Origin of the sequence: Rubrivivax sp. JA1055 (assembly GCF_020966565.1) — a bacterium.
GTDB classification, from domain to species: Bacteria; Pseudomonadota; Gammaproteobacteria; order Burkholderiales; family Burkholderiaceae_C; genus Rubrivivax; species Rubrivivax benzoatilyticus.
Window position 1 is genome coordinate 277,330 of record NZ_JAJKFP010000005.1, and the last position, 111,214, is coordinate 388,543.

Genomic DNA, 111,214 nt, shown 5'->3' on the forward strand with positions numbered 1-111,214 from the left:
GCCGCGGCTCGCTGACCGACCGCACGATCATGGTCGTGACGACGGTGGCGCTGTCGATCAGCTTCCTGGTCTACGTCATCGTCGGCCAGTACTTCTTCGGCTTCCGCCTGGGCTGGTTCCCGGTGCAGGGCTGGAGCGACTCGACGCTGACCAACCTGCTGACCTACGCGCCGCTGCCGGTGCTGCTGGCGGTGGCCGTGGGCATCGCACCGCAGACCCGGCTGTACCGCAGCTTCCTGCTCGACGAACTCGGCCAGGACTACGTTCGCACCGCGCGCGCCAAGGGCATGACCGAAGGCACGGTGCTGTTCAAGCACGTGCTGCGCAACGCGATGATCCCGATCCTGACGAACATCGGCCTGGCCCTGCCCAGCATCTTCGTCGGCTCCTTCCTGATCGAGGTCTTCTTCTCGATCCCCGGCCTGGGCCGCGAGGTCCTGCTGGCCGTCAACCGCAGCGACTACCCGGTGATCCAGGCGGTCACCGTGTACCTGGCCGTGCTGACGATGTTGATCAACCTGATGACCGACCTGATGTTCAAGGTCGTCGACCCGCGCGTGGTGCTGAAGTGAGTGCCGTCATGTCTTCCCCGGCCGCCGTCGACGCGGCCCAGCAACGTTCCGAAGGCGTCTGGCACGCCGCCTGGCGCCGCTTCAAGGGCGACCGCGTCGGTGTCGCCTCGCTGGTCGTCGTCGTCGCCTTCCTGCTGCTGATCCTGCTGTCCTGGGGCGGCGTCGTCGCCGGCGACTGGCAGCGCGAGGTCGGCGTGGCCAACGCGCCACCGAGCTTCATGGGCCCGGCCCAAGCCACCGAGACGACGGCGATCGCGGCCCCGAAGGGCCCGAACGTCGACCTGTCCGACGTCGACCCGCTGGCGCCGCGTTATGCCGAGTGGGCCGAACGCGCCGCCAAGCTGAAGACCGAGGAGACGCCCAAGGCCGAGACGCTGCCGCTGGGCGGCGACCGCCTCGGCCGCGACGTGCTCGAGAAGGCGATCAAGGGCACGCAGATCTCGGTCTTCGTCGGCGTGCTGGCGGCCGTCGTCGCGACGACGATCGGCACGCTGCTGGGTGCCTTCAGCGGCTTCTTCGGCGGCAAGATCGGCGACGCGCTGGAGTGGCTCTACAACGTCTTCGAGTCGGTGCCGGGCATCCTGCTGATCTTCGCCTTCGCCGCGGTGCTGGGCCGGGGCATCGACACCGTCGTGCTGATCCTGGGCTTCACCGGCTGGACCGGCATGTACCGTCAGGTGCGCGCCGAGTTCATCAAGCACTCCAGCCGCGAGTACGTGCGCGCTGCCGAGGCCATCGGCGCGTCGCGCATGTCGCGCATGTTCCGCCACATCCTGCCCAACGTCAGCCACGTCGTGCTGGTGCGCATGGGGCTGCTGGTCGTCGGCTTCATCAAGGCCGAGGTCATCCTGTCCTACCTGGGCCTGGGCGTGCCGGTCGACCAGGTGAGCTGGGGCACGATGCTCGCCGAGGCGCAGAGCGACCTGATCCTGGGCTACTGGTGGCAGCTCGCCGCGGCCACCGGCTTCATGGCGGTGTTCGTCACCGCGTTCTCGCTGATGGCCGACGCCGCGCGCGACGCGCTCGACCCGAAGCTGCGGGGGCTGGAATGAGCACCGCGCACGACACCGTCCCGACGATGACCCCGCTGCTTTCCATCCAGGACCTGAAGGTCGAGTTCCGCATGGGCCAGGGCCAGCGCGCCCAGGCCGTCAAGGGCATCTCGTTCGACGTGCCCGAGAACACCACCGTCGCGCTGGTCGGCGAGTCGGGCTCGGGCAAGAGCGTCACCGCGATGTCGGTGCTGAACCTGCTGCCCGAGAACGCCGAGCGCAGCGGCCGCATCCTGTGGCGTGATCGCGACCTGCTGCAGACCTCGCTGCGCGAGCTGCAGGCCCTGCGCGGCAAGGAGATCGCCTGCGTCTTCCAGGACCCGATGAGCTCGCTGAACCCGGTGTTCAACGTCGGCCAGCAGCTCGCCGAACCGCTGATGCGCCACCTCGGGCTGACGCGCCGCCAGGCCTGGGCGCGTGCCGAGGAGCTGCTCGGCGAGGTCGGCATCCCCGAGCCCAAGCGCCGCCTGCTGGCCTACCCGCACGAGATGTCCGGCGGCCAGCAGCAGCGCGTGATGATCGCGATGGCGCTGGCCTGCGAGCCCAAGCTGCTGATCGCCGACGAGCCGACCACGGCACTCGACGTGACGATCCAGCGCCAGGTGCTGGAGCTGCTGGGCAAGCTGCGCGAGCGCCACCGCATGAGCCTGCTGTTCATCAGCCACGACCTGGGCGTGGTCGGCGAGATCGCCGACCGCGTCGTCGTGATGCGCCACGGCGCGATCCGCGAGAGCGGCCCGGTGGCGCAGATCTTCGCCGCGCCGCAGGACGCCTACACCAAGGCGCTGCTCGCCTGCCGCCCGGCGCTGGACCACAACCCGGGCCGGCTGATGGTCATCGACGACCACATCGCCGGCCGCGGCGCGGCCGCCACGGCCAAGCCCAAGGACGCCGAGGCGCCGGTGGTGCTGGAGGTGCGCTCGCTGGCCAAGAGCTTCTGGCTCAAGGAAGGCCTGTTCGGCAAGCGCGAGTTCAAGGCGGTGCGCGACGTCAACTTCAAGCTGCGCCGCGGCCACACGCTGGGCGTGGTCGGCGAGTCGGGCTCGGGCAAGACGACGATGGGGCTGACGCTGCTGCGCCTGCACGAGCCCACCGGCGGCGAAGTCATCTTCGACGGCAAGAACCTGCTGAAGCTGAGCGACCGCGAGCGCCAGCTGATGCGCCGGCGCATCCAGATCGTCTTCCAGAACCCGTACGCCAGCCTGAACCCGCGCTTCACGATCGGCCAGGCGCTGATCGAGCCGATGACGATCCACGGCATCGGCGCCGACACCGCCGAGCGCGAGCAGCGTGCGCGCACGCTGCTGGAGAAGGTCGGCCTGGACGGCCGCGCCTTCGGCAAGTACCCGCACGAGTTCTCCGGCGGCCAGCGCCAGCGTGTCGCCATCGCACGCTGCCTGACGCTGGAGCCCGAGGTGCTGGTGCTCGACGAAGCCGTCTCGGCGCTGGACGTCAGCGTGCAGGCCCAGGTGCTGAACCTGCTGAAGGACTTGCAGGACGAACTCGGCCTGGCCTACGTCTTCATCAGCCACGACCTGTCGGTGGTGCGCTTCATCAGCGACGAGGTGATGGTGATGAAGGACGGCCAGGTGGTCGAGCAGGCCAGCGCCGAGCAGATCCTGCTGGCGCCGCAGCAGGACTACACGAAGCGCCTGCTGGCGGCGATCCCGCGCGGGTATCGCCCCGCGGCCTGAGGCTCAGCCGCGCCGGCGTGCCTTCTTGCGGAGCGGCGGCGCGGCCATCGTGCCGCGGCAGCGCGGCGCGCCGCAGTGGCACGCGAAGCCCGCCGGGTCCTCGTCGCCGATGTCCAGCGAGTAGTCGATGAACAGCTCCTCGCCGGCACGGATGGCGCGCCGGGCCTCGATGGCGATCTGCAGCCTGCCGTCTTCGTCCTCGACCTCGTAGGCCGCGCAGTTGGGCGCGCACGAGTGGTTGAAGTGGCGCGTGCCGTTGCCGCCTTCGCGGCCGTCGATCATCGAGCCGTCGGACAGGCCGAAGAAATAGGTCAGCGCGTTGTCCCAGTCCAGGCGCTCGATCTCGGCCGGGCTCCAGCGCCGGCCGGCGTAGAGGCCCAGGCGCTCGCCGCGGCGCAGGTCGCGCGTGGCGAAGGCGCCGAGGCCGTGCACGTGGCTGTCGCGGACCTCGAAGGCAGGGGCGGCGGCGTCGTTCATCGGCGCGCATTGTGACGGCGGCAGCGCAAGGCAGGCTTTCGGGGCGCCGCGGATAATCCAGCCCATGCAGGACAAGGGTCGCGTGGTGGTGGGCTTGAGCGGCGGCGTCGACTCCGCCGTCAGCGCCTGGCTGCTCAAGCAGCAGGGGTACGAGGTCGTCGGCCTCTTCATGAAGAACTGGGAGGACGACGACGACAGCGAGTACTGCTCGTCGCGCCAGGACTTCCTCGACGCCGCGGCGGTGGCCGACGTCATCGGCATCGACCTCGAGCACGTCAACTTCGCCGCCGAGTACAAGGACCGCGTCTTCGCCGAGTTCCTGCGCGAATACAGCGCCGGCCGCACGCCCAACCCCGACGTGCTGTGCAACGCCGAGATCAAGTTCAAGGCCTTCCTCGACCACGCGATGCGCCTGGGCGCCGAGCGCATCGCCACCGGCCACTACGCCCGCGTGCGCGAACGCGACGGCCGCTTCGAGCTGCTGAAGGGCCTGGACCCGGCCAAGGACCAGAGCTACTTCCTGCACCGCCTGAACCAGGCGCAGCTGGCGCGCACGATGTTCCCGGTCGGCGAGCTGCCCAAGACCGAGGTGCGCCGCGTCGCCGCCGAGATCGGCCTGCCGAACGCGAAGAAGAAGGACTCGACCGGCATCTGCTTCATCGGCGAGCGCCCGTTCCGCGAGTTCCTCAACCGCTACCTGGCGCAGGCGCCGGGCGACATCGAGGACGAACGCGGCCGCGTCGTCGGCCGCCACGTCGGCCTGAGCTTCTACACGCTGGGCCAGCGCCAGGGCCTGGGCATCGGCGGCCTGAAGTCCGGCGGCGGCGAACACGCGCCCCGGTACGTGGCACGCAAGGAACTCGAGCGCAACGTGCTGCGTGTCGTGCAGGGCCACGACCACCCCTGGCTGCTGTCGCGCACGCTCGCCGCCGGCGACTGCGCCTGGGTCGCCGGCACGCCGCCGGCCGACGGCGCGCTGGCCGCCAAGACACGCTACCGCCAGGCCGACGCGGCCTGCACGCTGCGCCGCGACGGCGAGGCCGTCGTGCTCTCGTTCGCCGAGCCGCAGTGGGCCGTCACGCCCGGCCAGTCGGCCGTGGTCTACGACGGCGAGGTCTGCCTCGGCGGCGGCGTCATCGAATCGTCCGAACCCTGAGTCGGGCCACCGGCCCGCACACCATGAGCGAACCCCAAGCCCCGGCCCGCCCGATGCTCAAGCCGCTGACCGCCGCGCGCGGTGCGGCCCCCCGGCGCCGTGGCCGGCGCTGGATCTGGCTCGCCGCCGCCGGCCTCGCCGCGGCACTGGCCGTCGCCGCCTGGAGCCGGCGTGCGCCCGAGGTGCAGGCCACCAGCGTCGCCAGCGCCTATCCGTCGGCCCGTTTCGCCGAACTCAACGCCTCGGGCTACGTCGTCGCCCAGCGCCGCGCCGCGGTGGCCAGCAAGGCCACCGGCCGGCTGGTCGAGCTGGCGGTGCGTGAAGGCAGCGTCGTCAAGGCCGGCGACCTGCTCGCACGCATCGACGCCGCCGACGTGCTGCCGACGGTCATCGCCGCCGAAGCCGGCGTGCGCCAGGCCGAGGCTGCGCGGCGCCAGGCCGCCGTCGAGCTCGACAACGCGCGTGCCGACCTGGAACGCACGCTGGGGCTCAAGGACCAGGGCTTCGTCTCGCCGCAGGCCGTCGACGCGGCGCAGCGCCGCACCGACGCCGCCGCCGCCGCACTGGCCGCCGCCGACGCCGCCATCGCCCAGGCACGCGCCCAGCTCAACGTGCAGCGGGTCGCGCGCGACAACACCGAGATCCGCGCGCCTTTCGACGGCGTCGTGCTGGTCAAGAACGCCAACGTCGGCGACCTGATCACGCCGCTGTCCAGCGCCACCGGCGCGCTCGGCGCCGTCGTCACGATGGCCGACATGTCGACGCTGGAGGTCGAGGCCGACGTGTCGGAGGCCAACGTCGGCCGCATCCGCATCGACCAGCCGGTGGAGATCGCGCTGGACGCGCTGCCCGACAAACGATTCGCCGGCAGCGTCGCGCGCATCGTGCCCACCGTCGACCGCGCCAAGGCGACGGTGATGACCAAGATCCGCTTCGAAACGCTGGACCCGCGCATCCTGCCGGAGATGGCGGCCCGCGTGGTCTTCCTGTCGCAGGCCGCGACCGAGGCCGACCGCCAGCCGGTGATGGCGCTCAACCCCAAGGCCGTCGTCGAACGCGACGGCCGCCGCGTCGTGCTGCGCATCGGTGCCGACGGCCGGCTCGAAGCGGTGCCGGTGAGCGTCGGCCGCACGCTGGGCGACGTCGTCGAGATCGCGCCCGGCACGCTGAAGCCCGGCGAGCGTGTCGTGCTCGCGCCCGCCGACACGCTGGCCGCCGGCACGCGCGTGACGGTGGCCAAGTGAACACGCCGCCGCTGATCCGCATCCAGGGCCTGCGCAAGACCTACCGCCGCGGCGAGCAGGACATCCCGGTGCTCGAAGGCATCGACCTGGACGTGCACGCCGGCGAGTTCGTCGCGCTGATGGGCCCCAGCGGCTCGGGCAAGAGCACGCTGCTGAACCTGGTGGCCGGCATCGACAAGCCGAGCGCCGGCACGATCGAGATCGCCGGCACCGACATCGCGACGCTCGACGAAGGCCAGCTCGCCGACTGGCGCGCCGCCAACGTCGGCTTCATCTTCCAGTTCTACAACCTGCTGCCGGTGCTGACCGCGGCCGAGAACGTCGAGCTGCCGCTGCTGCTGACCAACCTCACGGCACGCGAGCGCCGCGAGCGGGTCGCCCAGGCGCTGGCGCTGGTGTCGCTGGCCGACCGCGCCGGGCACTATCCGAACGAGCTCTCGGGCGGCCAGCAGCAGCGCGTGGCGATCGCGCGCGCGCTGGTCGGCGACCCGACGCTGATCGTCGCCGACGAGCCCACCGGCGACCTCGACCGCCATACCGGCGAGGAGGTGCTGTCGCTGCTGGAGCAACTCGTCGCCGAACTCGGCAAGACCATCGTCATGGTCACCCACGACCCCAAGGCCGCGGCGCGGGCGCACCGCCTGGTGCACCTGGAAAAGGGCGTGCTGGTCGACGAGGCCGAGGCCGGCTGAACGGGGCGACGCGGTGTTCCTGCTGCGCCTGCTGCTGAAGAACGCGTTCCGCCACCGGCTGCGCACGCTGCTGACCATCGTCGGCCTGATGGTCGCGGTCTGCGCCTTCGGGCTGCTGCGCACCATCGTCGACGCCTGGTACGCCGGCGCCAACGCGAGTTCCAGCACGCGGCTCATCGTGCGCAGCGCGACCTCGCTGACGGTGCCGCTGCCGCTGGCCTATGCCGAGCGGCTGCGCGCCGTCGACGGGGTCACCGCGGTGAGCTGGTCGAACTGGTTCGGCGGCGTCTACATCACCGAGCGCAACTTCTTCCCGCAGTTCGCCGTCGACGGCGCGAGCTACCTGCCGCTGTACCCGGAGTTCGTCGTCGACGACGCCGAGAGCACGGCCTGGCAACGCGACCGCCGCGGCGTGCTCGTCGGCCGCGTGCTGGCGGCCAAGTACGGCTGGCAGGTCGGCGACACGGTGCCGCTGCGCGGCACGATCTACAGCGGCACCTGGAACTTCACGATCCGCGGCATCTACCGCGGCGCCGACCCCGGCGTCGACGAGAACCAGATGCTGATGCACTGGGGCTACATCAACGAGATCCAGCGCCAGCGGTTCGCCGGCCGCAGCGACTCGGTCGGCGTGTTCGTCGTCGGCATCCGCGACCCGAACGACGCCGCGCTCGTCGGCCAGCGCATCGACACGATGTTCCGCAACTCGCTGGCCGAGACGCTGACCGAGACCGAGAAGGCCTTCCAGCTCGGCTTCGTGTCGATGAGCGAGGCCATCCTCGTGGCGCTGCAGGCGGTGAGCCTGATCGTCATCGTCATCATCATGGCGGTGATGGCCAACACGATGGCGATGACGGCGCGCGAGCGCCTGGCCGAGTACGCGACGCTGAAGGCGCTGGGTTTCCCGCCGGAGTTCGTCGTCAAGCTGCTGTTCGGCGAGAGCCTGCTGATCGCCGCGATCGGCGGTGTGCTCGGCGTGCTGGTGACGCTGCCGCTGGCCTCGGCCTTCGCCAACGCCGTCGGCACGCTGTTCCCGGTGTTCCGCGTTGCGCCGGAGACGATCGCGCTGCAGCTGCTGGCGGCGCTGGTCGTCGGCGTCGCCGCGGCGGCCTGGCCGGCCTGGCGCTCGAGCCGCATCGACATCGTCGACGGCTTGAGACACGTGGCCTGACAGCCGATGCGCCGCGCCGTCCCGCTCGCCTACATCGCACGCAACCTCTGGGTGCGGCGCGTGACGACGGCGCTCACCGCGGGCGGCATGGCGCTGGTGGTCTTCGTCTTCGCCACCGTGCTGATGATGACCGAGGGCATCCGCGCGACGCTGGTGGCCACTGGCCAGCCGGACAACGTCGTCGTGCTGCGCAAGGGCTCCACGGCCGAGATCACCAGCGCGATCGCGCGCGAGCAGGCCGGCGTCATCGAGAGCCTGCCCGGCATCGCCACCGACGCCGCCGGCCAGCCGCTGGTCAGCCGTGAGCCGGTGGTGCTGAACAGCCTCGTCAAGCGCAACGGCAAACCCGGCAACGTGACGCTGCGCGGCACCTCGGCCGACGGGCTGGCGCTGCGGCCGCAGGTGCGCATCGTCGAAGGCCGCTTCTTCCGCCCCGGCAGCGCCGAGATCGTCGTCGGCCGCGCGGTCGCACGTGGCTACGACGGCGTCGCCCCGGGCTCGACGCTGCGTTTCGCCGGCCGCGACTGGACCGTCGTCGGCATCCTCGACGCCGGCAAGACCGGCTTCGACTCGGAGATCTGGGGCGACGCCGAACAGCTGATGCAGGGCTTCCGGCGCCTCGCGTACTCCAGCGTCATCTTCCGCCTCGCTGACCCGGCGGCCTTCGAGCGGGTGCGCGCGCGCCTGGAAGACGACCCGCGGCTGACGCTGGAAGCCAAACCCGAGATCCGCTTCTACGCCGAGCAGAGCGAGCAGCTCGCCAACTTCATCAGCATCCTGGGCACGGCGCTGGCGCTGATCTTCTCCACCGGCGCGATCGTCGGCGCGGCGATCACGATGTTCGGCGCGGTGGCCTCGCGTGTCGGCGAGATCGGCACCCTGCGCGCGCTGGGGTTCCGCCGCGAGGCGGTGCTGGTAGCCTTTCTCGGCGAGTCGCTGCTGCTGGCCTTCGTCGGCGGCGTCTTCGGGCTGGCGGCGGCGAGCCTGATGCAGTTCGTCGACGTCTCGACGACCAACTTCGCGACCTTCTCCGAACTCGCCTTCCAGTTCCGCCTGACGCCGGCCATCGGCGCCAAGGCGATCGGCTTCGCGCTGGCGATGGGGCTGATCGGCGGCTTCGTGCCGGCCTGGCGCGCGGCTCGGCTGAAGATCGTCGACTGCCTGCGCGCCGCCTGATCAGGCGCCGTCGTACCAGACGACCGGCCGGCCGCCGGCGGTCCATTCCTCGTAGCGGCGCGCGAACAGCGCCTCGATGCGTCCGCGCTTGACCTTGAAGGTTGGCGTGACGAGGTCGTTGGCCACCGTCCAGGCGTCACGCATCGCCACCAGGCAGACCAGGCGCTCGTGCGGGTCGAGCAGCGAGTTCACCGTCGCCAGATGGTCGGCCAGCGAACGCTCCAGCGCGGCGCGACCTTCGGCGTCGTCGGCCTGCGCCGCGGCGGCCGGGTTCAGCATCACCAGGCCCAGCGGCTGGTGCAGGTGGGCGCCACTGACGCAGCAGGCTTCGACCGCCGGGTGCATCACCAGCTTGTCCTCGATCGGCGCCGGCGCGACGTACTTGCCCTTGCTGGTCTTGAACAGGTCCTTCACGCGGCCGGTGATGCGCAGGTTGCCGCCGTCGTCGAACTCGCCCTGGTCGCCGGTGTGCAGCCAGCCGTCGGCGGTGAAGGCTTCGCGCGTGAGCTCCGGCTCGCGGTAGTAGCCGGTCATCAGCGCCGGGCAGCGCATCTGGATCTCGCCGCTTTGCGGATCCAGCCGCGACTGCACGCCGTCGTAGGGCAGGCCCACGGTGCCGGGGCGCGGCTGGCCGGGCAGCGTGGCGTGGCTGATGCCGCAGTTCTCGGTCATGCCGTAGACCTCGACGACGTCCAGCCCCAGGCGCGCGTACCAGCGCAGCAGGTCGGGCGGCATCGGCGCGGCACCGCCGGCGGCGAAGCGGCAGGCGTCCAGCCCCAGGCCTTCCAGCACCTTGCGCCGCACGATGCGGCCCAGGCCGGGCACGGCGAGCATCGTGTTCAGCTTGGACGGCGGCATCTTGGCGTGCACGCCCTGCTGGAACTTGAGCCACAGCCGCGGCACCGAGAAGAACACCGTCGGCCGCGCGCGGCGCAGGTCCTCGGCGAAGGTCTCCAGCGTGTCGGCGAAATAGACGCGCATGCCGCTGGCGAGTTGCCCGTGTTCGACCAGCGTGCGCTCGGCGACGTGCGACAGCGGCAGATAGCTCAGCATGCGCGCGTCGGCATCCAGCCCGCCGATGCGCCGCAGCCCCGACTGCAGCGCCCAGGCGAAGTGCGAGAAGCGGTGCATCACGCCCTTGGGCGCGCCGGTCGTGCCCGAGGTGTACATCACGGTGCAGAGCTCGTCGCCGGGGCGCACCGGCTCGCCGGCCAGCGGCGAGTTGGCGGCGACGATGTCGTCCCAGCGCGGCGCGCCGCTGGCCGGGCCCAGCGGCAGCTCGACGCAGGGCAGGCCCTCGGGCACGCCGGCCTTCATCTCGTGCCACGTGTCCAGCTTGCCGACGAAGAGCAGGCGCGCGCCGCTGTGTTCCAGCACCTGGCGCACGGTGGCCGCGGCCAGCGTCGGGTACAGCGGCACCGAGACGTGGCCGGCCATCCAGATCGCCCAGTCGGCCATCAGCCAGTGCGCGCTGTTCTTGCCGAGGATGGCGATGCACGAGCCCTGCGGCAGGCCGAGCGACACGAGATGCGCCGCCATGCGCCGCGCCTGGCCGACGGCCTCGGCCCAGGAGATGTCGCGCAGCGTGCCGCCGCCGGGCTGGGTGAAGGCGATGCGCCCGGGCGCGGTCTTCTCCCAGTGCCACAGGCGCTGCAGCGCGAGCGCGTCGTCGGGCACGGTGTCGGGGATCGTCTCGGACATGGCGGCCACCCGCGGGCCGCGACGGGGCCCGGACGCGGCCAGACTAGCGGCCGCTTCGTGCGGCTGACTCAGGGCTTACGACGAGGCCCGGCCAATGCGAGTGCACGTCACCCCGCGAACACGTGACCGGGACGACCCGCAGTCAGCGCCCGTGGCTCAGCGCGTCGGCGAGCTGTTCCTGCACCTGGCGCACGCTGCGCAGCGCCAGCGTGACGTCGAGTTCGGCCAGCGGCGCGATCGTCGCGGTGACCTCGTCGACGGTTTCGGGTTCGTTGATCAGCGCGTGCGCGATCACCGAGACGGCACCGATGGCGCGCCGGTTGGGCGGCATCTGCGGCGGGAACTCCAGGCCGAACTGCAGCAGCACGTGGTGGCGCACGCAGGCCACCGCGGCCTGGCCCAGGCCCCAGCTCTCGCACAGCGCAGCGCCCAGCGCGTCGTGGCTGACGCCGAAGCCGGCGTGCTCGAGCGTCAGCAGTTCGGTGTCCGAGCGTGCGGCGCGCAGCATCGCCCGGTAGTGATCCGGCGCGTGGCGGAACAGCACCGCCTTGCCGCATTCCTCGAACAGCCCGGCCGAGTGCGCGGCCCAGGCGTCGAGCGAGAGCTTGTGCGCGATGCGCCCCATCACCAGGCCGCGGCTGGCGGCGCGCGCCCACAGCGGATCGAGCTCGGCCGCCGGCGGGAAGGCGGCGCGCAGGCCGATCTCGAAGGTGATGGCCGCGATCTCGCGCATGCCCAGGTACGTGATCGCCTGCTGCACGCTCTGCACGCGCCCGCGCAGGCCGTAGAGCGACGAGTTCACCGCCTTCAGCACCGCGGCGGCCAGCGCCATGTCGGCTTCGATCAGCGAGGCGGCGGCGGTGAGGTTGACCTCCTCCTCGGCGAGCAGCAGCGAGAGCTTGACGAGCGCCTCGGGTTGCGCCGGGATGTCGATCTCCAGCGTTCGCAGTTCGGCGTTGACGGACATGGGCGGCTCGGAGGATGCAGGTGAAGCGAAGGCAGAACCCGCACATCGTAGACCCCGGGGCCGGGCGGCATCGGCACAACAGCGGGCGCATGACCGGGCTTCTCCGCCGCACCCGGCACCAGAAAGCGAAAAGGGCGCCACCGGATCCGGTGGCGCCCCTTCGTGCGTCGTGGCCGTCAGCTCGACACCGCCATGTTCGTTTGATGTGCGGCGGCGCCAAGCTGGGCGTCTGTTTGTCTCCTCGACTCCCCGCCTGCCGCACCGGGCCCTCTGTAGAGGCCCCGACGCGGCGCGAGTGGAAACAATGTAGCGGTGCGTTTCAGCTCGGACATCGGGACTTACCCGCCGCCCGCGATCCACTCCGCTGCACGTTCGGCGATCATCAGGGTCGGAGAATTGGTATTGCCGCTGGTAATCGTCGGCATCACGCTGGCATCGGCGATGCGCAGCCCCGCCAGGCCGCGCACCCGCAGGCGCGCGTCGACGACCGCGCCGGGATCGTCGTCCCGCCCCATGCGACACGTTCCCACGGGATGGAAGATCGTCGTGCCGATGTCACCGGCCAGACGGGCCAGTTCCTCGTCGCTCCGGTACTGCGGGCCGGGTTTGATCTCACGCGGGCGGTAACGCGCCAGGGCCGGCATCGCGGCGATGCGGCGCGTCAGCCGCAGCGAGTCGGCGGCGACCTGGCGGTCCTCGGCGGTCGACAGGTAGTGGGGCGCGATGCGCGGCGCGTCCTCGGGCCGCGGCGACGCCAGCCGGACCTCGCCGCGTGCGCTGGGGTTCAGGTTGCAGACGCTGGCGGTGAAGGCGTCGAAGCGGTGCAGCGGCTCGCCGAAGGCGTCCAGCGAAAGCGGCTGCACGTGGTACTCGATGTTCGGCGCCGCGTAGGCCGGCGACGAGCGCGTGAACGCACCCAGCTGCGACGGCGCCATGCTCATCGGGCCGCTGCGCCGCAGCGCGTACTCGGCGGCGATGCGCGCCTTGCCCAGCATGCTGGCCGACAGCGTGTTCAGCGTGCGTGTGCCCTCGACGGCGTAGACCGCGCGGATCTGCAGATGGTCCTGCAGGTTGGCACCGACACCGGGCAGTTCGTGCCGCGTCTCGATGCCCAGCGGCTGCAGCCAGTCGCCACGGCCGATGCCCGAGAGCTGCAGGATCTGCGGCGTGCCGATGGCACCGGCGGCGAGCACCACTTCCTGGCGGGCATGAACCACCAGCGGCTCGCCGCCGCCGAGCGGGCGCACCTCGATGCCGGTCGCGCGGCCGCCATCGAGCAGCACTCGGGTCACCGTCGCGCCGGTCCAGACCTGCAGGTTGTCGCGCCCGAGCGCCGGGCGCAGAAAGGCCTTGCTGGTGTTCCAGCGGATGCCCGAACGCTGGTTGACCTCGAAGTAGCCGACGCCTTCGTTGTCGCCGCGGTTGAAGTCCTCGGTCGGCGGGATGCCGGCTTCGCGCGCCGCGGCGGCGAAGGCGTCGAGGATGTCCCAGCGCAGGCGCTGACGTTCGACCCGCCACTCGCCGCCGTGGCCGTGCAGCGCGTCGCCGCCGCGCCAGTGGTCCTCGTGGCGGCGGAAGTACGGCAGGCAGTGCTCCCAGCGCCAGTTGGCGTCGCCCGTCGCCGCGGCCCAGCCGTCGTAGTCGCGTGCCTGGCCGCGCATGTAGATCATGCCGTTGATGCTGGAGCAGCCGCCCAGCACCTTGCCGCGCGGGTAGCGCAGGCTGCGGCCGTTGAGCCCGGCGTCGGGTTCGGTCTGGTAGAGCCAGTCGGTGCGCGGGTTGCCGATGCAATAGAGGTAGCCGACCGGGATGTGGATCCAGTGGTAGTCGTCGCGGCCGCCGGCCTCGACGAGCAGCACGCGGCGCGTGCGCCCGGCCGACAGCCGGTTGGCGAGCAGGCAGCCGGCGGTGCCGCCGCCGACGATGACGACGTCGTACTCGGCGGCGCTCACCACGTGGCCGACGGCCAGGAACGGGCGGGGGTCATGGGTGTCTCCTGTCGTTGTCGTGGGTGTCGCCGGGACTCAGGTCAGCGGGCTGGCGAGCACCGGGAAGAGCTTGAGCAGGCCCTCGGCCATGATCTCCACGGCCAGCGCCGCGAGGATCAGGCCCATCAGCCGCGTCATCACGTTGATGCCGGTGCGGCCCAGCCAGCCGGCGATGCGCTCGGAGGCGGTGAAGGCCAGAAAGGTCGCGACGCCGACAACGACGCCGTAGCCGACGAGCACCGCCAGCTGCCACCAGTGCCGGGTGCGCTCGGCGTAGATGACCATCGTCGAGATCGTCGCCGGGCCGGTGAGCAGCGGGATCGTCAGCGGCACCACCGCGATGCTGGCACCGGCGTCGACACGCTGGTCACCCTCGCTGACGTCGGCGGGCTTGGTCTCGGCGGGCTGGGCGTTGAGCATGGCGACTGCGCTGAGCATCAGCAGCAGGCCGCCGCCGACCTGGAACGAGGCGATCGAGATGCCGAAAAACTCGATGATCTTCAGCCCCGCCAGCGCGCTGGTGGCGATGACGACGAAGGCCGTGAAGGCGCTGATGCGGATCGTGCGCCGGCGTTGCTCGGGGGAGAAGTTCTGCGTGAAATGGATGAAAAAGGGGACGACGCCGAGCGGGTTGACGATCGCGAGCAAGGCGATCAGCGGCTTGAGGAGATCCATTGCGGCGATGGTAGCGGGCTGCCTCGCCTTGCCGCTTCAGGACAGGCCCGGTCTTGCGGACGCCGCGGCCGTGCGCCAGCCCGCGCGTCGACGCACGAAGCGGGCGCCGAGGGGCCCGATCAACGCCGAGGTATCAAATTAGGGGGCACAACCCCGGATTTCGGGTTTGCCTGGGGGGTCGAAAACAACATTTGACGGCCGCCCTCTTTACAGGCCGCGGCCGGCGGCACCCATAATAGGCCGGTCTGTGTCTGGTAGCCGCGCCTTTGAAATGAATGGTTCACGCAAGGGTAGAAGCTCCGCATGGCTCCTTGGTTCTAGATAGAGGGCTTCTCTGTGGGTAACAAACTGTACGTCGGCAACCTTGCGTATTCGGTGCGCGACGACTCTCTGCAACAAGCGTTCGCGCAATTCGGCACCGTCACGTCCGCCAAGGTGATGATGGACCGCGAAACCGGCCGCTCGAAGGGCTTCGGCTTCGTCGAGATGGGCTCGGACGCCGAGGCGCAAGCCGCGATCAACGGCATGAACGGCCAGTCCCTGGAAGGCCGCGCGGTGGTGGTCAACGAGGCCCGTCCTCGTGAAGACCGTCCGGGCGGCTTCCGCAGCGGCGGTGGCGGCGGCTACGGCGGTGGCGGCAGCTACGGCGGCGGTGGTGGCGGCGGCTACGGCGGTGGCGGCGGCGGCGGTGGCCGCAGCCCCTACGGCGGTGGCGGCGGTGGCCGTGGCCCCTACGGCGGTGGCAATCGCGGCGGCAGCGGCGGTGGCTACGGTGGTGGTGGTGGCGGCTACGGCGGCGGTGGCCGCGGCGGCTACTGATCCAGTGCCGGTTGGCCCGGGCATCGCGTCCGGGCCGCACTGATCAAAAAGAAGGGCGGCGGGCCGACAGGTCCGGCGCCTTTTTTTCGTCTGCCGGCATCGCGCGCCGGGCGCGCGGCAGTGAGCCGCTCAGGCGAGTCAGGCCGTGGGCCGCGCCGGCCTCTGAGACCGCCGTCAGTGCTCGCCGCGACGGGGCTTGCGGCCGCGGCCGGCGAACACGGCGTCGAACAGCGCGTTGGGAAGCAGGCGCAGCAGTTTGGCGACCACGCCCATCTGCCAGGGGATCACGCGATAGCTGATCCCGGCCGAAATCGCACGAAACGCGCGTTCGGCGAACTCGTCCGCAGGCAGCAAGAAGGGCATGGAGTACGGATTTCGCGCCGTCAGCGGCGTCGCGACATACCCGGGCAGGAGCGTCACGACTTTCACGCCGCTGTCACGGCACTCGCCTCGCAGGCTTTCGCAGTAGGCGACGACGGCAGCCTTGCTCGCGCAGTAGGCCCCGTGCCCTGGCAGCCCACGGATCGCCGCCACGCTGGCGATGCCGACGAGGGTGCCGGCACCTCGCTCGCGCATTGCGGCGACGAAGGGATGGAAGGTGGCGGCCAGCCCGACGTTGTTGATGGCGAGCGTCTCGCGCAGGACCTCCAGATCGTCGCGGATCGCCGTGTCCATGCCGACGCTGATGCCGGCATTGGCGATGACGACGTCCGGCAGCCCCTGGGTCTCGATGCACTGGCGCCCGACGGCGGCCATGGCGTCGATGTCGGCCACGTCGGCACGGTAGACCGCCGCCTGCTCCGGCCCCAGGCCCTGCGCCGCGAGCCAGGCGCGAACCTCGTCGACGCGCCGCGCCACCAGCGCCAGCCGCCAGCCGGCACGCGCGTAACGCAGCGCCAGCGCCTGGCCGATGCCGCTGGACGCCCCGGTGATGAAAACCAGCGGCGCGCTCATCGCGACGCTCGCGGCGGGAACACGCCGCGCATCGGGCCGCTGAGGTCGAGCTTGCGCAGGCCGTGGTCGTACTCCAGCCCCCGCGCCTCGAAGACCGCGCCGTCGGGCGCCGTCACGCGCACCGGCAGGTGGCTGCGCACCCGCTCGCTGACGAGGAAGGCATGCAGGAAGTCGCCGTCCATGCGGATGGTCTGGCCGTTGGCGTCGGTGGTGGTGACGTGCGCGGCGCCCAGCAACTGGACTTCACTGGCGTCGCCCGTGGCAAGCGCCCGCCGGGCGTCGGCCAGCGTGACGCGGCCGTCGGGCGTGACGGCGCGGATGCGCACGCGGTCCACCTCGATCTGGTCGGTGGCGGGGTAGTGGCGCAGCTGCGCGCCTTCGATGCGCACCTTCAGCCGGCCATCGGCAGCAAAACGCTCGAGCGCGAAGTCGTTCATCGTGTAGTCGGGTTCCTGGCGCACCGCCTGCTCCGCGGACACGCGAGGCGCCGACGGCGTGTTCTTCACCAGCCACCAGGTCGCCAGGGCCAGCGCAGCCATCAGCAGCAGAGGGAGGTAGGCCGAGACGGCGTCGCGCACACGCAGCGCCCAAGGCACGCGTGGCGGCGGCGCGTCGCCCGGCCGGCGCGGCCCCGGGCCGACGCTGATCGGCACCTCGGGCAGGTCGGGCAGGTGCAGCTCGACGCTCATCGCCGCTCAGGCCGTGTCCAGCGAGGTCAGATGGCCGCGCAGCAGCGCCTCGTAGCGCCCGCAGGCGACGAGCAGCAGGTCGCAGAACTCGCGTGCCGCGCCATGGCCGCCGGCAGCCGTGGTGACGTGGTGCGCCACGGCCTTGACCTCGACGTGCGCATTGGCCGGGGCGCAGGCGAAGCCGGCACGCACCAGCAGCGGCAGGTCGGGCCAGTCGTCGCCGATCGCGGCCAGTTCGTCCCAGCTCCAGCCGCGGCGCGCCAGCAGCGCCGCCGCAGCGGCCAGCTTGTCGTGCACGCCGTAGACGGCTTCGGTCAGCCCCAGGTCGGCGACGCGGCGGCGCACCGCCGGCGAGTCGCGCCCGGTGATGACCACCGGCTCGATGCCCGCCTGGCGCAGCAGCTTCAGGTCGTGGCCGTCCAGCGTCGAGAACGCCTTGACGCTCTCGCCGTCGGCGCCGATGTAGATGCGGCCGTCGGTCAGCACGCCGTCGACGTCGAAGATCGCGGCCTTCAGGCCGGTGGCGCCGCCTTGCGCCTTCAGCAGCAGCTCGGGGGCGAACTGGATCGCCGCCATCTCAGATGACCTTCGCGCGCATCAGGTCGTTGGAGTTCAGCGCGCCGACCAGGCGGCCCTCGGCGTCGACCGCGAGCACGCTGGTGATGCGGTGCTGCTCCATCAGGCCGGCGGCGTCGACGGCCAGCGCGTCCTCGGCGATCAGCCTGGGGCCGGCGTGCATGACGTCGCCGGCGGTGAGGTCGCGCAGGTCGGCGCCGCGTTCGATGAGCCGGCGCAGGTCGCCGTCGGTGAAGATGCCGACCGGCCGGCCGTCGGCATCGACGAGCGCGGTGAAACCCAGGCCCTTGCGCGTCATCTCGCGCAGCACGTCGGCGAAGCTGGCGCCGGCGTCCACGCGCGGCACGGCGTCGCCGCTGCGCATCAGGTCGCGCACGTGCATCAGCAGCTTGCGGCCCAGGCTGCCGCCCGGGTGCGAGCGCGCGAAGTCCTCCTCGCGGAAGCCGCGCGCGTCGAGCAGCGCCACGGCGAGCGCGTCGCCGAGCGCGATCTGCGCCGTCGTGCTGGCCGTCGGCGCCAGGTTCAGCGGACAGGCCTCCTGGTCGACGGCGCAGGAGAGCACGTGGTCGGAATGGCGCGCCAGCGTCGAGCCCGGCTTGCCGGTCATGCCGATGATCGTCACGCCGAGGCGGCGCAGGGCCGGCAGGATGGCGGCGAGCTCGTCGACCTCGCCGCTGTTGCTGATCGCGAGCACGACGTCGCCGGCGATCAGCATGCCCAGGTCGCCGTGGCTGGCTTCCGCCGGGTGGACGAAGAAAGCCGGCGTGCCGGTGGACGCCAGCGTCGCGGCGATCTTGCGGCCGACGTGGCCGCTCTTGCCCATGCCCATCACGACCACGCGGCCGCGGCATTCGAGCATCGCCTGCACCGCGGCCGGGAAGCCTTCGCGCTGGCGTTCGGCCAGGCCGAGCAGCGCACGCGCCTCGATCTCGAAGGTGCGGGTGGCCAGTTCGAGCGCACGCTGGGGGTCGAAGGGGCGCGGCGAGGTCATGGGGCGTGCGGGGTCGAATAGGATCGAAGGATTCTAGATGGCCACCACCCTCGAACTCGTCCTGCTGTACCTCGTCGCCGCGGTGCTGGGGGTCGTGGTCTGCCGTTCGCTGAAGCTGCCGCCGATGCTGGGCTATCTGGTGGTCGGCGTGCTGATCGGCCCCAACGCGCTGGCGCTCGCCCAGGACAGCGCCGGCGTGAAGTACCTCGCCGAGTTCGGCGTCGTCTTCCTGATGTTCGTGATCGGGCTGGAGTTCAACCTGCCCAAGCTGCGCAGCATGCGCACCGTGGTCTTCGGCCTCGGGCTGTCGCAGGTCGCGCTGACGATGATCGGCACGCTGGCCGGCCACCTGCTGCTGGCAGCGCTGTACCAGCGCCTGACCGGCGACCCGTGGCGCATGTCCTGGCAGGGCGCGGTGGTGCTCGGCGGGGCGATCGCGATGTCGTCGACGGCCATCGTCGTCAAGCTGATGGCCGAGCGCCTGGAGCTCGAGAGCGAACACGGCCGGCGCGTGATGGGCATCCTGCTGTTCCAGGATCTGGCGGTGGTGCCGCTGCTGGTGCTGATACCGGCGCTGAACTCCAGCGGCGAGCAGCTGCTGGTGTCGCTCGGCTGGGCCGTGCTGAAGGCCGCCGGGCTGCTGGCCGTGCTGCTGGTCGGCGGCCAGAAGGTGATGCGCTGGTGGCTGACGCTGGTGGCGCGGCGCAAGAGCGACGAGCTGTTCATCCTGAACCTGCTGCTCGTCACGCTGGGCCTGGCGTGGCTGACCGAGCACGCCGGGCTGTCGCTGGCGCTGGGGGCCTTCGTCGCCGGCATGCTGGTCGCGGAGACCGAATACAAGCACCAGGTCGAGACCGACATCCGGCCCTTCCACGACGTGCTGCTGGGGCTGTTCTTCATCACCATCGGGATGAAGCTGGACTGGCGCCCGGTGCTCGACCAGTGGCCGCTGGTGCTGCTGCTGACCACCGTGCCGGTGGCCGCCAAGTTCGCGCTCGTCGCGGCGCTGGCGCGCGGCTTCCGCACCGCGCCGGGCGTCGCGCTGCGCACCGGCCTGTACCTGGCACAGGCCGGCGAGTTCGGCTTCGTGCTGCTGACGCTGGGCGCCGAGCGCGGCCTCGTCGACGCCGAGTGGATGAGCCCGATCCTGGCCAGCATGGTGCTGTCGATGCTGGCAACGCCGTTCATCATCATGCACGCCGACCGCATCGTGATGAAGCTCGCCGCCAGCGACTGGCTGATGCAGTCGGTGCAGCTGACCTCGATCGCCAAGCGCGCGATCCGCACCGAGAAGCACGTGATCATCTGCGGCTACGGCCGCAGCGGCCAGAACCTGGCGCGCATGCTGGACACCCAGCACATCCCGTACATGGCGCTGGACCTGGACCCGGACCGCGTGCGCCAGGCCGCCGCCGCCGGGCAGAGCGTGGTCTTCGGCGACGCGGCGCGGCTGCAGAGCCTGATGGCCGCCGGGCTGGCGCGCGCCAACGCCGTCGTCGTCAGCTACCCCGACACGCCGTCGGCGCTGAAGATCCTGCGCCTGGTGCACGAACACGCACCGGCGGTGCCGGTGATCGTGCGCACCATCGACGACTCCGACCTGGAGACGCTGCGCGCGGCCGGCGCCACCGAGGTCGTGCCCGAGGCCATCGAAGGCTCGCTGATGCTGGCCAGCCACGCGCTGGCGCTGGTCGGCGTGCCGATGCGCACCGTCATCCGCCTGGCGCGCGACGCGCGCGATGCCCGCTACAGCCTGCTGCGCGGCTACTTCCACGGCGCCGACGACGACACCGCCGGCGACCTGCAGCAGGAGCGCCTGGCCACCGTCACGCTGCCGCCGGCGGCGGCGGCGATCGGCGAACGTCTGGCCGACCTGGCGCTGGGTGCGCTGGAGGTCGGCGTGATCTCGGTCCGGCGGGCGTCGGGCCCGCCGGGCAAGCCGGCCGACGACACCGTGCTCGGCGCCGGCGACACGCTGGTGCTCTCCGGGCTGCCGGAGGCGCTGGCACGGGCCGAACAGCGGCTGCTGCGCGGCTGACGTCTCCTGCACCCGACGCCGGCCACCGCCGGCTCTTGCTCCAAGTCAATCGCCATCGCGGCGGCGAGCGGCCGGCCGCGGGGCCGCGCCTATCATCCCGCGCCATGAGCCCGGAGCAATACATCAAGACCCACATCCGGACGGTGCCCGACTGGCCGGAACCGGGCGTGCAATTCCGCGACATCACCCCGCTGCTGTCGAACCCGCGCGTCTTCCGCGTGCTGATCGACCAGTTCGTGCACCGCTACTTCGACGTGCGCCCGTCGGCGATCGCCGGGCTGGACGCACGCGGCTTCATCATCGGTTCGGTGCTGGCCTACGAGCTGAACATCGGCTTCGTGCCGATCCGCAAGAAGGGCAAGCTGCCGTTCACGACGGTCGAGGAGAGCTACGAGCTGGAGTACGGCTCGGCCACCGTCGAGATCCACACCGATGCCGTCAAGCGCGGCGACCGCGTCGTGCTGATCGACGACCTGATCGCCACCGGCGGCACGATGATGGCCGGCCGCAAGCTGCTCGAGCGCCTGGGCGCCGAGGTCATCGAAGGGGCGGCCATCGTCGACCTGCCCGAGCTGCACGGCTCGCAGCGGCTGCGCGACTCCGGGCTGCCGCTGTTCACGCTGGTGAGCTTCGAGGGCCACTGAGCCGATCGCGGGCATCGCCCGCAAGCGACCCCCGACGCCCGCCTGCGCGGGCGTCTGCGTTTTGGGTTCGAGCTGCGGGCCGGGGAGCCGGGGAGGCCCGCGGCGAGTCACTTGCCGATGCAGAACCGCCCGAAGATCTCGCCCAGCAGATCCTCGGTGCCGAACTCGCCGGTGATCTCGCCCAGCGCCTGGTGCGACAGGCGCAGTTCCTCGGCCAGCAGGTCCAGCGCGGCGTCGCGCTGCGCGGCGTGGGCCTGGGCCAGGTGCAGGTGGGCCAGCGTGCGCTGCAGCGCGTCGACATGGCGCGCACGCGCGATGAACACGCCGTCGGGCTGGGCCTGCCAGCCGGCTCGGCGCAGCAGCTCGCGGCGCAGCGTCTCCAGCCCGGTGCCGGCCTTGGCCGACAGCACGACGCCGTCGCCCGCCACCTGTGCGGCGGCGTCGGCCTTGTTGTGCACGTGCAGCACGTCGGCGCCCTGCAGGCGCGTGGCGATCTCGGCTTCGGCGGCCTCGTAGGCGGCGTCGCCGCGGCGCGTCAGGTCGTGCACGAAGAGCACGGCGTCGGCACCTGCGATGGCTTCCCAGCTGCGGCCGATGCCGATGCGCTCGACCTCGTCGGCAGCGTGCTCGCGCAGGCCCGCGGTGTCGACGACATGCAGCGGCACGCCCTCGATCTGGATCGTCTCGGCGACACGGTCGCGTGTCGTGCCGGGGATCGGCGTGACGATCGCCAGCTCGGCACCGGCCAGCGCGTTGAGCAGCGAGCTCTTGCCGACGTTGGGCTGGCCGGCGATGACGACGCGCATGCCTTCGCGCAGCAGCGCGCCCTGGCGCGCGCGCGCCAGGGCGGCGCCGATCGCGGCTTCGATGGCGTCCAGGCGTTCGCGCGCCCGCGCCTTCTCGAGGAAGTCGATCTCCTCCTCGGGGAAGTCCAGCGTCGCCTCGACCAGCGCACGCAGCTCGACGATGCGTCCGGCCAGCGTGTGGATCTCGGCCGAGAACGCGCCGTCCAGCGAACGCGCCGCAGAACGCGCGGCGGCCTCGGTGCTGGCGTCGATCAGGTCGGCCACGGCCTCGGCCTGGGCGAGGTCGATCTTGTCGTTGAGGAAGGCGCGTTCGGTGAACTCGCCGGCGCGCGCCAGCCGCAGGCCGATGCCGGCGCCGGCCTCGAGCACACGCGCCAGCAGCAGCTGCAGCAGCACCGGGCCGCCGTGGGCCTGCAGCTCGAGCACGTCCTCGCCGGTGTAGGAGTTGGGCGCCGGGAAGTGGATCGCCAGGCCGCGGTCGAGCACCGAGCCGTCGGCGGCGGTGAAGGGCAGCAGCGTCGCTGCGCGCGGTGCCAGCGCGCGCCCGAACAGCGCCTGCACCAGCGGCGCGAGATCGGGGCCGGAGGCGCGCACGATGCCCACCGCGCCGCGGCCGGCGGCGGTGGCGACGGCGGCGATGGGATCACGCAATCGGGCGAGCGACATCGGGCGATTGTCTCCGTCGAGAAGGGCGAAGCCCCCGCGGCTCGCGCCGGCGGGGGCTTCGGGTCTGGCGCGCTTCAGCCGGCCGTCAGGCCACGCCGAGCTTCTTGTTGATGTACCACTGCTGCGCGATCGACAGCACGTTGTTCGTCAGCCAGTACAGCACCAGGCCGGCCGGGAAGAAGAAGAACATGACGCCGAACGCCAGCGGCATGAACCACATCAGCCGGGCTTGCATCGGATCGGGCGGCTTGGCCCCCAGCGCCACCTGGACCAGCGACGAGGCGGTCATCAGGATCGGCAGGATGAACCACGGGTCCTTGGCCGACAGGTCGGTGATCCAGCCGATCCACGGCGCGTTGCGCATCTCGACGCTGGACAGCAGCACCCAGTACAGCGCGATGAAGAACGGCATCTGGATCAGGATCGGCAGGCAGCCGCCCAGCGGGTTGACCTTCTCCTCGCGGTAGATGCGCATCATCTCCTGCTGCATCTGCTGCGGCTTGTCCTTGTAGCGCTCGCGCATCTCCATGACACGCGGGTTGATGGCCCGCATCTTGGCCATCGACTTGTAGGCGCTGGCGTTGAGCCAGTAGAAGGCGATCTTCAGCAGCACCACGAGCGCGACGATCGCCCAGCCCCAGTTGCCGATCGCCGAGTTCAGCTTGTCGAGCAGCCAGAACAGCGGCTTGGACAGCGGCATCAGCCAGCCGTAGTCCTTCAGGTACTCCAGCCCCGGCGCCAGCGCGGCGAGCGAGGTCTCGAGCTGCGGGCCGACGAAGAGCTGCGACTCCAGCGCCTTGCTGGCACCGGGCGCGACCTCGCCCATCGGCAGCACCATCGCGATGGTGTACAGGTTGTCGCCGATCTTGGCCGTGCGGAACTCGCGCTGGCCTTCGGCGTTGACGATCCAGGCCGACGCGAAGTAGTGCTGGACCATCGCGATCCAGCCGTCGTTGGCGGTCTTGTCGTGGCCGGCGTCGTTCTTGGCGATGTCCTTGAAGTCGATCTTCTTGTACTTGCTGGTCGACGTGAACATCGCCGGCCCGGTGAAGGTCGAGTAGAAGTGCGACTCGCCCTCGGGCGCGTTGCCGTCGCGCGCGAGCTGCAGGTACAGCTGCGGCGTGACCGGCGTGCTGCCCTCGTTGACGAACTCGTGGCGCACGCCGACGGCGTAGTCGCCGCGCTTGAAGGTGTAGGTCTTGACCAGCCGGCGGCCGTCCAGCGGCGCGGTCTCGAAACGCAGCGTCAGCGAGTCCTGGCCGTCGGCCAGCGTGCGCGCCCCCGGGGCGACCGTCATCGGCGTCAGGTGCGTCGGCAGCGCCACGCCGGCCTGGCCGGTGATCAGGCCGGTCTGCGCGACGTACTCGCGCGCGGCGACACGGTCCAGCAGGACCACGTTCTGGTCCGGGTGGTTGGCATCGCGGTAGTTCAGCAACTCCAGGCGCACGAGCTGGCCGCCGATGCTGTCGAACGTGGCCTTGACGAGATCGGTCGTGACGACGACCTGCTCGCCGCCGGCGGGTGCCGCGGGCTGGGGCACGGCGCCGGCCGGCGTCTGCACGGCGGAGGCCGTCGGCACGCCGGCGGACGCGGCGCTGCCGGGCGCGGACGCGGCCGTCGCGGCCGGGCGGGCCGGGCCGCCGAACAGCGACGGTTGGCCGTTGTGCTTGTTCCACGCGTCCCACAACAGGAACAGCGAGGTGACGAAGACCACCCAGAGGATGGTGCGGCGGATGTCGGTCATAGGCTCGGTCTACTGGGCATCGTCCGCACCGGGGCGGACGAGCCGGGTGAACAGTCCCCGCGCGGGGTTCGGAAAGCGCTCGGGCACGGGATCGCAGCCGCCGTCGCACCAGGGATGGCAACGCAGCAATCGCCAGACCGTCAGCGCGCTGCCGCGGGCGGCGCCATGGCGGTCCAGCGCGTCCAGCGCGTACTGGGAACAAGTGGGCTCGAAGCGGCAGGCGTTGCCCAGCCAGGGCTTGAGCAGCAGGCGATAGCCGCGCACCAGCAGCACCAGCAGGTGCCGCGGCAGGTGCACGAGCTCGGCGACCATCTCAGCTGCGCCGCGCGCGGCCGAAGAGCTGCTCGAGCTCGGCGCGGGCGGCCTGGCGCAGCGCGTCGGACGCCGCCGACGGGAACTGCGCCACAGCGAAGGGCGCGCGCAGGCGCACCACCCACAGGCCGGGCGGCAGGACGTCGGCGTGCCGCGCCATCGCGGCGCGGATCTGGCGCTTGAGCAGCACGCGCGTGACCGAACGGCGAGCGTGCCGCTTGGGCACGACGCTGCCGAGCCAGCACCCTTCGGGAGCCGGCCGCGCCGAGTCATCCACAGGCTGCGCACCAGCATGTGCGTCGCCTGTGGACAACTTTGATTCCGCGGTGTGCAGCCGCTGCCAGCGGGACGCACAAGGCCCACCGCTCACGTGGTGAACGGCGAAGTGAGCGCTTCGCGATCGGCTGGGCGTCGCGAGCACGCGCTCGAAGTCGGCCTTCTGCACGATCGGCTTCACGTTCGGTTGCACGAGCGGGCGGACCGGACGCTACGCGGAGCCTCGACAGGCGGTTCGGGCCGCATGAAGCCGGCGCGCGGCACGTCGACGTGCCGGGCCAGAGCGGCCCGTCTCACCTTAGACGGCGAGGCGCTTGCGGCCCTTGGCGCGACGCGCGTTGATGACGGCACGGCCGCCACGCGTCTTCATGCGCACGAGAAAGCCGTGGGTGCGGGCACGGCGGATCTTGGACGGCTGGTAGGTGCGCTTCATGGTGGAGAACTCTCTCTTACCCTGGGTGAGAAATTCGGAAAACCCTCGATTACAGCAAGAAAAGCGTGTCGCGTCAATCAGTTAGATCGGATGTCCCCAGGTTGTGCTCCAAGGGATGGCGCGACACCGCCCGACGGCGATCTGTGGATAACTGGGTTGAAGTGGCGCCGTCGGCACGTAGAATGCGCCCCTTGCATGACAAGATTTCCACAATGACCGTAGACCTCTGGCAGCGCGGTTGCGAGCGCCTCGCGACCGAACTGCCCGAACATCAGTTCAACACCTGGATCCGGCCGCTGCCGCCGGCCCAGCTCAGCCGGGACGAGGCGGACGCCGCGATCGTGTCGGTGCGGGTGCCCAACCGCTTCAAGCTCGACTGGATCCGCGCCCAGTACGCCGGCCGCATCGAGTCGGTGCTCAGTGACCTGGCGGGCAAGCCGGTGCGCCTGGAGCTGACGCTGGCACCGCGCGCCGAGACGCCGACGCCCGCGCCGCTGCGCGCCAGCAACGGCTACGCCCACGCGACGGTCCCCGCGCCGATGGCGGCGCCGGCCGCTGCCGCCGCGGCCGCGGCGATCGCCACCGCGGCGGTGCCGCCGGCGCCCGTCGCCACGGCGCCGGCCCCGGCGTCCAACCGCCACAAGCTGAACCCGTCGCTGACCTTCGACACGCTGGTGCCGGGCCGCGCCAACCAGATGGCGCGCACCGCGGCGCTGCACGTCGCCGGCGCGCCGGGCCAGATGTACAACCCGCTGTTCATCTACGGCGGTGTCGGCCTGGGCAAGACCCACCTGGTGCACGCCGTCGGCAACGCGCTGCTGAAGGACCGCCCGGACGCCCGCGTGCTCTACCTGCACGCCGAGCAGTTCATCAGCGACGTCGTCAAGAACTACCAGCGCAAGACCTTCGACGAGCTGAAGGCCAAGTACCACTCGCTGGACCTGCTGCTGATCGACGACGTGCAGTTCTTCGCCGGCAAGGACCGCACGCAGGAGGAGTTCTTCAACACCTTCGAGGCGCTGCTGGCCAAGCGCGCGCACATCATCATGACCAGCGACACCTACCCGAAGGGGCTGGTGGACATCGACGAGCGGCTGACCAGCCGCTTCGACGCCGGGCTGACGGTGGCCATCGAGCCGCCCGAGCTCGAGATGCGCGTGGCCATCCTGATCAAGAAGGCGCTGGCCGAAGGCGCCGAGATGCCCGAGGACGTCGCCTTCTTCATCGCCAAGAACGTGCGCGCCAACGTGCGCGAGCTCGAAGGCGCGCTGCGCAAGGTGCTGGCCTACAGCCGCTTCAGCCAGAAGGACATCAACATCGCGCTGACGCGCGACGCGCTGAAGGACCTGCTGTCGATCCAGAACCGCCAGATCAGCGTCGAGAACATCCAGAAGACGGTGGCCGACTTCTACAAGATCAAGGTCGCCGACATGTACTCGAAGAAGCGCCCGGCCTCGATCGCGCGGCCGCGCCAGATCGCGATGTACCTGGCCAAGGACATGACCAAGAAGAGCCTGCCCGAGATCGGCGAGCTCTTCGGCGGCCGTGACCACACGACGGTGCTGCACGCGGTGCGCAAGATCGCCGACGAGCGCCAGCGCAACAGCGAACTGAACCAGCAGCTGCACGTGCTCGAGCAGACCCTGAAGGGCTGACGGCCGTCACCGAAGGCTGTGCAGGCCTGGGGAAAACTCCGGAACAACCGTGAACTTGTCCCCGCCGTCGCCGGCGCCCGGCAAGTTGTCCAGAAAACGCACCGCCAGAACCACGTCGTGACCCACAACGCTGCCCACCTGCTAAAGCGTTGTCGGAAAGGCGGAAAATAGCGTTGTCCCCAGAAGTTGCCGTCGCCTACTACGACCACCAAGTTAAAGAGGAAGACATGATTGTTCTGAAGGCCGCCCAGGAAAAGTTGCTCGAGGCCCTGCAGTCGGTGGCCGGCATCGTCGAGCGGCGGCACACGCTGCCGATCCTGGCCAACGTGCTGCTGCGCAAGAACGGCCCGGTCGTCGAGCTGACGACCAGCGACCTGGAGATCCAGGTGCGCACCAGCGCCGAGCTCGGCGGCGACGAAGGCCACTTCGCGACGACGGTGGGCGCGCGCAAGCTGATCGACATCCTGCGCGCGCTGCCGGCCGAGCAGACCGTGACGCTGTCGTCGGCGCAGAACAAGCTGACGCTGGCCGGCGGCAAGAGCCGCTTCACGCTGCAGTCGCTGCCGGCCGACGACTTCCCGCTGGTCAACGAGGCGGTCGACTTCGGCCCCACCTTCAGCGTGCCGCAGAAGACGCTGCGCCAGCTGATCAACCAGGTGCACTTCTCGATGGCGGTGCACGACATCCGCTACTACCTCAACGGCATCCTGTTCATCGCCGAAGGCAAGACGCTGACGCTGGTGGCCACCGACGGCCACCGCCTTGCGCTGGCCCAGGGCACGCTGGAGACCGACGTGCCCAACCGCCAGGAAGTCATCCTGCCGCGCAAGACCGTGCTCGAGCTGCAGCGCCTGCTGAAGGACGAGGAGACGCCGATCGAGATGCGCTTCGCCGGCAACCAGGCCAAGTTCGCGTTCTCGGGGCTGGAGTTCGTCACCAAGCTCGTCGAGGGCAAGTTCCCCGACTACAACCGCGTCATCCCGCGCAACCACAAGAACGCGCTCGTCGTCGGCCGCGCCGCGCTGCTGGGCAGCCTGCAGCGTGCCGCCATCCTGACGAGCGAGAAGTTCAAGGGCGTGCGCCTGAACCTCGAGCCCGGCGTGCTGCGCATCGCGTCGTCCAACGCCGAGCAGGAAGAGGCCAAGGAAGAGCTCGAGATCGACTACGCCGGCGACACGATCGAGATCGGCTTCAACGTCACCTACCTCATCGACGTGCTGGCCAACATGCAGCAGGAGATGGTGAAGATCGAGCTGCAGGACACCAACGCCAGCGCGCTGTTCACCGTGCCCGAGCAGACGGGCTTCAAGTACGTCGTGATGCCGATGAGGATCTGACGGAGTCAGATCCTCATCGGCTTCGCCTTACCGTTGAGCTCCCCCCTGCCCCCCGCCTAGCGGGGGGTTCTGACTTGATGATGGCCCGAGCAGTGCGGGCCGTCTTGCGAAAGCGCCCATGAGCGATTCGAACCAAACCCCGCCGAACGACTACGGCGCCAGCAGCATCCAGATCCTCGAAGGCCTGGAGGCGGTGCGCAAGCGGCCGGGCATGTACATCGGCGACACCTCCGACGGCACCGGCCTGCATCACCTGGTCTTCGAAGTCGTCGACAACTCGATCGACGAGGCGCTGGCCGGCTACTGCGACGACATCGTCGTCACGATCCACAGCGACAACTCGATCAGCGTCACCGACAACGGCCGCGGCATCCCGACCGGCGTCAAGATGGACGACAAGCACGAGCCCCGGCGCTCGGCCGCCGAGATCGCGTTGACCGAGCTGCACGCCGGCGGCAAGTTCAACCAGAACAGCTACAAGGTCTCGGGCGGCCTGCACGGCGTCGGCGTCTCGTGCGTCAACGCGCTGTCCAAGTGGCTGCGCCTGACGGTGCGCCGCGACGGCAAGGTGCATCGTGTCGAGTTCAAGCGCGGCGTCACGCAGGACCGCGTCATCGAGGTCCGCGACGGTGTCGAGACCAGCCCGATGAAGATCGTCGGCGACACCGACAAGCGCGGCACCGAAGTCCACTTCCTGCCCGACGACGAGATCTTCAGCCACGTCGACTTCCACTACGACGTGCTCGCCAAGCGCCTGCGCGAGCTCTCGTTCCTGAACAACGGCGTCAAGATCCGCCTCGTCGACGAGCGCAACGCGAAGGAGGACAACTTCGCCTTCGCCGGCGGCGTGAAGGGCTTCGTCGAGTTCATCAACCAGGGCAAGAAGGTCCTGCACCCGAACGTCTTCCACGCGATGGGCGAGAAGGCCAGCGAGCAGGGCACGACGATCGGCGTCGAAGTGGCGATGCAGTGGAACGACAGCTACAGCGAGAGCGTCCTCTGCTTCACCAACAACATCCCGCAGCGTGACGGCGGCACCCACCTGACCGGGCTGCGCGCGGCGATGACACGCGTCATCAACAAGTACATCGAGGACAACGAGCTGGCCAAGAAGGCCAAGGTCGAGGTCGCCGGCGACGACATGCGCGAGGGCCTGGCCTGCGTCGTCAGCGTCAAGGTGCCGGAGCCCAAGTTCTCCAGCCAGACCAAGGACAAGCTCGTCTCCAGCGAGGTGCGCGCGCCGGTCGAGGACATCGTCGGCCGGCTGCTGACCGACTGGCTGCTGGAGAACCCGAACGACGCCAAGATCATCTGCGGCAAGATCGTCGACGCCGCGCGCGCCCGCGAAGCCGCGCGCAAGGCGCGCGAGATGACGCGCCGCAAGGGCGTGCTCGACGGCATCGGCCTGCCGGGCAAGCTGGCCGACTGCCAGGAGAAGGACCCGGCGCTGTGCGAGCTGTACCTGGTGGAGGGCGACTCCGCCGGCGGCAGCGCCAAGCAGGGCCGCGACCGCAAGTTCCAGGCGATCCTGCCGCTGCGCGGCAAGATCCTGAACGTCGAGAAGGCGCGCTACGAGAAGCTGCTGTCCAGCGACGCCATCGTCACGCTGATCACCGCGCTGGGCACCGGCATCGGGCCCGAGGACTTCAACGTCGACAAGCTGCGCTACCACCGCATCATCGTGATGACCGATGCCGACGTCGACGGCGCCCACATCCGCACGCTGCTGCTGACCTTCTTCTACCGCCAGATGCACGAGCTGGTGGAGCGCGGCTACATCTACATCGCCCAGCCGCCGCTGTACAAGGTGAAACAGGGCAAGCACGAGCAGTACCTGAAGGACGGGCAGGAGCTCGACGCCTTCCTGCTGAAGGTGGCGCTGGACGGCGCCACCGTGCTGCCCGACGGCCTGGCCGAAGGCGGCCGAGCGGCGCTGCAGGGCGAGGCGCTGGAGCAGCTGGCGCGCAAGTACATCGTCGCCAACAACGTCGTGCAGCGCCTGGGCAACTGGATGGACCTGGACGCGCTGCGCGCCATCGCCAACGGGCTGGAGCTGGACGTCGACAGCGCCGAGGCCGCGCAGGCCAGCGCCGCGGCGCTGCAGGCGGCGCTGAAGGACGCGACGGTGGAGTTCCACGTCGACCCGCGCACCGACAAGCCGCTGCTGCGCATCGGCCGCCGCCACCACGGCAACGTCAAGACCAGCGTCATCACGCAGGAGTTCCTGCACGGTGCCGACTACGCCGCGCTGGCCGAGGCCGGCCGCACCTTCAAGGGCCTGCTCGGCGAGGAAGCCGTGGTGCGCCGCGGCGAGGGTGAGAAGCAGAAGGAACAGAAGGTCGCCGACTTCCGCGCCGCGATGGACTGGCTGATGGTCCAGGCCGAAGGCGCCGTCGCCCGCCAGCGTTACAAGGGCCTGGGCGAGATGAACCCCGAGCAGCTGTGGGAGACGACGATGGACCCCAACGTCCGCCGCCTGCTGCGCGTGCAGATCGAGGACGCCATCGAGGCCGACCGCGTCTTCACGATGCTGATGGGCGACGAGGTGGAGCCGCGGCGCGAGTTCATCGAGAGCAATGCGTTGAGGGCGGGGAATATCGACGTTTAATCGCTGTTGAGTCGCGTAGGGCGCCAGAGTTTTTGCGACTGGCGCCACAAAAAGGCGACTGGCTGACAAAGTTAGGGCGACTGGCCTACATGGCGGGGTTGGCCGAGCATCTTTAGCAGGCCGTTGAAAAACTGACCGTCGGCACATTCCAGCCCGTGAAGATGAGCCGCCCCGAGGTCATCCAGTACGTCTCCGCGGCGAAATTGACCTCCCGAAGGCCCTTGAGACGCCATTCCCGGCCCTGAAGTCGGCAATTCGGCGGTTCGTGGCCGTCATCACGCCCCCTGCGGACGCACGACGGCCAAGCTGCGCAGCCGCGTGAGGTTGTAGGCGGCCATCGTCAGCGTGAAGAGCTGGTCGACCTTATCTAGTCCGCGCAGCATCACCTGCCGCATCGGACCGACGACCTTGCCCCAGCCGAAGCACTGCTCGATGCACTTGCGACGCCGCTGGCTGACGGCGTAGCCGCCGTGCCGCGTGGTGCGCCCGTCGATGGCGCTGCCGCCTCGGCGGCCCAGGTTCTGCGCGACGTGCGGCGTGACGTCGTTCTCCCGGCACGCCTTCACGAAGCCGCGCGTGTCGTAGGCCTTGTCGGCACCCACGGTGATGCGCCGTCCCGCGGCCCTGGCCGCGTCGCCGACCATCTGCGCGGCCACCTCGCGTTCGGCTCGGCCATCGCTCTGGCTGGCCTGCACGTCCACCACCAAGCCGTGGCGGTTGTCCGTCATCACGTGCCCCAGGTAGCTCGGCAGCGCGGGTGCCGCATCGCTCTTGCGGTACAGCTTGGCCTCGGGGTCGCTCCTGGACTCGTGCGTGTCGTTGCTGCGCGGCTCGCCGCGCCAGTCCTCGGGCGGCCGGTCGTCGTCGCTGCCGTCCTTGCGCCGCACGCTCTTGTGGCTGGCCCAGGCCTGGATCAGCGTGCCGTCCACGCTGAAGTGCTCGCCCGACAGCAGCCCGCGCGAGCGCGCCGTCTCCACCGTCGCGTTGAACAGGTCCGTCACCACGTCGTGCTCGATGAGGCGGTCGCGGTTCTTGCTGAAGACCGAGTGGTTCCACACCGTGTCCTCTATGGCCAGGCCGACGAACCAGCGAAACAGCAGGTTGTAGGAGATCTGCTCGACCAGTTGCCGCTCGCTGCGCACGCTGTAGAGCACCTGCAGCAGCATCGCGCGCATCAGCTTCTCCGGCGCGATGCTCGGGCGACCGCCCTTGACGTCGGCCTCGTACATCGCGGAGAACTTGCCGTCGAGCCGCGACAGGGCTTCGTTCATCCACTGCCGGATCGGCCGCAGCGGGTGGTTGGCTAGAACGAAGTCCTCCAGCCGCACCGTGCTGAACAGCGATTCGTTGTAGCCGTCGGCGCCTCGCATCGACTTCGTCCTCCGTCCTCGATGGCTGGATGCTCTACGCAGCGGGGCGGGGCGTCCAGAGGTTCTTCAACAGCCTGCTAGGTCGATGCATGAAGATGAAGGGTCGTGTCGTGGTGACACCGCGCGCATTGGCTTCCCAAACGCGGCGCCATCATCGTGCAACCAGGTCGCCGCATTGGGTAGGATCAACAGCCACGAAGTCAGGGAGATGCGAATGAGGTATTCAATCGATCATTTTTGGCGGCAGCGATTCGCGCAGGTCCGCGCGCAGACGCCATCCACCGCTCTACCGGGCTGGGATGCTGCTCCTCGTCACTCGTCGGCATTCGTCGAGGCCGCGCTTTCTTTGCGGGAAGACTTCGACGACCTTTCGCAGAACGTCTGGCTTATCGCTGCCCCAGGAGCAGTGGGTAAGTCGACGCTGGCCAAAGAGATCTGCGTCGCGACGAATGCTGTGTACCTGGATCTCGCGACGGCAACCACGGTCGCCGGCAACTACCTGGTAGGCGGCCTCGTGAAGGCTGGGCTGTGGGGCGCATGGCAGGCCGGACAATCAACGCTTCTAGTCGATGCGCTGGATGAGGCGCGGCTGAGGGTGACCCAAAGCTCCTTCGAAGACTTCCTTGCGGACGTTGCGAACGTCGCCGGAACTCGAGGGGTGCCGATCGTGTTGCTAGGTCGAGTCAACATCGTAGAGGAGGCTTGGTCGATTCTCAACGAAAAGTCAGGGCTCAATCCACCGATCTTTGACATCGAGCTCTTTCAGCCTGAACTTGCGAAGACGTTTGTAGGAGCAGCCATTGAGCGACTCGCCAAGCTCACCGACCCGAAGACTGGAAAGCGGAGTTATCCACACCTGGAAGGAGCGCTCACTGCACATCACTCGGTGTACGAGAAGGCAGCGTCGTCCTTGGTCGATCACCTAACGAGTGAGACGAGGGCGGACGGTCGTCAGTTCGCTGGGTATGCACCGGTCCTCGAAGCTGTCGCAACTGTGATCGCTTCAGAGTCGAATCCGGCAAAGATCGACGACGCTGTCGAATCGATCTTCAAGGGCCAAGTTCTTGGTCGGGTCACGTCCGAAGTAATGATCCGAGAGGCAGGCAAACTCTCCAATCAGCTTGCGGCAACGGTATCGGGCCTGGACCCGACAGGTCTCTACGACGCCGAGGAACAGTTGTCGAGGCTCGCATGTTTGGTTCTTGGCGCAGGCACCCCGAAGATGCCGACCAACCTACCGCAGCATGCCGTCGCAGCTTACGATGAAGCTGTCCAGAGCTTGCTACCACAACACCCATTTCTGGATAGCAGGACGCAGAAACCGGCAGGTGCGGTTTTCGGCGCGTGCATTCTGGCGGGTGCTCTTACAGGGCAAGACAAGGAGGTTGTCCGCGCCGCGGAGCGGTTCGCAAGCGGGGGACCCAACACGCCGAATCCCTTCCTGCTAACGTTCTACAAGCAGGCCCTTAACGGTAAGAACGTCATCCCCGCGGAGCACGTTGGATTGCTCTACGCTTCCCTGGAAGCGACGGCAGGGGTGGGCGACGTCGTTCGTCTAACGGCCGAGGGCGAAGGCTCGCTGGAAGTTGAGATGTCCCTATCGCCGCAGGTCGGCGACGAAGAGGTCCACGAATTCACGACCATCGCAGGCAGCGAATTGCGTTTCGGTCGTCGCGTCGGAGGCATTACGGTCGATGCCGAGGATGTAGACATTGAGCTCGGAGAGGGTGGCCAACTTGATCTCGTCGCCCCAGTGGCGCTGAAGGGACGGAACTTGGTCCTCAACTGCGGCGAGCTTGTGGTGAAGGCCGACCATTCCAAGGCAGACGACCACGTCGTGTACATTGAAGCGGCACAGGCGATGGCTGATGCCGGACTTCGCCCCCCGACAGTACGGCCAGGGGTGAAGCTTCAAGTCGCGTGGCCGGAGTCAAAGGCCTATCCGTGGAACCACTTCGCATCCACCGGCGGGGAAGACCCGGATCCGCGGATGGCGGACGCACAGCGTGCGCTTCGACGCCTCTGCATCTCCTTCCGCTCGCATAGCAAAGGCCGGCTGGCCCGCTACAAGGGTAAGGTCGAGCATTTCCGCATGACAAAAGGTGCCCTTGGTATCGCACTGCGGGACCGTCTTCTGGCTGACAAGGTTTTGACGCTCGAGGGAGCGATGTACTTCCTAGAGCCCAATGTTCTTGGCGAAATGGTCGGGGTGAGCTTCCAAGACTTGAAACTGAAGCACTACTCACCGCAGTCTCGTGCGTACCTGCAAGACGTGCTGGACACACTCGGCCATTAGCACTTAACAGCTTAGTCAGTAGGCGTCAGACGTCACACGGGTTGATGCAGCTTTCGCCGGGCTGGAGCGATTCGCCGTGAAGCGTCACGTCGACCGCCTGGTCCACCACTCGACCATCCTGGAGATGAACGTGGACAGCTACCGCCGCCGCGCTGCGTTGCCGGCGACCCGGCAACGCAGCGCAACCCCAACCTAATGATCAACGCCCGACCGCACCGCTCACGATAGTTGTCGCTGACAGCTCAAGATAGTTGACGCCGGGCATTGGGATAGCGCTCAGCTGTCCACACCATGACCGAAAGGATTTCCCTCTCTTGGGGATACAACTCTGGGCAGATGTAAAGGGTCGGAGGTCGGAGAGTCCTCAAGAGCTGCAGCCCAGCCGCTGTTGCAGTGGTAGGTGCCCTCTTCGCGCTGCAGTGGTAACCCGGCACATGGTGGACGGCGGCGGTTCTCCGTACAACCCCGGCTGCTGCGCGCAGAAGACGTCGTCGCGGAATCACGACAGCCGGATACCTCCACGCAGGCAGCCCAAGCCCTCGGCCTGAAGTTGCAGGTGGTCTACCAACTACTCTCGAAGGGGCTGCTGCGTGCGCTGCGCCGTCGTGTCCACGGACGATTCGCCCAGTTCATCGAGGCGGCGGAGGTGGAGCGCTTTCGGAGGCAGTTCCGGCCCTTGAGCGCCGTCTTTCCCGGTGCAGGACGGTCAGCGCCAGAACTGGCCCGCGCGGCTGGGATGGAACTCGTGTCTGGACCGAGCGTCGACGGCCTGCGGCAGTATTTTGTGCGCTGCGTTGGTCCGGCTTCTGGCGGTGTCAGCCAAGATATGCGCGCCGCGTCCCATGTGGTCGGGCCTACCGGCGGTGAGCGGGCCCCGAAGGAAGGAACCTGAAGACATGCTCGGCTACTACTACCTCGCCTTTGTGCTGGCGCTCGCGTTCGTGGGCATCGGGTTCTACCTGCTGGGCCCCAAGCTGAAGCATTGGGATGAGAAGCTGACCCGCCAGCTCAGAGAGATCGAGGCCAAGCGCGGCAAGGACGGTCAGGGGCCGGATGAGCAGCTTGCGTCGCAAGCCGGCGGCTCGAGCACGACGGTTGGGCCGCAAGACATCGGCGCTGAAGCAAATTCAAACCCGGGCCAATGAGTCGACTTCCCGCCGCGTCACGAGACAACGTCTTGACGCTTCACACCTAGGGAAGACCGGCCGGAAGAACAGCAATCCCGCTCAATGTTCGTCCTCGTTGCTGTTGTCTGGAACGCGCTTGTCAGGAGGCCGCGGCCCCATCGAAGGATGCCGCCGGCAGCGGCTTGATCCGGCGAATCACAGCCCTCGCGGCCTTCTCCGCCCGCGCTAGGTCGTGAGCAACCTGCATCCGCATCCACACATCGGCACTACCGCCATGCTCGGCGCCCAGCCAACGCTCCAGCCGCAGCGCCATTTCGGGCGACACGGCGGCACGGCAGTTGATGACCCGCGAGAGTGCCGCACGCGACACGCCAAGCGCGTCCGCGGCCTGCGTCACAGACTGCCCCAGGGCCGGCAGTACGTCCTCGCGCAGCGTCTCGCCAGGATGCGGCGGATTGAACATTTTCATGCTGAACTCCATCAGTGGTAGTCGCGGTAATTGGCCTGTTGCAGCAGGCGGTCCCAAAGGGGAGGCCAGATTCCGGGATCGTGACCGACATGGGGCATCGGCGATCGGGTTGCGCGTTGGCAGTGTAGGGTACCCCCGCTGACCCTCGCGGATCTGCGCCGGCAAACCGGGGCGAGCTACCAGCCGGCCGACGCCGCCCTGGTCGAATTGCAGAAGCTGGGCGTCGTGAGCGGAGAGCGGGACGGCCCGCTCCTGCTGCACGGACTGCGTCCGCTGGCGCTGCGCAAGCTGGCCGACGAGCACGCCATCGCGCGTAAGTCGGTTCGTTTCATCGATCCTGCCGGCAATGCCCGAGCTCCGGAAGCGATGGCGCAACGCCTGTTGTCCCTGCGAAGCAAGCGAGGCGTGGATAAGGTGGCGATCTCCGGGGTGCTGGGCGCCTCGCGCTACTTCCCCGCCCTCAACATCACCGCGGCGCCGCGCGTGGATCTGAGCGTCTACGGCGGCGACGAGCGCTTCGTGGCCAAGCTGGACGCCGGCCTGCTGCACACCGACGACCTGAACCACATGCCCGTGCTGGTGGTGCACATGCAGCGCGACTGTCGTCCGCCAGAGGTCGTGGACAAGGCACCTGAGCTGGCCGCCCGACTGGACTGCCTGGCGGACCTGGAGGACCTGGGTCTGCAGGAGCTGGCCGGGGAGTTCGCGTCCGAGCTGTGTGAAGGCGCGAAAAAGGCCCCATGAAGCTGGAAGCCTCACTGTCCCGATCCTAAGTGGTGGCCGCGTTGGCCACGGAACTGTCGACCGACGTGGGCGCCAACGTCATCGCTTCGCCGGCGACCGCGGGCGGACTATCCGCACCAAAGACGAGGACGGTCTGTTCTCGCCGCAATCCGAGGCAATCGCGACGGTGAACGAGTTCGCCGGCTAGCTGATCCCCGTCGACTGGAAACGCGTGGTGAACCGGAGGCGAGCGCCCCGGGCAACGAGGGAGACGACGAGGAGGTCCTGCCGAGGGTCCGCCTTGTCCCGGCGGCGGGCCTGGCGCGTCCAATCGCCGCGGACGCGGGAGTTGCGGAAGCAGGCACCAAGTCGCCAAACCGGCGGCAGTCCCACCTCTGCGCCGCCGAGGCCGTGCGTGCGCGCAAACTGTGGCGCGACGGTAGGCCAGTCGCCGATACTTTGACACCGCCCAACAAGGTCAGTGGCGAGAGCACGGCTAAGTCGTTGTTTTGTATAGACTCGGTGGGCAAAAACTATGTCGCCCTACGAGTCGCACATCACGTGTGAGCCAAAGGCCCATAAGTTGCGGAACTTATGGGCTTTTTTTCAACTGCGGCCAGAGGTAGTCAACATCAAAGATGGCGCGCTACTAACCGCCACACCGGCGATTCGAAAAGAGTCCTGACTGGACTGCAACGCCTCCAGAATGGCTGGCGACCCTTTTCTCACGCTGTTCCATTTTTCATTCTTCAAAATGCTGTGCAGCCACATCAAGAAGTTCATCTACTTGAAGACGAAGAAGACGGCGGGGACTTCGACCGAGATATTTTTCGAGAAGAGTTGCTGTCCGCCATCCTTGTATGTCGAGAGCCACGCCCGGCAGGAGTTGGTGACTGACGCCGGCATCATCGGCTACCGCGGACCGGACCAGCGTGGGTCAACCTACTTCCACCACATGACCGCCTCGCAGGTGCGGAGCCTGCTCGGCGAAGACGTCTGGCAGTCCTATTTCAAGTTCTGTGTCATGAGGAATCCTTATGACAAGGTCGTCTCGATGTTCTGGATGCAAACGCCGGAAGCTGAACGCGAGCGCCTTGCCGTCGCGCGTTTCGAGGATGTCAGGGATCGCTTCTCGGACTACGTTCGGAACGCACACCTCCTGCCTTTGGATCGAAGCGTCTACATGATCGATGAAAAGGTCGCCGTCGACTTCTTCATCCGCTTCGAACACCTTCGCGAAGACCTGCAGGTGGTCTGTGATCGGCTCGACATCCGGCAGCCGGTCGAGGGGCTGGGGCGGTACAAGACGGACTGCAGGCTGAGGCCAGAGCACTTCGGTCTTTATTACAACGAAGAGTCCACCGCGATCGTCCGACAGCATTTCGCCTGGGAGATCGAACAGTTCCGCTACGGTATCTAGCAAGCTGTCGACGAACCTCCGGCCGCCCTGTCCCACGGCTGCCGGTGATGCACGACCCGGCCGTCTGACGTCGCGGCTCAGCGCCCCAGCAGCCCGCGCGCCCGCAGCCGCTCGCTGCCTTCGGCGAAGCCGGCCGCCAGCAGTTGCTCGGCCACCTGGGCACGCTGCACCTCGTCGAGCCCGGGCTGGCGATCCAGCCGCTCGAGTTCGGCGCGGGCGGCGGCGATGCGTTCGGCCCAGCGCGCCTGCTCGGCCAGTTCGTCGGCCAGGCGCTGGCGCGCTGCGGAGTCCAGGCGCGTGGCGTCGATCAGCGCGTCGGCGCTCGCGGTCTGCCAGCCGCTGACCAGGCGGGCGCGCAGCGCCGCTTCTTCGTCGCCGTAGAAGGCCCGCGCCCAGGCTTCGCCCAGCCACTGCACCCGCTGGGCGTGGCGCTCGTCGAGCGCGGCGGCGATGCTCTCGGGGTCGTCGGCACGCGGCGCCAGGCTGGCCGGCGCGGCACGCAGGCCCTGGTAGGCCTGCCACAGCCGCTCGACCTCGGCGGCCGCGGTGGCCGGCAGCTCTCGCCGTGCCTGCTCGCCCACCCAGGCGCCGATGGTCTCGGCCGGGGCCTGGCCATCGAGCTGCAGCGCGTAGTCGAAACGCCGGCGCAGCGCGGCCGAAGGCACGAGGCGGCCGTCGACCACCGGCCCCCAGCCGCCGTCGGGCGTGGTGCCGCGCAAGGCGCTGCGCTCCAGCACCCAGCGCTCGAACTCCGGCGGCACGGCCAGCGTGGCCCGCCAGGCCGGGCGCGCCGGTTCGGCCGGCGCGGCGGCCCGGGCGACGAGTGGAGCCGCTGCAGGTGCCGCCGGCGGGCGGGGCTCGTCCGGTGTGTGCCAGAGCAGGCCGAGCGCGAGCACGGCCCCCGTCGCCACGCCGGCGGCGGCCAGACGCGGCGCGCTCACAGCCCCGCCGTCTTCAGACGGTTGGCCTGGCTGCGGTAGAAGGCCACCGGGTCGGACGCGAACAGGTTGCGCAGGCCCAGCGCCTGGTTCACCTCGTCGAGGTGGTTCCAGCCGTAGTCGTCGCGCAGCACCGTGCCCCAATGCGACGAGCAGCGGCCCACCAGCCCGTCGTTGGGCTCGCCGCCGAAGAAGGCCGAGGCCAGCGTCAGGAAGGCGTCGCCCGGGTCGAGCAGGTGGGTGACGACGCTGGTGCCGCCCACCGAGGCATAGCGCACGCCGTTGACCACCGCCGGCCCCTGGCCGCAGGCCGAGGTCGGCGCGCCTTGCGGGAAGCGGATGTTGAAGGCCGCCGCCCCGGCGCTGTTCAGCGAGGTCAGCGAACCCAGCGAGTCCTGCGGCAGCTGGGGCTGGCCCGAGATCCAGGAGATCACCGTGCCCAGCGCGTTGACGATCGCCGCGACGACGCCGGTCAGCCCGGTGGCCCCGGCCGCTGCCTGGATGCCGTCGGCCACCGGCGAGCCGGTGTGCGGCGAGCCGACCGTCGTCACCGAGGCGACCAGATCCGGCGCGACCGCGGCGACGTAGCGCGCCGTCGGCCCGCCGTGACTGTGGCCGATGAGGTTGAACTTGCCGTAGCCGTAGGCCGCCTTCAGCTGGCGCAGCTGGGCCAGCAGCTGCTCGCCACGCGCCTCGCTGCTTTCCAGCGCCGAGACCGAAGGCGTGAAGACGACGGCGCCGCCCGAGCGCAGCGCCGCCGGCACGCCGTAGAAGTAGTCGACCGGGCCGATGGCACCGAAACCCAGCATGCCGTGCACCAGCACGATGGGGTAACGCGTCCGGGTGTAGGTGTCGGCCTGCGCCAGCACCGGCGCCAGGGCGAGGGACAGGGTCAGCGCCAGCGCGGCGCAGCGGGCGCGGATGCGTCGGGTCATGTCTCCTCCTGATCTTCTTGGATGCCGCCTGTGAAGACGGCGAGCGCATCACACCCGAGCGACCGGCCGGTCGGCATCAGGGCTTGCCCGTGACGCCGGGGTGACTCCCCAGATCGCAGGCGACAGGTGGTCACCCGCGGCACACTCGCGGCCGAACGCGACACGCCGTCCCGCGATGAACTCCGGCCGAACCTTCAAGGGCAACAAGAGCTTCCTGCCGAGCAAACCCTGCGCGGTCTGCGGCCGGCCGATGGTCTGGCGCCGCGCCTGGGCGAAGAACTGGGACGAGGTGCGCTATTGCTCCGAGGCCTGCCGCAAACGCAAGACCGCGGAGCGCGGCGCATGAGGCATCTGGTGCTGGTGCTCGGCGACCAGCTCGACGCCGAGGCCGCGGCCTTCGACGGTTTCGACGCCGCGCACGACGCGGTCTGGATGGCCGAGGTCGACGAGGAGTCGACCCACGTGCCGTCGAGCCAGCCGCGCACGGCGCTGTTCCTCGCGGCGATGCGCCACTTCGCCGCCGCGCTGCAAGCCGACGGCCGGCGCGTGCACTACACACGGCTGGACGACACCGGCAACCGCGGCCGTCTGGCCGACGAGCTGGACGCCGCGATCGAGCGCCTGCAGCCCCAGGCGCTGGTGATGACCGCGCCCGGCGACCACCGCGTGCTGCGCGCGCTGCAGGCTGTCGCCGCAGCGCGCGGCCTGGCGTTGGAGCTGCGACCCGACCGCCACTTCTTCTGCACCGTGCGCGAGTTCGCCGCCCACGCGGGCGCCCGGCGCACGCTGCGGCTGGAGTATTTCTACCGCGAGCAACGCCGCCGCCACGGCGTGCTGATGGACGGCGGCGAACCCTGCGGCGGGCGCTGGAACTACGACGCCGACAACCGCGAGGCCTTCGGCCGCGACGGCCCGCCGCCGCACGCCGAGCCGCCACGTTTCGAGCCCGATGCGATCACACGCGAGGTGCTGGACCTGGTGCGGCACCGCTTCGCCGGCCACCCCGGGCGGCTGGACGCGTTCGCCTGGCCGGTGACGCGGGCCCAGGCGCTGCACGCGCTGCAGCGTTTCGTCGCCGAGCGCCTGGCCGGCTTCGGCCGCTGGCAGGACGCGCTGTGGCCGGGCGAGCCCTGGCTCTGGCACTCGCAGCTCTCGGCGGCGCTGAACCTCAAGCTGCTGAACCCGCACGAGGTCGTGGCCGCGGCCGAAGCTGCCTACCGCGCCGGCCGGGTGCCGCTGGAGAGCGCCGAAGGTTTCATCCGCCAGATCCTCGGCTGGCGCGAGTACGTGCGCGGCGTCTACTGGACGCGCATGCCGGGCTACGCCGAGCTGAACGCCTGGGACGCGCACGAGCCGCTGCCGGCCTTCTACTGGAGCGGCGACACGCCGATGGCCTGCCTGGCCGACGCCATCGGCCAGACGCTGGAGCACGGTTACGCGCACCACATCCAGCGCCTGATGGTCACCGGGCTGTACGCGCTGCTGCTCGGCGTCGAGCCGAAAGAGCTGCACGCCTGGTACCTGGCGGTCTACGTCGACGCGGTCGAGTGGGTGGAGCTGCCGAACACGCTGGGCATGAGCCAGAACGCCGACGGCGGCCTGATGGCCAGCAAGCCCTATGTCGCCAGCGGCCGCTACATCGAGCGGATGAGCGCCGGCCGGCTGTGCGCCGGCTGCCGCTTCCGCCCCGGCGAGCGCACCGGCGACAGCGCCTGCCCGTTCACGACGCTGTACTGGGACTTCCTGCTGCGCCACGAGGCCAGGCTGGCCACCAACCCGCGCATGGTGATGCCGCTGAAGCACCTGACGCGCCTCGACGCGGCCGAGCGGGCGCGCATCGGCGAACGTGCGGCGGCGCTGCGGGCGGGAGGTTTCTGAGGCCCGGCTTCAATGGGCATCGGCCGGGGTTGCCTCCGACGCCTCGGCCTCCTTCAGGCGGACGGTCCAGTAGCCGCCCGTTTCCTGCTGAACGGTCAGGCGGTCATAGGTGCGCAGCATGTCGAGCAGACCGGAATGGCCGTAGAGCTTGGGTGTGAACGCCGGGTCGGTTCGCTTCAGATACTGGCCCAGGGGCCCAAGATGCACCTTGCCTTCCGAGGTGTCACCGGCCAACAGGCTGACGGCCTCGATGACGAAGCGCGGGCGGCGCTTGGGCAGCGGTTTGGAAGGCTCTGTCCCTGGCGCCTCGACCTTGGCCTTGGCCAGGCCCGCGGGTGGCATCTCCGGAGCCTCGGCAGTCGGCCTGGCCCATTCGAAGAACTGGTCACTGGCGTTGCGCAGCGCGGCGGGTGTCTTGGATTCGCCAACGATGTGGACCGTAGCCCCTCGCTCCCGGAGCTTGCGGCAGAGGTAGGCGAAGTCGGAATCGCTGGTGACAAGGCAGAAGGTGTCGGCGCGACGGTCGAACAGCGCCTCGATGGCGTCGAGTGCAAGCGCGATGTCCGAGGTGTTCTTGCCGGCGGCGTACTGGTACTGCAGGCAGGGCGTGAACGCCAGCCTCACCAGCGCGTCCTGCCAACGGTTGGCCAGCGTCGTGTGGTTGCCGTAGCCACGCCGCAGCACGACACGGCCGAACTGGGCGACGACGCGCAGGGCGTGTTCCAGCACCTCGGGGGTGGTGTTGTCGCAGTCGACGAGCACCGCGACCCGGCCCTCGCCGGCGTCCTTCTTCTCGCTCATGAGCCTCCCTCGGCCGTCTCGAATGCGGCCTGCACGGCCCCGATGCTGCCTCGGGGGCCGGGTCCGTCAAGGGCGGGTGCTCCCGCGAGCAGACGAGGTGCGGCTCAGACGATCAGCAGCGCCCGGAAGTCGTTGACGTTGGTGTAGGTCGGCCCGGTGACGACGAGGTCGCCCAGGGCCTCGAACAGCGGGTAGCTGTCGTGGCGGTCCAGCAGCTCGGCGGGCTTGAGGCCCGCGGCCGCGGCGCGGGCCAGCGTGTCGGGCGTGACGATGGCGCCGGCGTTGCGCTCGACGCCATCGATGCCGTCGGTGTCGGCAGCCAGCACGTGCACGCCGGGCTCGCCCTGCAGCGCCAGCGCGCAGCCGAGCAGGAACTCGCCGGCGCGGCCGCCGCGGCCGCCCTTGCTGCGCACGGTGACGGTGGTCTCGCCGCCGGACAGCAGCACACACGGCCTGGCGAAGGGCTGGCCTCGGCGCGCGACGGCGCGGGCCAGCGCCGCGTGCACCTTGCCGACCTCACGGCTCTCGCCTTCGATCTCGTCGCTGAGCACGTGGGCCTCGACGCCGGCCTCGCGTGCCAGCGCCGCAGCGGCTTCCAGGCTCTGCTGCGGCGTCGCGATCAGCTCGACGGCGTGGCCGGCGAAACGCGGGTCACCGGGCTTGGGTGTCTCGAAGGCGCCGCTCTCCAGGCCGGCACGTGCCGCCAGCGGCAGCTCGATGCCGTAGCGGCGGCAGATCGCCAGCGCGTCGGCACACGTCGTTGCATCGGGCACCGTCGGGCCGCTGGCGATGACACCCGGGTCGTCGCCCGGCACGTCGCTGATCAGCAGCGAACACACACGCGCCGGTGCGGCCAGCGCCGCCAGCCGCCCGCCCTTGATCGCCGAGAGGTGCTTGCGCAGGCAATTCATCTCGCCGATCGACGCGCCGCTCAACAGCAGCGCGCGGTTGACGGCCTGCTTGTCCTCCAGCGTCAGCCCCGGCGCCGGCAGCGACAGCAGCGCCGAGCCGCCGCCGGAGATCAGCGCCAGCACCAGGTCGTCGGGCCCCAGGCCCTGCACCAGCGCGGCGATGCGGGCCGCCGCGGCGCGGCCGGCGGCGTCGGGCACCGGGTGCGAGGCCTCGACCACCTCGATGCGCCCGCCGCGCGCGCGGTAGGCCAGCGGCACGTGCTGGTAGCGCGTGACGACCAGCCCCGACAGCGGCGCGTCGGCCGGCCAGGCGGCGTCGAGCGCGGCGGCCATCGCCCCGCCCGCCTTGCCGGCGCCGACGACGACGGTGCGCCCGCGTGGCGGCGGCGGCAGGTGTGCGGCGAGCACCTGCTCGGGCAGCGCGCGGCGCACCGCGGCGTCGTAAAGCGCACGCAGGAAGGCGAGGGGGTCCAGGCGAGGGTCGGGCAGGGCAGGCATCACGCCAGCTTATCGGACGTGCCGGCAGCCCGGCCGGGCGTGGCCTATGCTCGCAGGCCGTTCCCGAAGTTCCGCATCAGCGCCTTGTCTCCCGCCACCGCCCCCGACGACACCCGCATCACGCGCCTGCCCAACGGCGTGCGCATCGTGACGATCCGCATGCCGCACGTGCACACCGCCAGCATCGGCGTCTTCGTGCGCAGCGGCAGCGCGCATGAATCGAAGCTGGACAACGGCATCAGCCACTTCGTCGAGCACATGGTGTTCAAGGGCACGCTGATGCGCGACGCACGCCGCATCAACCTCGACGCCGAGCGCCTGGGCGCCGAAGTCAACGCCCACACCGACAAGGACCACACCGGCTACACCATGCACGGCCGGCCGGCCGACGTGCCGCAGCTCGTCGAGATGCTGGCCGACCTGGTGCGCCACCCCACCTTCCCGGCCGAGGAGCTGGAGCGCGAGCGCCAGGTGCTGCTGCACGAGTGCACCGAGGACGAGGACGACCCGCTGTCGACCGCGTTCAAGCTCTTCGACAAAGCCTGCTGGGGCACCCACGCGCTGGCCCAGTCGGTGATCGGCCCGCGGCGCAACATCGAACGGTTCGGCCGCGACGCGCTGGTCGACTACCTGCGCCGCCAGTACACCGGCGCCAACGTCGTCGTCGGCGCCGCCGGCGACATCGACGTGCCGGCGTTCGAGGCCGCCGTCGAGGCCGCCTTCGGCACGATGGACGCCGGCCACGAGAACCTCGTCGCCGCGCCGGTCTACGCCGGCGGGGTGGCGACCAAACGCCTGTCGGGCAGCAGCCAGGCGCACCTGGTGCTCGGTTTCCCGCTGCCCGGGCTGGCGGTGCAGGACCCGGCCGGTGTGCTGGCCGCAGCCGTCTTCGGCGAAGGCATGAGCTCGCCGCTGATGGACCGCATCCGCGAGCAGCGCGGCCTGGCCTACTACACCGCCTGCTCGGCCGACGTGCTCGACGTCGCCGGCCAGTTCGTCGTCGAGGCCTCGACCTCGCCGGAGCAGATCGACGAGCTGCTCGCCGAGACGCTGGCGCTGCTGAAGGCCCAGGCCGCCCACGTCGGCGACGAGGACCTGGAGCGCGCCAAGGCCCAGCTCGCGGTGCGCCGGCTGCGCGCCCACGAGCGCCCGTATCGGCGCCTCGAGGACGCGGTGCTGGACCTCTACGCCACCGGCACGGTGTGCGACACGCGCACCTGGTGCAGCCGGATCGACGCCGTGCCGGCCGAGACGGTGCGCGCGGCCTTCGCCCGCATGCTGGCCGCCGGGCCGACGGTCGCCTTGTCGGGCGAACTGCCGCGCGCCGCCGGCGAACGCGTGCGTTCGCGGCTCGCCGCGGCCTGAACCGGCTTCAGCGCTTGGGCGGGCGGCCCTGGCCTTCGGGCCGCGGGCCGCGTTCGCCACGCGGGCCTTGCGGGCGTGCGCCGTCACGGCGCGGGCCGGGGCCACGCTCGCCGTCACGGCGCGGGCCACGGTCGGGCCGCGGGCCGCCGGGACGCGCCTCGCGCGGCGGCATCGGCGGGCGTTCGGCACGTTCGCGACGGGCCTGCTCGAGCACCGCTTCCAGCTCGCTCTCGGCGATGCCCTTCAGCGCGCAGAAGTTGGCCGGCGTCAGCGTCGTCGTCTCGAAGGCGCGCAGCAGCCCGGCGCGGTCGCGGCGCGCGTCGTGGTCGGCCTGCTGCTGGCGGCGCGCCTCGGCGTCGGCGGCACGGGCCGCAGCACGTTCGGCGGCGCGGCGCTGCTCGTGCACGCCACGGCGGCGCGTGATCTCGGCGGCGGCCAGCTCGCGGTGCTCGGCGCTCAGCTCGCCGGCCGGCTGGCCGTCGAGGTCGTAGCGCTGCTCGGACTTCACCAGCGCCGACAGATAGGCGTTGGACGTCGTGTAGCGGTGCAGGAAGACCGACAGCGTGCGGCGCGTGAAGACACCCGGCGCACGCGCCTGGATGTCGGCCTGGATGCGCAGCTTCAGCGGCTTGGGCGGCGGGGCGAACAGCGCCGGGAAGAGCTCGGCCAGGCGCGCGGCGCACTCGGCCGGCGACAGCTCGGCCACCGCGCGTTCGGCGGGCGCGGCCGCGCCGGGTTCGGCCGGCGCCTCGGGTACCGCGGCCTCGGCCGACAGCTCGGGCTCCGGGGCCACGGTGGCGGGGGAAACGGACTCCGCGCCGGTATCGGGCAGGATTTGATCGTCGTCAGGCATGGAACACAGCGCGGAAAGGATCGTGGATTGTCGCCGGTGGCGCGGGCGGGCGCGAGTGCGGTCTGCAAGCGCGTGCCGAATCGAAGGCCGGGCCCACGGGCTCAGACCCCGCCGTCAGCGAGCACGACACGGTTCTTGCCCGCGGCCTTGGCGCTCAGGCAGGCCCGTCCGGCCCGGTCGATCAGCGCCACCGGCGCCCCATCCTCGGCCGAGAGCATCGCCAGGCCGATGCTGACCGTCACCCCGATCGACCGCCCGTCGGTGGCGACGAAGGTGGCCGCGGCGACGGCCACGCGGATGCGCTCCATCACCGCCAGAGCCGCCTCGACCGGCGTGTCGGGCAGCACGATGCAGAACTCCTCGCCGCCGTAACGCGCCAGCCAGTCGACCAGGCGCACGTTACCGCCGGCCAGCGCCGCGAACTCGCGCAGCACGATGTCGCCCGACGGCCAGCCGTAACCGGCGTTGATGCCGTGGAAGTTGTCGATGTCGAGCAGCGCCAGCGCCAGCGGCCGGCCGCTGCGCTGCGCCTGGGTGACCTCGCGCGCCAGGCGTTCGTCGAAGTAGCGGCGGTTGTGGGTGCCGGTCAGCGCGTCCTGCAGCGCCTGGCGGCGTGCGCCCTCGACGAGGCGCCGGCCCATGTCGCCGACGATGCGCGCGAGCCGGTCGCTGAACACCTTGGTGACCTCGGTGAAACGTTCGAGGTCGGCGTCGATGTCGGGCGCGTTGCCGCCGCTGACCGAGTTCTCGAAGCACATCAGACGGTCGCGGCCGGCGCCCTTGGCCTCGTACATCGCGGCGTCGGCCTGGCGCATCACCTCGACTTCGCTCAGGTGCGGCCTCAGCACCGTCAGGCCGGCGCTGGCCGTCAGCACGAGGCTGTGGCCGGTGGACGGCACCTCGATCGGCGCCGACAGCCGGCGCAGCAGCGCGCGCGCATCGTTGAGCAGGGTCTGCAGGTCGTAGCGGGTGAGCAGCAGCACGAACTCGTCGCCGCCGACGCGGCCGATCGCGTCTTCCGGCGATGAGCCGGCGGCCAGGCTCTCGGCGGCGCTGCGCAGCAGCTGGTCACCGACGGCGTGGCCGCATTCGTCGTTCAGGCGCTTGAAGTGGTCCAGGTCCAGCCGCAGCAGGCCACGCACTTCGCCGGGCAGCATCTCCTCGAGCGCCTTGCGCAGGCGCTGGCCGAAGGCGCGGCGGTTCAGCAGCCCGGTCAGCGTGTCGCGATGCTGCCAGGCCGAATCGCGGTCGCGCCGCATCAGCCGGTCGAGGCGGGCCGCCAGGTGGTGCGCCGACTGCGGCGCACGCACGATCTCGTCGCGCAGGTCGCAGACCTCCAGCGCGACCGCCTCGGCAGCGGCGTCGTGGGCCAGCACCAGCGTCGGGCGGCGGTCGCCGGCGCAGGCGGCACGCAGCGCGGCCTCGTCCCAGCAAGCCGATGTCGGCAGCACACGCAGGTCGGCCGCCAGGCGCGGCGCCGCCGCCAATGTCGATTCGATGACGCCATAACCCATGGCGCGCAGCGCCGCCGGCGCATCGGCCACGGCACGAGATTCGTCCGGATTGATCCAGACGATGGTTTCCGCTCCCACTCTGTCCTCCCGGGATGGCGGAACAGGGCAGGCACCACCGACGCCGCGACTTCCGGGTGATCCATCCCCGGGAGGATTTTCGCCGCCCACCGCGGCCGGCCGCCTTGCGCCAGCACCGGGTCGCCTGCAAATCGGCCACGCCGCTCCAGCCGGATTTGCTTGACGTGTCTCAGTTCACGCCATCGGCGCCACAAGCTCTCGAGCGACAAGGGAAAAAGCCGATCAGGACAATCTGGTATTGCCCCGATCGCCACGGCAGCACGTGAAACACGACATCGATCCGACCGCACTCCTGCACGGGAATCCGGCTTGTCCGGCCCGCGAGGCGGCGCCGGTGTGCGCGCCACCTCCACAGGGCGCCGCGATGCAGCGCGTCAGGCGTCTCGTGTTGCGCAGCCTGGTCGTCGGACTGACCGGCTGTGCCAGCGTGCCGGGGCCCAGCACCGGCGGCATCACCTGGTCGCCGGCGCTGGAGCTCGGCGGCAGGACCTACGCCGCCGAATGGGTGCTGCCGGCCGGCGAGCCGCAGGCGCTGCTGGTGCTGCAGCACGGCTTCTCGCGCAGCTGCGCCAACCTGCGCGAGACCATGCGCCGCATCGCGCGCCAGGGCCTGGCCACCTTGTGTGTCAACGCCGACATGGCCTACGGCAATCCGGCGCTGGCCGACACGATGGCCGCGGCGCTGTTGAGCGGCCTCGTGCTGCCGGACGGTCGGCCACTGCCGCAGCGCATCGTCGTCGGCGGGCATTCGGCCGGCGCGGCGTTCGCAGCGCGGCTGGGCTGGCGGCTCGATGCCTCGGCCCCCGCTCGCCTGGCCGGCGCGCTGCTGCTGGACCCTGTGCCCGTGCCCGGCTTCGCGGACCAGCTGCGCGCGGTGTCGCACGCTGGCCAGCGGCCGGTGCTGTCGATCGCGGCGGCTCCCGACGGCTGCAACGCCGAGCAGCGTGCGACGCCGGTGCTGCGAGAGCTGCACGATGAAGCCGCGCGAGCCGGCCATGACAGCGTCATCGCCTTCGACATGGGGCCGGGCTCGACGCATGTCGATGCCGAAGGCGAGGACAGCGACTGGCTGGGCCGCACCGTCTGCGGCACGCCATCGGCGGCCAAGGTCGAACAGCTCAGGACGGTTGCGGCCGGCTGGGCTGCGGACCTCGCTGCCGGCCGCGTCCCGAGCGCCGGGACGCTGCTCGGCACGGCCCGAGATCTCTGAATCCCCCTGCGGTTGTCCCGCGATGCGGGCCTGCGCCGCGGCAGGTCTGCAGTGTCGGCGCGCCTCGGCTGTTATCCAGTATTGATGTCATTTCTCTGATTGGTAGTCGTAGTAGAGGCCCCGTTCGCTGGGGACAAGCACCAAAAGCGCTGCGGAATCAAGAGCTTGCAGGGTCGTCAAGGCTGTGGGCCGACCCCGGTACGGTGGCGTTCGCGTTTCTGGACAACCTGCCGGACAGGCCTCGGCCTGTGGACAACCCGGCGCTTGCGCAAGAACCATCCCCAGAGTTGTCCACAGCCGAGTGCCAAACCGTGCCCAGGCTGGCGCCGAAGTGGAAAACCTGTGGAAGAAGTGCCGCGTGGGCCGTGACGGCCGGGGCAGAGGGGGCGCGCGAACGGCGCCGGGAGGCCCGGATGGCGGCGAGTCTGCCGCGGGGCCTGGAGTCAGCCGCTGACCTTATCAGTCTTTTCCAGGCCCGGCGAGCCTTGAAGCCACGCGCCGCTCGGACACCTTGCACCCCGGGCTGCGAGGTTCAGAATGGGCTCGTCAAAGAGGAGTACGACGATGAAGGCGCAAGTCCAGACCCCCACCCGGTTCGTGGCCCCGAACCTCGACGAGGACTTGCCGCTGGACGCCACGCCGCCCGGCGAAGGCGAGATCGTCCAGCGTCCTGACGGCTGGTACTGGCTGGCTGCCACCGGACGCCAGGAGTTCGGCCCCTACGACAGCGAAGACGAGGCCTTGCAGGCGATGGAAGCGGCCTGCGACGGCGAGATCGAGCCCGGCGAGACGCTGTTCGATGCCGAGCAGGAACTCGGCATCGCCGACTGGCTGGACCCGGACACCGGCGAGCCCGCCGAAGGCGTGCACACGCGCCTCGAAGACCACTGAACCCCGCCCCGCCCGGGTCGTGAGGCCGGCGGTCCGCGACCGCCCGGGCCGGCCGGCTCAGAAGCCCGCGCCGGGCTGCGCCAGGTAATCCCGTTCGTCGGCCGTGCTGGGCCGGCCGAGCACCGCGTTGCGGTGCGGGAAGCGGCCGAAACGGCGGATCACGTCCCGGTGGCGCTGCGCGTAGTCGAGCGCGTCGGCCAGGCGTTCGTCCTCGGCCGCCAGCGCGGTGAACAGGCGCACCGACTCGTCCTGCAGCGGCAGGCTCTCGGCGTGTTCGAACGGCAGGTAGGCGAACCAGCGCTCGATCGTCGTCAGCGCCCGGTCGGCACCGCTGGCGACCAGCGCCTGGGCCAGCGCCAGCGCGCGGGCGTCACCGGCGAAGGCCCGCGGCTGGCCGCGGAAGATGTTGCGCGTGAACTGGTCGAGCAGCAGGATCTCGGCCAGCGGCACGGCCGCCCAGGCGGGTGGCAGCGTGCCGGCGAGCGCCGCCTCGACCTCGGCGCCGAAACGTTCGGCGACGAGGCGGTCGAAGGCGTCGCTCTTGCGGAACCAGTCGGCCCGCGCCGCGTGCGGCGGCGGGCCGAACCAGAAGCCGAGCGTGTCGACCGGGGTGTTTACTTCGACCCCGCCTTGAAGCTCGTGAAGATGCGGGTCTGCACGCGGCGGATGTCCTGCGGCACCGCGTCCGGCGAAGTCAGCTTCTTCATGTCCTCGGGCGACAGGAAGACCGTCGGGTTGGACGCCACTTCCTTCTTGACGAACTTCTTCGACGCCGCGTTCGGGTTGGCGTAGAAGACCTTGTTCGTCAGCGCCGCATGCACCTCGGGGCGCAGGATGTAGTTGATGAACAGGTGGGCGTTCTTCGGGTGCTCGGCGTCCTTCGGGATGGCCATCGAGTCGAAGAACATCGTCGCGCCGCTCGGCGGGATCAGCACCTGGATCTCGACGCCGGTCTTGCTGTCGATCGCGCGCTGGCGCGAGATGTTCATGTCACCGGCATAGCCCATCACCAGGCACAGCGAGCCGTTGGCCATCTCGTCGATGTAGCCCGACGACGAGAAGCGCGTCACGTAGGGCCGGGCCTTGGCCAGCACCTCGCGCGCGGCGTCGTAGTCCTTGGCGTTCTTGCTGTAGGGCTCCTTGCCGGCGTAGATCATCGCCACCGGCAGCACTTCGGAGGCCGAGTCGAGCACGCTGACGCCGCAGCTCTTGAGCTTGCTGGCGTACTCCGGCTTGAACAGCAGGTCCCAGGCGTTGGCCGGCATCGGCGTCGAGCCCAGCGCGGCCTTGACCTTCTTGACGTTGATGCCGACGGTCACGTAGCCCCAGAGCCAGTCGACGAGGTACTGGTTGCCCGGGTCGACCTTGGCCATCTGCTCCAGCACCGCCGGGTCGAGGTTCTTCCAGTTCGGCAGCAGCGACTTGTCGAGCTTCTGGAACAGGCCGCCTTCGATCTGCGCCTTCGCGAAGTGCGCGCCCGGCACGACGATGTCGTAGCCGGTCTTCCCGGCCACCAGCTTGGCGTGCAGGATCTCGTTGCTGTCGAAGATGTCGTACCGGACCTTGATGCCGGTTTCCTTCTCGAAGTTCTTCAGCGTGTCTTCGGCGATGTACTCGGCCCAGTTGTAGATGTTCAGGACCTTGGGCTCGGTGTTCTGCGCGCCCGCGGCGAAAGCCACGGTGGCGGCGCCGACGGCGAGCAGCGAACGCAGGACACGGGTAGTGCGGGACATGAGGGCTTTTCTCCGGAACGGGTGAGGGCCAGACGGGAAGGGTTCAGGCCGGATTTTCGCCGACCGCGGGCGTGCGCCTCTTGAACATCGCCCAACCTTCCATGGACATCACGGCTTCGTCGTGCTGGTTGAACACTGTCCAGGTCGAGCGCACCAGGCCGACCGTCGGCCGGCTGGCCATCGGCCGCGCCTCGGTGACTTCCATGCGCACCTTCAGCGTGTCGCCGGGGTAGACCGGCTTCTGCCAGCGGATGTTCTCCAGCCCCGGCGAGCCCAGGCTGGCGGCGTCGAGCAGGTACTCGTCGCAAATCATGCGCATCGTCATCGCCGCGGTGTGCCAGCCGCTGGCGCACAGCCCCTTGAACAGCGAGTGTTTGGCCGCCTCCTCGTCGAGGTGGAATGGCTGCGGGTCGAACTGGCGCGCGAACTCGACGATCGCCTCGCGGGTGACGGTGGTGGCGCCGAAGCTGCGCACGGTGCCGGCGGGGAAGTCTTCCCAGTGGTGACGCTTGTCCATGCGAGGCAGGATAGCGGCCGGGCGGCGACAATGCCGCCGCTGTCGACTCTGTGCTGTCACCCATGACGCAACTGATCCTGGGCCTCGTGCTGTTTCTGGCCGCGCACTCGGTGCGCATTTACGGCGAAGACTGGCGCACGCGTTTGCGTGCGCGGCTCGGCGAGAACGGCTTCAAGGGCCTGTACTCGGTGCTGTCGCTGGTCGGCCTGGTGCTGATCGTGCGCGGCTACGGCGAGGCCCGGCTGGACCCGGTCGCGCTGTGGACGCCGATGCTCTGGACGCGCCACCTGGCCTCGCTGCTGGTGCTCGTCGCCTTCATCCTGAACTTCGCCGCCTACGTGCCGGGCAACCAGATCAAGGCGAAGCTGCACCACCCGATGGTCCTGGGCGTGAAGGTCTGGGCCTTCGCCCACCTGATCGCCAACCACACGCTGGCCGACCTCGTGCTGTTCGGCAGCTTCCTGGTCTGGGCGGCGCTGGACTACCGCGCCGCGCGCCAGCGCGACAGCCGTGCCGGCACGGTCTACGCGCCGGGCCGGCTGTCGATGACTCTGGTGACGGTGGCCGTCGGTGTCGCCGGCTGGGCGGTGTTCGCCTTCTGGGCACACGCCTGGCTGTTCGGGGTGCGGCCGCTGGCCTGAGCCCCGGCGGGCCGGGGTGACCGGCGTGTGAACAATGCACCACCCGTTCGGGGGGCGAAACGGCCGAAAGCGCTGAAACCGGACTTCCGGGTGATGGCGGGCGGCGCGTGTGCGCGTCAGGATGAAGCCCTGCGAATCGCTTGAGGGGGCGACGATGTCCACGGTCTTCATTTCCCGCCGCCGCGGCCGGTCGGCCGATCTGTCCGTCTCGGCCGCCGAGGCGGCCGCGCGCGGTGTCGCGGCCCCGGCCTGCGGCTGGTACGAGTCCAGCCTCGAACTGATGCAGGGCCTGGCCGTCACCGAGCATCCCGGCCTCGACGAGTTCTTCCACGCCGATCTGGCCGAGCCGTCGGCCGCCGCGGCGCACCCGCGCGGCGTCGGCGGCTGACGCTTCGTCGGCGCCGCCGGCAGTTCGTCGGCCTGCGCCACCGGTCGTCGCAAGCCGCTCGCGACCGGCCTCCCCGCTGCCTACAGTGGACTCCATCGCAGCACGTCACCCCAAGGAGTCCACGATGAACAACCGCCTTGCCCCCCGCCTGTTCGCGCTGGCCAGCGCGGCCTTCTTCACCGTCGTGATGCTCTCGGGCATCGACTCGCTGGCCGCCGCCGACGGCGCCTCGGCCTACATCGCGCAGAGCGCTGCCGCCGCGCCCCGCGCCTGAGCCTGAGCCTGCTTCCTCGGCGACGCCCGGCCCCGGCCGGGCGTTCGTCTTTGTGGACGGCGATCTCCGCGTTCGTGCGGAGCGACAGTGGCCGGCACTTTGCTTAGCCTGGGCTCCACATCGTCAAGGAGCCTCGTCCATGCCCCAGATCGTGCGCCCGCTCGCCGTTCTCGCCCTGGCCTTCGCCGCGTCGGCCGCTTCCGCCCAGTCCACGCTGGACAAGGTCAAGGCCAGCGGTGCCATCGGCGTCGCCTACCGCGAGTCGTCGATCCCGTTCTCCTACCTCGACGACAAGGCGCAGCCGGTCGGTTTCGGCTTCGAGATCTGCGGCCGCATCGTCGACGAGGTGAAGAAGGTCACCGGCCGTCCCGACCTGAAGGTCAACCTGCAGTCGGTGACCAGCGCCAACCGCATTCCGCTGCTGGTCAACGGCACGATCGACATCGAGTGCGGCTCGACGACCAACAACAGCGACCGCGCCAAGCAGGTCGCGTTCGCGATCAACTACTTCTACACCGGCACGCGTTTCCTGGTGCGCAGCGACTCGGGCATCAAGTCGCTGGCCGACCTGAACGGCAAGGTGCTGGTGTCGACCACCGGCACGACCAACTTCCGCATCCTGCGCAACCTGATCAGCGAGAACAAGCTGCCGGTCGAGCTGATCGGCGCCAAGGACCACGCCGAGGCCGCGCTGCTGGTGCAAAGCGGCCGCGCCGCGGCCTTCGGCATGGACGACATCCTGCTCTACGGCCTGCGCGCGAGCTCGGCGAACCCGGCCGAGCTGGCGGTCGTCGGCGAGTCGATCCAGGTCGAGCCCTACGCGATCATGGTCCGCAAGGACGACCCGGCGTTCAAGCAACTGGTCGACGGCGTGCTGGCCGGGCTGATGAAGAGCGGCGAGTTCGAGAAGCTCTACCGCAAGTGGTTCCTGTCGCCGATCCCGCCCAAGGGCATCGTGCTGAACGCCCCGATGGGCAAGGAGCTGCAGGACAACCTGAAGGCGCTGTCGGACAAGCCGGCCACCTGAGCTCCGCAGCGCCGGCACCACGCCGTCACCGGCCTTCGCATGCCGGCAACGTAGCTGGGCGATGATGTCGCCCTGGCCGGCCGTGGCGCCGGCGCCCAGGAGAACCCGATGCAGCAGATCAACCGCCGGCGCTGGCTGACGCTGGCGCTGTCCTCGCCGGTGGCGTTCGCCGGCTGCGGTGGTGGTACCGACACGAGCAAGGCCCATGTGCGCTTCATCAACGCCAGCTCGTACGACGCGCTGACGCTGACCGTCGACGACGAGCGGCTGTTTTCCGGCATCGCCTGGGGCGACGAGACGAGCTACCGCGACGTCGACCCGGACGACTGCCGCTCGACGATCTCGCGCACCGGCTCGGCGACGGCGCTGGTCTCCAGCTTCACGCCGTCGCTGTCCGAGGACGACGACTACACGCTGCTCGCCTGGGGCCCGGTCGGTGCACTCGGCTGGCAGCTGCTGCACGAGAACACGTCCGAGCCCAAGAGCGACAAGACCAAGGTTCGGGTCTTCAACGGCGCGACCGATGCCGGCGTGCTGGACGTCTACGTCACCGCCGAGGACGACGAACTGGCCGACTCGGTGGCGATGCAGTCTTCGGCTGCGGTTGGCACGCTGGCGGAGTTCGTGACGATCGACGCCGGAACCTGGCGTGTGCGTGTCACGGCCGCCGGCAGCAAGACCGACGTGCGGCTCGACGTCTCCAGCGTCGTGTTCCCGGGCGGCAAGGTGTTCACGCTGGCGCTCGCGGCCGCGGCCGGTGGTGCTCTGGTCAACGGCGTGCTGCTGCGCGAGCACAAGACGACGCTGACACGCATCGATGCCACCCAGGCGCGTGTGCGTGTCGCCGGTGCCGCCGCCGGCAGCGCCACCGTGACCGCGACCGTCGAGGGCCGCGAGCTGGTGTCCGCCGGCTCGCCGGTGGTCAGCGGCTACGCGCTGGTCGCGGCCGGCGTGCCGGCGGTCACGGCGCGCATCGGCAGCACCGACGTCAGCGCCGCGGTCCCCACGGCGACGCTGGCCGCCGGCCGGGACTACACGCTGCTGATCTACGGCAGCGCAGCATCGCCGGCCTCGGCCTGGCTCGTCGACGACAACACGCTGTCCACCGGCAGCAGCAAGGCGCGCATCCGCCTCGTCAACGCGGTGGCCGGGCTGGGGTCGACGCTGTCGCTGAAGTCGGGCTCGTCGCAACTGGCCTCCGGCGTCGAGGTCGGCGCCGGCTCGGCCTATGCCGAGGTGTCGGCCACGGCCAGCGGCTCGCTGACCGTCACCTCGCCGGTGGTCGACGGGCCGGTGCTGGCGCTCACGGACCTGATCCTCGAGGGCGGCAAGGTGTACACCGTGCTCGTCGGCGGCACGCCGGCGGCGCCGATCGGCGATCTGGTCGAGGACCACTGAGATGAAGACTGCACTGTTTGCCGCCTGTTTGGGCGTGCTGTCGGCCGCCGCGTCGGCGGAGCCGATCGGCGAGGTCGACACCGTCTTCAAGCTGATCGGCCCCGACCACAAGATCGTCGTCGACGCCTACGACGACCCGGCGGTCAAGGGCGTGACCTGCTACGTCTCGCGCGCCAAGACCGGCGGCATCAAGGGCGGCCTCGGGCTGGCCGAGGACAAGTCGGACGCCTCGATCGCCTGCCGCCAGACCGGGCCGATCTCGTTCCCCAAGCCGCTGCCGCAGCAGGAAGACATGTTCAGCGAACGCATCTCGCTGGTCTTCAAGCGGCTGCACGTCGTGCGCATGGTCGACGCCGGGCGCAACACGCTGGTCTACCTGACCTATTCCGACCGTGTCATCGAAGGCTCGCCGCAGAACGCGGTGACCGCCGTGCCGGTCGACCGCGCGACGCCGATCCCGCTCAGGCGCTGAGCGTTCGCGGCGCCGCGCTCCGGCCGATCAGGCGAGGCGGCCGGCGCGGAAGTCTTCGACGGCTTCGAATATCTCGCGGTTGCTGTTCATCACGAACGGCCCGTACTGCGCGATCGGCTCGCCCAGCGGCCGGCCGGCGACGAGCAGCAGCCGCGCGCCGGCCGTGCCGCCGGTGACGGCGACACCGTCGCCGCGGTTGGCCATGATCGCCATCGGCCCGGGCTCCAGCGACCGGCCGCCGAGCTCGACGGCGCCATGCACGACGACGACGAAGGCGTTGTGCGCCGCCGGCAGCGGCTGCTCGAAACGCGCGCCGGGCGCGAGTTCCAGGTCGACGATCAGCGGTTCGGTCGTCTCGCGTTCGACGGCGCCGGCGACGCCGTGCGTGCGGCCGGCGACGACACGCGCGCGCACGCCGGTCGCGTGCCACTCGGGCACCTGATCGGCCTCGATGTCGCGGTACCACGGGTCGCGCATCTTCTCGCGCGCCGGCAGGTTGAGCCACAGCTGGAAGCCGTCCATGCGGCCGTCCTGCTGCTCGGGCATCTCGCTGTGCACCAGGCCGCGGCCGGCGGTCATCCACTGCACGCCGCCGGGGCCGACACGGCCTTCGTGGCCGGCGCTGTCGCGGTGGCGCATGCGGCCCTCGACCATCACCGTGACGGTCTCGAAGCCGCGGTGCGGGTGGTCGGGGAAGCCGGCGATGTAGTCCTCGGCGCGGTCGGTCGCGAAGCGGTCGAGCATCAGGAAGGGGTCGAGCCGGCGCTGCAGGTCGTGCGTCAGCAGGCGCACGAGCTTCACGCCGGCGCCGTCCTGCGTCGGCTGGCCGGGAACCAGGCGTTCGATCGGGCGCGGGTCGAGCAGGGTGGGGGCGAGGGTGCTGTCCATGGTCTGCACTGTAGGAAGGCGGCGGCCTTCCGGGGTTCAGTCGCTCTGTATGCAGCGTTCGGCCGGGGTTACCGGCCCTCACACGGAACGGGGCTTGCCCGGGTGAGCACCCGAGCCCCCCACGACCAGAATGCGCCGGACCCCACCGGTCGCAGGAGAGCGCCGAATGCCCGACGCCGTTTCCGAGCTTGCCGCCCGTTTCCGCGCGGTGCGCGCCCACAGCGAAGCCCTGGCGGCGCCTCTGTCCGCCGAAGACCAGCAGCTGCAGGCGATGCCCGACGCCAGCCCGACGAAATGGCACCTGGCGCACACCAGCTGGTTCTTCGAAGCGGTGGTGCTGGCGCCGCACGCACCGGGTTTCAGGCCCTACGACGAACGCTGGGCGCGGCTGTTCAACTCCTATTACGAGAGCCTGGGGCCGCGCCACCCGCGGCCGCAGCGCGGGATGCTGTCGCGGCCGTCGCTGGACGAGGTGCTGGCCTGGCGCCGGGTCGTCGACGCCGGCGTGAACGCCTTCATCGCCGAAGCCGACGCCGACACGCGCGCCGCGGCCTTCCCGCTGGTCGAATGGGCCTGCAGCATGAGCAGCAGCACCAGGAGCTGATGCAGACCGACATCCTCGCCGCGCTGGCGCTGAACCCGCTGGCGCCGGCGGCCTTCCCCGGCGAGCCGCCGCCGTGGCCGGCGGGTGTCGCGGGCTGGCTGGGCTTCGAAGGTGGCGAGGCCGAGATCGGCCACGTCGGTGCCGGCTTCGCCTTCGACAACGAGACGCCGCGCCACGCCGTGCGGCTGCAGCCCTACGAGATCGCGCGCCAGCTGGTGACGAACGCCGAGTACCAGGCCTTCGTCGACGACGGCGGTTACCGCCGTGCGGCGCTGTGGCTGTCCGACGGCTGGGCCGCGGTTCAGGCCCAGGGCTGGACCGGCCCGCTGTACTGGCGCGACGACGGCAGCGAGTTCACGCCGCACGGCCCGCAACCGCGTGCACCGCAGGCGCCGGTGCGCCATCTGTCGTTCTACGAAGCCGCGGCCTATGCCGAATGGGCCGGCGCGCGCCTGCCGACCGAGGCCGAGTGGGAGCACGCGGCGAACTCGCCCGCGCCGCCGTCGCAGTGTTTCGGCGCGCTGTGGCAGTGGACCCGTTCGTCCTACGAGCCCTACCCGCGCTACCGGCCCTGGGCCGGTGCGGTCGGCGAGTACAACGGCAAGTTCATGGTCGGCCAGATCGTGCTGCGCGGCAGCTCGTTCGCGACGCCGCCCGGCCACGCACGCGCCAGCTACCGCAACTTCTTCCCGCCCGGGGCGCGCTGGCAGTTCAGCGGCCTGCGGCTGGCGCGCGACGCATGAGCTTCGCAGAGGACTTCGTCGCCGGGCTGCGCGCCCGCTGCATCGCGCCCAAGTGGTTCTACGACGCCGAGGGTTCACGCCTGTTCGAGCGCATCTGCGAACTGCCCGAGTACTACCCGACACGCACCGAGCTGGCGCTGCTGGACCGCCACGCCGACGAGTTCGCGGCGCGCATCGGCCCGGGTGCCGAGATCGTCGAGTTCGGTGCCGGCGCCAGCGTCAAGGTGCGGCTGCTGCTGCAGGCGCTCGCGGCGCCGCGGCGCTTCGTGCCGGTCGACATTTCGGGCGAGCACCTGGCCGAGGCGGCGGCGGCGCTGCGCGCCGACTTTCCCGGCTTGGCCGTCGAGCCGCTGGCGGCCGACTTCACCGCCGCGCTGGACCTACCGACGCCGGCCGGGCGGCGCATCGGCTTCTTCCCCGGCAGTTCGATCGGCAACTTCGAGCCCGCCGAGGCCTGCGCGCTGCTGGCGCGTTTCCGCCACTGGCTGGACGGCGGCTCCCTCTTGATCGGCGTCGACCTGATCAAGGAGCCGGCGCTGCTGCACGCCGCCTACAACGACGCCAAGGGTGTGACGGCGGCCTTCAACCTCAACCTGCTGGCGCGTGCCAACCGTGAACTGGGTGCGGACTTCGATCTTTCGGCCTGGGCGCACGCGGCGTTCTACCATCCGCCTTTGCGCCGCATCGAGATGCATCTGGTCAGCCGCCGCCGCCAGGCGGTGTGCGTCGCCGGCGAGGTCTTCGAGTTCGACGAGGGCGACAGCCTGCACACCGAGAACTCGTGCAAGTACAGCGTCGACGGCTTCCGGGCCCTCGCGCGGCGCGCCGGCTTCGAGCCGGGCCCGGTCTGGACCGACGCGGCGAGGCGTTTCTCGCTGCACTGGCTGGAGCCGGCCGGCGGCGTCAGCGAGAGGACATCGGGATGAAAGCGATCTGGAAGGGCACCGTCGTCGCCGAGAGCGACGACACGGTCATCGTCGAAGGCAACCACTACTTCCCCGCCGAGGCGGTGAAGCCGCAGTACCTGCTGCCGAGCAACACGCGCACGATGTGCTCGTGGAAGGGCGAGGCGCGTTATCACACGCTGTTCGTCGACGGCGACGCCAACCCCGACGCCGCCTGGTACTACCCGGCGCCGAAGGAAGCCGCGGCCAACATCCAGGGCCGCATCGCGTTCTGGAAGGGCGTTCAGGTCGTCGAGTGAGCGCCGAGTGAGCCCGGCGCTCGGCGCCGTGCACCGGCGCCGTCTGCGCGAGATCTGGCGCTCGGCCGGCTGGCCCTGCCGCGACGCGGTCGAGATCGACCTGCTGGCCGCCGGGCTGCTGCAGCGCCGCTGGGACGAGGCCGGGCGCGAGACGCTCGTCGTCACCGATGCCGGCATCACGCTGCTGGCGGCGACGCTGACACGCAACCGCGCCGCCTTCGACGCCCACGAGGCGCTGGTCGCGCGGGTGGCGCGCGAGATGCAGCGCGCCGGGCGCATCGTCTGGCGCGGCCTGGCGCTGCGCGCGCCGCTGGCCGGCGACGACGGCAGCACACGCTGGGCGACGGCGCTGCCCGACGTCTTCTCGATCCGCCACACGACGGTCGAGGACTACGCCGAGCCGGTGGTGCATGAGATCAAGGTGCGCCGCGCCGACCTGCTGGCCGACCTGCGCCGGCCCGACAAGGGCGCGGCCTACCGCGCGCTGGCCAGCCAGTGCTGGTACGTCTTCAACGAAGGCATCGCCACGCCCGACGAGGTGCCCGAGCCTTACGGCGTCATGCTGGCCTGTGCCGACGGCCGGCTGGAGGTGGCACGCGCCGCACCGCGCCGTGCGGCGCGCGTGCCGTTTTCGGTCTGGATGGCGCTGGCGCGGGCCAATGCCGAGCCGGCCGACGAGGACGAGGGTCAGCCCGGGCTGGCCGCCGCCGATCCCGGAGCATGAAAAAAGGGCCGGCAGAGGCCGGCCCGACGGACGAAGCTGCCGAAGCTTCTGTGTGTCAGACGGTGCGGGCGCGGCGGCGCTTGGCGCCGACGATGCCGGCCAGCGCGAGGCCCGCCAGCGCCAGCGTGCCGGGCTCGGGGACGCTGCCACCGCTGCCGCCGCCGGATTGCGTGGTGCCGGTGAAGGACAGCAGCTTGAAGTAGTCGTTGCCCTTGTCCAGGTAGCCCGAGCCGTCGGCGGCGTAGCCGCTGGCGCCGAAGTAGCTGCTGATCAGCCACCAGCTCGAGTAGCCGCCGCCGCTGAAGTTCCACGAATAGCTCGGGTCGACGTCGCGGCTGGCCACCAGGGTCCAGCCGCTGCTGGTCAGGTTGCCGGTCGAGTTCGTGGTCAGGTCGGGCGCACCCTGGCCGGTCCAGCGCAGCACCGAGATGTCGGCATCGTTCTCGAACCAGCCGATCGACAGCGCGCTGAGCATCGTCGCCGTCGTGAAGTTCAGCATGACCAGCTCGGTCTTGCCGTTGTTGTCGATGGCGTGCTGCGGGCTGCCGGTCGGTTCGTCCTTGTACGAGACGCCGATGCCGTTGGTGTACCACTCGGTCATCGAGGCCTTGGCGAAGTTGGCGCCGCTGCCGGCCGCGTAGGCGGTGACGGCCACCGACTTGCCACCCGAGGTGCAGGTGGCCAGCTGCGTGGTGCCGCTGTTCGGCGTGCAGGAGTCGAGCAGGCTCCAGGTGTTCTGCGCCGAGGCGGCACCGGCGAAACCGAGGCCCATCACCATCAGGGCCGACGCCGTCACGTGCTTCATGTTCGTTTTCATCGAATGCCTCTCGAGTTCAGCCGCAGCGCTCCCCGTGCCGCGCCAGGCAGGACATGCAAGGCCCGCGCCAGGCCGGAATTTCCCGGCACATCAAGAACTTGCGTGCGATCCTCGCAGAATCGCCGGGGGAATGTAAGAACTTGCGACACCCCGTGCGCCCCTCACTTGAGGGTCTGCAGCAGCGCCTGGGCGTCCTGCGCCTCGGCGAAGTTCTGGCTGCGCAGCGCGGCCTGGAGCTCCTCGCGGGCCTCCGCGCTGCGCCCCGAGCGGGCGAGCACCGTGGCGAGGTAGAAGCGTGTCGTCGGGTTGCCCGGGTCGCGCAGCCGCGCTTCGCGCAGGCGCTGCAGCGCCTTGTCGGTCTGGCCGGCATGGAACGCCGCCCAGCCGGCCGTGCCGACGATGTGCGGCACGCCGGGCTTCAGGGCCAGCGCCCGCTCGGCCGACGCCAGCGCGGCGCCGTCCTTCTGGCGCAGCTGCACATGGGCGAGGTTGTTCCAGGCCTCGGCGTCCTCGGGCGTCAGCTTCAGCAGCGCCTGGTAGGCGTCGCGCGCGGCGGGCCACTGGCCCAGCCGGGCGTAGCCGTCGGCCAGCACGCGGCGCACGACGGCGTCGCGCGGGTGTGACGCGAGCCACTGCTCGGCGAGCTTCTGCGCTCCCTGCGGGTCCTGCGGCGCCGTCGCGCGCAGCAGCCGCAGCAGCGTGTCGGTGCCGGGCTGCAGGCGGTGGGCCGTGCGATAGGCGTCGATCGCGGCGGCGCGCTGGCCGCGGGCGGTCGCCACGTCGCCCAGCAGCGACGGGCCGACGGCCAGCTTCGGGTTCTGCGTGGCGATCGTGCGGGCGCGCTTCTCGGCGGCGGCCAGCTCGCCGAGGCGGATCTCGGCGTCGACCATCAACGCCTGCAGCGGCAGCGAGTTCGGCCGTTCGGCCAGCGCCTTGGTCAGCGTGTGCTGCGCGCCCTGCGGATGGTTGGCCTGCAACTGCAGCACCGCGATGCGGGCGAGTGCGCCGACGTCGTGGTCGGCCAGCGTCGAGGCGCGGTTCAACCCGGTGCGTGCGCCGGCTTCGTCGTCGTTGGCCAGCGAGATGCGGGCCAGCGCGATCAGCACCGGCACCGCCTCGGGGGCGCGGTTGGACAGGCGCTTGCCGGCCTCGCGTGCGGCCTCGGGCTGACCCTGGCGCAGCAGGAACTCGACGAGCTCCAGCGCCGGGTCGATGACGTTGGGCCCGGCGATGTCGTCGGCCTTCTCGTACCAGCGGCGCGCGTCGTCGAGGCGGCCGCGGCGCTCGGCCAGCTGGGCCATCGCCAGCGTCGGCTCCAGCGCCTTGTCGTCCTTGGCCAGCGCCTGCTGCAGGCGCTGCTGCGCGGCGTCGAACTTGCCGGCGTCGGCGTCCAGGCGCGCGAGCTGCACCTGCGGCGACACGAAGGCCGGGTCGACGGCCAGCGCCTGCTCGAAGGCCTGGCGGGCGCCGGCGGCGTCGCCGCCGCGAGCCTTGGCGCTGCCGAGCAGGTTCAGCAGCCCGGCCTGCTTCGGGTGGTGCTGCAACAGCGTCTGCAGCACCTGGGTCGCCCGCCGGGTGTCGCCGGCCTGCAGCCGGATCTGCGCCAGCGCGGTGCCGGTCGCGAGCTGCTTGGGATCGGCCTTGAACGAGGCCTCCAGCGCGTCCAGGGCGTCGGGCACGCGGCCGCCGACGGCCAGGCTCAGGCCGAGCAGGCCGCGCATCGGCGCCGAGTCCTGGGTGCGCAGCGCCTGTTCGGCGGTGGCCGCGGCGCGGGTGTGCCGGCCCTGGGCGATCTGGGCCGACGCCAGCAGCAGCGTCGCCTGCGTGTCTGCCGGGTTGCGGCGCAGATAGCCCTCGAGCGACTCGATGGCCTTGTCCAGGTTGTTCTGCGAGATCTGGATCTGCGCCACGAGCTTGGCCGCGCCGCTGCCGGGCTGCGAGCGCTGCACCGCCTCGAGATAGGGCAGGGCCTTCTCGCGTTCGTTGAGGCCGTAGTGCGCGAGGCCGCCCAGCATCAGCAGCTGCGGGCGGTAGCGCAGGTACTCCATCGGCACCGGGTCGAGCAGGCCGGTGACGTCGCGCAGCGCGGCCCGCACCTCGGCGCCGCGCCCGGCTTTTTCGGCCAGCAGGGCCTGCAGGTAGCCGCCGCGCGGGTCCAGCGGCGCCACCTGGCGCAGCTGGGCGATGTCGCGCTGCGCCTCGGCGTCGCGCTTGAGGTCCAGCAGCAGGCCGGCGCGCGAGACCAGCGTCTCGAGGTGGGCGGGCTGGATCGCCAGCGCGCGGCCGTAGGCGTCCAGCGCTGCCTGGCCCTGGCCCCGGGCGTGCGCGATGGTGCCGCGCAGGTAGTGCACCTGGGCCAGGCCGGGGGCCAGCGCCAGCGCCTTGTCGGCCGCGGCCTGGGCCTCGGCGGGCTGGCCCATGCGCAGCCGCACCGTCACTTCGGCCAGCCAGGGCGCGGCGTCGCGCGGGGCCAGCGCCCGTGCCTCGTCGAGCATCTGCAGCGCCGCGCGCGGGTCGCCGGTGTCGGCCGCGGCGTTGGCGCGCACGACGCTCATCGCCGCGCGCAGCTCGGTCGGCAGGCCGGCCGGCGCGAAGCGCGTGTCGGTCAGCACCACCTGCGGCTTGCCCTGGTTGACCAGGGCCGTCGACAGCGGCAGCACGACCTCGGCGCGGTTGACGCCGAGCCGCAGCGCCTCCTCGAACGCGACCTGCGCGCCGACCGAGTCGCCGCTGGCCAGCAGCGCCTTGCCCAGCAGCACGTGCACCGACAGCTGCGTCTTGTCGAGCTTGAGCGCGTTCTTGAGCTGCACGACGGCGCCCGGGTAGTCCTGCTTCTCGTAGCGCGACAGCGCGTCCTCGTAGAAGCGGGCCGACTTCATGTCGGCGGCCTGGGCGGCCAGCGTGCCCGCCAGCGCGGCGGCGATCGCCAGCTGGCGCATCGGGAGGGAGGCGTTACGAATGTTCACCAGCCGATCGTAGAAGACCCCGGCCGGCACCGGCACCCCGCGCGTGGGGCAGCGTGATTTCGGTCATCGGCGGGAGGCGTCGGGCGAGGTTTTCCCCCGCGTTCCGGGGAGGGCGCGCGGCCGGCCCACAATCGGCCTTTTTCGTCCGCTGCCGTCGCCGCCATGAAGCTCCGCCTCGCCGCCTGCTGTCTCGCCGTCTGCCTCGCCTGGGGAACCGCCGCCGCGGCGCCCGGCCTGCCGTCGAAAAACGTCGCCTGGGTGGCGGCCGCCGCCGACGCCGATGTCGACCGCGCCTTCGTGCGGGCCCGCGCCGAGAACAAGCCGGTGCTGCTGTACTGGGGCGCGACCTGGTGCCCGCCGTGCAACCAGCTGAAGGCGACGCTGTTCAACCGCCAGGACTTCGCGCTGCAGGCGCGCGACTTCGTCGCCGTGCACGTCGACGGTGACCGCCCCGGCGCGCAGAAGCTGGGCAAACGTTTCGGCGTCAGCGCCTACCCGACGATGGTGCTGTTCGCGCCCGACGGCCAGGAGATCACGCGCCTGCCCGGCGAAGCCGAGCCCGAGCAGGTGCTGGCGCTGCTGCAGCAGGCGCTGGCCGCCGGCCGGCCGGTGAAGGCGCTGGTCGCCGACGCCACCGCCGGCCGCCCGCTGTCGGCGCACGAGTGGCGCGCGCTGGCCTTCTACGCCTGGGACGTCGACGATGGCCGGGTCGTCGCACCGGCCGAACGTGCCGCGCTGCTGGCGAAGCTGGCCGCCGCGGCGCCGGCTGCCGACGACGAGACCGCCACCCGGCTGTGGCTGAAGGCGCTGGTCGCCGACGAAGGCAAGGGCGGCGTGAAGGCCGATGCCGCGCTGCGTGAACGCGTGCGCCGCGTCGCCGCCGAGCCGGCGCTGGCACGCCGCCATGCCGACGTCTTCGCCGGCAGCGCCGCCGACCTGGTGCGGGCGCTGGCCGACGGTGCGCCGGAGAAGTCGCCGCTGGTGCCGCTGTTCGACAGCGCGCTGCAGCGCCTGGCCGCCGACACCACGCTGTCGCGTGCCGACCGGCTGGGGGCGCTGGGCTCGCGCGTCGAGCTCGCCCGTCTGGGTGCGCCCGAGGACGCCGTGAAGGCCGAGCTGCCCGCCGCGCTGCGCCAGGCGGTGCGCGAGCACATCGCCCGCGACGACCGCGAGATCAGCGACGGCTACGAGCGCCAGGCGGTGATCACCGGCGGCGCCTACGTGCTGGCGCGGGCCGGGCTCTGGGACGAGAGCGACGCGCTGCTGAAGGCCAACCTCGCCAAGAGCCATTCGCCGTACTACCTGATGAGCCAGCTCGGCGGCAACGCGCGCAAGCTCGGCCGCAACGACGAGGCGCTGGGCTGGTACCGCCAGGCCTTCGAGAAGAGCGAAGGCCCGGCGACGCGGCTGCAGTGGGGCGGCGGCTACCTCGCCGCGCTGGTCGATCTGGCGCCGAACGACGGTGCGCGCATCGAGAGCACCGCCGCGACGCTGATCGACGAGGCCGGCCGCGACGCCGGTGCCTTCCAGGGCCGCAGCGTGCGCTCGCTTCAGCGCATGGGCACGAAGCTCGTGGCCTGGAACGAAGGCGGCCGCCACGCCGCGGTGATGAAGCGGCTGCAGGCGCGGCTGGACGGCGTCTGCCGCAAGGCGCCCGCGGCCGACGGCGCGCGCGACACCTGCCGCACGCTGCTGAAGCCGCGCACCACCGGCTGACGCGGGGCTTTGATACCCTCGCGCTCCATGCCGCGCGCCATCCTCGACGACGAGCATCTGCACCCCGCGATCCGCGACCGTGTCGCGGCCCACCACGCCGACCTCGTCGACGAGGTGCGGCGGGCGGTCGCCGCCCACGCTGTCGTCGTCGTCGGCATGGGCTGGAACCCGTTCCCGCGCAAGGCGCGGCGCCTGCTCGACGCCGCCGGCATCGCCCACCACGACCTGGACTACGGCCACTACCTCGGCCAGTGGCGGCGGCGCAATGCGCTGAAGATGTGGAGCGGCTGGCCGACCTTCCCGATGGTCTTCGTGCGCGGCGTGCTCGTCGGCGGCTACGACGACCTGAAGCGCCTGCACGACAGCGGCGAACTGCGCCGCATGCTCGCGTGAGCGGCCGTCCGCTGCGCCTGCTGGCGGCCCTGGCCGCGCTCGTGCTGGCCGGCCCAGCCGTGGCCGCGACGCAGGCCTGCCGCCTGCCCGGCGTCGAACACGAGGCGCGCTGCGGCATCGTCAAACGCGCTCTGGACCCGGCCCGACCGGACGGCCCGACCGTCGACATCCACTACGCCGTGCTGCCCGCGGTGGCGCGCCGGCCCAAGCCTGACCCGGTGCTGTTCCTCGCCGGCGGCCCGGGGCAGGGCGCGATCGACATCGCCGGCACGGTGCAGCGCCTGATGGGGCGCCTGGGCAGCCGGCGCGACATCGTGCTCGTCGACCTGCGCGGTACCGGCCGCAGCGCGCCGCTGGACTGCGCCGACAGCGACCCGCTGGGGCCGCTGGCCGCCGGTGCCGACCCGGCGCGCCGCCTCGCGGCGCTGAAGAGCTGCCGCGAACGGCTGCAGAAGCTGCCCTACGGCGACCTGCGTTTCTTCACGACGACGCTGGCGGTGCAGGACGTCGACGCGGTTCGGCGCGCCGTCGGCGCCGAACGCATCGACCTCGTCGGCGTGTCCTACGGCACACGCGCGGCGCTGGAGTACCAGCGCCAGTTCCCGCAGGCGGTGCGCCGGCTGGTGCTCGACGGTGTCGCGCCGCCGGACATGGTGCTGCCGGCTGCGGTGTCGGTCGACGCCCAGGCCGCGCTGGACGGCCTGCTCGACGCCTGCGAGCTCGACACCGCCTGCCGCGCACGTTTCCCGGCGCTGCGCGCCACCTGGAGCACGCTGCTCGCGTCGCTGCCGCGCGAGGTGGAGCTCACGCATCCGTTCACCGGCCGGCGCGAGACGCTGGCCGTGTCGCGTGATCTCGTCGCCAGCCTGGTGCGCCAGGCGCTGTACGTGCCGGCCTGGACTTCGGCGCTGCCGGCGGCGATCGCCGAGGCGGCGGCCGGACGTTTCGACGGCCTGTTCGCGCTGGCCTTCAGCGGCCTGGACATGCGCGGGCGCGGCATCGCGCAGGCGCTGCATTTCTCGGTGATCTGCGCCGAGGACGCGCCGCGTGCGGCCTCGGGCGAAGCGCCGGGGCGCGACTTCGGCAGCACCTTCGCCGACGAGTACGCCGCGGCCTGCCGCGACTGGCCGCGTGGCGAGGTGCCGCCGGCCTTCTACCGCGTCGTGCCCAGCCCGGTTCCGGCGCTGCTGCTGTCCGGTGGTGCCGACCCGGTGACGCCGCCGCGCCACGGCGCCCGCACGGCTGCGGCGCTGGGGCCGAAGGCGCGTCACGTCGTCGCGCCCGGGGCTGGCCATGGCGTGCTGGCCGTCGGCTGCATCCGCGACGCGGTGTTCCGTTTCATCGATGCCGAGACCGAGGCCGATGCGCTGGCGGTCGACTTCGGCTGTGCCGCGACGCTGCCGCGGCCGGCCGTCTTCGTGCCGCCGGGAGGGCCGCGATGATCGAGGTGCGCGGGCTGCGCAAACGTTTCGTGCAGGGCCGCGGCAAGGCCGCGCGCAGCGTGCTGGCCGTCGACGGCGTCGATTTCCGCGCCGACGACGGCCGCATCACCGGCCTGCTGGGCCCCAACGGCGCCGGCAAGACGACGACGCTGCGCATCCTGTCCGGGCTGATCCCGGCCGACGAGGGTGCGGCCGAGGTCGACGGCCTCGACGTCGCGACGCGCACGCGCGAGGCCCAGTCGCGGCTGGGTGTGCTCGGCGACTCGCGCGGCCTGTATCCGCGGCTGACGGCGCGCGAGAACATCACGTACTACGGCCGGCTGCACGGCCTGGACGCGGCGGCGGCCGACGCGCGTGCCGAGACGCTGGCCACGCTGCTGGAGATGGTGCCGCTGCTGGACCGCCGCACCGACGGCTTCAGCCAGGGCGAACGCATGAAGACCGCGCTGGCGCGTGCGCTGGTGCACGACCCGGCGAACATCGTGCTCGACGAACCGACCAACGGCCTGGACGTGCTGGCCACGCGTGCGCTGCGCGACACGCTGCGCCGGCTGCGCGACGAGACCGGCAAGTGCATCGTCTTCTCGACGCACGTGATGCAGGAGGTCGAGCGCCTGTGCGACCGTGTCGTCGTCGTCGCGCACGGCCGCGTCGTCGCCGACGGCAGCGTCGCCGAGCTGCGCGAGCGCGCCGGCACGCCCGATTTCGAGGAAGCCTTCGTGCGCCTGGCCTTCGGCGCCGAGGCGCAGGCGGCACGATGAGCGGCTTGCTGAAGTCCGCCTGGACCGTGTTCCGCAAGGAGCTGGTCGACGCGCTGCGTGACCGGCGCACGCTGCTCACCGTGCTGCTGAGCTCGGTGGCGATGGGGCCGCTGGTGCTGGTGCTGCTGTCGGCGCTGGTGTCGTCGATGGAGGAGCGAGCCGAGGCGCGCGAGCTGCTGGTGCACGACATCGCCGCAGCGCCGACGCTGCGCAACTACGTCGAGCGCCAGACCTGGACGCTGAAGGAGGCGCCCGCCGACTACGAGGCGCAGCTGCGGGCGCGCACGCTGGGCGACCCGGTGCTCGTCGTGCCGAAGGACTTCGAAGCGCGCCTGGCGCGCGGCGAGCCGGTCGAGCTGGAACTGGTGGCCGACAGCGCGAACACCCGTTCGGCCGTCGGCGGCCGGCGTGTCGAGCGCCTGATCGAAGGTTTCGTGCAGGAGCAGGCGTCGTTGCGGCTGGCGCTGCGTGGTGTCGCGCCGCAACTCGTGCAGGTGGCACGGGTCGAGAACCGCGACCTCGCCGACCCGGCCTCGCGCGCCGCGCAGCTGCTGGCCATGCTGCCGTTCTTCGTGCTGATGGCCGTGGTCTACGGCGCGCTGAACGCGGCGCTGGACACGACGGCCGGCGAACGCGAGCGCGGTTCGCTCGAGCCGCTGCTGTGCAATCCGGCGTCGCGCTGGGCGCTGGTGCTCGGCAAATGGGGCGCGGTGGCCGCGGTGGGCGTCGCGATCGCGGTGCTCAGCGCGGCGAGTTTCCTGCCCGGCCAATGGTTGCTGCGCAACGACGCGCTGGCGGCGCTGTTCCGCTACGGCGCCTACGAGGCCGGCGCCTTCGTCGCGCTGCTGCTGCCGCTGGCGGCGGCGGTGGCGGCGGTGCTGATGGCGGTGGCCATCCGCTGCCGCAGCTTCAAGGAGGCGCAGGCGAGCGCGACGGTCGTCGTGCTCGCCGTGTCGCTGGCGCCGCTGGTCTCGGTGTTCAACCAGGAAGGCGACGCGGCCTGGTTCACCTGGGTGCCGGCGCTGGGCCAGGTGACGCTGATGAACCGCGTGCTGCGCGGCGAGACGCTGGACGCGGCGGCCCTGCTGCCGCCGGTGCTGGTCTGCGCTGCGCTCAGCGTGGTGGCGCTGGCCTACGTGGCACGCACGCTGCGCAGCGCGGCGCTGAAATGATCAGCGCTTGACCGGGCAGGTGCTGAAGCCGAACAGCGGGTACAGCGGGCAGAAGCCGATGGCGCCGGTGAGCAGCGGCACGACGCCGACCCAGCCCCAGACGCCGATGACACCGGCGAGCGTCATGCCGATCAGCGCGAGGCCGAGCACGATGCGGAGAATGCGGTCGATGCCGCCGACATTGGATTTCATGGCTCACTCCTGACGGTTGAACGGCGGGAATGCCGTGCGTCGAAGTGTGCGCGGGTGGGCTCCTGCGCGTCGGTGACCGCAGTCACACGGGGCGGGGCGTTTCCCCGGCGGCCAGCGCACGCAGCGCGGCGCTGTCGAGCAGGTCGATGCGCTCGCGGCCGACGGCTATCCAGCCCTGGCGCTCGAAACGTTTGAGCAGCCGGCTGACGATCTCGCGCACCGTGCCCAGCTCGTCGGCCAGGCTCTGGTGTGTGGCGCGCAGCACCGTGCCGCGGCCCAGCAGCGCGGCGGCCAGGCGCTGGTCCAGGCGCTGGAAGGCCACCGCCTCGGCCAAGGCCATCAGATCGGCCAGGCGGTCGGCGAAGATGCCGAAGACGTACTGGCGGAACGGCGCGTGCGTGCACCAGCGTTCGAAGCCGGCCGGGTTCAGCAGCACGAGTTCGGTGTCTTCGGCGGCGATGCCGTGCGCGCTCATCGCCGCGTGGCCGAACAGGCAGGACGCCGAGACGACGCAGAGTTCGCCCGGCGTCACCCGGTACAGCTCCAGCGAACGCCCGCCCGGCGAGCCGCGGGCGACACGCACCGCGCCGCCGAGCACCATCGGGAAGCCGCCGCAGGGTGCGCCTTCGTCGAACAGCAGCATGCCCGCCGGCGCTGTCAGATGCATCGCATCGCGTGCGAGCACGGCCTGCGCTTCGCCGGCCGGCAGCGCGGCGAGCATCGGGTACTGCGCCAGCAGGCGCTCGTGCAGCGAGGGATCGGCGGCAGGGGTCACGTCGGGGAGGTCGCGGTTTCGAGGCGGTTGAGCCAGGCCAGCGCGTGCTCGCGCGAAGCGCCGCACATCTCGGCCGAGGGTTCGAGCCCGCCGCAGACGGCCGGGCGTTCGGGGCGGCCGAAGAGACGGCAGCGTTCGGCCTCGTCGAGCTGGATGCAGCGCACGCCGGCGGGTTTGCCTTCGGGCATGCCGGGGATCGCGCTGCTGATCGACGGCGCGATGCAGCAGGCGGCGCAGCGTTCGCGGCAGGGCAGGGGCTCGGGCATGGTCCGCATGCTATCGCGGTGATGCCGACAATCGATCCCCGGCCGGGCGCCGTGTCTTCAGAATGAGAGCCATTCTCAAATGGAGTCCGACATGGCCAAGTCCGCCGCTTTCGGTGTCCTGCACGTGGGCATCTCGTTCACCATCGGCTACCTGCTCACCGGCAGCATCGCGATCGCCGGGGCGATCACCCTGATCGAGCCGGTGGCCAACACGATCGCGCACTACTTCTTCGATCGCTGGTGGGATCGTCGACACGAAGCCGCCCGGGTGAGTGTGCCCTCGTAAAATCCGCGGCCTCATGCTGCATCCCCAAGCGTTCGACGTCATCGTCGTCGGCGGCGGTCACGCCGGAACGGAAGCCGCGCTCGCCGCCGCCCGCATGGGCTGCACGACGCTGCTGCTGACCCACAACATCGAGACGCTGGGGCAGATGAGCTGCAACCCGTCGATCGGTGGCATCGGCAAAGGCCATCTCGTCAAGGAGGTCGACGCGCTCGGCGGCGCAATGGCCGAAGCCACCGACGAGTCGGGCATCCAGTTCCGCATCCTCAACGGCAGCAAGGGCCCGGCGGTGCGCGCCACGCGCGCCCAGGCCGACCGCGTGCTCTACAAGGCCGCGATCCGCCGCCGGCTGGAGAACCAGCCCAACCTGTGGCTGTTCCAGCAGGCCTGCGACGACCTGATCGTCGAAGGCGACCGCGTCACCGGCGTCGTCACCCAGATCGGCCTGCGCTTCAACGCGCGTGCCGTCGTGCTGACCGCCGGCACCTTCCTCGACGGGCGGGTGCACGTCGGGCTGGAGAACTACCGCGCCGGCCGCGCCGGCGACCCGGCGGCGACGACGCTGTCGGCCCGGCTGAAGGAGCTGAAGCTGCCGCAGGGCCGGCTGAAGACCGGCACGCCGCCGCGCATCGACGGCCGCTCGATCGACTTCTCGCGCCTCGAAGAGCAGCCCGGCGACCTGGACCCGGTGCCGGTGTTCGGTTTCCTCGGCACGCCCGAGATGCACCCGCGCCAGCTGCCGTGCTGGATCACGCACACCAACGAACGCACGCACGAGATCATCCGCAGCGGCTTCGACCGCAGCCCGATGTTCACCGGCGTCATCGAAGGTGTCGGCCCGCGTTACTGCCCGAGCATCGAAGACAAGATCAACCGCTTCGCCGACAAGAGCTCGCACCAGATCTTCCTCGAGCCCGAGGGGCTGACGACGCACGAGTTCTATCCGAACGGCGTCTCGACCTCGCTGCCCTTCGACGTCCAGCTCGGTGCGATCCGTTCGATGCCGGGCCTGGAGAACGCGCACATCCTGCGCCCCGGCTACGCGATCGAGTACGACTACTTCGACCCGCGCGAGCTCAAGCCCAGCTTCGAGACCCAGGCGATCGGCGGCCTGTTCTTCGCTGGCCAGATCAACGGCACGACCGGCTACGAGGAGGCGGCGGCGCAAGGCCTGTTCGCCGGCGCCAACGCCGCGCTGCAGGCGCAGGGCCGCGAGCCCTGGACGCCGCGGCGGGACCAGGCCTACCTCGGCGTGCTCGTCGACGACCTCGTCACCAAGGGCATCACCGAGCCCTACCGCATGTTCACCAGCCGCGCCGAGTACCGGCTGCAGCTGCGCGAAGACAACGCCGACCTGCGGCTGACGGCGATCGGCCGCGAGCTGGGCCTCGTCGGCGACGCGCGCTGGGACGCCTTCTGCCGCAAGCGTGAGCGCCTCGAGCGTGAGCAGCAGCGCCTGAAGAGCACCTGGGTGCGGCCGGCGACGCTGGCCGCCGCCGACGCCGAACGTTTCATCGGCAAGGCGCTGGAGCACGAGTACAACCTCGCCGACCTGCTGCGCCGGCCCGGCGTCGACTTCGACGCGGTGTGGGCGGCGGCCGCCGCGGCCGGCGTCCCCGACGTTGTTTCACGTGGAACATTGCAGGCCGAATACGGCGCACGCGAAGCCGACGCGGTGATCGAGCAGGCCGAGATCGCGATCAAGTACGCCGGCTACATCGACAAGCAGGTCGACGAGGTGCAGCGCGCCGCGCACTACGAGCAGATGAAGCTGCCCGAGGAGCTGGACTACGCCCAGGTCACCGCGCTGTCCTTCGAGGTGCGGCAGAAGCTGACGCGGCATCGGCCCGAGACGCTGGGCCAGGCCTCGCGCATCTCCGGCGTGACGCCGGCGGCGATCTCGCTGCTGCTGGTGCACCTGAAGAAAGGCCGCTTCAAGGGCTTCACCGCCGACGAGGCCTCGGCATGACCGCCACGACGCCGGCCGCGGTCTGCGCGGTGCTGGGGCTGGAGGTCACGCCGGGCCAGGTCGAGGCCCTGGAGCGTTACCTGGCGCTGCTGCAGCGCTGGAACGCCACCTACAACCTGACGGCGGTGCGTGACCCGGCGCAGATGCTGACCCAGCATCTGGCCGACTGCCTGGCCGTCGTGAAGCCGCTGGCCGCGCGCCTGCCGGCCGGGCGCGTGCTCGACGTCGGCAGCGGCGGCGGCCTGCCGGGTGTCGTGCTGGCGATCATGGGCTGGGACGTGACCTGCGTCGACACGGTCGGCAAGAAGGCGGCGTTCATCCGCCAGGCGGCGGCCGAGCTGCGGCTGCCGCGGCTGCAGGCGCAGCACGCGCGCGTCGAGCAGCTGAAGGCTGCGCCGTTCGACGTCGTCACGTCACGCGCTTTCTCGTCGCTGGCCGACTTTGTCACGCTGACCTCGGCGCTGCTGAAGCCCGACGCGTGCTGGATGGCGATGAAGGGCAGGGTGCCCGACGACGAGATCGCCGCGCTGCCGGCCGGCGTCGAGGTGTTCCACGTGGAACACCTGTCGGTGCCGGGCCTGGACGCGCAGCGCTGCCTGGTCTGGATGCGCAAAACCTGAGGCCACGCCAGGGCGGGCTGCACAAACTGGGGTACGCTCCCCGGCTTCCTGGAGGGTTCACGATGCTCGGCATCGCCGACTACGGCGCGTTCTGCGCGGCCGTTCTGCTGTTTCTCGCGTTGCCCGGGCCGGGCAACCTGGCTTTGCTGACCTCGACCGCCAAGGGCGGGCTGCGTGCCGGGCTGGCGGCGACCTTGGGTGTCATCGTCGGTGATCAGGTGCTGCTCTGGCTGGCCGTGGCTGGTGTCGCGGCGCTGCTGGCGGCCTATCCGACGGTGTTCGCCGCGGTGCAGTACGCGGGCGCTGCCTACCTCGGCTGGCTGGGCCTGAAGCTGCTGGTGTCGCGCGGCGGCGTGGCGGCGGCGGTGCCGATCACCCCGGGGCGCTACGCCCGCCAGGCCTTCTTCATCACCCTGCTCAACCCGAAGGCCATCGTCTTCTACATGGCCTTCTTCCCGCTGTTCATCGATCCGGCCGCCCACCGCGGTGCCATCACCTTCGCGGCGATGGCGGTGACGATCGCGGCGCTGACCTTCGCCTACGGTCTGATCGTCTGCCTGCTGGCGCGCGCCATGGGCGACGAGATCGGGCGTCGCCGCCGCGTGGCGAAGGCGCTGGAGCGCCTGGCCGGTGTGTTCCTGATCGGCTTCGGCCTGAAGCTGGTGGCATCGTGAAGATCTTCTGCATCGCCAATCAGAAGGGTGGGGTCGGCAAGACGACGACCACCGTGAACCTCGCCGCCGGCCTGGCCCTGGTCGGCCAACGTGTGCTCGTCGTCGATCTCGACCCTCAGGGCAACGCGACGATGGGCTCGGGCGTCGACAAGCGCGCCCTGCCGCTGTCGGTCTACGACGTGCTGCTGGAGAGCGCGACGGTGGCCGAGGCGCGCCAGCGCAGCAGTGCCGGCTACGACGTGCTCGGCGCCAACCGTGAACTGGCCGGCGCCGAGGTCGAACTCGTCGAGCTCGACCGCCGCGAGCGCCGCCTGAAGCAGGCGCTGGCCGCGGCCGAAGCCGACTACGACTTCGTGTTGATGGACTGCCCGCCGTCGCTGAGCCTGCTGACGCTGAACGGCTTGTGCGCCGCGCACGGCGTCGTCGTGCCGATGCAGTGCGAGTACTTCGCGCTCGAAGGGCTGTCGGACCTGGTCAACACGATCAAGCAGGTGCACGCCAACCTGAACCCCGAGCTGAAGCTGATCGGCCTGCTGCGGGTGATGTACGACCCGCGCATCACGCTGCAGCAGCAGGTGGCCGAGCAGCTGAAGGCGCACTTCGGCGACAAGGTGTTCAACACGGTGATCCCGCGCAACGTGCGCCTGGCCGAGGCACCGAGCTACGGCCAGCCGGGCGTCACCTTCGACCCGTCGAGCAAGGGCGCGATGGCCTTCGTCGAGTTCGCACGCGAGATGGTGGCGCGGCTGGGCTGAGCGGCCCCGGCGCGCGCCGGAGCTTCATGTTCCACGTGGAACACGGGCCGCCCGGCGGCCTGCGGCAACAAACGAAAACGGCGCCCCGCGGGGCGCCGTTTTGCTGCCGTGGCGATCGCCTCAGAGCCCCAGGCCTTCGTCCAGCCCGAGGTGCAGGTTCATCGTCTGCACCGCGGCGCCGCTGGCGCCCTTGCCGAGGTTGTCCAGGCGCGCGACGAGCAGCACCTGCGTGTCGCTGGCGAAGACGAAAACGTCGATGCGGTTCGTGTCGTTGGCCGCCTGCACGTCGAGGAACCCGTGTTCCAGCGTCGCCGCGTCGCGCAGCGGCATCACGCGGATGAAACGTTCGCCGGCGTAGTGCGCCGTGTAGGCGGCGTGGATCGCCTCGGGCGTCACGCCGGGCAGCTGTGCCAGGTGCAGCGGCACCGACACCGCCAGGCCCTTGTAGAACGGCCCGACCACCGGCACGAACAGCGGCGCCGCGGCCAGCCCGGTGTGCGCCGCCATCTCGGGCAGGTGCTTGTGCGCCAGGCCCAGCGCGTAGGGCCGCGGCGCGTCCAGTTCCGGGTTGCCGCCGGCCTGGTACTGCTCGATCATCTTCTTGCCGCCGCCGGAGTAGCCGGTGATCGACGTCGCGCTGACCGGCAGCGAGGCCGGCACCAGCCCGGCGTCGACCAGCGGGCGCAGCAGCGCGACGAAGGCCGTCGCGTGGCAACCCGGGTTGCTGATGCGCTTGGCGGCGCGCAGCGTGTCGCGCTGGCCTGGCGCCAGTTCGGGGAAGCCGTAGGCCCAGCCCGGCGCGGTGCGGTGCGCGGTGCTGGCGTCGATCAGGCAGGTCTTCGGGTTCGTCACCAGCGCCGCGGCCTCGCGCGCTGCGGCGTCGGGCAGGCAGAGGAAGGCGACGTCCGCAGCGTTGAGCAGGCGCGCACGTTCGCTGGCGTCCTTGCGCAGGTCGGGCGCGATCTTCAGCAACTCGATGTCCGAGCGGCCGGCCAGGTACTCGTGGATACGCAGGCCCGTCGTGCCTTCCTGTCCGTCGACGTAGACCGTGTAGTTCATCGCTGCCTCTCGCGCACAATTCGTGGGGTGAACAGTCGAGGATAAGGCAAGGTGATGACCTTGGACGAACGTGTGCTGGTGCTGCCCGGATGGCTGGGCTCCGGCCCGGAGCACTGGCAAAGCCGCTGGGAGGCGCTGCACGGTTTTCAGCGTGTGCAGCAGTCGGACTGGCAGTGGCCGTTGCGTGGCGACTGGATGGCACAGCTGGAAGAGGCCGTGCTGGCCGCGCCGGGCCGTGTGCGGCTGGCCGCGCACAGCCTGGGCTGCCACCTCGTCGCCGCCTGGGCGGCACACTCCTCGCACACCGAGCGCGTCGCCGGCGCGCTGCTGGTCGCGCCGCCGGATCTGGACCAGCCCGACACGCCGCCGCCGGTCGCCCGCTGGCGCCCCGTCGTGCGCCGGCCCTTGCCGTTTGCCGCGCTCGTGCTCTACAGCGAGGACGACCCCTTCGCCTCGGCCGCCGCCTCGCAAGCGCTGGCCGCCGACTGGGGCGTGCCGGCCGAGAGCCTGGGTGCACGCGGCCATCTGAATGCCGAATCGGGCCTTGGCGACTGGCCCGAAGGCGTCGCGCGACTCGCGGCGCTGGGGCCCGTCGCCGCTCGGTGACAATCACGACCATGGCGACCAAAAAACCGAAGGGGCTGGGCCTGGGCCTCGAAGCGCTGCTGGGCCCCAAAGTCTCCGAAACGCCGGCCGGCGACGGCCAGCCGACGACGCTGCGCCTGGAGCAGCTCGAGCCCGGCCGCTACCAGCCGCGCACGCGCATGGACGAGGGCTCGCTGTACGAACTGGCCGAGAGCATCAAGGGCCAGGGCGTGATGCAGCCCATCCTCGTGCGCCCGGTGGCCGAGGGCCGCTGGGAGATCATCGCCGGCGAGCGCCGCTTCCGCGCCGCGAAGATCGCCGGGCTCGACCGCGTGCCGGTGCTCGTCAAGCCGGTGCCCGACGAGGCCGCGGCGGTGATGGCGCTGATCGAGAACATTCAGCGTGAAGACCTGAACCCGCTGGAAGAAGCCCAGGGTTTGCGGCGTCTCGTCCAAGAGTTTGGACTCACTCACGAACAGGCGGCGCAGGCCGTCGGCCGTTCGCGCAGCGCCGCGACGAACCTGCTGCGCCTGCTGAACCTGGCCGACCCGGTGCAGCAGATGCTGCTCGCCGGCGACCTGGACATGGGCCACGCCCGTGCGCTGCTGGCGCTGGAGGCCGCGCCGCAGATCATGGCGGCGCACGAGATCGCCTCGCGCAAGCTCAGCGTGCGCGACGCCGAGAAGCTGGTGCAGCGCCAGTCGCGGCCCGAGCCCACGCCGCGCGAGAAGGCCGCCGCCGGCAAGTCGCGCGACGTGCTGCGGCTCGAGGAGCGCCTAGCCGACACGCTGGGCGCCGCCGTCGAGATCCGCGTGCGCAGCCGCGGCCGGAAGCAGTCGGGCGAGATCACGATCGCCTTCGGCTCGCTCGACGAGTTGAACGGTCTGCTGGAACGTCTGGGCGCGGCCGAGGACTGACGCCGCTGGCCCGCCCCGGGCCGCACCCGCGCGGTGCGCGAGCACCATCGCCGCCTGACCCCGCAAGGCCAAACCGCCTGCAGGCTTTTCGCCGCCGTCGCATGATGGGCGCGCGACGTGTCCCGGCGTGCCTTCCACCACGGCAGGGCGCCGCGGGGACGGAAGGAGTCGTCTGCGCCCCTGGTGGGGCACGGCTCTTGCGAGAGGCGGGTGCGGCGGATTCCTCGGAACAGGCGGTCGATGACAGGCCAAACCCGGTGGAAATCGTAGCCCGCGCAGGGCAGGATTGATCTGCCTGCCGAGGCAAGCGGCCATGCCGCTGGCGTGACGGAAAGCTCTGATGGAGCCTGGGCCCGTACAGCCGGGACTTCATCAGAACTTCCCCAGGCGAGGAAGTCGGGGCCGCTGCGGCTCCGACAGCCCTCGCCGTCATCGACCAGGAGCTCGCATGGACGTGATCGGCAACCTGAAGGCGCGCTACGAACGCCTCAGTGCGGAGGAGATCTCGCTCGAGGACTACCTCGCGGAATGCAAGCGCAACCCGCTGGCCTACGCCACCGCGGCCGAGCGCATGCTCAAGGCCATCGGTGAGCCGAAGAGCATCGACACGCGCAACGACCCGCGGCTGTCGCGGATCTTCGCCAACAAGATCATCAAGGTCTACCCGGCCTTCGCCGAGTTCTACGGCATGGAGGACGCGATCGAGCAGGTCGTGTCCTACTTCCGGCACGCAGCGCAGGGGCTGGAGGAGAAGAAGCAGATCCTGTATCTGCTCGGCCCGGTGGGCGGCGGCAAGAGCTCGATCGCCGAGCGCCTGAAGCAGCTGATGCAGGAGGTGCCGTTCTACGCGATCAAGGGCTCGCCGGTGAACGAGTCGCCGCTGGGCTTGTTCGACCCCGACGAGGACGGCCCGATCCTGGAGAGCGAGTACGGCATCCCGCGGCGCTACCTCAACCGCATCATGAGCCCCTGGGCGGTGAAGCGGCTGGAGGAGTACGGCGGCGACATCCGCCGCTTCAAGGTCGTCAGACGCTACCCGTCGATCCTGCGCCAGGTCGGCATCAGCAAGACCGAGCCGGGTGACGAGAACAACCAGGACATCAGCTCGCTGGTCGGCAAGGTCGACATCCGCCGCCTGGAGAGCTACGCCCAGGACGACCCCGACGCCTACAGCTACTCCGGCGGCCTGTGCCTGGCCAACCAGGGCCTGCTCGAGTTCGTCGAGATGTTCAAGGCGCCGATCAAGGTGCTGCACCCGCTGCTGACGGCCACCCAGGAAGGCAACTTCAAGGGCACCGAGGGCTTCGGTGCGATCCCCTTCGACGGCGTCGTGCTCGCCCACAGCAACGAGAGCGAGTGGAAGGCCTTCCGCAACAACAAGAACAACGAGGCCTTCCTCGATCGCATCTACATCGTCAAGGTGCCGTACTGCCTGCGCGTCAGCGAGGAGGTGAAGATCTACGAGAAGCTGCTGCGCAACTCGTCGCTGGCCCAGGCCACCTGCGCGCCGGGCACGCTGAAGATGATGAGCCAGTTCGCCGTGCTGACGCGCCTGAAGGAGCCGGAGAACAGCTCGCTGTTCAGCAAGATGCTGGTCTACGACGGCGAGAACCTGAAGGACACCGACCCGCGCGCCAAGAGCTACCAGGAGTACCGCGACTACGCCGGGGTCGACGAAGGCATGACCGGCATCTCGACGCGCTTCGCCTACAAGATCCTGTCCAAGGTCTTCAACTTCGACAGCACCGAGGTCGCCGCCAACCCGGTGCACCTGATGTACGTGCTGGAGCAGCAGATCGAGCGCGAGCAGTTCCCGGCCGAGCTCGAGCAGAAGTACATCGGCTTCATCAAGGAGCTGCTGGCGCCGCGTTATGCCGAGTTCATCGGCAAGGAGATCCAGACCGCGTACCTGGAGAGTTATTCCGAGTACGGCCAGAACATCTTCGACCGCTACGTCACCTACGCCGACTACTGGATCCAGGACCACGAGTACCGCGACACCGACACCGGCGAGGTGTTCGACCGCGCGGCGCTCAACGCCGAGCTCGAGAAGATCGAGAAGCCGGCGGGCATCGCCAACCCGAAGGACTTCCGCAACGAGATCGTCAACTTCGTGCTGCGCGCGCGCGCCAACAACCAGGGCAAGAACCCGGTCTGGACCAGCTACGAGAAGCTGCGCACGGTGATCGAGAAGAAGATGTTCTCCAACACCGAGGAGCTGCTGCCGGTCATCAGCTTCAACGCCAAGGCCAGCGCCGACGAGGCCAAGAAGCACGAGGACTTCGTCACCCGCATGGTCGACAAGGGCTACACGCCCAAGCAGGTGCGCCTGCTGTGCGAGTGGTACCTGCGCGTTCGCAAGAGTTCCTGAGATGACGTCGAGCGCCGCACGCAGCTTCCCCCTCTCCCGTCTGCGGGAGAGGGCAGGGGTGAGGGTGCAGGCGCATCACCAGCCCTCACCCCAACCCTCTCCCGCCCTGCGGGAGAGGGAGTAATGCCATGCAGCAGATCATCGACAGACGGCTCGCCGGCAAGAACAAGTCGATCGGCAACCGCGAGCGTTTCCTGCGCCGGCACAAGGAGCAGATCCGCGAGGCGGTCAAACGCGCGATCGACGGCCGCGGCATCCGCGACATCGAGCGTGGCGAGGAGATCCACATCCCCAAGCGCGACCTGAGCGAACCCGTCTTCGGCCACGGCCAGGGCGGGGTGCGCGAGATCGTGCATCCGGGCAACCAGGAGTACATCCGCGGCGACCGCATCGAGCGCCCCAAGGGCGGTGGTGGCGGTGGCAGCGGCAGCGGGCAGGCCAGCGATCAGGGCGAGGGCGAAGACGACTTCGCCTTCGCGCTGAGCAAGGAAGAGTTCATGCAGGTCTTCTTCGAGGACCTGGCGCTGCCGCACCTGGTGCGCACCCAGCTCGCCGAGGTGCCCGAGTGGAAGACCCACCGCGCCGGCTTCAGCAGCGACGGCACGCCGAACAACCTGCACGTCGTGCGTTCGATGCGCGGCGCGATCGGCCGGCGCATCGCCATCGGCGCCGGCAGCCGGCGCGAGCTGCGTGAGCTGGAGGACCGGCTGGCGTTGCTGAAGGCCGAACTCCAGCCCGGCGACGCCGTCGCCGAACGCGAGATCGAGGCGCTGGAGGACGAGATCGCCCGGCTGCGCACGCGCGTCGAGCGCATCCCCTACCTGGACCCGATCGACCTGCGCTTCCGCAACCGGGTGCGCGTGCCGGTGCCGACCAGCAAGGCGGTGATGTTCTGCCTGATGGACGTCTCGGGCTCGATGGACGAGGCGCGCAAGGAGCTGTCCAAGCGCTTCTTCATCCTGCTGTACCTGTTCCTGACCAAGCACTACGAGCGCATCGAGCTGGTCTTCATCCGCCACCACACGCAGGCGCAGGAGGTCGACGAACACGACTTCTTCCACGCCCGCGAGACCGGCGGCACCGTCGTGTCCAGCGCGCTGGTGCTGATGGAGGAGATCATCCGCGCGCGCTACAGCCCGAGCGAGTGGAACATCTACGGCGCCCAGGCCAGCGACGGCGACAACTGGCACCACGACAGCGGCCGCTGCCGCGAGTTGCTGGGCGACAAGCTGCTGCCGCTGGTGCGCTACTACGCCTACGTGCAGGTCGCCGAGGAAGAGCAGAACCTCTGGGAGGAGTACACCCAGCTGCAGGCCGGGCACCGCCACTTCGCGATGCGCAAGGCCACCAGCGCCGACCAGATCTATCCGGTCTTCCGCGACCTGTTCAAGAAGGAAGGGAAGCAGGCGGCATGAAACACGGCACCGCGCGCACGCTGCTCACCGAGCCGATCCCGCCCGGCGAACGGCCCGGCGAACCCCTTCCCGGCCCGAGCGACTGGTCCTTCGAGCTGATCGACAAGTACCACGCGATCATCCGCGCGACCGCCGAACGTTTCGGCCTGGACACCTACCCGAACCAGCTCGAGATCATCACCGCCGAGCAGATGATGGACGCCTACGCGTCCGTCGGCATGCCGGTGAACTACCGCCACTGGAGCTACGGCAAGGAGTTCATCGCCACCGAGAAGAACTACAAGCGCGGCCACATGGGGCTGGCCTACGAGATCGTCATCAACTCCAACCCCTGCATCAGCTACCTGATGGAGGAGAACACGATGGCGATGCAGGCGCTCGTCATCGCCCACGCCGCTTACGGCCACAACAGCTTCTTCAAGGGCAACTACCTGTTCCGGATGTGGACCGACGCGTCGTCGATCATCGACTACCTCGTCTACGCCAAGGACTACGTCGCCAAGTGCGAGGAGAAGCACGGCCTGGAGGCCGTCGAGCTGTTCCTCGATTCCTGCCACGCGCTGGCCAACCACGGCGTCGACCGCTACCGCCGGCCCAGCCGCAAGTCGCTGGCGCAGGAGCTCGCCGAGCGCCAGGACCGCGAGGCCTACGTGCAGCAGCAGGTCAATGACCTCTGGCGCACGCTGCCGCGGCGCGCCGAGAAGGACGCCCCGTCACAGGAGAGCCGGCGCTTCCCCGAGGAGCCGCAGGAGAACCTGCTGTACTTCATCGAGAAGAACGCGCCGCTGCTCGAGCCCTGGCAGCGCGAGATCGTGCGCATCGTGCGCAAGATCGCGCAGTACTTCTATCCGCAGCGCCAGACCCAGGTGATGAACGAAGGCTGGGCCACGTTCTGGCACTACAAGCTGCTGAACACGATGTACGACGACGGTTACCTGACCGACGGCGTGATGATCGAGTGGCTGAAGTCGCACACCAACGTCGTCTACCAGCCGCCGGTCGGGCACCGTGCCTACAGCGGCATCAATCCCTACGCGCTCGGCTTCGCGATGTACAACGACATCCAGCGCATCTGCGAGAAGCCCACCGACGAGGACCGCCAGTGGTTCCCCGAGATCGCCGGCACGCCTTGGCTGCCGGCGCTGGACCAGGCGATGCGCAACTTCAAGGACGAGAGCTTCGTCGGCCAGTACCTGAGCCCGAAGCTGATGCGCGACCTGCGGCTGTTCACGATCCTCGACGACGAGAAGCAGAACGAGCTGGAGATCAGCGCCATCCACGACGAAGCCGGCTACCGGCGTGTGCGCGAGGCGCTGTCGCACCAGTACGACCTCGGCACGCGCGAGCCCAACATCCAGGTCTGGAACGTCAACCTGCGCGGTGACCGCTCGCTGGCGCTGCGCCACTTCCAGCACAACGACCGGCCGCTGCACGACAGCGCTGCCGAGGTGCTGAAACACGTCGCGCGGCTCTGGGGCTTCGCGGTGCACCTGGAGAGCGTCAACACGCGCGGCGACGTCACCAAGCGCTGGAACGTGCCGGCGCCGGCCTGAAACGACGAAGCCCCTTGCGGGGCTTCGTGTCTGGAGGGCCCGGCGGGCCGTCTCAGTGGCTGCGCCGACGGCGCGTGCCGGCGACGGCCAGCAGCGCCAAGCCGCCCAGGGCCAGCGTGCCGGGTTCGGGCACGTCGTAGCTGAGCTTGTCCCAGTAGACGTCGTAGGCCGTGCTGCGGCCGTGGTTGTAGCTCTGGATGATCGCGTTGGCGATCGCCGTCGTGCCCGGGGCGACGTAGGCGTGCGACGCGAACAGCGCGCCGGCGCCGTCGAACACCTCGTACAGGAAGCTGCCGCCGCCGCCCAGCGTGATCGACAGCGTGTACCACTGGTCGAAGGCGTCACCGACGGCCACCACCGGAACCGTCCAGGAGCCCGGCTCGTTGCTGTCCCAGAAGCGGAAGCCGCCGGACGCGAACTCGATGATCGGATAGGCGCTGACCGCACCGGCAGTGTTGATGCCCGTGCCCCACAGGCCGGCCCAGCGTCCGCCGTAGCTGGCCGCTTCTTCGTCGATCCAGAGCTGCGCGCTCAGCTTGTAGGTGTCGGGCGCCAGGTCGTACTTGCGGCCTTGCGTGGCGTAGAAGTCCGCGGTGGCACCGGCCGGGTTGGTCGTCACCTTGAGGCGGTTCTCGCCGTCGAACTCGGCGCTCTCGAAGGCCGCCGGCGCTGCGCGGTCGACGTACCAGACGCCGGGCGCGCGCGACCCGGTCACGACGGTGTCGAAGTCCAGGGTCACCGTGGCCGCCTGGGCGCTGACGGCCGACAGGGCCAGCACGCCGGCCGTGGCCGCCCACTTGATCGCGAACATTGAGGTTCCTCCGTAGTTTTGACGCGTTATCCGCAGAAGGCGATCGGGACGATCGCCGTGTTGCGGCGAATCGTTAGCAATTCGTGCGCCAAACTAGGGATATCTGCAAAAGTCTTTATTTGACAAAGACTTGCGCGCCTCTTGGGGAGGTTTGGAAACAACCTTGTCAGATATCTCGACAGTCTCTCGGCCGGTATCGAACGAGGCGTTCAGTTCCTGAATATCTTTCCCGGATTGAGTATTTGAAATGGATCAAGCGCCTGCTTGATCGCGCGCATCAGCGCAATGCCGCCGGCGCCGGCTTCCTCTTCCAGGAACGCCATCTTGTGCAGCCCGATGCCGTGTTCGCCGCTGCAGGTGCCTTCCATCGCGATCGCGCGGCGCACCATGCGTTCGCTCATCGCTTCGGCGGTCGCGCGCTCGGCGGCGTCGCCGTCGCGCACCAGGTAGGCGAGGTGGAAGTTGCCGTCGCCGACGTGGCCGACGATGTAGTAGGGCAGGCCGCTGGCCTCGGCGTCGGCCACCGAGGCTTCGACGATCTCGGCCAGGCGCGAGATCGGCACGCAGGTGTCGGTGGTCACCGAGCGGGTGCCCGGGTGCTGCTGCAGGCCGGCGAAGTAGGCCCGGTGGCGTGCGGCCCAGAGGCGGCTGCGCTCCTCGGGCGTGTCGGCCCACTCGAAGTCCTCGCCGCCCAGCTCGGCGGCGATGGCCTGCACGGTCTCGGCCTGTTCCTTGACGCCGGCCGGGCTGCCGTGGAACTCCATCAGCAGCATCGGCGCCTCGCGCAGCGCGAGCCCCGACTGGCGGTTCACCGCGCGCACCGCGTTGACGTCCAGCAGCTCGCAGCGTGCGATCGGCACGCCGAGCTGGATGGTCTGGATCGTCGTGCGCACCGCCGACGCGACGTCGGGGAAGTGGCAGACCGCGGCGCTGACGGCCTCCGGCAGCGGGACCAGGCGCACCGTCAGTTCGGTGATCACGCCCAGCGTGCCTTCGCTGCCGACGAACAGCCGCGTCAGGTCGTAACCGGCGGCCGACTTGCGGGCGCGTGTGCCGGTGTGCACGAGCTCGCCGCGGCCGGTGACGACGGTCAGCGCCAGCACGTTCTCGCGCATCGTGCCGTAGCGCACGGCGTTCGTGCCGCTGGCGCGTGTCGCGGCCATGCCGCCGAGCGACGCGTTGGCGCCCGGGTCGACCGGGAAGAACAGGCCCAGCGAGCGCAGCTCGGCGTTGAGCTGCTCGCGCGTGACGCCGGCCTCGACGGTGGCCGTCAGGTCGTCGGCGTCGATGCGCAGGATGCGTGTCAGACGCGAGACGTCGACGCTGAGCCCGCCCTGCACGGCCAGCAGATGGCCTTCGAGCGACGAGCCGGTGCCGTACGGGATGACCGGCACGCGGTGCTCGCCGGCCAGGCGCACGACCGCGGCAACCTCGTCGCTGCTCTCGCAGAACACGACCGCGTCGGGCGGCGTCACGGGGAAGGGCGACTCGTCGCGGCCGTGCTGCAGGCGCACCGCCTCGGCGGTGCTGCAGCGCTCGCCGAAGCGTGTGCGCAGCGCGGCCAGCAGCGTCTCGGGCAGCGGGCGACGCGCCGCCTGGGCGGCGGCATCGTGGGGGACAGCGCTCATGACCAACTCCTCGCACGCGGCCGGCGCCGCAGCGTCATCGCCTGGGCGGGGCATTCTAGGAGGCCGGTCAGGCGCCGACCTCAGGCCTTGCGCCGCGCGCGAACCGCGGCCGCCAGGCCCTCGAGCACGCCGACCGAGTCGTCCCAGCCGATGCAGGCGTCGGTGATGCTCACGCCGTACTCCAGCGCCGACGCGCGGTCCTTGCCGGCGCTGAACTTCTGCGCCCCGGGCTTCAGGTGGCTCTCGACCATCACGCCGAAGATGCAGCGGTTGCCGGCGGCGATCTGGCCGCCGACGTCGCGCATCACGTCGATCTGGCGCTGGTGCTGCTTGCTGCTGTTGGCGTGGCTGGCGTCGATCATCAGCCGGCACGGCAGCTTGGTCGCCTCGATCTCGGCGCAGGCCGCGGCGACGCTGGCGGCGTCGTAGTTCGGCGCCTTGCCGCCGCGCAGGATGACGTGGCAGTCCTTGTTGCCGCGGGTCTCGACGATCGCCACCTGGCCGTTCTTGTGCACCGACAGGAAGTGGTGCGGGCGCGCGGCGGCCTGGATCGCGTCGGTGGCGATCTTGATGTTGCCGTCGGTGCCGTTCTTGAAGCCCACCGGCGCCGACAGCCCGGAGGCCAGCTCGCGGTGCACCTGGCTCTCGGTGGTGCGCGCGCCGATCGCGCCCCAGGCGATCAGGTCGCCGATGTACTGCGGCGAGATCACGTCGAGGAACTCGCTGGCCGCCGGCACGCCTTCGCGGTTGATGTCGACGAGCAGCTGGCGCGCGATGCGCAGGCCTTCGTCGATGCGGAAGCTCTCGTCGAGGTAGGGGTCGTTGATCAGGCCCTTCCAGCCGACGGTGGTGCGCGGCTTCTCGAAGTAGACGCGCATCACGATCTCGAGGTCGGCGGCGTGGCGTTCGCGCTCGGCCTTCAGGCGACGCGCGTACTCGACGGCCGCGGCCGGGTCGTGGATCGAGCACGGGCCGATGATGACGAGCAGCCGGTCGTCCTCGCCGTGCATGATCTGGCGGATCTTGTGCCGCGTGCCCGACACCAGCGTCTCGACCGGCGTGCCGGCGATCGGGAAGAAGCGGATCAGGTGGTCCGGCGGCGGCAGCGGCGTGACGTCGCGGATGCGCTGGTCGTCGGTCTGGCTGGTCTTCTCGCTCAGCGCGTAGCGGCTCTCGGTCGCTGCGGCGGATTTCGGGCTCATGACGGGGCTTCCTGTGGTCGGGGACGGGGCGAAAAAAAACCGCCGGGGCTGCCGGCGGTTTTCTGGGTTCGCTCGCGTTTCTTCGGGTTACGCGTTTGCCTCTCCAGCCGCCGAACGGGGCGAGAACCAAAAGTACGCGAAGAAGAAGGCGGGCGAACGCATCGGGGTCGAATGTAGCACGCGGTGAGGATTGGGGTCAGGTCTTGCCTTTTGCACGCGGCGACGTTGGCGTCTTGCGCCGAGAGCGTCAGTGCAAAAGGCAAGACCTGACCCCGGCATTCGTCAGTACGCTTGCGCGCCGAAACCGGCGGCCTGCAACGCCTGCACGACGTCGGCGACGTGGCGCGGGTTGCGCGTCTGCAGCACCAGCTCGACCTCGACGTTCTGCGCCGACAGCGTCGAGAACGCGCGCTGGTGGTGGACCTCGTCGATGTTGGCGCCGGCCTGCGCGACCACCGTGGTGATGCGCGCCAGCACGCCGGGCGTGTCGCGCGCGCCGACGCGGATGCGCGCCAGCCGCCCGGCGCGAACCATGCCGCGGCCGATGATCGCCGACAGCAGCATCGGGTCGATGTTGCCGCCGCACAGCACGAGGCCGACCTTGCGCCCGGCGTAGCGCTCGGGCTCCTTCAGCAGCGCCGCCAGGCCGGCCGCGCCGGCGCCTTCGACCAGCGTCTTCTCGATCTCGAGCAGCATCACGATGGCCTGCTCGATGTCGCCTTCGTCGACCAGCACCAGGTCGTCGACCCGTTCGGCGATCAGCGCGCGCGTGATCTCGCCCGGCTGGCCGACGGCGATGCCTTCGGCGATCGTCGTCAGGCCTTGCGGGTGCTGCGTGCCCTTGACGGCGTTGACCATCGCCGGGAACCGCGCGGTCTGCACGCCGATGATGCGGATGTCCGGCCGCAGCGCACGCACCGCGGTGGCGATGCCGCTGATCAGCCCGCCGCCGCCGACGGCGACGACCAGCGTGTCCAGCTCGGGCTGCGCGCGCAGCATCTCCAGGCCGATCGTGCCCTGGCCGGCGATGACCAGCGGGTCGTCGAAGGGGTGCACGAACTCGAGCCTCTGCTCGGCGGCGATCTGCAGCGCGCGCTCGCGCGCCTCGTCGAAGGTCTCGCCGTGCAGCACGACCTCGGCGCCGAAGCCGCGCGTGCGCTCGACCTTCACCGTCGGCGTGTGCACCGGCATCACGATGACGGCGCGCAGCCCCAGGCGCTGGGCGTGGTGGGCGACACCCTGGGCGTGGTTGCCGGCCGAGGCGGCGACGACGCCGGCCACGCCGTGCTGCACCAGCGCACAGAGCTTGTTCAGCGCGCCGCGTTCCTTGAACGAGGCGGTGAACTGCAGGTTCTCGAACTTCAGGAAGACCTGGGCGCCGAGGATCTGGCCGATCGTGCGGCTCTCGACGCAGGGCGTGTCCAGCACGTGGCCGGCCAGGCGGCCGGCGGCGGCCTCGATGTCGGCGTACTCGACGGCAGCCATCAGGCGGTGCCCCCGACGGTCAGGCGCTCGATGCGCAGCGTCGGCTGGCCGACGCCGACCGGCACGCTCTGGCCTTCCTTGCCGCAGGTGCCGACGCCGGTGTCCAGCTCCAGGTCGTTGCCGATCATGCTGACGCGCTTGAGCGCATCCGGGCCGCTGCCGATGATCGTCGCGCCCTTCACCGGGTACTGGATCCTGCCCTTCTCGACCCAGAAGGCCTCGCTGGCCGAGAAGACGAACTTGCCGCTCGTGATGTCGACCTGGCCGCCGCCGAAGTTGGTGGCGTAGAGGCCGCGCTTCATCGACGCGACGATCTCCTCGCGTGTCTTGTCGCCGGCGAGCATGTAGGTGTTGGTCATGCGCGGCATCGGCAGGTGGGCGTAGCTCTCGCGCCGGCCGTTGCCGGTGGGCTTCACGCCCATCAGGCGCGCGTTCAGGCTGTCCTGGATGTAGCTGACGAGGATGCCGTCCTCGATCAGCACGTTGCGCTTGGAGGCCACGCCTTCGTCGTCGACGTTGAGCGAACCGCGGCGGTCGGGCAGGGTGCCGTCGTCGAGCACGGTGACGCCCGGGGCGGCGACCCGCTGGCCCAGGCGGCCGGAGAAGGCGCTCGAACCCTTGCGGTTGAAGTCGCCTTCGAGCCCGTGGCCGACGGCCTCGTGCAGCAGCACGCCGGGCCAGCCGGGGCCGAGCACGACGCTCATCTCGCCGGCCGGCGCCGGGCGGCTCTCGAGGTTGGTCAGCGCCGCGTCGACGGCCTGGCGCACATAGCCTTCGATGACCGCGTCCTGGAAGTAGCCGAGGCCGAAACGGCCGCCGCCGCCGCCGGTGCCGACTTCACGCCGGCCGTCCTGCTCGGCGATCACGGTGAGCGACAGCCGCACCAGCGGCCGCACGTCGGCGGCGCGCGTGCCGTCGGCGCGCGCGACGAAGACGACGTCGTACTCGGCGGCCAGCCCGGCCATCACCTGGACGATGCGCGGGTCCTTGGCGCGGGCGAGCTTCTCGACACGCTCGAGCAGCGCCACCTTCTGCGTGCTGTCCAGCGTCGCGATCGGGTCCATCGGCGCGTACAGCGCACGGCTGGCGGCGATGCGCGGCGCACGCGCCAGCTTGACACGTTTGTTCTGGCCGGCCGCGGCGATCGTGCGCACGGTGCGCGCGGCGTCCAGCAGCGCGGCCTCGGACAGGTCGTCGCTGTAGGCGAAGGCGGTCTTCTCGCCGGCGACGGCACGCACGCCGACACCCTGGTCGATGCTGAAGCTGCCGCCCTTGACGATGCCTTCCTCCAGGCTCCAGCCCTCGTGGCGCGTGGACTGGAAATACAGGTCGGCGTCGTCGACACGATGCTCGGCGATCGTCGCTAGCGCCCGGGCGAGCTGCGCCTCGCCGATGCCGGCGGGTTCGAGCAGCGACGACTGCGCGATGGCCAGGCGTTCGAGGGTGGGTTCGCGGGTGATCATCGGCGCCTCCGGGTGGGGCGCGAATTGTAGGAGTCGCGTCTTGCCCGTGCCGCCGCGGTGGCGCTCGCCTGAGTTCAGCCGCGCCGCGCCAAGGCCTCCTGGTACAGCGCGTTGCGCGGCGCGCCGCTGATCTCGGCGGCCAGCGCGACCGCCTGCTTCAACGGCAGCTCGCGCAGCAGCACCTCCAGCGTCTGCAGCGCCGCCGGCGCCAGCCCTTCGGCCTCCACCGCCGGCAGGGCGTGCAGCACGAGCACGAACTCGCCGCGCACGCGGTTCGCGTCGGCGGCCAGCCAGCCCGGCAGCTCGCCGGCGGCCATCGTCGCCACGGTCTCGAACTGCTTGGTCAGTTCGCGGCACAGCGTCACGTGGCGCTCGGGCGCGCCTTCGGCCAGCGTCGCCGCCAGCGCCTCTATGCGGTGCGGCGCCTCGAACAGCACCTGCGTCGAACGCTCGCCCAGGCAGGCGGCCAGCGCGTCGCGCCGTTCGCCGCCGCGCGAAGGCAGGAAGCCGACGAAACGGAAGCCCGCGCCGACGGTGTCGCCGGCGACGCTGAGCGCCGTGACGGCGCTGCTCGCGCCCGGGATCGGGATCACCCGATGGCCGGCCGCCGCGGCCTGCGCCACCAGCACCGCGCCGGGGTCGCTGACCGCCGGCGTGCCGGCGTCGCTGACGTAGGCCACCGACTCGCCGGCCGCCAGCCGTGCCAGCACCGCGCCGCTGGCGCCTTGTTCGTTGTGGGCGTGCAGCGCGATCAGCGGCTTGTCCAGCCCGAGGTGGCGCAGCAGCTGCGCGCCGACGCGCGTGTCCTCGCAGGCGACGGCGTCGGCGCGGGCCAGCACGTGCACCGCCCGAAGCGTGATGTCGGCCAGATTGCCGATCGGCGTGGCGACGACGTAGAGTGCGCCGGGCGGGAACTGCTGGCCGCCGGCGGCGGCATCGGCTGCGGCGAGCAGCGCGGAGGGCGTGATGTTCAAGGGCGCGTCGGAGCAGGGGACGAAGGCGCTCGGCGATGCCGCCGAGTCTCGGGCGCTGGCCTGGCTGCAAGCGCGCGGCCTGACGCTGCTGGAGCGCAATTATCGGGTCGCACGCGGCCCGCACGCGCGTGGCGGCGAGGTCGACCTGATCCTGCGCGACGCCGACGGCACGCTGGTCTTCGTCGAGGTGCGTTCACGGCGCAGCCGCGGCTTCGGCGGTGCCGCGGCCAGCATCGGCGCGAGCAAGCGGGCCCGCATCGTCTATGCCGCGCGCCACTACCTGCAGCGCTGGCGCGTGCTGCCGCCGTGCCGCTTCGATGTCGTCTGCATTGATGACGGGCGCGTTGAATGGCTTCAGGCGGCCTTCGACGCCGCTTGAACCCGCCGCCGGCGGGGCCGTGCCAACCCCGGGCCTTATCATCCCCCGCCTATGCTCGAGCAGCGGATCCAGCAGCAATTCTTCGACAGCGCCGACCTGAAGTACCAGACCGCCGAGGCGCTCTCGCGCCCGATCGCCGAGGCCTGCGGCGCCCTGGTCGGGGCCATCACCTCCGGCGGCAAGCTGATGATCGGCGGCAGCGGCGCCGCCTCGGCGCTGGCGCTTCACTTCGGCCAGCGCCTCGTCACCGGCTACGAACGCGAGCGCCCGCCGCTGCCGGCGATGGTGCTGGGCGCCGACGCCGAGCCGCTGATCCTGGCGCTGGGCCATCCGGGCGACGTGCTGTTCTGGATCGAGCCCGCCGACGGCGACGGCCAGCTCGCTCGCGCGGCGATCGCCGCGGCGCACGACAAGGACATGACGGTGGCCGGCCTCAGCGCCGGCACCGGGGCGGCGGCTGCGGCCGTCGCGGCGCAGCTCGCCGAAACCGACGTCAAGGTCGCGCTGCCGCACGCCCGCGGTGGCCGGGCGCTGGAACTCCAGCTGCTCGTGCTGCACTGCCTGTGCGACGCGATCGACCTCCAACTGATGGGAGAACAGGAACCGTGAACACCCGACTCGTGATGCGCCCGCTGGCGCTGGCCCTGGCTGCGGCGGCTGCCGCGACGACGCTGTCGGCCTGCGCACCGCTGATCGTCGGCGGTGCGATGGTCGGCGGCAGCATGATGATCATCGACCGGCGCACCTCCGGCGCGCAGGTCGAGGACCAGGCCATCGAGCTCAAGGGCGCCTCGGTCGTGCGCGATCTGGCGACGCTGGGCCACGTCAACGTCACCAGCTACAACCGTATGGTGCTGCTGACCGGCGAGGTGCCGACCGAGGACGACCGCCTGCGCGTCGAGAACGCGGTGCGCCGCGTCGAGAACGTGCGCAGCGTCACCAACGAGCTGGCCGTCGCCGGCAACAGCTCGCTGAGCTCGCGTTCCAACGACCTCGTGCTGACCAGCAAGGTCAAGGCGACCTTCGTCGACGCCAAGGACCTGCAGGCGCCGTCGGTCAAGGTCATCACCGAGCGCGCGACGGTCTACCTGATGGGCCGCGTCACCGAACGCGAGGCGGCGCGGGCCGCGGATCTGGCGCGCTCGGTGTCGGGCGTGCAGAAGGTGGTGCGCGTCTTCGAGGTGATCTCCGAAGCCGAACTCGCCAACCTGCAGAAGGCCACGCAGCCTTCGCAGCCGGCTTCCGGCAACCGCTGAGCGCCTGCGGGGCGGGCCGTGGTGGGCCCGCCGCGCCCGCTCAGCCCAGCCGCTTGATCAGGCTGGACGTGTCCCAGCGGCCGCCGCCCTGGGCCTGGACCTCGGCGTAGAACTGGTCGACCAGCGCCGTCACCGGCACGCGCGCGCCGTTGCGGCGCGCCTCGTCGAGCACCAGGCCGAGGTCCTTGCGCATCCAGTCGACGGCGAAGCCGAAGTCGAACCTGCCTTCGACCATCGTCTTGCCGCGGTTGTCCATCTGCCAGCTCTGCGCCGCGCCCTTGCCGATGACGTCCAGCACCAGCGGCATGTCCAGCCCGGCGTGCCGGCCGAAGGCGATGGCCTCGGCCAGGCCCTGCACCAGCCCGGCGATGGCGATCTGGTTGACCATCTTCGCGAGCTGGCCGGCGCCGCTGTCGCCGATGCGCGTGACGGCGCGCGCGAAGGCCATCGCCACCGGCTTCATCGCGTCGAACGGCGCTTCGTCGCCGCCGCACATCACGGTCAGCACGCCGTTGACGGCACCGGCCTGGCCGCCGGAGACCGGGGCGTCGACGAACTGCAGGCCGCGTGCCGTGGCCGTGGCGTGCAGCTCGCGCGCGACTTCGGCCGAGGCCGTGGTGTGGTCGACGAAGACCGCGCCCGGCGCCATGCCGGCGAAGGCGCCGGTCTCGCCCAGCGTCACGGCGCGCAGGTCGTCGTCGTTGCCGACGCAGCAGAAGACGAACTCGGCGCCGGCGGCGGCTTCGGCCGGCGTCGGCGCGTGGGCGCCGCCGTATTCGGCGACCCAGGCCTGGGCCTTGGCGGCGCTGCGGTTGTAGACGGTGACGCGGTGGCCGGCGCGGGCGAGGTGCCCGGCCATCGGGTAACCCATGACGCCCAGGCCGATGAAGGCGACGGCGCGGGGCGGGACGGTGTCGTAGGTCTTGCTCATCGGCGGGCGGTCTCAGGCGGTGGGGACCGCCGATTCTGCCGCCCGGCCGCGCCGCGTCAGATGACGCGCATGTTCTCCGTGCCGGCGGCGAGGTCGCGGCTGCGCGCGCGCTGGCTGTTGAGCTTGATCTGCAGGCGCAGGTCGTTGACCGAATCGGCGTTGCGCAGCGCGTCCTCGTAGCTGACGGCGTTGGCTTCGTAGAGGTCGTACAGCGACTGGTCGAAGGTCTGCATGCCGAGCTCGCGCGAGCGTTTCATCAGCTCCTTGATCTCGCCGATCTCGCCCTTGAAGATCATGTCCGACACCAGCGGCGTGTTGAGCATGATCTCCACCGCCGCGATGCGGCCGCGGCCTTCCTGGCGCGGCATCAGGCGCTGGCTGACCAGGGCCTTGAGGTTCAGCGACAGGTCCATCAACAGCTGGCCGCGGCGCTCTTCCGGGAAGAAGTTGATGATGCGGTCCAGCGCCTGGTTGGCGCTGTTGGCGTGCAGCGTGGCCATGCACAGGTGGCCGGTCTCGGCGAAGGCCACCGCGTGCTCCATCGTCTCGCGGTCGCGGATCTCGCCCATCAGGATCACGTCGGGCGCCTGGCGCAGCGTGTTCTTCAGCGCCTGCTCCCAGCCGTCGGTGTCGACGCCGACCTCGCGCTGCGTGACGATGCAGTTCTTGTGCGGGTGCACGAACTCGATCGGGTCCTCGACCGTGATGATGTGGCCGTAGGAGTGCTCGTTGCGCCAGTCGACCATCGCCGCCAGCGAGGTGCTCTTGCCCGAGCCGGTGGCGCCGACGAAGATGACCAGGCCGCGCTTGGTCATCGCGATGTCCTTGAGCACCGCGGGCAGGGCCAGCGTGTCGATCGTCGGCAGCGTCTGCGGGATCGTGCGCAGCACCAGCCCGACCTGGCCCTGCTGCATGAAGGCGTTGACGCGGAAGCGCCCGACGCCCTGCGGGCTGATCGCGAAGTTGCACTCCTTGGTGCGCTCGAACTCGGCGGCCTGCTTGTCGTTCATCACCGCGCGCGCCAGCTGCAGCGTGTGCTGGCCGGTCAGCGGCTGTGGCGAGACCTTGGTCACCTTGCCGTCGACCTTGATCGCCGGCGGGAAGTCGGCGGTGAGGAAGAGGTCCGAGCCGTTGCGCGCGATCATCAGGCGCAGCAGGTCGTTGACGAATTTCGAGGCCTGGTCGCGTTCCATCCGTGTACTCCCTTGTCCGATCAGGCGTCGCCGAGCAGCGCCGACAGCCGCGTGCTGGTCTGGCGCAGCCGCAGCGACAGCCGCCGTGCCAGCGCGGCGAGCAGCATCAAGGCCAGCTGCGCGTCGGCGTTCATCAGCGCCAGCAGCTGCGAGGTCTCGAGCACCGCCAGCACGCAGGGCTCGGTGCTGCGGCAATCCGACAGCCGCGGGCCGGCGTCCAGCAGCGACATCTCGCCGAGCACGTCGCCCGGCCGGATCTCGGCCAGCCGCGTGGCCGCGTTGCTGCCCTGGCGCTCGACGACGACCGCGCCTTCGAGCACCACGATCATGAACTCGCCCGGCTCGTCCTGGACGATCAGCCGCTGGCCCGCGCCGACGCGCACGAAGACGAGGTAGGGCGCCAGCCGCGCCATCGACGCCTCGTCGAACGGCCGCCGCCCGCCCGCCCACAACGCCGCCAGCCGCCGCAGCCCTTCGTCCGCGTCGAACGGCAGTGCCCCGACCTGCGCCGCACGCTGCGCCCACGAAGCGGCGTCGCTCATGCGCGTTCCCGACCCAGCGCAGGCGTGCAGAGGGTGGCGAACCGACGGCCTGTCAAGCAGACGCCGCGGACGGGCTTTGCCCGGCCGCTGGCGTCGCCCCCCTGCGGGGCCGAGGCCGGACACGATTCGTCCGGTGGACGAATCGTGCCTGCCGAGGAGCCGGGCCCTTGGCCCGGCGTGGCCTGCAAGGCAGTGCCGAAGGCGCTTCGGGGGGGGGCCATCCCTAGCCGGGGAAGTTCTCGGGAATCTTCGCCTTGCCCCGCGCCTCGGCCGGCGTGATCACGTTGCGGCGCACCAGGTCGGCGAGGTTCTGGTCCAGCGTCTGCATGCCCAGGCTCTGGCCGGTCTGGATGGCCGAGTACATCTGGGCGATCTTGTTCTCGCGGATCAGGTTCTTGGTCGCCGACGTGGCGATCATGATCTCGTGCGCCGCGACGCGGCCCGAGCCGTCCTTCAGCTTGCACAGCGTCTGCGAGATGACGGCGACCAGCGACTCCGACAGCATCGCGCGCACCATCTCCTTCTCGGCCGCGGGGAAGACGTCGACGACGCGGTCGATGGTCTTGGCGGCGCTGGAGGTGTGCAGCGTGCCGAACACCAGGTGGCCGGTCTCGGCGGCGGTCAGCGCCAGGCGGATCGTCTCCAGGTCGCGCATTTCGCCGACCAGCACCGCGTCCGGGTCCTCGCGCAGCGCCGAGCGCAGCGCGTTGGCGAAGGACAGCGTGTGCGGCCCGACCTCGCGCTGGTTGACGAGGCACTTCTTGCTCTCGTGCACGAACTCGATCGGGTCCTCGACGGTGAGCACGTGGCCGTACTCGTTCTCGTTGAGGTGGTTGACCATCGCCGCCAGCGTCGTGCTCTTGCCCGAGCCGGTGGGGCCGGTGACGAGCACCAGGCCGCGCGGCTTCAGCGCCAGCTCGGCGAAGACCTTGGGCGTGCCGAGCTGCTCCAGCGTCAGGATCTTGCTCGGGATCGTGCGGAACACCGCGCCGGCACCGCGGTTCTGGTTGAACGCGTTGACACGAAAACGTGCGAGGCCCTGGATCTCGAAGCTGAAGTCGCACTCCAGCGTGTCCTCGTAATGCTTGCGCTGGGCGTCGTTCATGATGTCGTAGACCATCGAATGGACCATCTTGTGGTCCAGCGGTTCGACATTGATTCGACGCACGTCGCCGTGCACGCGGATCATCGGCGGCAGCCCCGCCGACAGGTGCAGGTCCGAGGCCTTGTTCTTGACCGAGAATGCGAGCAGCTGGGTGATGTCCATGACGGGAGCGCGAGGGCGCCATTCGCCCAGTGATCGAACGATTATGGGCAGCATCGGAAGCAACCTGCAAGAAGTGAAGCGGCGTATCGCCGCAGCCGCGAATGCGGCCGGCCGGGACGCGCAAAGCGTCACGCTGCTGGCGGTGTCCAAGACCTTTCCCGCCTCGGCGGTGAGGGCCGCGCACGGTGAAGGGCAGCGGGCCTTCGGCGAGAACTACGTCCAGGAAGCGCTGGCCAAGATCGCCGAGCTCGTCGACCTGCGGCCCGAGCTCGAATGGCATCTGATCGGCCCGCTGCAGAGCAACAAGACGCGCCCGGTGGCCGAGGCCTTCGACTGGGTGCATTCGGTGGACCGGCTGAAGATCGCCCAGCGCCTGGCCGAGCAGCGCCCGGCCTGGCTGCCGCCGCTGCAGCTGTGCCTGCAGGTCAACGTCAGTGGCGAGGCCTCCAAGAGCGGCTGCGCGCCCGAGGACCTGCCGGCGCTGGCGCATGCCGTCGCCGCGCTGCCGGCCGAGCGTGTGCGGCTGCGCGGGCTGATGGCCATCCCCGAGCCGAGCGAGGACCCGGCGGCGCAGCGCCAGCCGCTGGCGCGGCTGCGCACGATGCTCGCCGCGCTGAACGCCGACGGCCTGGCGCTGGACACCTTGTCGATGGGCATGAGCGCCGACCTCGAGGCCGCGGTCGCCGAGGGCGCGACGCTGGTGCGCGTCGGCACGGCGATCTTCGGCCGGCGCTGAGCCGGCACCGGCTCCTCAGGCCGGCTCAGTACAGCCCCAGCGCCAGCCCGAGTTCGAGCGCCATCGCGGCGACCAGCGCCACGATCGCCATGCCTTCGACGAACGCGAGCTGCCGGCGTTCATGGCCCGGCCGGGGCTCGGGCGGCAGCAGGGCGCCGGGCGGGTACTCGCCGATCCTGGACGAGGCGAAGCGCGAGACGGGGCCGTGTCGCCCCGCAGGTTTGGTGTTCGAGAACATTCGTACTCCCTGTCGTTCCCGATGTCGTCGTGCCGCACGGGCGGCCGGCGCCGATCTAATCATCGTTTTTGGTGAATCGGCACAGGGATCACCCGGCTGCAGAGGGCAGGCCGTGGTGTCGTTCTCGTTTTCAGCGATTCGGCCCGTCGGCGGGCCGCCGGCAGGGCTCAGACCGGGATGCGGGCGCTGTTCTTCACTTCTTCCATCACCGCGTAGGTGCGCGTCTCGCGCACGCCGGGCAGCGTCCAGATGACGGTGCCGATGAACTCGCGGTAGGCGGCCATGTCGGCCACGCGCGTCTTCAGCAGGTAGTCGAAGCCGCCGGCGACGAGGTGGGCCTCCAGGATCTCCGGGCGCACCTGCACCGCCGCCTTGAAGGTGTCCATCACGTCGTGCACCGTGCGGTCGAGCAGGATCTCGACGAAGACCAGCAGCCCGGCGCCGAGCTTGCTCGGGTCCAGCCGGGCCTCGTAGCCGACGATGTAGCCGTCGCGCGTGAGGCGTTTGACACGTTCGAGCACCGCGGTCGGCGACAAATGCACCTCCTCGGCCAGCTTCAGGTTGCTGATGCGTCCGTCGGCCTGCAGCACACGCAGGATGCGGCGGTCGATCTTGTCCAGTTCGCGGGGGCCGGATCGAAGGCCCTGCTCGGTTGTGGCGTCGTCCATCCGTGGGATTCTCGGTCAAACCGGCTTCATTCCGAATCGGATGCGGTGCGTCGGCCCCCACACTGCGCCCGTTTGTCGCCCAGGAGTGCCCCCATGCCCGTCCCGCCGCCGCGTGAACGCCTGCCGTTCCCGTACCGCCCCGAGTCCGAGGCCATCACCGCCGCGCTGGCGTCGCTGCAGGGCGCGCTCGACTGGCCGCGTGTGATCGAGACCGCCAAGCCCTGGGTCGAGCAGGTGCGCGCCAACCCGGCGCCGTTCTGGGCGATGGAGTCGCTGCTGCGCGAGTACCCGATCTCCAGTGCCGAAGGCCTGGCGCTGATGCGTCTGGCCGAAGCGCTGCTGCGTGTGCCCGACGCCGAGACCGCCGTCGCGCTGACCGCCGACCAGCTCGGCCGCGCCGACTTCGACGGCAGCGGCGACGAAGGCCCGCACAAGATGCTGGCCAGCCTGTCGGCGAGCGCGATCGCGCTGTCGAAGAAGTTCCTGCCCGGCGCCGAGCAGCCGGCCGGCCTGATGCAGCGCCTGGGCGCACGCACCGTCGTCGCCGCCACCGTGCGCGCGATCCAGCTGCTGGGCCGCCAGTTCGTGCTCGGCCGCAGCATCGACGAGGCGATGAAGGAAGCCGCGGCGCAGCGCAAGGCGCAACCGATGCTGCGCTTCAGCTACGACATGCTGGGCGAGGGCGCACGCACCGAAGCCGACGCCGCGCGTTATCTCGCCAGCTACGAGAACGCGATCGCCGCCATCGCCGCGGGCCGCGCCGAACGCGGGCCGCTGCCGCCGATGGAAGGCGACGGCATCTCGATCAAGCTCTCGGCGCTGTTCTCGCGTTACGAGGACGCGCAGCGCGAACGTGTCTTCGAGACCCTGCTGCCGCGTGTCTGGACGCTGGTCGAACGCGCCGCCGCCGCCAACCTGAACCTGACGATCGACGCCGAGGAGGTCGACCGGCTGGAACTGTCGCTGGACGTCTTCGACGCCGTCGCCGACCGCATCGCCGCCGCCTTCCCGCAGTGGCAGGGCTTCGGCCTGGCGATGCAGGCCTACCAGACGCGGGCGCTGGCGGTCATCGACGAGGTCGCCGCGATCGCGCGCCGCCATGGCCTGCGCTTCATGGTCCGCCTGGTCAAGGGCGCCTACTGGGACGGCGAGGCCAAACGCGCCCAGGAGCTGGGCCTGCCGGCCTACCCGGTGTTCACGCACAAGCACCACACCGATATCTCCTACCTGGCCTGCGCGCGCGCGATGCTGGGCCACGCCGACGTGCTGTACCCGCAGTTCGCCTCGCACAACGCCGGCACGATCGCTGCGATCCTGCAGATGGCACGTGCCGCCGGCGTGCCCTTCGAGATGCAGCGCCTGCACGGCATGGGCGAGGGCGTGTACCGCGAGGTGCTGAAGGACGGCAGCATCGCCTGCCGCGTCTACGCCCCGGTCGGCGAGCACCGCGACCTGCTGGCCTACCTGGTGCGCCGGCTGCTGGAGAACGGCGCCAACTCGTCCTTCGTGCACCAGCTCGCCGACCCGGCCGTGGCACCCGAGGAGCTGCTGGCCTCGCCGCTGGCGCCCACGGCCGAATCCGGCCTGCCGCTGCCGGCGGCGCTGTACGGCCCGGCGCGGCCCAACTCGGCCGGTGCCGACCTGGCCTGCGAGGCGATGCGTGCGCCGCTGCTGGCGGCCGTCGCCGCGACGCGCGTGCCCGCCGTCGCCGAGGCACGCCCCGAGGACAGCGCCGCCGCGATGGCGCGCCTGGCCGCCGGCTTCGGCGCCTGGAGCGCGCGCCCGCTGGCCGAGCGTGCCGGCGCGCTGCGCCGCGCCGCCGACCTGCTCGAAGCACGCCTGCCCGAGTACTGCGGCCTGCTCGTCAAGGAGGCTCACAAGACGCTGGGCGACGCCGTCTCCGAGGTGCGCGAGGCCGCCGACTTCTGCCGCTACTACGCCGAACAGGCCGAGGCGCGGCTGGGCGAACAACTGCTGCCCGGCCCGACCGGCGAGCGCAACACGCTGCGCCTGCACGGCCGCGGCGTCTTCGTCTGCATCAGCCCGTGGAACTTCCCGCTGGCGATCTTCGCCGGTCAGGTGGTGGCCGCGCTGGTCGCCGGCAACACCGTCGCCGCCAAGCCGGCCGAGCAGACACCGGCGGTGGCCGAACGTTTCGTCGCGCTGCTGCACGAGGCCGGCGTGCCCGAGGACGCGCTGGTGCTGCTGCACGGCCCGGGCGAGACCGTCGGCGCCGCGCTGGTGGCCGACGCGCGCACCGCGGGCGTCTGCTTCACCGGCAGCACCCAGGTCGCGCGGCTCATCAACCGCACGCTGGCGGCCAAGGACGGCGCGATCGTGCCGCTGATCGCCGAGACCGGCGGCCTGAACGCGATGATCGTCGACAGCACCGCGCTGCCCGAGCAGGTGGTCGACGCGGTCGTGCAGAGCGCCTTCCGCTCGGCCGGCCAGCGCTGCTCGGCGCTGCGCCTGCTGGCGGTGCACGAAAGCGTCGCCGACGGCGTGTTCACGATGCTCGCCGGGGCGATGAAGGAACTCTCGCTCGGCGACCCGGCGCGGCTGGCCACCGACGTCGGCCCGGTGATCGACGACGAGGCTTTCGCCAACCTGGAACGCCACGTCGAGCGCCTGCGCCGCGAAGCGCGCCTGGTCGGCGAGACACCGCGCCCGGCGGCCCCGGCGGTGCCGCGCCTGGTGGCGCCGGTGGCTTTCGAGATCGGCGCCGTCGAGGATCTGCGCGAGGAGATCTTCGGCCCCGTGCTGCACCTGGTGCGCTGGAGCGGCGACGTCGAGCAGCTCGTCGCGCGCATCAACGCGCTGGGCTACGGGCTGACGCTGGGTGTGCAGACGCGCATCGACAGCCGCGCCGAACGCATCGCGCACTTGGCGCGCATCGGCAACGTCTACGTCAACCGCAACATCATCGGCGCGGTCGTCGGCGTGCAGCCTTTCGGTGGCGAAGGGATGTCGGGCACCGGCCCCAAGGCCGGCGGCCCGCACTACCTGTACCGCTTCTGCGCCGAGCAGACGCTGACGGTGAACACCGCCGCCGCCGGCGGCAACGCCGAACTGCTGGCCGGGATCGGCCACTGAGCGCGGGAGGCCTCGCGGCCTCCCGGGCGGGTCAGTTGAGGTACATCCCGAGGTAGCGCCGGCCGTGGCTGACGACCTCGGGGTCGGGGCAGACCTCGAACCACTCGACCATCTGCACCCGCGCCTTCTCGCGCCACTCGGCCTTGTCGCGCAGCACGATGTCCAGCAACTGCTCGAACGCGGAGCCGAAGTCGCCGCGGTGGGCGTGCAGCGCGGCGAGCGCAAAACGTGCGTCGAAGCCCTTCGGGTTGGCGGCGATGCGCGCCGCCAGCGCCACCGGGTCGCCTGCGGGCGCTTGCGAAGCCAGCGCCAGGCGCTTCAGCAGCTTGGCGTGGCGCTCCTCGCGTTCGGCTTCGGGGATCGCGTCCAGCAGCGCCTGGGCTTCGGCCAGCGCGCCTTCGCCGAGCAGGGCCTCGGCTTCGTCCAGCGGGCCCCATTGCGGCTCTTGCTCGGGCTGCTCGTCGGCCGGGCCGAGGTGGCGGTCGAGGAAGGCGCGGATCTGGCCTTCGGGCAGCGCGCCCATGAACTGGTCGACCGGGCGGCCGCCGGCGAACAGCGTCACCTGCGGGATGCTGCGGATGCCCATCGCCTGCGCGACCTGCGGCGACTCGTCGGTGTTCAGCTTGGCGAGCACGAAGCGGCCGCCGTAGGCCTGCACCAGCTTCTCGAGGATCGGGCCGAGCGAACGGCAGGGCCCGCACCACGGCGCCCAGCAGTCCAGCAGCACGGGCACGTCGAGCGAACGGTCGAGGACGGCGGTTTCGAAATCGGCGTCGGAGACGTCGTAGGAGAGCGGCGGGGTCGTCATGGCGGTCTGGGTCTTGTCAGTCGAGCCGGACGCCCAGGCGCGTGATCACCGGGCCCCAGCGCTTGATGTCGGCGTCGATCGTACGACGGAAGTCGGCGGCGCTGCCGCCCACCGGCGCGAGGCCCTGCGCGTCCAGCGCCTGGCGCACCGCGGGCTCGCGCAGCACCGTGTTGACGTCGGCGGCGATGCGCGCAATCACCGCCTCGGGCGTGCCGGCCGGCGCCAGCAGGCCGTTCCAGGCCAGCGACTGCACGGCCGGATACCCGGCTTCGGCCATCGTCGGCAGTTCGGGCAGCGAGTGCACGCGCTCGGCGCTGGTCACGGCCAGCAGGCGCAGGCGGTTCGCGCGGGCGTGCGGCAGCAGCGCCGGCGCGACCATGAAGGTCGCTTCGGCTTCGCCCTGGGCCACCGCCAGCGCGGCCGGCGGCGAGCCGTTGTAGGGCACGTGCACGCCGGCGATGCCCGCCTCGTGCAGGAACAGCTCCATCGTCAGGTGCGCCGAGCTGCCGTTGCCCAGCGACGAGTAGGCGATGCCGTCGCGGCGTGTGCGCGCCCAGGCGACGAACTCGGCCACGGTGCGCGCCGGCACACGCTCGGCGTTGACCGCCAGCACGTTGGGCTGCGAGGTCGTCATCACGACGGGCCGCAGGTCGCGCGCCGGGTCGTAGGGCATGCGCCGGTAGAGGAAGGGCGCGAATGCCACCGGGCCGTTGAAGCCGAGTGCGAGGGTGTGGCCGTCGCGTGCCTTGGCCGCGGCGTCGACGCCGAGCATGCCGCCGGCGCCGGGTTTGTTGTCGACGACGACCGGCTGGCCCCAGCGTGCTGCCAGGCGTTCGCCGAGCAGGCGGGCGATCAGGTCCAGCGAGCTGCCCGGCCCGGTCGGCACGACCAGGTGCACGGGCCGCGTGGGCCAGGCGTCGGCAGCACGGGCCGTGGCGGCGCCCAGCGCGGCCAGACCGAGGAGGGCGGTTCGGCGTCTCATGTCGAAACGGGTTGTAACCCGGGGGGCGGAGCGGAACCTAAGATCCTAAGCACCTCTGCCGCGGCGCACCTTGTCGCAGTTCGTGGCCGAGGCTCCGTATCCGAACGAGGAGAAGACGAATGAATGCAAGACGTTTGGCCGGACGTGGCGTGGCCGTCGCGCTGGCGGTGACGGTGCTGGCCGGCTGCGAGACCATGGACGAACGCAGCAAGGGCACGGCCACCGGGGCCGCCATCGGTGCGCTCGGCGGGGCCGTGATCAGCAAGGCCACCGGCGGCAAGGCGGGCACCGGGGCGGTGATCGGCGGCGTCGTCGGCGCCGTCGGCGGCAACCTGTGGTCCAAGCGCATGGAGGAGAAGCGCCGGGCGATGGAGCAGGCCACCGCCGGCACCGGCATCGACGTCGCGCGCACGCCGGACAACGAGCTGAAGGTCAACGTGCCCAGCGACCTGTCCTTCGCCGTCGGCCGCGCCGACCTGCAGCCTTCGCTGCGCCCGGTGCTCGACCAGTTCGCCAAGGGGCTGGACCAGACGATGCACGTGCGCATCGTCGGCCACACCGACAGCACCGGCAGCGACGCGATCAACGACCCGCTGTCGCTGGCGCGCGCCCGCACCGTGCGCGACTACCTCGAAGACCGCGGCGTGCCCGCCGCCCGCCTGGAGATCGCCGGCCGCGGCTCGCGCGAGCCGGTGGCCGACAACGGCAGCGACGCCGGCCGCGCCAAGAACCGCCGCGTCGAGATCTTTCTCCGCGAGCCCGGCGCCTGAGTCCCGCCACGGCCCGTCTTCGCCGGGTCGTCGGTGCACCGCGTTAAGCCCGGGTACGCGGTCAGCGAGTGACCGCAACACCCGAGGTCCTCTGCGATCAAGCTTCCCGCCACGGCCCGGCTCCGCCGGGCAGTCGGCGGACGGCCTTGCAGGCCGCGCCGGGCCAGGGGCCCGGCCGCTCGGCAGGCGCCGACGGTCCACTGGACCGTCCGCGTCCTGCCGAGCCCCCTTGGGGGGTAGCGAGCGCTAGCGAGCTTGGGGGCTCACATTCCTGGCTCACGGATACAGACCTCTTTCCTCGCGCGCCATCAGGATGCGCTCGCAGGCCACCGCGAAGGTGGCGGTGCGCAGCGTGATCTGGTGGCGGTCGGCGGTGTCCCAGATGCGCTTCAGCGCGCCGATCATGATCTTCTCGAGGCGCACGTTGATCTCGTCTTCGGTCCAGAAGAACGAGCTGAAGTCCTGCACCCACTCGAAGTAGCTGACGGTCACGCCGCCGGCGTTGCAGATCACGTCGGGCACGACGAGCACGCCGCGCTCGGCGAGGATGTCGTCGGCGTCGGGCAGCGTCGGGCCGTTGGCGCCTTCGAGCACGATGCGGGCCTTCAGGCGCTGCGCGCGCGCGGCGGTGATCTGGCCTTCCAGCGCCGCCGGCACGAGGATGTCGCAGGCCACGTCCCAGAAGCTCTCGCCGTCGGCCGCTTCGCCGCCGCGGAAGCCGCCGACACCGCCGGTGGCCTTCACGTGCGCCGTCAGGTCGGCGATGTCCAGGCCGTGGTCGTTGACGACGGTGCCGGTGTGGTCCTGCGCCGCGACGATGCGCCCGCCGGCCTGGGCGAAGAGCTCCGCCGCCGACGAGCCGACGTTGCCGAAGCCCTGCACCGCGACCCGCGCGCCGTTCAGGTCCAGCCCGAGGCGGCGGGCCGCCTCGCGCCCGGTGACGAAGACGCCGCGGCCAGTGGCCTTCACGCGGCCCAGCGATCCGCCGAGGTGGATCGGCTTGCCGGTGACGACGCCGGTCGCGGTGGCGCCGGTGTTCATCGAGTACGTGTCCATCATCCACGCCATGATCTGCGGGTTGGTGTTCACGTCCGGCGCCGGGATGTCCTGCTGCGGCCCGATGATCAAGCCGATCTCGCTGGTGTAGCGCCGCGTCATGCGCTCCAGCTCCTTGTGCGTCAGCTGCTTCGGGTCGACGCGGATGCCGCCCTTGGCGCCGCCGTAGGGCAGGTTGACGGCGGCGTTCTTGATGCTCATCCACGCCGACAGCGCCATCACTTCCTCGAGCGTGACGTCGGGGTGGTAGCGCACGCCGCCCTTGCCGGGGCCGCGCGACATGTTGTGCTGCACGCGGTAGCCCTCGAAGTGCTCGATGCGGCCGTCGTCCATCTCGATCGGGATGTCGACGATCAGCGCACGTTTCGGGCGCTTCAGCGTCTCGACCCAGCGCGCGAGGTGGCCCAGATAGGGCACGACGCGGTCGACCTGCGCGAGGTAGGTGCCCCAGGGGCTGTGCGGTGTCGGGTGGACGAAGGAAAGCGGTTGCGGCATCGGTTCTTCCTGGTGGGAGAGGGCGGGCGGCCGGCGGTCTCGTGGACCGGGGCGCGCGGTGAGGGGCACTGTAGGCCGCGGGCCGCGGCGCGGGATTGGCGCCGACCCTGGTTTTGCATGCATTTTTCGCATGGCTTCAGGCCTGGGCAGGCGCGCGCGACAATCGCGCCATGACCCTCACCGAGCTCAAGTACATCGTCGCGGTCGCGCGCGAACGGCACTTCGGCCGCGCCGCCGAGGCCTGCTTCGTGTCGCAGCCGACGCTCAGCGTCGCGATCAAGAAGCTGGAGGAGGAGCTCGACGTCAAGCTCTTCGAGCGTGGCGCCAGCGAGGTCAGCGTCACGCCGCTGGGCGAGGAGATCGTGCGCCAGGCGCAGCAGGTCATCGAGCAGGCGCAGGCGATCCGCGAGATCGCCAAGCGCGGCAAGGACCCGGTGTCGGGCCCGCTGCGCCTGGGCGTCATCTACACGATCGGGCCCTACCTGCTGCCCGACCTGGTGCGCAGCGCGATCGAGCACGTGCCGCAGATGCCGCTGATGATCCAGGAGAACTTCACCGCCAAGCTGCTGGAGTCGCTGCGCACCGGCGAGCTCGACTGCGCGATCATGGCCGAGCCCTTCCCGGACACCGGCATGGCGGTGGCGCCGCTGTACGACGAGCCCTTCCTCGCCGCGGTGCCGCGCAGCCACCCGCTGGCCGCACGCGACAGCGTCAGCGCCGAGGAGTTGAAGGCCGAGACCATGCTGCTGCTGGGCACCGGCCACTGCTTCCGCGACCACGTGCTCGAGGTCTGCCCGGAGTACGCACGTTTCTCCAGCGACGCCGAGGGCATCCGCAAGAGCTTCGAGGGCTCGTCGCTGGAGACGATCAAGTACATGGTCGCCGCCGGCATGGGCGTCACCGTCGTGCCGCGGCTGTCGTTGCCCGCCGAGGCCGACAAACACGTGGCCTACATCCCGTTCACCGAGCCGGTGCCGACGCGGCGCGTGGTGCTGGTCTGGCGCCGCACCTTCACGCGCTACGAGGCGATTGCCGCGCTGCGCAACGCGATCTACGCCAGCGAGCTGCCGGGCGTGCGCCGCCTGACGGCCTGATCGAGCGATCGTCTGACGCCGGGCGCCCGCGCCGCGCGGGCGCGCTTTGCGTGAATTTGAGCGATTTGTCCGCCAGTCGCCCCGCTTATGGCGCGGCACGCGGCGAGCCGTCCTCCTACAGTCTTCGACAAACGACGCCCCGCGGCGGCGCAGTGTGCCGCGTACGTCCCGAATCGACAGAGAGGACCGTCCTGCCATGCGCGTCAACCTGCCCGTCACGCAGAAGGAATACGACTATCCGGCCGATGCGCTGATCGTCTCGACCACCGACGCTCAGGGCCGCATCACGCACTGCAACAGCACCTTCGTCGAGGTCAGCGGCTACGACTACGAGGAGCTGATCGGCCAGCCGCACAACCTGATCCGCCATCCCGACGTGCCGCCCGAGGCCTTCAAGGACCTGTGGCAGACCATCGGCCGCGGCCGGCCCTGGACCGGCATCGTCAAGAACCGGCGTCGCAACGGCGACCACTACTGGGTGCGCGCCAACGTCACGCCGGTGATGGAGGGCGGCAAGCCGGTGGCCTACCTGTCGGTGCGGCTCAAGCCCACGCGCGAGGAGATCCTGGCCGCTGAAGCGCTGTATACGAAGATCGCCGCCGAACGCGAGTCGGGCCGCGCCACCTTGCGCCTGCATGCCGGCCGGGTGCGCTACCTGGGCTGGCGTGACCTGCCCGGGCGTGTGCACCGCATGTCGCTGACGGCACGCCTGGCCGCGGTGATGGGGGTCCAGCTGGCGCTGACGCTGGGCGTGGCCTCGGCCGCGCCGCTGCCGGTGGCCGCCGCCGTCGGCCTGGCTGGCGTCGTGCTGGCGGCGTATGGGTTTCGCCGCCACATCCAGCATCGCCTCGACGAAGCCGAACGTTTTGCGCAGGAGCTCGCCGGCTGCGACCTGACGACCTCGATCACGCACGTGCACCCGCACCCGGTCAGCGGGCTGACGCGGGCGCTGATGCAGATCCAGCTGAACCTGCGTGCGGCGATCAGCGACGCCCGCCAGGAGGTGGCCGGAACCGCCAGCGCCACCGCCGGCATCGCACGCGGCAGCGAGGACCTGTCCAAGCGCACCGAGGCCCAGCACGACGCGCTGCAGAAGACCGCCTCGTCGATGGAGCAGATCGCCGGCACGGTGCGCCACGCGGCGGCGACCGCCGGCGAGGTGCTGCGCCAGAGCCTGCAGACGGCCGCCGTGGCCACCGACGGCGGCCAGGCGATGGAGCGTGTCGGCGCCACGATCCAGGCCATCGAGCACTCGTCGCGCAAGGTGACCGAGATCGTCCAGATCATCGAGGGCATCGCGTTCCAGACCAACCTGCTGGCGCTCAACGCCGCGGTGGAGGCGGCGCGTGCCGGCGAGCAGGGCCGCGGCTTCGCCGTCGTCGCCGCCGAGGTGCGGGCACTGGCGCAGCGCAGCGCCAAGGCGGCGCAGGACGTGCGCGGGCTGATCATGGCGTCGGTCGAGCAGGTCGCCGACAGCACGCGCCAGATGGACGAGGCCAACGACACGATCGGCCGCACCGTCGGCGAGGTGCAGCGTGTCGGCGAGATGATCCAGCAGATCACGCGGGCCGCCGAGGAGCAGTCGGCCGGCATCGAGCAGGTCAACGGCGCGGTCAACGAGCTCGGCCGCATGACCGAGGCCAACGCCGAACTGGTGCAGCAGACCGCCAGCGCGGTGCAGGCGCTGTACCAGCGCACCGAGACGCTGAAGCGCTCGGTGCAGCTGTTCCGCCTGTAGCGGCGCCCGGCGGCGCTATCGCCGCCTTCGAGACGATCAACTGGCCGGCGGCCGCCGCGGCCCGTACGCTGACACCCGCTCCGGTTATCCGGACGCGGCAAGGAGTACGAGATGAACACGATGAAGCGGCTGCGCAAGGGCCTGGGCGGTGCGATCGTCGCTTTCGGGCTGGCCGTGCTGGCCGGCGGGATCTGGCCCGTGGCCTGAGAGTTCCCGCGTGTTGACCGGGTCGAAACCGGGCCGTCGCGCGGCTTGGGTAGAGTCCGCAGGGAACCCGTCCCCTTCAGGAGAGAGCGAATGGCGAAGAAAAAAGCTGCCGGCGGCGCGCCGGCGATCAACATCGGCATCAGCGACAAGGACCGAGCGGCGATCACCGCCGGCCTCAGCAAGCTGCTGGCCGACACCTACACGCTGTACCTGACCACGCACAACTTCCACTGGAACGTCACGGGGCCGATGTTCAACACGCTCCACACGATGTTCATGACGCAGTACACGGAGCTGTGGAACGCGGTCGACCCGATCGCCGAGCGCATCCGCTCGCTGGGCCACCCGGCGCCGGGCTCGTACGCGCAGTTCGGCGCGCTGGCCTCGGTGGCCGACGCCCCGGCCACGCCGCCGAAGGCGCTGGAGATGGTCAAGATCCTCGTCGAGGGCCACGAGGCCGTGGCGCGCACCGCACGCAGCATCTTCCCGCTGGCCGACGCCGCCGGCGACGAGCCGACCGCCGACCTGCTGACGCAGCGCCTGACGGTGCACGAGCAGACGGCCTGGATGCTGCGCTCGCTGCTCGAGGAGTAAGTCCTCCCGCCCCGCGCTGCAGCGCGGGGCATGGCAGTTGCTGGGCGCAGACACGCCAGGCTGCCAGGCCACGGCCGCCGGGCGGCACGGTCGGAGGGGCGCAACGCCAGGACGGGGTCACGCCAGGACGGGGTCAGGTCTCACGAGACCTGACTCCGGGCTTCGGAGGGGCGCAACGCCAGGTCGGGGTCAGGTCTCACGAGACCTGACCCCGGGCTTCCGTGCAAACGGCAAGACCTGACCCCGCCGGGGCATGACCCCGCCAGAGCACGCCCCGGCCGCGGTCTTTCGCGCCGGTGATCGCGTGACTCGCCCCTCACCGTCTCCGCCGCTCCCCGGCCCTGCCGACGATAATTCGCGGTTCCGCCCGTAGAGCCGCCCCATGTCCTCCGACACCGCCTCCCGCATCGAGTCCGAAGTGCGCCGCCGTCGCACCTTCGCGATCATCAGCCACCCCGACGCGGGCAAGACCACGCTGACCGAGAAGCTGCTGCTGTTCTCGGGCGCGATCCAGATCGCCGGCTCGGTGAAGGCGCGCAAAGCCAGCCGCCACGCCACGTCCGACTGGATGGAGATCGAGAAGCAGCGTGGCATCTCGGTGGCCTCGTCGGTGATGCAGATGGAGTACCGCGACTGCGTCATCAACCTGCTCGACACCCCGGGCCACCAGGACTTCTCCGAAGACACCTACCGCGTGCTGACCGCGGTCGACGCGGCGCTGATGGTCATCGACGCGGCCAACGGCGTCGAGCCGCAGACGCGCCGCCTGCTGCAGGTCTGCCGCGCGCGCAACACGCCGATCCTCACCTTCGTCAACAAGATGGACCGCGAGGTCCGGCAGCCGCTGGACCTGATGGACGAGATCGAGCGCGAGCTCGGCATGAGCGTCGTGCCCTTCACCTGGCCGGTGGGCATGGGCAAGTTCTTCGGCGGCGTGCTCGACCTGGGCAAGGACCAGATGCGTGTCTTCTCGCCCGGCGAGGAGCGTGCGACGCACGACGACGAGATCATCGAGGGCCTGGCCAACCCGGTGCTCGAGGAGCGTTTCGGCAGCCCCTACATGGAGGCGGCCAGCGAGGTCGAGCTGGTTCGCGAGGCGGCGCCGGGCTTCGACGAGGCCGAGTTCCTGGCCGGCCGCCAGACGCCGATGTTCTTCGGCTCGGCGATCAACAACTTCGGCGTGCGCGAGGTGCTGGACGCGCTCGTCGACATGGCGCCGGCCCCGGGCCCGCGCCCGGCGCTGCAGCGCGAGGTGCAGCCGGGCGAGCCCAAGTTCACCGGCGTCGTCTTCAAGATCCAGGCCAACATGGACCCGGCGCACCGCGACCGCATCGCCTTCCTGCGCGTGGCCAGCGGCCACTTCGAACGCGGCATGCGGCTGAAGGTCGTGCGCTCGGGCAAGGAGCTGCGGCCGAACACGGTGGTGAGCTTCCTGTCGCAGCGCCGCGAGCTGCTCGAGGAGGCTTTCGGCGGCGACATCATCGGCATCCCGAACCACGGCGTGCTGCAGCTCGGCGACACGCTGACCGAAGGCGAGAGCCTGCAGTTCACCGGCCTGCCGTTCTTCGCGCCGGAAATGTTCCGCGCCGTCGAAGTGGCCGACCCGCTGCGCACCAAGCAGCTGCGCGCCGGCCTGACCCAGCTCGGCGAGGAAGGCGCGATCCAGGTCTTCCGCCCGGTCGCCGGCAGCGTGCTGCTGCTGGGCGCCGTCGGCCAGCTGCAGTTCGAAGTCGTCGCCCACCGCCTGGAGCACGAGTACGGCGTGAAGGCGCGCATCATGCCGGCGCGCTACAACGTCGCGCGCTGGGTCACCTGCGACGAGGCCGACGGCGGCGAGCGTGAGCTCAAGCGCTTCATCGACGGCAACTCGCACCGCGTCGCGCTCGACGCCGTCGACGCG

At 70.6% G+C, this 111,214-nt stretch carries 103 protein-coding genes and 2 pseudogenes (2 of these 105 running past the window's edge); 58 read left to right on the plus strand and 47 right to left on the minus strand.

What is annotated here, in order from left to right; all coding sequences use genetic code 11:
• The 3 genes in view from LOC65_RS07980 to LOC65_RS07990 are tightly spaced (at most 26 nt apart) and all read left to right on the plus strand, a layout consistent with a single transcriptional unit that may run on beyond the window.
• A protein-coding gene (locus LOC65_RS07980) for an ABC transporter permease (RefSeq protein WP_164962385.1) crosses the window boundary here: on the plus strand, positions 1 to 572 show its 3' portion. Its footprint begins 367 nt before the window's first position; only the last 572 of its 939 coding nucleotides appear in the window; its start codon lies beyond the left edge, outside the window; its stop codon occupies positions 570 to 572.
• An 8-nt stretch (positions 573 to 580) separates the two neighbouring features.
• Entirely contained in the window at positions 581 to 1,624 is a 1,044-nt protein-coding gene (locus tag LOC65_RS07985) for an ABC transporter permease (protein ID WP_230247142.1), read from the plus strand.
• A 26-nt stretch (positions 1,625 to 1,650) separates the two neighbouring features.
• Positions 1,651 to 3,318 (plus strand): ABC transporter ATP-binding protein, encoded by a 1,668-nt coding sequence (locus tag LOC65_RS07990; protein ID WP_230247143.1) that lies wholly within the window; start codon positions 1,651 to 1,653, stop codon positions 3,316 to 3,318.
• Positions 3,319 to 3,321: 3 nt separating this feature from the next.
• Here the strand turns inward: LOC65_RS07990 and LOC65_RS07995 are convergent, their stop codons facing one another.
• Positions 3,322 to 3,795, minus strand: coding sequence for an SET domain-containing protein (locus tag LOC65_RS07995; RefSeq protein ID WP_230247144.1), 474 nt, complete (start codon positions 3,793 to 3,795; stop codon positions 3,322 to 3,324).
• 64 nt (positions 3,796 to 3,859) lie between these two features.
• Here LOC65_RS07995 and mnmA point away from each other — a divergent pair, with 64 nt between their 5' ends.
• From mnmA to LOC65_RS08020, 5 genes are read left to right on the plus strand one after another with little or no spacing between them, the layout of a single operon-like run.
• Positions 3,860 to 4,951 carry a tRNA 2-thiouridine(34) synthase MnmA gene (gene mnmA, locus LOC65_RS08000; RefSeq protein WP_230247145.1) on the plus strand — a complete coding sequence of 364 codons (1,092 nt, stop codon included), beginning with the start codon at positions 3,860 to 3,862 and terminating at the stop codon, positions 4,949 to 4,951.
• A gap of 53 nt (positions 4,952 to 5,004) precedes the next feature.
• Positions 5,005 to 6,195 (plus strand): efflux RND transporter periplasmic adaptor subunit, encoded by a 1,191-nt coding sequence (locus LOC65_RS08005; RefSeq protein WP_230247310.1) that lies wholly within the window; start codon positions 5,005 to 5,007, stop codon positions 6,193 to 6,195.
• Positions 6,192 to 6,887 carry an ABC transporter ATP-binding protein gene (locus LOC65_RS08010; RefSeq protein WP_164962391.1) on the plus strand — a complete coding sequence of 232 codons (696 nt, stop codon included), beginning with the start codon at positions 6,192 to 6,194 and terminating at the stop codon, positions 6,885 to 6,887. Before LOC65_RS08005 ends, LOC65_RS08010 begins: the two co-directional genes overlap by 4 nt.
• A 13-nt stretch (positions 6,888 to 6,900) precedes the next feature.
• Entirely contained in the window at positions 6,901 to 8,058 is a 1,158-nt protein-coding gene (locus LOC65_RS08015; RefSeq protein WP_230247146.1) for an FtsX-like permease family protein, read from the plus strand.
• 6 nt (positions 8,059 to 8,064) lie between these two features.
• Positions 8,065 to 9,234 carry an ABC transporter permease gene (locus LOC65_RS08020; RefSeq protein ID WP_230247147.1) on the plus strand — a complete coding sequence of 390 codons (1,170 nt, stop codon included), beginning with the start codon at positions 8,065 to 8,067 and terminating at the stop codon, positions 9,232 to 9,234.
• Here LOC65_RS08020 and LOC65_RS08025 read toward each other — a convergent pair whose 3' ends face one another.
• The 4 genes from LOC65_RS08025 to LOC65_RS08040 form a co-directional block, all read right to left on the minus strand.
• Positions 9,235 to 10,935, minus strand: a complete 1,701-nt coding sequence (locus LOC65_RS08025) for an AMP-binding protein (RefSeq protein ID WP_230247148.1) — start codon at positions 10,933 to 10,935, stop codon at positions 9,235 to 9,237.
• 142 nt (positions 10,936 to 11,077) lie between these two features.
• Positions 11,078 to 11,902 carry an HDOD domain-containing protein gene (locus LOC65_RS08030; protein ID WP_009856734.1) on the minus strand — a complete coding sequence of 275 codons (825 nt, stop codon included), beginning with the start codon at positions 11,900 to 11,902 and terminating at the stop codon, positions 11,078 to 11,080.
• A gap of 338 nt (positions 11,903 to 12,240) precedes the next feature.
• The gene (locus LOC65_RS08035) at positions 12,241 to 13,854 is read right to left on the minus strand and encodes a GMC family oxidoreductase (protein WP_230247149.1); all 1,614 of its coding nucleotides are present in this window, start codon (positions 13,852 to 13,854) and stop codon (positions 12,241 to 12,243) included.
• A gap of 72 nt (positions 13,855 to 13,926) precedes the next feature.
• Positions 13,927 to 14,565 (minus strand): MarC family protein, encoded by a 639-nt coding sequence (locus LOC65_RS08040; protein ID WP_230247150.1) that lies wholly within the window; start codon positions 14,563 to 14,565, stop codon positions 13,927 to 13,929.
• A 336-nt stretch (positions 14,566 to 14,901) separates the two neighbouring features.
• Here LOC65_RS08040 and LOC65_RS08045 point away from each other — a divergent pair, with 336 nt between their 5' ends.
• Positions 14,902 to 15,384, plus strand: a complete 483-nt coding sequence (locus LOC65_RS08045) for an RNA-binding protein (RefSeq protein WP_230247151.1) — start codon at positions 14,902 to 14,904, stop codon at positions 15,382 to 15,384.
• Positions 15,385 to 15,558: 174 nt separating this feature from the next.
• Here the strand turns inward: LOC65_RS08045 and LOC65_RS08050 are convergent, their stop codons facing one another.
• The 4 genes from LOC65_RS08050 to LOC65_RS08065 are packed head-to-tail and all read right to left on the minus strand — an operon-like array spanning position 15,559 to position 18,594.
• Positions 15,559 to 16,338: an SDR family oxidoreductase gene (locus LOC65_RS08050; protein WP_009856730.1), complete on the minus strand. Its 780-nt coding sequence runs from the start codon at positions 16,336 to 16,338 to the stop codon at positions 15,559 to 15,561.
• Positions 16,335 to 17,027, minus strand: coding sequence for an LPS export ABC transporter periplasmic protein LptC (lptC, locus tag LOC65_RS08055; protein ID WP_009856729.1), 693 nt, complete (start codon positions 17,025 to 17,027; stop codon positions 16,335 to 16,337). Before lptC ends, LOC65_RS08050 begins: the two co-directional genes overlap by 4 nt.
• A 6-nt stretch (positions 17,028 to 17,033) precedes the next feature.
• Positions 17,034 to 17,603, minus strand: a complete 570-nt coding sequence (locus LOC65_RS08060; RefSeq protein WP_230247152.1) for an HAD family hydrolase — start codon at positions 17,601 to 17,603, stop codon at positions 17,034 to 17,036.
• Position 17,604: 1 nt separating this feature from the next.
• On the minus strand, positions 17,605 to 18,594 hold the full coding sequence (locus tag LOC65_RS08065) for an SIS domain-containing protein (RefSeq protein ID WP_230247153.1): 990 nt from the start codon (positions 18,592 to 18,594) through the stop codon (positions 17,605 to 17,607).
• Between the two features lie 37 nt (positions 18,595 to 18,631).
• Between LOC65_RS08065 and LOC65_RS08070 the strand changes: the two genes are divergently transcribed.
• Positions 18,632 to 20,632 (plus strand): monovalent cation:proton antiporter family protein, encoded by a 2,001-nt coding sequence (locus tag LOC65_RS08070; protein ID WP_009856726.1) that lies wholly within the window; start codon positions 18,632 to 18,634, stop codon positions 20,630 to 20,632.
• 104 nt (positions 20,633 to 20,736) lie between these two features.
• On the plus strand, positions 20,737 to 21,276 hold the full coding sequence (locus LOC65_RS08075; protein WP_009856725.1) for an adenine phosphoribosyltransferase: 540 nt from the start codon (positions 20,737 to 20,739) through the stop codon (positions 21,274 to 21,276).
• A 107-nt stretch (positions 21,277 to 21,383) separates the two neighbouring features.
• Here the strand turns inward: LOC65_RS08075 and mnmE are convergent, their stop codons facing one another.
• The 5 genes from mnmE to rpmH all read right to left on the minus strand — a co-directional run bounded on the left by mnmE (position 21,384) and on the right by rpmH (position 25,513).
• Positions 21,384 to 22,748, minus strand: a complete 1,365-nt coding sequence (gene mnmE, locus LOC65_RS08080; RefSeq protein ID WP_230247154.1) for a tRNA uridine-5-carboxymethylaminomethyl(34) synthesis GTPase MnmE — start codon at positions 22,746 to 22,748, stop codon at positions 21,384 to 21,386.
• Between the two features lie 85 nt (positions 22,749 to 22,833).
• The gene (yidC, locus tag LOC65_RS08085) at positions 22,834 to 24,492 is read right to left on the minus strand and encodes a membrane protein insertase YidC (RefSeq protein ID WP_009856723.1); all 1,659 of its coding nucleotides are present in this window, start codon (positions 24,490 to 24,492) and stop codon (positions 22,834 to 22,836) included.
• A 9-nt stretch (positions 24,493 to 24,501) separates the two neighbouring features.
• Positions 24,502 to 24,804: a membrane protein insertion efficiency factor YidD gene (gene yidD / locus LOC65_RS08090; RefSeq protein ID WP_009856722.1), complete on the minus strand. Its 303-nt coding sequence runs from the start codon at positions 24,802 to 24,804 to the stop codon at positions 24,502 to 24,504.
• A gap of 1 nt (position 24,805) precedes the next feature.
• Entirely contained in the window at positions 24,806 to 25,261 is a 456-nt protein-coding gene (locus LOC65_RS08095; RefSeq protein ID WP_029718401.1) for a ribonuclease P protein component, read from the minus strand.
• Between the two features lie 117 nt (positions 25,262 to 25,378).
• Positions 25,379 to 25,513, minus strand: coding sequence for a 50S ribosomal protein L34 (gene rpmH / locus LOC65_RS08100; RefSeq protein ID WP_006299042.1), 135 nt, complete (start codon positions 25,511 to 25,513; stop codon positions 25,379 to 25,381).
• A gap of 212 nt (positions 25,514 to 25,725) precedes the next feature.
• On the opposite strand from rpmH, the gene dnaA reads away from it, so the two are divergent.
• The 3 genes from dnaA to gyrB all read left to right on the plus strand — a co-directional run bounded on the left by dnaA (position 25,726) and on the right by gyrB (position 31,113).
• Complete coding sequence (gene dnaA / locus LOC65_RS08105) at positions 25,726 to 27,168, plus strand: chromosomal replication initiator protein DnaA (protein ID WP_230247155.1); 1,443 nt, start codon at positions 25,726 to 25,728, stop codon at positions 27,166 to 27,168.
• Between the two features lie 227 nt (positions 27,169 to 27,395).
• Entirely contained in the window at positions 27,396 to 28,505 is a 1,110-nt protein-coding gene (gene dnaN, locus LOC65_RS08110; RefSeq protein ID WP_009855987.1) for a DNA polymerase III subunit beta, read from the plus strand.
• A gap of 118 nt (positions 28,506 to 28,623) precedes the next feature.
• On the plus strand, positions 28,624 to 31,113 hold the full coding sequence (gene gyrB / locus LOC65_RS08115) for a DNA topoisomerase (ATP-hydrolyzing) subunit B (RefSeq protein ID WP_009855988.1): 2,490 nt from the start codon (positions 28,624 to 28,626) through the stop codon (positions 31,111 to 31,113).
• A gap of 275 nt (positions 31,114 to 31,388) precedes the next feature.
• Here the strand turns inward: gyrB and LOC65_RS08120 are convergent, their stop codons facing one another.
• Entirely contained in the window at positions 31,389 to 32,483 is a 1,095-nt protein-coding gene (locus LOC65_RS08120; RefSeq protein WP_230247156.1) for an IS5 family transposase, read from the minus strand.
• 214 nt (positions 32,484 to 32,697) lie between these two features.
• Between LOC65_RS08120 and LOC65_RS08125 the strand changes: the two genes are divergently transcribed.
• Both LOC65_RS08125 and LOC65_RS08130 read left to right on the plus strand, forming a co-directional pair.
• The gene (locus tag LOC65_RS08125) at positions 32,698 to 34,779 is read left to right on the plus strand and encodes a hypothetical protein (RefSeq protein WP_230247157.1); all 2,082 of its coding nucleotides are present in this window, start codon (positions 32,698 to 32,700) and stop codon (positions 34,777 to 34,779) included.
• A gap of 896 nt (positions 34,780 to 35,675) precedes the next feature.
• Positions 35,676 to 35,924, plus strand: coding sequence for a hypothetical protein (locus tag LOC65_RS08130; RefSeq protein ID WP_230247158.1), 249 nt, complete (start codon positions 35,676 to 35,678; stop codon positions 35,922 to 35,924).
• Positions 35,925 to 36,045: 121 nt separating this feature from the next.
• On the opposite strand, the gene LOC65_RS08135 is transcribed toward LOC65_RS08130, so the two are convergent.
• Complete coding sequence (locus LOC65_RS08135; RefSeq protein ID WP_230269619.1) at positions 36,046 to 36,387, minus strand: HigA family addiction module antitoxin; 342 nt, start codon at positions 36,385 to 36,387, stop codon at positions 36,046 to 36,048.
• 195 nt (positions 36,388 to 36,582) lie between these two features.
• Here LOC65_RS08135 and LOC65_RS08140 point away from each other — a divergent pair, with 195 nt between their 5' ends.
• Both LOC65_RS08140 and LOC65_RS08145 read left to right on the plus strand, forming a co-directional pair.
• Entirely contained in the window at positions 36,583 to 37,119 is a 537-nt protein-coding gene (locus LOC65_RS08140) for a hypothetical protein (RefSeq protein WP_230247160.1), read from the plus strand.
• Positions 37,120 to 37,885: 766 nt separating this feature from the next.
• Positions 37,886 to 38,518: a hypothetical protein gene (locus LOC65_RS08145; protein WP_138938775.1), complete on the plus strand. Its 633-nt coding sequence runs from the start codon at positions 37,886 to 37,888 to the stop codon at positions 38,516 to 38,518.
• Positions 38,519 to 38,595: 77 nt separating this feature from the next.
• Here LOC65_RS08145 and LOC65_RS08150 read toward each other — a convergent pair whose 3' ends face one another.
• Together LOC65_RS08150 and LOC65_RS08155 are read right to left on the minus strand one after the other, a co-directional pair.
• On the minus strand, positions 38,596 to 39,459 hold the full coding sequence (locus LOC65_RS08150) for a lipase secretion chaperone (protein WP_230247161.1): 864 nt from the start codon (positions 39,457 to 39,459) through the stop codon (positions 38,596 to 38,598).
• Complete coding sequence (locus LOC65_RS08155; RefSeq protein WP_230247162.1) at positions 39,456 to 40,391, minus strand: triacylglycerol lipase; 936 nt, start codon at positions 40,389 to 40,391, stop codon at positions 39,456 to 39,458. The genes LOC65_RS08150 and LOC65_RS08155 overlap by 4 nt, the downstream gene beginning before the upstream one ends.
• 175 nt (positions 40,392 to 40,566) lie before the next feature.
• On the opposite strand from LOC65_RS08155, the gene LOC65_RS08160 reads away from it, so the two are divergent.
• Together LOC65_RS08160 and LOC65_RS08165 are read left to right on the plus strand one after the other, a co-directional pair.
• Positions 40,567 to 40,737, plus strand: coding sequence for a DUF2256 domain-containing protein (locus LOC65_RS08160; protein ID WP_164962409.1), 171 nt, complete (start codon positions 40,567 to 40,569; stop codon positions 40,735 to 40,737).
• The gene (locus LOC65_RS08165) at positions 40,734 to 42,269 is read left to right on the plus strand and encodes a cryptochrome/photolyase family protein (RefSeq protein ID WP_230247163.1); all 1,536 of its coding nucleotides are present in this window, start codon (positions 40,734 to 40,736) and stop codon (positions 42,267 to 42,269) included. The genes LOC65_RS08160 and LOC65_RS08165 overlap by 4 nt, the downstream gene beginning before the upstream one ends.
• 9 nt (positions 42,270 to 42,278) lie before the next feature.
• Here LOC65_RS08165 and LOC65_RS08170 read toward each other — a convergent pair whose 3' ends face one another.
• Positions 42,279 to 43,070 carry an NYN domain-containing protein gene (locus LOC65_RS08170; protein WP_009855994.1) on the minus strand — a complete coding sequence of 264 codons (792 nt, stop codon included), beginning with the start codon at positions 43,068 to 43,070 and terminating at the stop codon, positions 42,279 to 42,281.
• 104 nt (positions 43,071 to 43,174) lie between these two features.
• The gene (locus tag LOC65_RS08175; protein ID WP_230247164.1) at positions 43,175 to 44,479 is read right to left on the minus strand and encodes a glycerate kinase; all 1,305 of its coding nucleotides are present in this window, start codon (positions 44,477 to 44,479) and stop codon (positions 43,175 to 43,177) included.
• A gap of 84 nt (positions 44,480 to 44,563) precedes the next feature.
• On the opposite strand from LOC65_RS08175, the gene LOC65_RS08180 reads away from it, so the two are divergent.
• Complete coding sequence (locus LOC65_RS08180; RefSeq protein ID WP_230247165.1) at positions 44,564 to 45,844, plus strand: pitrilysin family protein; 1,281 nt, start codon at positions 44,564 to 44,566, stop codon at positions 45,842 to 45,844.
• A gap of 7 nt (positions 45,845 to 45,851) precedes the next feature.
• On the opposite strand, the gene LOC65_RS08185 is transcribed toward LOC65_RS08180, so the two are convergent.
• Together LOC65_RS08185 and LOC65_RS08190 are read right to left on the minus strand one after the other, a co-directional pair.
• Positions 45,852 to 46,637, minus strand: a complete 786-nt coding sequence (locus tag LOC65_RS08185) for a ProQ/FinO family protein (RefSeq protein ID WP_009855997.1) — start codon at positions 46,635 to 46,637, stop codon at positions 45,852 to 45,854.
• Between the two features lie 161 nt (positions 46,638 to 46,798).
• Entirely contained in the window at positions 46,799 to 48,289 is a 1,491-nt protein-coding gene (locus LOC65_RS08190; RefSeq protein WP_138938776.1) for a diguanylate cyclase, read from the minus strand.
• 364 nt (positions 48,290 to 48,653) lie between these two features.
• Here LOC65_RS08190 and LOC65_RS08195 point away from each other — a divergent pair, with 364 nt between their 5' ends.
• Positions 48,654 to 49,499, plus strand: coding sequence for a S9 family peptidase (locus tag LOC65_RS08195; RefSeq protein WP_230247166.1), 846 nt, complete (start codon positions 48,654 to 48,656; stop codon positions 49,497 to 49,499).
• 564 nt (positions 49,500 to 50,063) lie between these two features.
• Complete coding sequence (locus LOC65_RS08200; protein WP_230247167.1) at positions 50,064 to 50,390, plus strand: hypothetical protein; 327 nt, start codon at positions 50,064 to 50,066, stop codon at positions 50,388 to 50,390.
• A 57-nt stretch (positions 50,391 to 50,447) separates the two neighbouring features.
• Here LOC65_RS08200 and LOC65_RS08205 read toward each other — a convergent pair.
• From LOC65_RS08205 to LOC65_RS08215, 3 genes and pseudogenes are all read right to left on the minus strand, one after another.
• A pseudogene (locus tag LOC65_RS08205) lies at positions 50,448 to 50,972 on the minus strand (DUF924 family protein); the annotation flags it as partial.
• A gap of 32 nt (positions 50,973 to 51,004) precedes the next feature.
• A complete protein-coding gene (locus LOC65_RS08210; protein ID WP_029718407.1) occupies positions 51,005 to 52,123 on the minus strand; it encodes a polyamine ABC transporter substrate-binding protein in 1,119 nt (372 codons plus the stop codon).
• A gap of 43 nt (positions 52,124 to 52,166) precedes the next feature.
• Positions 52,167 to 52,640 carry a MaoC family dehydratase gene (locus LOC65_RS08215; RefSeq protein ID WP_230247168.1) on the minus strand — a complete coding sequence of 158 codons (474 nt, stop codon included), beginning with the start codon at positions 52,638 to 52,640 and terminating at the stop codon, positions 52,167 to 52,169.
• A 62-nt stretch (positions 52,641 to 52,702) separates the two neighbouring features.
• Here LOC65_RS08215 and LOC65_RS08220 point away from each other — a divergent pair, with 62 nt between their 5' ends.
• From LOC65_RS08220 to LOC65_RS08245, 6 genes are all read left to right on the plus strand, one after another.
• Complete coding sequence (locus tag LOC65_RS08220) at positions 52,703 to 53,281, plus strand: NnrU family protein (protein ID WP_230247169.1); 579 nt, start codon at positions 52,703 to 52,705, stop codon at positions 53,279 to 53,281.
• Positions 53,282 to 53,435: 154 nt separating this feature from the next.
• Positions 53,436 to 53,669 (plus strand): hypothetical protein, encoded by a 234-nt coding sequence (locus LOC65_RS08225; protein ID WP_009856005.1) that lies wholly within the window; start codon positions 53,436 to 53,438, stop codon positions 53,667 to 53,669.
• A 124-nt stretch (positions 53,670 to 53,793) separates the two neighbouring features.
• On the plus strand, positions 53,794 to 53,943 hold the full coding sequence (locus tag LOC65_RS08230; protein ID WP_164962413.1) for a hypothetical protein: 150 nt from the start codon (positions 53,794 to 53,796) through the stop codon (positions 53,941 to 53,943).
• Positions 53,944 to 54,082: 139 nt separating this feature from the next.
• Positions 54,083 to 54,970, plus strand: a complete 888-nt coding sequence (locus tag LOC65_RS08235; protein WP_230247170.1) for an amino acid ABC transporter substrate-binding protein — start codon at positions 54,083 to 54,085, stop codon at positions 54,968 to 54,970.
• 108 nt (positions 54,971 to 55,078) lie between these two features.
• Positions 55,079 to 56,368, plus strand: coding sequence for a DUF4397 domain-containing protein (locus LOC65_RS08240; protein ID WP_230247171.1), 1,290 nt, complete (start codon positions 55,079 to 55,081; stop codon positions 56,366 to 56,368).
• A 1-nt stretch (position 56,369) separates the two neighbouring features.
• Positions 56,370 to 56,840: a CreA family protein gene (locus tag LOC65_RS08245; RefSeq protein ID WP_230247172.1), complete on the plus strand. Its 471-nt coding sequence runs from the start codon at positions 56,370 to 56,372 to the stop codon at positions 56,838 to 56,840.
• Positions 56,841 to 56,867: 27 nt separating this feature from the next.
• Here the strand turns inward: LOC65_RS08245 and LOC65_RS08250 are convergent, their stop codons facing one another.
• Entirely contained in the window at positions 56,868 to 57,728 is an 861-nt protein-coding gene (locus LOC65_RS08250; RefSeq protein WP_230247173.1) for a pirin family protein, read from the minus strand.
• A gap of 166 nt (positions 57,729 to 57,894) precedes the next feature.
• Here LOC65_RS08250 and egtB point away from each other — a divergent pair.
• The 4 genes and pseudogenes from egtB to LOC65_RS08270 all read left to right on the plus strand — a co-directional run bounded on the left by egtB (position 57,895) and on the right by LOC65_RS08270 (position 61,003).
• Positions 57,895 to 59,075: pseudogene (gene egtB, locus LOC65_RS08255) on the plus strand (ergothioneine biosynthesis protein EgtB).
• Entirely contained in the window at positions 59,072 to 60,001 is a 930-nt protein-coding gene (gene egtD / locus LOC65_RS08260) for an L-histidine N(alpha)-methyltransferase (protein ID WP_230247174.1), read from the plus strand. The pseudogene egtB and the gene egtD overlap by 4 nt, the downstream one beginning before the upstream one ends.
• Positions 59,998 to 60,279, plus strand: a complete 282-nt coding sequence (locus tag LOC65_RS08265; protein WP_009856013.1) for a DUF427 domain-containing protein — start codon at positions 59,998 to 60,000, stop codon at positions 60,277 to 60,279. The genes egtD and LOC65_RS08265 overlap by 4 nt, the downstream gene beginning before the upstream one ends.
• A 7-nt stretch (positions 60,280 to 60,286) precedes the next feature.
• Positions 60,287 to 61,003 (plus strand): hypothetical protein, encoded by a 717-nt coding sequence (locus tag LOC65_RS08270; protein ID WP_230247175.1) that lies wholly within the window; start codon positions 60,287 to 60,289, stop codon positions 61,001 to 61,003.
• A 55-nt stretch (positions 61,004 to 61,058) separates the two neighbouring features.
• Here LOC65_RS08270 and xdp1 read toward each other — a convergent pair whose 3' ends face one another.
• Entirely contained in the window at positions 61,059 to 61,808 is a 750-nt protein-coding gene (gene xdp1, locus LOC65_RS08275; RefSeq protein ID WP_230269623.1) for an exosortase-dependent surface protein XDP1, read from the minus strand.
• A gap of 173 nt (positions 61,809 to 61,981) precedes the next feature.
• Complete coding sequence (prsT, locus tag LOC65_RS08280; RefSeq protein ID WP_230247177.1) at positions 61,982 to 64,786, minus strand: XrtA/PEP-CTERM system TPR-repeat protein PrsT; 2,805 nt, start codon at positions 64,784 to 64,786, stop codon at positions 61,982 to 61,984.
• Between the two features lie 162 nt (positions 64,787 to 64,948).
• Here prsT and LOC65_RS08285 point away from each other — a divergent pair, with 162 nt between their 5' ends.
• Genes LOC65_RS08285 through LOC65_RS08305 form a run of 5 tightly spaced genes read left to right on the plus strand, consistent with a single transcriptional unit; the run spans position 64,949 to position 70,270 of the window.
• On the plus strand, positions 64,949 to 66,502 hold the full coding sequence (locus LOC65_RS08285; protein ID WP_164962421.1) for a thioredoxin family protein: 1,554 nt from the start codon (positions 64,949 to 64,951) through the stop codon (positions 66,500 to 66,502).
• A gap of 27 nt (positions 66,503 to 66,529) precedes the next feature.
• Positions 66,530 to 66,895 carry a glutaredoxin domain-containing protein gene (locus LOC65_RS08290; protein ID WP_009856018.1) on the plus strand — a complete coding sequence of 122 codons (366 nt, stop codon included), beginning with the start codon at positions 66,530 to 66,532 and terminating at the stop codon, positions 66,893 to 66,895.
• A complete protein-coding gene (locus tag LOC65_RS08295; RefSeq protein ID WP_009856019.1) occupies positions 66,892 to 68,337 on the plus strand; it encodes an alpha/beta hydrolase in 1,446 nt (481 codons plus the stop codon). Before LOC65_RS08290 ends, LOC65_RS08295 begins: the two co-directional genes overlap by 4 nt.
• Positions 68,334 to 69,098 carry an ATP-binding cassette domain-containing protein gene (locus LOC65_RS08300; protein WP_164962423.1) on the plus strand — a complete coding sequence of 255 codons (765 nt, stop codon included), beginning with the start codon at positions 68,334 to 68,336 and terminating at the stop codon, positions 69,096 to 69,098. The genes LOC65_RS08295 and LOC65_RS08300 overlap by 4 nt, the downstream gene beginning before the upstream one ends.
• Positions 69,095 to 70,270 (plus strand): ABC transporter permease, encoded by a 1,176-nt coding sequence (locus LOC65_RS08305; protein WP_230247178.1) that lies wholly within the window; start codon positions 69,095 to 69,097, stop codon positions 70,268 to 70,270. Before LOC65_RS08300 ends, LOC65_RS08305 begins: the two co-directional genes overlap by 4 nt.
• On the opposite strand, the gene LOC65_RS08310 is transcribed toward LOC65_RS08305, so the two are convergent.
• The 3 genes from LOC65_RS08310 to LOC65_RS08320 all read right to left on the minus strand — a co-directional run bounded on the left by LOC65_RS08310 (position 70,271) and on the right by LOC65_RS08320 (position 71,503).
• The gene (locus LOC65_RS08310) at positions 70,271 to 70,462 is read right to left on the minus strand and encodes a DUF2892 domain-containing protein (RefSeq protein WP_230247179.1); all 192 of its coding nucleotides are present in this window, start codon (positions 70,460 to 70,462) and stop codon (positions 70,271 to 70,273) included.
• Positions 70,463 to 70,544: 82 nt separating this feature from the next.
• Entirely contained in the window at positions 70,545 to 71,237 is a 693-nt protein-coding gene (locus LOC65_RS08315; RefSeq protein WP_230247180.1) for a Crp/Fnr family transcriptional regulator, read from the minus strand.
• On the minus strand, positions 71,234 to 71,503 hold the full coding sequence (locus tag LOC65_RS08320; RefSeq protein WP_164962426.1) for a YkgJ family cysteine cluster protein: 270 nt from the start codon (positions 71,501 to 71,503) through the stop codon (positions 71,234 to 71,236). The genes LOC65_RS08315 and LOC65_RS08320 overlap by 4 nt, the downstream gene beginning before the upstream one ends.
• A 91-nt stretch (positions 71,504 to 71,594) precedes the next feature.
• Here LOC65_RS08320 and LOC65_RS08325 point away from each other — a divergent pair, with 91 nt between their 5' ends.
• From LOC65_RS08325 to LOC65_RS08345, 5 genes are all read left to right on the plus strand, one after another.
• Positions 71,595 to 71,789: a DUF2061 domain-containing protein gene (locus LOC65_RS08325; protein ID WP_037289928.1), complete on the plus strand. Its 195-nt coding sequence runs from the start codon at positions 71,595 to 71,597 to the stop codon at positions 71,787 to 71,789.
• A gap of 13 nt (positions 71,790 to 71,802) precedes the next feature.
• Complete coding sequence (mnmG, locus tag LOC65_RS08330; RefSeq protein ID WP_230247181.1) at positions 71,803 to 73,755, plus strand: tRNA uridine-5-carboxymethylaminomethyl(34) synthesis enzyme MnmG; 1,953 nt, start codon at positions 71,803 to 71,805, stop codon at positions 73,753 to 73,755.
• The gene (gene rsmG, locus LOC65_RS08335) at positions 73,752 to 74,375 is read left to right on the plus strand and encodes a 16S rRNA (guanine(527)-N(7))-methyltransferase RsmG (RefSeq protein ID WP_230247182.1); all 624 of its coding nucleotides are present in this window, start codon (positions 73,752 to 73,754) and stop codon (positions 74,373 to 74,375) included. The genes mnmG and rsmG overlap by 4 nt, the downstream gene beginning before the upstream one ends.
• A gap of 62 nt (positions 74,376 to 74,437) precedes the next feature.
• Positions 74,438 to 75,049: a LysE family transporter gene (locus LOC65_RS08340; protein ID WP_009856028.1), complete on the plus strand. Its 612-nt coding sequence runs from the start codon at positions 74,438 to 74,440 to the stop codon at positions 75,047 to 75,049.
• Entirely contained in the window at positions 75,043 to 75,804 is a 762-nt protein-coding gene (locus LOC65_RS08345) for a ParA family protein (RefSeq protein ID WP_230247311.1), read from the plus strand. Before LOC65_RS08340 ends, LOC65_RS08345 begins: the two co-directional genes overlap by 7 nt.
• A gap of 120 nt (positions 75,805 to 75,924) precedes the next feature.
• Here LOC65_RS08345 and argC read toward each other — a convergent pair whose 3' ends face one another.
• Positions 75,925 to 76,863 (minus strand): N-acetyl-gamma-glutamyl-phosphate reductase, encoded by a 939-nt coding sequence (gene argC, locus LOC65_RS08350; protein ID WP_230247183.1) that lies wholly within the window; start codon positions 76,861 to 76,863, stop codon positions 75,925 to 75,927.
• A gap of 54 nt (positions 76,864 to 76,917) precedes the next feature.
• On the opposite strand from argC, the gene LOC65_RS08355 reads away from it, so the two are divergent.
• From LOC65_RS08355 to LOC65_RS08375, 5 genes are all read left to right on the plus strand, one after another.
• Positions 76,918 to 77,469, plus strand: a complete 552-nt coding sequence (locus tag LOC65_RS08355) for an alpha/beta hydrolase (RefSeq protein WP_230247184.1) — start codon at positions 76,918 to 76,920, stop codon at positions 77,467 to 77,469.
• A gap of 11 nt (positions 77,470 to 77,480) precedes the next feature.
• Positions 77,481 to 78,365, plus strand: coding sequence for a ParB/RepB/Spo0J family partition protein (locus tag LOC65_RS08360; RefSeq protein WP_009856032.1), 885 nt, complete (start codon positions 77,481 to 77,483; stop codon positions 78,363 to 78,365).
• A 448-nt stretch (positions 78,366 to 78,813) separates the two neighbouring features.
• Entirely contained in the window at positions 78,814 to 80,736 is a 1,923-nt protein-coding gene (locus LOC65_RS08365) for a PrkA family serine protein kinase (RefSeq protein WP_230247185.1), read from the plus strand.
• A gap of 128 nt (positions 80,737 to 80,864) precedes the next feature.
• Positions 80,865 to 82,151, plus strand: a complete 1,287-nt coding sequence (locus LOC65_RS08370) for a YeaH/YhbH family protein (RefSeq protein WP_230247186.1) — start codon at positions 80,865 to 80,867, stop codon at positions 82,149 to 82,151.
• Positions 82,148 to 83,704 (plus strand): SpoVR family protein, encoded by a 1,557-nt coding sequence (locus LOC65_RS08375; RefSeq protein WP_009856239.1) that lies wholly within the window; start codon positions 82,148 to 82,150, stop codon positions 83,702 to 83,704. The genes LOC65_RS08370 and LOC65_RS08375 overlap by 4 nt, the downstream gene beginning before the upstream one ends.
• A 52-nt stretch (positions 83,705 to 83,756) precedes the next feature.
• On the opposite strand, the gene LOC65_RS08380 is transcribed toward LOC65_RS08375, so the two are convergent.
• The 6 genes from LOC65_RS08380 to rsmI form a co-directional block, all read right to left on the minus strand.
• Positions 83,757 to 84,515, minus strand: a complete 759-nt coding sequence (locus LOC65_RS08380) for a PEP-CTERM sorting domain-containing protein (protein WP_206023479.1) — start codon at positions 84,513 to 84,515, stop codon at positions 83,757 to 83,759.
• A 209-nt stretch (positions 84,516 to 84,724) separates the two neighbouring features.
• Positions 84,725 to 86,143, minus strand: a complete 1,419-nt coding sequence (locus tag LOC65_RS08385; protein WP_230247187.1) for an FAD-binding oxidoreductase — start codon at positions 86,141 to 86,143, stop codon at positions 84,725 to 84,727.
• Positions 86,144 to 86,223: 80 nt separating this feature from the next.
• Entirely contained in the window at positions 86,224 to 87,345 is a 1,122-nt protein-coding gene (locus LOC65_RS08390; protein ID WP_230247188.1) for a 3-deoxy-7-phosphoheptulonate synthase, read from the minus strand.
• A 282-nt stretch (positions 87,346 to 87,627) separates the two neighbouring features.
• Positions 87,628 to 88,830, minus strand: coding sequence for a threonine ammonia-lyase (locus LOC65_RS08395; RefSeq protein WP_164962433.1), 1,203 nt, complete (start codon positions 88,828 to 88,830; stop codon positions 87,628 to 87,630).
• Complete coding sequence (gene tldD / locus LOC65_RS08400) at positions 88,830 to 90,293, minus strand: metalloprotease TldD (RefSeq protein WP_164962434.1); 1,464 nt, start codon at positions 90,291 to 90,293, stop codon at positions 88,830 to 88,832. Before tldD ends, LOC65_RS08395 begins: the two co-directional genes overlap by 1 nt.
• Positions 90,294 to 90,367: 74 nt before the next feature.
• Positions 90,368 to 91,267 carry a 16S rRNA (cytidine(1402)-2'-O)-methyltransferase gene (gene rsmI, locus LOC65_RS08405; protein ID WP_230247189.1) on the minus strand — a complete coding sequence of 300 codons (900 nt, stop codon included), beginning with the start codon at positions 91,265 to 91,267 and terminating at the stop codon, positions 90,368 to 90,370.
• Here rsmI and LOC65_RS08410 point away from each other — a divergent pair.
• Genes LOC65_RS08410 through LOC65_RS08420 form a run of 3 tightly spaced genes read left to right on the plus strand, consistent with a single transcriptional unit; the run spans position 91,260 to position 92,902 of the window.
• Positions 91,260 to 91,646 carry a YraN family protein gene (locus LOC65_RS08410; protein ID WP_009856246.1) on the plus strand — a complete coding sequence of 129 codons (387 nt, stop codon included), beginning with the start codon at positions 91,260 to 91,262 and terminating at the stop codon, positions 91,644 to 91,646. The genes rsmI and LOC65_RS08410 overlap by 8 nt on opposite strands.
• A 51-nt stretch (positions 91,647 to 91,697) precedes the next feature.
• Positions 91,698 to 92,255, plus strand: a complete 558-nt coding sequence (locus LOC65_RS08415; RefSeq protein WP_009856247.1) for an SIS domain-containing protein — start codon at positions 91,698 to 91,700, stop codon at positions 92,253 to 92,255.
• A 14-nt stretch (positions 92,256 to 92,269) separates the two neighbouring features.
• Positions 92,270 to 92,902 carry a BON domain-containing protein gene (locus LOC65_RS08420; protein ID WP_230247312.1) on the plus strand — a complete coding sequence of 211 codons (633 nt, stop codon included), beginning with the start codon at positions 92,270 to 92,272 and terminating at the stop codon, positions 92,900 to 92,902.
• A gap of 40 nt (positions 92,903 to 92,942) precedes the next feature.
• Here LOC65_RS08420 and LOC65_RS08425 read toward each other — a convergent pair whose 3' ends face one another.
• The 4 genes from LOC65_RS08425 to LOC65_RS08440 all read right to left on the minus strand — a co-directional run bounded on the left by LOC65_RS08425 (position 92,943) and on the right by LOC65_RS08440 (position 96,835).
• Positions 92,943 to 93,833: an NAD(P)-dependent oxidoreductase gene (locus LOC65_RS08425; RefSeq protein ID WP_230247190.1), complete on the minus strand. Its 891-nt coding sequence runs from the start codon at positions 93,831 to 93,833 to the stop codon at positions 92,943 to 92,945.
• A gap of 56 nt (positions 93,834 to 93,889) precedes the next feature.
• The gene (locus tag LOC65_RS08430) at positions 93,890 to 95,026 is read right to left on the minus strand and encodes a PilT/PilU family type 4a pilus ATPase (RefSeq protein ID WP_230247191.1); all 1,137 of its coding nucleotides are present in this window, start codon (positions 95,024 to 95,026) and stop codon (positions 93,890 to 93,892) included.
• A 20-nt stretch (positions 95,027 to 95,046) separates the two neighbouring features.
• On the minus strand, positions 95,047 to 95,568 hold the full coding sequence (locus tag LOC65_RS08435) for a cyclic nucleotide-binding domain-containing protein (RefSeq protein ID WP_230247192.1): 522 nt from the start codon (positions 95,566 to 95,568) through the stop codon (positions 95,047 to 95,049).
• Between the two features lie 223 nt (positions 95,569 to 95,791).
• A complete protein-coding gene (locus LOC65_RS08440) occupies positions 95,792 to 96,835 on the minus strand; it encodes a type IV pilus twitching motility protein PilT (RefSeq protein WP_230247193.1) in 1,044 nt (347 codons plus the stop codon).
• Positions 96,836 to 96,878: 43 nt separating this feature from the next.
• On the opposite strand from LOC65_RS08440, the gene LOC65_RS08445 reads away from it, so the two are divergent.
• Positions 96,879 to 97,571 carry a YggS family pyridoxal phosphate-dependent enzyme gene (locus LOC65_RS08445; protein ID WP_009856253.1) on the plus strand — a complete coding sequence of 231 codons (693 nt, stop codon included), beginning with the start codon at positions 96,879 to 96,881 and terminating at the stop codon, positions 97,569 to 97,571.
• Positions 97,572 to 97,596: 25 nt separating this feature from the next.
• Here the strand turns inward: LOC65_RS08445 and LOC65_RS08450 are convergent, their stop codons facing one another.
• Both LOC65_RS08450 and LOC65_RS08455 read right to left on the minus strand, forming a co-directional pair.
• Positions 97,597 to 97,809, minus strand: coding sequence for a hypothetical protein (locus LOC65_RS08450; RefSeq protein WP_009856254.1), 213 nt, complete (start codon positions 97,807 to 97,809; stop codon positions 97,597 to 97,599).
• A gap of 167 nt (positions 97,810 to 97,976) precedes the next feature.
• The gene (locus LOC65_RS08455) at positions 97,977 to 98,477 is read right to left on the minus strand and encodes an Lrp/AsnC ligand binding domain-containing protein (RefSeq protein WP_230247194.1); all 501 of its coding nucleotides are present in this window, start codon (positions 98,475 to 98,477) and stop codon (positions 97,977 to 97,979) included.
• A gap of 93 nt (positions 98,478 to 98,570) precedes the next feature.
• On the opposite strand from LOC65_RS08455, the gene LOC65_RS08460 reads away from it, so the two are divergent.
• The gene (locus LOC65_RS08460) at positions 98,571 to 101,570 is read left to right on the plus strand and encodes an L-glutamate gamma-semialdehyde dehydrogenase (RefSeq protein WP_230247195.1); all 3,000 of its coding nucleotides are present in this window, start codon (positions 98,571 to 98,573) and stop codon (positions 101,568 to 101,570) included.
• A 31-nt stretch (positions 101,571 to 101,601) separates the two neighbouring features.
• On the opposite strand, the gene LOC65_RS08465 is transcribed toward LOC65_RS08460, so the two are convergent.
• Together LOC65_RS08465 and LOC65_RS08470 are read right to left on the minus strand one after the other, a co-directional pair.
• Entirely contained in the window at positions 101,602 to 102,378 is a 777-nt protein-coding gene (locus tag LOC65_RS08465; RefSeq protein ID WP_230247196.1) for a tetratricopeptide repeat protein, read from the minus strand.
• 16 nt (positions 102,379 to 102,394) lie between these two features.
• Entirely contained in the window at positions 102,395 to 103,360 is a 966-nt protein-coding gene (locus tag LOC65_RS08470) for a tripartite tricarboxylate transporter substrate binding protein (protein ID WP_164962440.1), read from the minus strand.
• A 119-nt stretch (positions 103,361 to 103,479) separates the two neighbouring features.
• Between LOC65_RS08470 and LOC65_RS08475 the strand changes: the two genes are divergently transcribed.
• Positions 103,480 to 104,130: an OmpA family protein gene (locus LOC65_RS08475; RefSeq protein WP_230247197.1), complete on the plus strand. Its 651-nt coding sequence runs from the start codon at positions 103,480 to 103,482 to the stop codon at positions 104,128 to 104,130.
• 276 nt (positions 104,131 to 104,406) lie between these two features.
• On the opposite strand, the gene LOC65_RS08480 is transcribed toward LOC65_RS08475, so the two are convergent.
• Positions 104,407 to 105,681, minus strand: a complete 1,275-nt coding sequence (locus tag LOC65_RS08480) for a Glu/Leu/Phe/Val dehydrogenase (protein ID WP_230247198.1) — start codon at positions 105,679 to 105,681, stop codon at positions 104,407 to 104,409.
• A 170-nt stretch (positions 105,682 to 105,851) separates the two neighbouring features.
• On the opposite strand from LOC65_RS08480, the gene LOC65_RS08485 reads away from it, so the two are divergent.
• The 4 genes from LOC65_RS08485 to LOC65_RS08500 form a co-directional block, all read left to right on the plus strand.
• Entirely contained in the window at positions 105,852 to 106,775 is a 924-nt protein-coding gene (locus tag LOC65_RS08485) for a LysR substrate-binding domain-containing protein (RefSeq protein ID WP_230247199.1), read from the plus strand.
• Positions 106,776 to 106,971: 196 nt separating this feature from the next.
• Positions 106,972 to 108,513 carry a PAS domain-containing methyl-accepting chemotaxis protein gene (locus LOC65_RS08490; RefSeq protein ID WP_230247200.1) on the plus strand — a complete coding sequence of 514 codons (1,542 nt, stop codon included), beginning with the start codon at positions 106,972 to 106,974 and terminating at the stop codon, positions 108,511 to 108,513.
• A gap of 297 nt (positions 108,514 to 108,810) precedes the next feature.
• Positions 108,811 to 109,314, plus strand: a complete 504-nt coding sequence (locus LOC65_RS08495; RefSeq protein ID WP_009856264.1) for a Dps family protein — start codon at positions 108,811 to 108,813, stop codon at positions 109,312 to 109,314.
• 382 nt (positions 109,315 to 109,696) lie between these two features.
• Positions 109,697 to 111,214, plus strand: the 5' portion of a protein-coding gene (locus LOC65_RS08500; RefSeq protein WP_009856265.1) for a peptide chain release factor 3. The gene runs 123 nt beyond the window's last position; 1,518 of the gene's 1,641 nt are visible here — the first part of the coding sequence; the start codon lies at positions 109,697 to 109,699; its stop codon lies beyond the right edge, outside the window.

Bases quoted from the DNA above. Each gene is read 5' to 3' on its own strand.
- LOC65_RS07985 (WP_230247142.1), top strand. From the start codon at position 581: ATGTCTTCCCCGGCCGCCGTCGACGCGGCCCAGCAACGTTCCGAAGGC.
- LOC65_RS07990 (WP_230247143.1), top strand. From the start codon at position 1,651: ATGACCCCGCTGCTTTCCATCCAGGACCTGAAGGTCGAGTTCCGCATG.
- LOC65_RS07995 (WP_230247144.1), bottom strand. From the start codon at position 3,795: ATGAACGACGCCGCCGCCCCTGCCTTCGAGGTCCGCGACAGCCACGTG.
- mnmA (WP_230247145.1), top strand. From the start codon at position 3,860: ATGCAGGACAAGGGTCGCGTGGTGGTGGGCTTGAGCGGCGGCGTCGAC.
- LOC65_RS08005 (WP_230247310.1), top strand. From the start codon at position 5,005: ATGCTCAAGCCGCTGACCGCCGCGCGCGGTGCGGCCCCCCGGCGCCGT.
- LOC65_RS08020 (WP_230247147.1), top strand. From the start codon at position 8,065: ATGCGCCGCGCCGTCCCGCTCGCCTACATCGCACGCAACCTCTGGGTG.
- LOC65_RS08025 (WP_230247148.1), bottom strand. From the start codon at position 10,935: ATGTCCGAGACGATCCCCGACACCGTGCCCGACGACGCGCTCGCGCTG.
- LOC65_RS08030 (WP_009856734.1), bottom strand. From the start codon at position 11,902: ATGTCCGTCAACGCCGAACTGCGAACGCTGGAGATCGACATCCCGGCG.
- LOC65_RS08040 (WP_230247150.1), bottom strand. From the start codon at position 14,565: ATGGATCTCCTCAAGCCGCTGATCGCCTTGCTCGCGATCGTCAACCCG.
- LOC65_RS08050 (WP_009856730.1), bottom strand. From the start codon at position 16,338: ATGAGCGCGCCGCTGGTTTTCATCACCGGGGCGTCCAGCGGCATCGGC.
- lptC (WP_009856729.1), bottom strand. From the start codon at position 17,027: ATGAGCGTCGAGCTGCACCTGCCCGACCTGCCCGAGGTGCCGATCAGC.
- LOC65_RS08060 (WP_230247152.1), bottom strand. From the start codon at position 17,603: ATGGCGGCGATCCAGTTCGCCCCCGAGCTGCTGCTGAAGGCGCAAGGC.
- LOC65_RS08065 (WP_230247153.1), bottom strand. From the start codon at position 18,594: ATGACCTCGCCGCGCCCCTTCGACCCCCAGCGTGCGCTCGAACTGGCC.
- LOC65_RS08070 (WP_009856726.1), top strand. From the start codon at position 18,632: ATGGCCACCACCCTCGAACTCGTCCTGCTGTACCTCGTCGCCGCGGTG.
- LOC65_RS08075 (WP_009856725.1), top strand. From the start codon at position 20,737: ATGAGCCCGGAGCAATACATCAAGACCCACATCCGGACGGTGCCCGAC.
- mnmE (WP_230247154.1), bottom strand. From the start codon at position 22,748: ATGTCGCTCGCCCGATTGCGTGATCCCATCGCCGCCGTCGCCACCGCC.
- yidC (WP_009856723.1), bottom strand. From the start codon at position 24,492: ATGACCGACATCCGCCGCACCATCCTCTGGGTGGTCTTCGTCACCTCG.
- yidD (WP_009856722.1), bottom strand. From the start codon at position 24,804: ATGGTCGCCGAGCTCGTGCACCTGCCGCGGCACCTGCTGGTGCTGCTG.
- rpmH (WP_006299042.1), bottom strand. From the start codon at position 25,513: ATGAAGCGCACCTACCAGCCGTCCAAGATCCGCCGTGCCCGCACCCAC.
- dnaA (WP_230247155.1), top strand. From the start codon at position 25,726: ATGACCGTAGACCTCTGGCAGCGCGGTTGCGAGCGCCTCGCGACCGAA.
- dnaN (WP_009855987.1), top strand. From the start codon at position 27,396: ATGATTGTTCTGAAGGCCGCCCAGGAAAAGTTGCTCGAGGCCCTGCAG.
- gyrB (WP_009855988.1), top strand. From the start codon at position 28,624: ATGAGCGATTCGAACCAAACCCCGCCGAACGACTACGGCGCCAGCAGC.
- LOC65_RS08120 (WP_230247156.1), bottom strand. From the start codon at position 32,483: ATGCGAGGCGCCGACGGCTACAACGAATCGCTGTTCAGCACGGTGCGG.
- LOC65_RS08125 (WP_230247157.1), top strand. From the start codon at position 32,698: ATGAGGTATTCAATCGATCATTTTTGGCGGCAGCGATTCGCGCAGGTC.
- LOC65_RS08130 (WP_230247158.1), top strand. From the start codon at position 35,676: ATGCTCGGCTACTACTACCTCGCCTTTGTGCTGGCGCTCGCGTTCGTG.
- LOC65_RS08135 (WP_230269619.1), bottom strand. From the start codon at position 36,387: ATGGAGTTCAGCATGAAAATGTTCAATCCGCCGCATCCTGGCGAGACG.
- LOC65_RS08155 (WP_230247162.1), bottom strand. From the start codon at position 40,391: ATGACCCGACGCATCCGCGCCCGCTGCGCCGCGCTGGCGCTGACCCTG.
- LOC65_RS08160 (WP_164962409.1), top strand. From the start codon at position 40,567: ATGAACTCCGGCCGAACCTTCAAGGGCAACAAGAGCTTCCTGCCGAGC.
- LOC65_RS08165 (WP_230247163.1), top strand. From the start codon at position 40,734: ATGAGGCATCTGGTGCTGGTGCTCGGCGACCAGCTCGACGCCGAGGCC.
- LOC65_RS08170 (WP_009855994.1), bottom strand. From the start codon at position 43,070: ATGAGCGAGAAGAAGGACGCCGGCGAGGGCCGGGTCGCGGTGCTCGTC.
- LOC65_RS08175 (WP_230247164.1), bottom strand. From the start codon at position 44,479: ATGCCTGCCCTGCCCGACCCTCGCCTGGACCCCCTCGCCTTCCTGCGT.
- LOC65_RS08195 (WP_230247166.1), top strand. From the start codon at position 48,654: ATGCAGCGCGTCAGGCGTCTCGTGTTGCGCAGCCTGGTCGTCGGACTG.
- LOC65_RS08200 (WP_230247167.1), top strand. From the start codon at position 50,064: ATGAAGGCGCAAGTCCAGACCCCCACCCGGTTCGTGGCCCCGAACCTC.
- LOC65_RS08210 (WP_029718407.1), bottom strand. From the start codon at position 52,123: ATGTCCCGCACTACCCGTGTCCTGCGTTCGCTGCTCGCCGTCGGCGCC.
- LOC65_RS08215 (WP_230247168.1), bottom strand. From the start codon at position 52,640: ATGGACAAGCGTCACCACTGGGAAGACTTCCCCGCCGGCACCGTGCGC.
- LOC65_RS08220 (WP_230247169.1), top strand. From the start codon at position 52,703: ATGACGCAACTGATCCTGGGCCTCGTGCTGTTTCTGGCCGCGCACTCG.
- LOC65_RS08225 (WP_009856005.1), top strand. From the start codon at position 53,436: ATGTCCACGGTCTTCATTTCCCGCCGCCGCGGCCGGTCGGCCGATCTG.
- LOC65_RS08230 (WP_164962413.1), top strand. From the start codon at position 53,794: ATGAACAACCGCCTTGCCCCCCGCCTGTTCGCGCTGGCCAGCGCGGCC.
- LOC65_RS08235 (WP_230247170.1), top strand. From the start codon at position 54,083: ATGCCCCAGATCGTGCGCCCGCTCGCCGTTCTCGCCCTGGCCTTCGCC.
- LOC65_RS08240 (WP_230247171.1), top strand. From the start codon at position 55,079: ATGCAGCAGATCAACCGCCGGCGCTGGCTGACGCTGGCGCTGTCCTCG.
- LOC65_RS08245 (WP_230247172.1), top strand. From the start codon at position 56,370: ATGAAGACTGCACTGTTTGCCGCCTGTTTGGGCGTGCTGTCGGCCGCC.
- LOC65_RS08250 (WP_230247173.1), bottom strand. From the start codon at position 57,728: ATGGACAGCACCCTCGCCCCCACCCTGCTCGACCCGCGCCCGATCGAA.
- egtD (WP_230247174.1), top strand. From the start codon at position 59,072: ATGAGCTTCGCAGAGGACTTCGTCGCCGGGCTGCGCGCCCGCTGCATC.
- LOC65_RS08265 (WP_009856013.1), top strand. From the start codon at position 59,998: ATGAAAGCGATCTGGAAGGGCACCGTCGTCGCCGAGAGCGACGACACG.
- xdp1 (WP_230269623.1), bottom strand. From the start codon at position 61,808: ATGAAGCACGTGACGGCGTCGGCCCTGATGGTGATGGGCCTCGGTTTC.
- LOC65_RS08285 (WP_164962421.1), top strand. From the start codon at position 64,949: ATGAAGCTCCGCCTCGCCGCCTGCTGTCTCGCCGTCTGCCTCGCCTGG.
- LOC65_RS08290 (WP_009856018.1), top strand. From the start codon at position 66,530: ATGCCGCGCGCCATCCTCGACGACGAGCATCTGCACCCCGCGATCCGC.
- LOC65_RS08300 (WP_164962423.1), top strand. From the start codon at position 68,334: ATGATCGAGGTGCGCGGGCTGCGCAAACGTTTCGTGCAGGGCCGCGGC.
- LOC65_RS08305 (WP_230247178.1), top strand. From the start codon at position 69,095: ATGAGCGGCTTGCTGAAGTCCGCCTGGACCGTGTTCCGCAAGGAGCTG.
- LOC65_RS08310 (WP_230247179.1), bottom strand. From the start codon at position 70,462: ATGAAATCCAATGTCGGCGGCATCGACCGCATTCTCCGCATCGTGCTC.
- LOC65_RS08320 (WP_164962426.1), bottom strand. From the start codon at position 71,503: ATGCCCGAGCCCCTGCCCTGCCGCGAACGCTGCGCCGCCTGCTGCATC.
- LOC65_RS08325 (WP_037289928.1), top strand. From the start codon at position 71,595: ATGGCCAAGTCCGCCGCTTTCGGTGTCCTGCACGTGGGCATCTCGTTC.
- mnmG (WP_230247181.1), top strand. From the start codon at position 71,803: ATGCTGCATCCCCAAGCGTTCGACGTCATCGTCGTCGGCGGCGGTCAC.
- rsmG (WP_230247182.1), top strand. From the start codon at position 73,752: ATGACCGCCACGACGCCGGCCGCGGTCTGCGCGGTGCTGGGGCTGGAG.
- LOC65_RS08340 (WP_009856028.1), top strand. From the start codon at position 74,438: ATGCTCGGCATCGCCGACTACGGCGCGTTCTGCGCGGCCGTTCTGCTG.
- argC (WP_230247183.1), bottom strand. From the start codon at position 76,863: ATGAACTACACGGTCTACGTCGACGGACAGGAAGGCACGACGGGCCTG.
- LOC65_RS08355 (WP_230247184.1), top strand. From the start codon at position 76,918: ATGACCTTGGACGAACGTGTGCTGGTGCTGCCCGGATGGCTGGGCTCC.
- LOC65_RS08360 (WP_009856032.1), top strand. From the start codon at position 77,481: ATGGCGACCAAAAAACCGAAGGGGCTGGGCCTGGGCCTCGAAGCGCTG.
- LOC65_RS08365 (WP_230247185.1), top strand. From the start codon at position 78,814: ATGGACGTGATCGGCAACCTGAAGGCGCGCTACGAACGCCTCAGTGCG.
- LOC65_RS08370 (WP_230247186.1), top strand. From the start codon at position 80,865: ATGCAGCAGATCATCGACAGACGGCTCGCCGGCAAGAACAAGTCGATC.
- LOC65_RS08375 (WP_009856239.1), top strand. From the start codon at position 82,148: ATGAAACACGGCACCGCGCGCACGCTGCTCACCGAGCCGATCCCGCCC.
- LOC65_RS08380 (WP_206023479.1), bottom strand. From the start codon at position 84,515: ATGTTCGCGATCAAGTGGGCGGCCACGGCCGGCGTGCTGGCCCTGTCG.
- LOC65_RS08385 (WP_230247187.1), bottom strand. From the start codon at position 86,143: ATGAGCGCTGTCCCCCACGATGCCGCCGCCCAGGCGGCGCGTCGCCCG.
- LOC65_RS08390 (WP_230247188.1), bottom strand. From the start codon at position 87,345: ATGAGCCCGAAATCCGCCGCAGCGACCGAGAGCCGCTACGCGCTGAGC.
- LOC65_RS08395 (WP_164962433.1), bottom strand. From the start codon at position 88,830: ATGGCTGCCGTCGAGTACGCCGACATCGAGGCCGCCGCCGGCCGCCTG.
- tldD (WP_164962434.1), bottom strand. From the start codon at position 90,293: ATGATCACCCGCGAACCCACCCTCGAACGCCTGGCCATCGCGCAGTCG.
- LOC65_RS08410 (WP_009856246.1), top strand. From the start codon at position 91,260: ATGTTCAAGGGCGCGTCGGAGCAGGGGACGAAGGCGCTCGGCGATGCC.
- LOC65_RS08415 (WP_009856247.1), top strand. From the start codon at position 91,698: ATGCTCGAGCAGCGGATCCAGCAGCAATTCTTCGACAGCGCCGACCTG.
- LOC65_RS08420 (WP_230247312.1), top strand. From the start codon at position 92,270: ATGCGCCCGCTGGCGCTGGCCCTGGCTGCGGCGGCTGCCGCGACGACG.
- LOC65_RS08425 (WP_230247190.1), bottom strand. From the start codon at position 93,833: ATGAGCAAGACCTACGACACCGTCCCGCCCCGCGCCGTCGCCTTCATC.
- LOC65_RS08430 (WP_230247191.1), bottom strand. From the start codon at position 95,026: ATGGAACGCGACCAGGCCTCGAAATTCGTCAACGACCTGCTGCGCCTG.
- LOC65_RS08435 (WP_230247192.1), bottom strand. From the start codon at position 95,568: ATGAGCGACGCCGCTTCGTGGGCGCAGCGTGCGGCGCAGGTCGGGGCA.
- LOC65_RS08440 (WP_230247193.1), bottom strand. From the start codon at position 96,835: ATGGACATCACCCAGCTGCTCGCATTCTCGGTCAAGAACAAGGCCTCG.
- LOC65_RS08445 (WP_009856253.1), top strand. From the start codon at position 96,879: ATGGGCAGCATCGGAAGCAACCTGCAAGAAGTGAAGCGGCGTATCGCC.
- LOC65_RS08450 (WP_009856254.1), bottom strand. From the start codon at position 97,809: ATGTTCTCGAACACCAAACCTGCGGGGCGACACGGCCCCGTCTCGCGC.
- LOC65_RS08455 (WP_230247194.1), bottom strand. From the start codon at position 98,477: ATGGACGACGCCACAACCGAGCAGGGCCTTCGATCCGGCCCCCGCGAA.
- LOC65_RS08460 (WP_230247195.1), top strand. From the start codon at position 98,571: ATGCCCGTCCCGCCGCCGCGTGAACGCCTGCCGTTCCCGTACCGCCCC.
- LOC65_RS08465 (WP_230247196.1), bottom strand. From the start codon at position 102,378: ATGACGACCCCGCCGCTCTCCTACGACGTCTCCGACGCCGATTTCGAA.
- LOC65_RS08470 (WP_164962440.1), bottom strand. From the start codon at position 103,360: ATGAGACGCCGAACCGCCCTCCTCGGTCTGGCCGCGCTGGGCGCCGCC.
- LOC65_RS08475 (WP_230247197.1), top strand. From the start codon at position 103,480: ATGAATGCAAGACGTTTGGCCGGACGTGGCGTGGCCGTCGCGCTGGCG.
- LOC65_RS08480 (WP_230247198.1), bottom strand. From the start codon at position 105,681: ATGCCGCAACCGCTTTCCTTCGTCCACCCGACACCGCACAGCCCCTGG.
- LOC65_RS08485 (WP_230247199.1), top strand. From the start codon at position 105,852: ATGACCCTCACCGAGCTCAAGTACATCGTCGCGGTCGCGCGCGAACGG.
- LOC65_RS08490 (WP_230247200.1), top strand. From the start codon at position 106,972: ATGCGCGTCAACCTGCCCGTCACGCAGAAGGAATACGACTATCCGGCC.
- LOC65_RS08495 (WP_009856264.1), top strand. From the start codon at position 108,811: ATGGCGAAGAAAAAAGCTGCCGGCGGCGCGCCGGCGATCAACATCGGC.